We start from the raw sequence: 107,907 nt of genomic DNA, 5'->3' as shown, positions 1-107,907 counted from the left end.
CCGGCGCCCTGGCGCTGCCCGCGCAGCCGGCCGCTGCGCCGGCGGCCGACCTTGTGGCCAGCCTGCTGGCGCCGCTCGTGGCCGCCTCGCCATCGCCGCAGGCCGGGCTTGGGGCCGCAGAACTGGCGCAGATGTTCGTCGCCGCGCATCGATTGGGCGCCATGGCGGCATCGCAGCAGGCGGTGCCTGTCGTAAGCGCGCCACGCGCCGTCTGGTGGCGTTCCAGCCGCGATATTGCCGCTGCGCGGCTGGCCGCATGGCAGGGAGCGCCATGGCGGGAGGCGGTGCTCGATGGGGTGGATCACCACGGAATCGTCCGCGACGCGCGGCTGCTGGCCGATCTGGCCACCAGCCTCGACGCCGGGCTTTCGGGCGATAGACGCCCGCATTCCCCTGTACCGACTGAGGGCATGTCCGCCACAACCCTACCGACGTAGGCCAGGAATCGTAATTTTATAAATGCAAATGCGAATAGTTTGCATTTAGAATCACTGCTCCATCAAAAAACTGCAGAATCAGGAGAAATATGAGGACGGGTAAAAGCGCCAGGCCGCGTCAGGCTTGGGCGAATCGGCAACCATTCGCGCTGACCGCGCTGGCCATGGCTGTCACGATCCAGACGGCGTACGCGCAGACGAACGACGCCACGCCTGCCTCCGCCAGCGGCGGCGAAGTCCAGTTGCCGGCCGTCAGCGTGCGCGCCGATACGGTCGCCGAAAACTACGGCCCGGTGGGCAAGAGGTCGGTATCGGCCACCAAGACGGACGTGCCCATCGAGGACACGCCGCAGTCGATCAGCGTGGTCACGTCGGACCAGATCCGTGCCCAGGGCGCCCAGCGCGTGGAAGAAGCCCTGCGCTACAGCGCCGGCGTGCGCACCGAGCCGATCGTCGATACGCGGCGCGGCACGTACTACATCCGCGGCTTCAACGCCGCCCAGAACGGCCAGTACTGGGATGGGCTGAAGATGCCCTGGTCCGGCGGCTATGCCTACTGGGACCTGGAGCCGTACAGCCTGGAGCGCGTCGACATCGTGCGCGGGCCCTCGTCGGTGCTCTACGGCCAGACCGCGCCGGGCGGCCTGATCAACCAGGTCAGCAAGCGGCCGCAGGCGGAATCGTCGAACGAGATCAACCTGAGTTTCGGCAACTACGATCGCCGCGAGATCTCGGGCGATTTCACGGGCGCGCTCGACAAGGACGGCAAGGTGCTCTACCGCCTGACCGCGCTGGCGCGCGACAGCGGGACGCAGACGAACCACGCCGGCGACGACCGCCTGTTCATTTCGCCGCAGATCACGTGGCGCCCCACCGACGCCACCAGCTTCACGCTGTACTCGCAGATCTATCACGACAACGCCGGCAACAGCGCCGGCTTCCTGCCGGCCGTGGGTACGATCACGCCGTTGGCGAACGGGTCCAAGATCCCGACCGACTTCTTCCCGGGCGAACCGTCCTTCGAGCGCTTCAAGCGCGAGCAGTACATGGTGGGCTACGAGTTCTCGCATCGCCTGAATGACACGGTGACGCTGCGCCAGAACCTGCGCTACAGCCACATGTACACCAGCTACGAGGACATCAACGGCAATGGCGGTCTCGTATCGAATCCGGCAAATGGCCCGTACCTGCTGCGCCGCATCGGCCTGAAGTCGAACGAGTCGTACAACCTGTTCACTGTCGACAATCAGGCGCAGGTCAAGGTCAAGCACGGCATCTTCGAGCACACGATCCTCACCGGGATCGACTACACGCGGTCCACGTTCGGTCGCCTGCTGGGCCAGACCGGCAGCCTGCCGACGCAGCAACCGCCTATCGACATCTTCAACCCGGTGTACGGCAACTTCGTGGCGCCGGCGTACCAGAGCGACACCACCACGGTGCGCAGCCAGGTGGGCTTCTACCTGCAGGACATGCTGCGCGTGGCGGACCGCTGGGTGGTGCAACTGGCCGGCCGCTACGACAAGGCGAAGGTCGATGCCGACGCCCGCACGCTGGCCACCAACGTCGTGACGCACTCCGGCACCGACGACGGCAAGTTCACCGGCCGCGCCGGCCTGCTGTGGGAAGGCCCGTATGGCCTGTCGCCGTACTTTGCCTACTCGACCTCGTTCGAGCCGACGGCCACCACCGTGCTGTACGGCGGCGGCACGCCGAAGCCCACCACCGGCAAGCAGTACGAGGCCGGCCTGAAGTGGCAGCCGAAGGGTACGCGCAGCTTCGCGCAACTGTCGCTGTTCAACCTGACGCAGCAGAACGTGCTGACGACGTCGCCGGTGCCCACCCAGGTCTCGCAGCTCGGCGAAGTGCGCTCGCGCGGTGTGGAACTGGAAGGCACGTGGGCCGTCACGAACAACTTCAACATCCTGGCGTCGTACACGTACACGGATGCCGAAGTCACGCAGGCGGGCCCGAACGCGCCGAACGCAGGCAAGACGCCGCAGTACATCCCGCGGCACATGGCCTCGCTGTGGGCGGATTACCGCCTGTCGAGCGGCTTCCTGCGGGGCGTCTGGCTAGGCGGTGGCGTGCGGTACATGGGCAAGTCGTATGACCAGACGAACGTGACGACCGTGCCGGCGTACACGCTGTTCGATCTGGCCGCGAGCTACTCCTTCGCCAAGCACTACACGCTGCGTCTGAACGTCAACAACCTGTTCGACAAGACGTATGTGGCCGGGTGCGACAGCGCCACGAACTGCTACTACGGTCGCCGCCGCACCATCATCGGTACGGCCACCTACCGCTGGTAAGCAGCAAGACGCCGCCCGTCCTTCCGGGCGGCGTTGCCTTGCAGGAGTCCAAGAACATGAAAGCCCCAACGCTGCGCTTCTGGTACGCGATCCATCGCTGGACCAGCCTGCTCTGCACATTGAATCTGCTGGTGCTGTGCGTCACCGGCCTGTTGCTGATCTTCCACGAGGACATCGACGCGCTGCTCGGCCAGGAACATCACGGCGCGGTGGCTGCCGAGCGCACCGTTGCCGTGCCGGCACGGCGGCCCGCGTTGCAGACGCTGGTCGACGCGGCCCAGGCCGCGCATCCGGGCCAGCTCACCAAGTCGATTTCGTTTGCGGACGACGATGCCGACGCCGTTGGCGTGCGCGTGGGACCCGTTGGCGAGCCGAAGCTGCGCAATGGCACGACGGTCCAGTTCGACGCTGCCACGGGCGCCACGCGCAAGCCGGGGCCGCCGGGCGAAACCTTCAGCGGCTTCATCCTCAAGCTGCACCTGAACCTGTTCCTCGGCCTGCCGGGGCAGTTCTTCATCGGCTTTATCGGCGTGCTGTTCGCGCTGAGCCTGATGAGCGGGCTCGTCGTCTACGGGCCGTTCATGCGCAAGCTGGCTTTCGGCCTGATCCGCTTCGGCAAGCCGGTGCGCATCGTGCAGGCGGACCTGCACAACCTGTTCGGCATCGTCGTGATGGTGTGGGCACTGGTGGTCGGGCTGACGGGGACGTTCCTGTCGTTTTCCCCGCTGATCATCGGGGTCTGGCAGAAGACCGAGCTGCAGCACCTGATCGCGACGCTGCCGGGGCCGACGCCCGCATCGTTCGTGCCGGTGGATCGCGCGCTGGAGCAGGCGCACAAGGAGGTACCGGGGAAGGACCCGGCCTTCGTCTTCTATCCGAATACCGAGTTTTCCACCGGACGCCACTACGGCGTGGTGCTGCGCGGCCACACGGAGCTGCAGAAGCGCGTCTACGCGATCGTGCTTGTCGATGCGGGCGACGGCAGCGTGGCCGCCGTGCGCGGCATGCCGTGGTATCTGCAGGTACTGCTGCTGTCGGCGCCGTTCCACTTCGGCGACTATGCGGGCCGGCCGCTGCAGATCTTGTGGGYGCTACTGACGGTCATCACGGCGGGCGCCACGGTGACGGGTTTCATTTTCTGGCTCAAGCGACCACGGCGCAGCCGCGAGGACGCCACTGCGACGCTGCCGCCGCAACTGTCGGGAGACCAGGCATGAAGCTGATCGACGATACCTGGCCGATGCCGGTGCTGCTTGGCGTGCTGTCCTTCGCGGGTCTGGCGGCCGGCATTTTCGGCGATGGCGCGTGGGACGCCCTGTGCTGGATCGGCCTGGGTGTGCCCGTTGCCGTCACGGCGTACCGGCTATGGCGACATTGGCGCGTGCGGATGGCGTCCGCGAAGGAGTAGGCGCCGTGCGCGGGCATGTGCCGCAATGGCCATCGCCCGGCAGGCGGTAGTTCAGGCAGCAGATGCGTCGCACGGGCGCCACGCCCGGCTGGCCCGGTTCCGCGCCAGGTCGGAATGCGCCATGGAACGGGTTGGCGAAGCCGTCGATGGACACGGGTGCGTCGATCCATGCCAGCACTTCCGCGCGCTGCGCGGGCGTCAGCACCGGATGCGCGGCCAGTTGCCTCGCGATGCCCGCGGCGGCCACGCCACCCGTACACCAGAGCAAACGCTGGGATACCCGGGCGGCTACGGAAAACGCCGCCACCACGCGCGGCAGATGGGCGTTGACCAGCGGTGACAGCAACGCGGCAAGCGTGGCGCCGGACGCCTCGCCGCCGTCCGGCAGTACCAGCATCGCCAGCCAGCCATTGGCTGCGCCACACCAGACCACCGCGTCAGCGTCGAACGCCAGACCGCGCCGATGCAGCGTGGCCGCGACAAGCGCTCCTGGTAGCACCGCCATCGTGTAGTCGCGGAACCACGCCGCAGCGAGCGCCCGCAGGTCCTCGCAATCACTCGCACGGGACGCACGCGCCAGGCATTCGGCGGCCCAGCCGGCATCCAGACTGGCACCGCGTGCCATCACCCCCGATGGTTCCGACCCCGCCGCACCGGCCAGCGCGAGTCGTTCGGCATAAGGCCGCAAGGGCCCGGCGAAGAATGGGGCGAGAAAGTCGATCATGCGGTACGTGGTACGTCGGCCATGGCGAGATGCCGGCCTGCCTGACGGATGACGAATGGCCTGCGATGGAAATTAAGGAGGTGGCTCCATCACGATGGGCCCGCATGACGGCCCTAATTTTCCCCGCGCGCCGCACGTCATCCAGGCAATGCCGATCCCGGATCTAGCCAGCATGTCGCTTATTGCCTCCCTGCCGCGCAAGCTGCGGCTCACCATCGTCCTGGCCGCCGCGGCCAGCCTGGCCGCTGGCCTGTGCGCCGTCGGCATAGTGGCGCTCATCAACCGCGTGCTGGCCACGCAAGGCGCGGACGCGCCGCAACTGGCACTGCCGTTCGCGGCGCTGGCGATCGCCGTGCTGGCTTGCCGCACGCTGGCGTCGACGCTGTTCGTGCGCGTCAGCCAGAGCGCGCTGGCGCGTATCCGTGCGCAGATCTGCGAGCGCTTCATTGGCGCGCCCTACCCGCATATCGAGCAGACCGGCAATGCGCGGGTGCAGGCGGCGCTGGCCGATGACAGCACGCACGTGGCCAACGGCCTGTCCGTGATTCCGGTGGTGCTGACCAACTCGATGGTTGTGCTCGGCTGCCTTGGCTATCTGGCGTGGCTGTCGCTGCCGACGTTCGCCATCGCCTGCGCGATTCTCGGTGTCGGCTCGTGGTTCTATCACTGGAACCACCGCCGCGCGCTGGTGCACCTGAAGCAGGCCGGTATCGCACAGGATGCGCTGCACGGCCATTTCAAGTCGCTGGTGTCTGGCGCGCGCGAACTCAAGCTCAATCACGACAAGCAGCGCAGTTTCATTCGCGACAGCCTGGGCGTGACGCTCGATGCCGTGCGCACCGCACGCACGCGTGGCCTGTCGATCTTCTTTGTGGCGCTGGGCTTCGGCAGCTTCCTGTTCTTCGCGGTGATCGGCGGCGTGCTCTTCGCGCCGCGCGCAACGCCGCTGGACCCGGCCGTGATGACTGGCTTCACGATCATGTTCCTGTACATCATGTCGCCGCTGGAATCGCTGCTCAATGCGCTGCCGGCGCTGAGCATGGGGCGTGTGGCATACGCGCGCATCGAGGCGCTGGGCGCCGATGCCGCGCCCGAGGCTCCGCCCCGCGACCGAGCAGTCTCCCGCTTTGCCAGCGTGTCGCTGGATGCCGCCAGCCATCGCTACTTCCACGAAGGCGAAAACAGCTTCTTTGCGCTGGGGCCGGTCGATCTTGCGCTCCATGCCGGTGAAATCGTGTTCCTGGTGGGCGGCAACGGCAGCGGCAAGACCACGCTGGCCAAGCTGATGGCTGGCTTGTATCCGCCGCTGGCCGGCGAACTTCGCCATAACGGCGAGGCGGCCGACCCCGCGCATCTCGCCGACTATCGAGCGCAGTTCTCCGCCGTGTTCTCCGATTTCCACCTGTTCGACACGCTGCTTGCGCACGATCCGCAGGACGACGCCCTGGCCAATCGCCTGATCCAGCGCTTCCAGTTGGGCCACAAGGTCACCGTGCGCGACGGTCGCTTCACCACGCAGTCGCTGTCGCAAGGCCAGCGCAAACGACTGGCGCTGATCGTCGCGTGCCTGGAGCGTCGCCCGGTGATGATCCTCGACGAATGGGCCGCCGACCAGGACCCGCTCTTCAAGGACGTGTTCTATCGCGAAGTGCTGTCGGAACTGCGCGCGCAGGGCAAGGCGGTGCTCGTGATCTCGCACGATGACCGCTACTTCGACCTGGCCGACCGCGTTGTGAAGATCGAGAACGGCCAGATCGTCAGCGACACCGTGCAGGCGCATCGCGGGGCGCAGAGCGACACGGCCACGCTGGCCACGGCCACCGCTGCCTGACGCGCTGCAACGTCCACGGAGAATTCCATGCCCCTGCATCCCGACCTCGAAGCGCTGCTCGACATGGTGGAAATCGCCACCGCAACCGGAAAACGCCCGGTGATTCATCAACTGACGCCCGCGCAGGCGCGGCGCGAGTTCGATGACGCGTCCACGGCGCTCGACTTGCCGCCCGAACCCGTGGGCCGCGTCGAAGCGCTGCGTATTGCCACGCGAGACGGGTCCGACATCGACGCCCGGCTCTACGCGCCCGATCGACAAGGAGACGGGGATGCGCTGCCGGTCCTGCTGCATTTCCATAGCGGCGGTTTCACGGTCGGCAGTCTCGATTCCCATGCGTCCCTATGCACGGCGATCGCCGCAGCCACGCCTTGCGCCGTGGTGTCGGTGGCGTACCGGCTGGCGCCGGAGTTCAAGTTTCCAACTGCGGCATATGACGCCATCGATGCGCTGGCATGGCTGGGCAGGCATGCCGCATCACTGGGTCTGGACGCCTCCCGGATCGCCGTGGGCGGCGACAGCGCGGGCGGAACCCTCAGCGCCATGCTTGCCCTGGCGGCGCGCGACGAACCCGCCCTGCCCCGGCCATGCTTTCAGGTGCTTTGCTATGCGGGCCTTGGCGGCACCACCGACACCGCTTCGCATCGGCAGTACGGCGAAGGGTATCTGCTCGATACGGACACGATCGAGTGGTTCTACAGCCAGTACCTGCGCGACGAGGCGGACCGTCGCGACTGGCGCTTTGCGCCATTGCGTGCCGAGGACCATCGCGGCGTGGCGCCCGCGCTGATCGTGCTGGCCGAATGCGATCCGCTCTGCGACGAGGGCCACGCCTATGCGCGAAAGCTCGCCGATGCCGGCGTGCCGGTCGTCGTGCGTGAATACGCGGGTATGGTTCACGAGTTCCTGCGCATGGGCAATATCGTCGCCGACGCCGGCGAGGCCCGCGCGGAAATTGCCGGCGCACTGGCCCGCGCCTTCCAAACGCGCGATGCAACGGCGGTGCCGTTGGAACGCGCCGCCTGAGCGCTAAATTCTCCACGCCGCGCATCGTCTCGATAGGCATGACGGCAGACGTCATGCACCGTCCAACGAATGCCTTGCCAGACACGAAGATCCATATGCCGACAACGCTTGCTCCTTTTTCGCGCCACCTGTCCTTCGCGGCGCAGCCCACGTTGCGCCGCGAGAGCCGCTACGACGGTTCGCGCCTGACGGTGACGAGGGACGGCCAGCCCCTTGCCAGCTTCCAGTTCGCTGGCGACGTGCTGCGCCTGCACGACGGCCACGCCGATGACCACGAACTGGCCCATGCGACGATGGCCGCGCTGGATGCCGCTTTCGCCAACGGCGCGCCGTACGCGCTGCGCGTCGATATCGAATCGCGCGGCGCACAGAATCGTCTTCACCAGATCGGCGCGCTGCTGCGCGAGCCCGGTGGCGCGCGCGGCGGTATCGCGGGTACTGCGCACGCCAGCCTGCTTTGGCAACGCCCCGAGTTGTACATGGCGGCGTCCGAGGGGCCGTTCCCGCTGCGCTATGCGATGACCGATGGCAAGCGCCATCCGCTGCGGCCGGGCAAGCCGGATGGCGCGGTCTATGCGCGCCATATTCCGTGGCTCGACAAGACGCTGATGCTGCGCGCCGCTGAACTGGAGCGGGATCTGCCGCTGCTGCATCGCTGGATGAACGATCCGGATGTCGCCTACTTCTGGAACGAGGAAGGCGACGAGGCCAAGCATCGCGCCTATCTGCAAGGGCTGATCGACGATCCGCATATGCTGCCGCTGATCGCGTCGTTCGACGACACGCCCTTCGGCTATTTCGAGGTGTACTGGGCCAAGGAAAACCGCATCGCGCCGTTCTACGATGCGCACGATCACGATCGCGGCTGGCACGTGCTGATTGGCGAACCGGCGTTCCGGGGCAAGGCGTTCCTGACGGCGTGGTTCCCGGCCATCCAGCACTACCAGTTCCTGGACGATCCGCGCACGCAGCGCATCGTCGGCGAGCCGCGCGCCGACCACGTGCGCCAGATCGCCAACCTCGACAAGACGGGCTTTTCGAAGATCAAGGAGTTCGACTTCCCGCACAAGCGCGCGATGCTCGTGATGCTGCTGCGCGAGCGGTTCTTCGGCGAACACCTGCTCTTGCCGGACACCACGGCGCCAGCCACGCCACGCAACTGATTCCTCTGCCAACGGGGCGCGCGTGCGCCCTCTTCCCTCTTTCCCGATTGCTCAGCAAGGACCGAAACATGACGCTCCGCGACACCTCTCCCGTCGTCCACGATCTGGTCGGCATCGGCTTCGGGCCATCGAACCTGGCCCTGGCTATCGCGCTTCAGGAGCAGGCGGCTTCCGGCCGGCCGCTCGACGCGCACTTCCTGGAAAAGCAGCAGAACTACCAGTGGCACGGCAACACGCTGGTTTCGCAGAGCGAGATGCAGATCTCGTTCCTGAAAGACCTCGTGTCGATGCGCAACCCGACCAGTCCGTACAGCTTCGTGAACTACCTGCATCGCCACGGGCGACTGGTGGACTTCATCAACCTGCGCACGTTCTATCCGAGCCGCATGGAGTACAACGACTATCTGCGCTGGGCCGCGAGCCACTTCGCGGGGCAATGCAGCCTGGGCGAAGAGGTGCAGACGATCGAGCCCGAGATGGATGGCGGCAGGATCGACCGCGTGCGCGTGATCTCGCGCGATGCGCAGGGGCGCGAACGCACCCGCGTGGCACGTTCCATCGTGCTGTCGACCGGCGGCACGCCGCGCATTCCGGAAGCGTTCCGCGGCATGCGCGATGACAGCCGGGTCACGCACCATAGCGGCTATCTGAACTGGATCCGCAACCAGCCCTGCGTGGGCGGCAAGCCGATGCGGATTGCCGTGATCGGCGCCGGCCAGAGCGCTGCCGAGGCGTTCATCGACCTTCACGACAACTATCCGTCGGTAAAGGTGGACTGGATGGTGCGCAGCGCCGCGCTGAAACCCGCTGACGACAGCCCGTTCGTCAACGAGATCTTCGCGCCGGCCTATACCGACGTGGTGTTCGAGCAGGCCCAGGCTGGCCGTGACCGGCTGATCGAGGCGTACCTGAACACGAACTACTCGGTCATCGACGCCGACCTGATCGAGCAGATCTACGCGATGCTGTATCGCCAGAAGGTCAGCGGCCAGTTCCGCGCGAACCTGCTGACGTGCAAGGCCGTGCGGGCCGCCCATGGCGGTGCGAATGGGATCGAGCTGACGGTCGCCACGACGGCGCCCGGCGCGGGTATCGATGCCGATTCCGAGACGCGCCGCTATGACGCCGTGGTGCTGGCCACCGGCTACGAGCGCGAAAGCCATCGTCGCCTGCTGGAGCCGCTGGCGCGCTATCTCGGAGACTTTTCGGTGGATCGCAACTATCGCGTGCAGGCGGCGCCGGAGCTGGCCGTGCCCGTGTACCTCCAGGGCTTCTGCCAGAGCAGCCATGGTCTGAGCGATACGCTGCTGTCCGTGCTGCCCGTGCGCGCCGAGGAAATCGCCGGGGCGATCCACGATGCATTGAGCGCGAATCGCGATCGTTGCTGGGCCCCGTCTACGGTTCAAAAGGGTGGCAGCCAGGCCATTGCCGCGGCATAGCCCGGAGGCGCGTCCAGCCGATAGAGCCGGGTCCGCGCCAGCGCTGCCGTATGGGCAGCGAGCTGGCCGGATTCTGGGCGGACGGTGAGCCAGCGCGCGCCGTGCGCGTCGCCCACATCGCCTTGTTTCGTATCGACGGCCACCGAAACGTGCTGCAGGTGGTCGGCAATCCCCAGCCCCAGTGCCTTCAGCAAGGCTTCCTTGGCGGTCCATAGCAGGTGAAACGCCTCGGGCCATGCCGCCGCCGGCATGGTTTCGAGCCAGTCGCGCTCCCGCGCGGTCAGGCAGTGCGTCGCCATCTCGCGCAGCGAGTCCTGCCCTAGTCCGGGGTCGATCCATTCGATATCGACCCCCACCTCCCCGCCGCCCTCCGCCAGGGCGATCCACGCGAAATCTCCCGCATGCGACACGTTGAATCCCGGGGCCGCCGAAATATCTAGCCATGGCTTGCCGTGCGGGCCGGTTTCAAAGCGCAGGGAATCGGCAGGCAGGTCAAGCCTCCGCCCCAACAGCGCGCGCAGTGCGGCGCGGGTGGCGGCGTAGCGCAGTCGGTCGGATTGCAGCCGAAGATTCGCCGCACGGGCTTGCTCTTCGGCGTTCAGGCACTCGATCAACATGCCCCTTGAGGCGCTTTTCCCGTCGAGATGCAACTGCCACAGCGCGACGCTCGGCATCGGACTGGGAAGAGATGTGAGGGGCGGCGCGCCCGGGGCGAATCGAATCTCCATTAAGACCATGACGAACGGCGAGCGTATCTATTTAGATGGGCCAGCCGATGCGTCACGTGACTGCCAAGGCGTATCAACCGCAGCCTGGACGAGTGAGCAAAGGCGAAATTTAATGGCTTTCACATCCCGAAATCGGGATAGCAATCTCATCTTTACTAACAACAGTGTTACTTTTTTATTAATTGACTATCATTCTCATTCTTATTAACGTACCTGCTCCGCACTGCACCAATTCAAGGAGCCGCCCCCGTGATTCCCTTAACCGAAATTGGCACCAGTCTGACGCCCGCCCTTGGCGCGGACACGCTGTTGGGGCTTTTCGTGGCAAATCGACGTGCGCTGGTGGGTGCCGCGGCCCGCATCGTGGGTTCTCGCGACCAGGCCGAAGACGTGGTGCAGGACGCCTTCCTGCGCTTGCGCACCATGACGGACGAGCCGTCGATCCGCAGCCGTCTCAGCTACCTGTTCCAGATCGTTCGAAACCTGGCGATCGACACGTACCGACGGCAGTCGCTGGAACAGAAATGGATGGCGCCGGAGGACGAAGGCGTCAACGCGCCCTCCCCGGCCACGCTGCCCGACATCATCGTCCGGGATCGCCAGGCGCTGTGCGCGCTGATGGGCGCGCTGGCCGAACTGCCGGAGCGCACGCAACGCGCGTTCGAGATGTGCCGCGTGCAGGGCATGGCGCAGAAGGATATTGCTTCGGAACTCGGCGTCTCGCCGACGCTCGTGAATTTCATGGTGCGCGATGCCTGCATCCATTGCCGTGCCCGATTGACCCGCCAGCAGGCCATCTGACTGGCGCACCCAAGACCGCCTCGAATCGCCGCCACGCCGGTATCACGGCCTGCCCCCGCTGGCAAGGCTGACCGAAGCCACCGCGTTGCCAATCCACCGAGCCCCCTTGGACAATCTGGAATCGGCACTGCTATATTGCGTGAACCGATTCCGCCCCCCGATTCCATGGCGCGCTCGCTAGCGCTCGTCGCGTTGGCCGCTTCGCTGTCTGGTTGTGCCGGCGCCCCGTCCATAGGCCTGTTTGGAGCCTATTTCCCGCTCTGGCTGCTGAGCGCCGTGATTGGCATCGCGGGAGCCATCGTTGCCTGGCGCATCCTCATCGCCACGGGCTGGGCGGATACTCTCGGTTTCCCGCTGCTCGTCAACACGGCAATCGGCCTGATGATCGCCGAGATCGTCTGGCTCCTCGGTACGGGGCACATCCTGGGCTGTGGGCAACGACGACGACGCCATCGCCACCGTCCATGCCCGCGAAGCGGCGCTGGCCGTCGCCCCCGCGCGCTGGAGGACACCGTGGTCCGCGCCCCGCACGAGGGCCGGGTGACCGGCCTGAGCGTGCTGTCTGGCGAAGTCGTGCTGCCCAACCAGTCGCTCTTCGTGCTCGTCCACACCGGCGAGTGGTTCACCGTGGCGAACTTCCGCGAAACGCAGCTCGCGAATATCCATCCGGGCGACTGCGCGACCGTCTATTCGATGATCGATCACCGACAGGCCATGCCGGGGAAGGTGGAAAGCACCGGCGTAGGCATCACCGATACCGACAAGATCAACCTGCCGCGCTCGCTGCCGTATGTCCAGGCCTCCGTGAACTGGGTGCGGGTGGCGCGCCGCTTCCCGGTGCGGATCAAGCTGGAAGCGCCGCCGGAGACGCTGGCGCGCGTGGGTGCGAGCGCAATCGTCGAGGTCCGGCATAGCGCGTCCTGCCGCTGACGGATTCCGGCTCCGGCTGGGGGACCTGCGCGCCTTGCTGGCCCCCTTCCCGGGCCGCACGACCGCATCACGAGCATCGCGGTGGCCAGCACGCTCACCGCCCTGATCTGCGCGATCTACGGCACGCCCGAAGCGGCCATATCCGCCTACGTCATCTTCTTTATCAACCGCGCCGACCGCACCACGAGCATCGTGATGAGCGTGGCGGCGCTGTTTCTCGTCAGCCTGATCATCGGCCTGGTGATCGGGCTGGCCGATTTCACGCTCGACAGCCCGATGCTGCGCGTTGCGTGCATGGCGGTGCTGTCCGCCGGCCTGCCGTTCCTGACGTCCGCCAGCAAGCTGCGACCCATTGGCGCCATTGTCGCCATGATCATCGGCTTCGGTCTCGACGAACTGGGCCTCGTGCACGCCGATGAACTGGCCACGCGCGGGCTGCTCCATGCGTGGCTGATGGTCGCGATTCCCATCGGTGCCAACGTCGTGGTCGTCTATGTAAATCAGGCTGGGGAGGTGGCTCCAATTCAATTGTCTACTCAGTGCGTAGACAATGTCCTCGCTCGGAAAAGCCTCGGCGAAGCGCACATATGCCGCAAATTCTTGGCGCTGAAGCCGCTACCATACTCCACCTCCGACTGCAGCGACAGAGAAACGACGATCTGCCGAGCATGACCCCTGCGCGTATCTCAAGGACGTCCTCACGCGCTTACTGTTTCTGTCGATCTGAAGAATTGCCTGGAGGTTTGCCTGTGCAACCGACGCTCAATATCAAAAGTCGCTTCAGGACATGTTCCCCTGCGGTCCATACTTGCGCCGTAGCTGCACTTGAGGAAGCGCGCGGGCATTGGCAGGTTGCCGGCTCGGTTGCGTGAGATGAAGCTATGAAGAAGAGAAGGTTGCTCTATCACGATCACGGCCATCGCAGTGCCGCGTTGGCCCTCCGTCGAATGTGAACCGAATGAATCACATAGCTCCGTTTCCTCTACCACATCTGACGGTGAGGTAGGCAACTCGAGCATCCAGCGCGTTTCCTGCCGATACGGAGCTGAAAGCCCATTAAATCACTGGTCTTTTTCCCACTTCCTGCCAACGATCATGAGCCCAATTAGGGCGTCCTGCTGGCTTCAGCGGCGCCTCACGGGTCGTTTTGGTCGGATCATGCTAATTACCCCTCATTCCGAGCCGTCTGTATTACCATTCTTCCCGGTGCGCCGCGACTCCAGCTCTCGCCGCGTCTTGGCTAGCTCCTTGGCTAGCAGTTTTTCATCAGGCAGCACGGTCTGGTATTCGGCAGCTAGCACCTTGTTGGGCAGACCTTCCAATGCATAGTGGGCCTCTGATGCACCTTTTTCGGCGCAAAGGATCAACCCCACCGATGGATTCTCTCCAGGCTTCATCCAGTGTTCGCGCGCATAATTAAGATACAGGCGCATCTGCCCTGCGTCTGCATAGCTGAACTTGCCCACCTTGAGGTCGATCACCAATAGGCACTTGAGTCTACGGTGAAGGAAAAGGAGATCGACGCGAAACCAACTGTCGTCAATTCGCAGTCGGCGCTGGCGCCCGATGAAGGCAAAGTCATCGCCCAGTTCGAGCCGGAAGTCAGCCAGATGTCGGATCAATGCGTCTTCGAGGTCAGATTCGGAATACTCGTCCTTTAGGTCGAGAAATTCCAGAACGAACGGGTCTTTGATGGCCTCCTCTGGTGTGATCGCATCACTAGGCTCGGCCAACTCACCTTTTTCCGGCATGCTAGCCTTGTTGCGCGACAGGGCAGTAGTTCGTAGAACTGGGGGCTGATTTGCCGATCACGTTGCCGTACCGACCAGCCCCCGCGCAAGGTTTCGGTCTCATAGAAATGGCGCGCTTGCTCATTTTTGACCGACAACAGACGCACGTAGGCCGACCAAGGCAAGGGAAAGGCCTTGGCAAGGGCGGCTAGATCAATCGCATTGCGCCGCAGTGATTCCGAAAACACGGTACCCACTGAAATCGCAGACAGCGTCTGCGACTTTCGAGCGCGCGGCAATTTCGCAGACGCTGTCTGCAAAATCCGCTCAGGGGGGCCACCCCTGGTAAAAGGAACGCATCTGCTCCAAGTTGCGCTCGGAAAAACCTCGCCCAAATCCGTAGACCGCATTAAATCCGTCACCATTGCGACAGTAAATGTGTCAACACACCGGGCGAGACGGGTCCAGTTCCCGCCAGCCCTTGCCGGGAAAGCGTTCGCGGGCTGCGAAGTAAATTTGTCACCAGCAAACTGCTGCAGGTGGACAAGGTTCCTGCCGGCCCCCGACGGAAGGTGGAGATCGGCCAGGAACGGCCAGTCGATGGCGGTGGAAATATCGGCGACAATACCCCGTCCGACGAAGCCAACGCAATCTTCTGAGCCATGGGAGGATCAATGACATCTGAGGTCGGCCTGGAGAGTCGCAAAGCTGGATTCCAACAGTTTTACGAGGAGCTAATGCCAGTCCTCGTGGACTTTGTAGAAAAGATGGGCATCAGTCCCGCACACGAAGTTCTGCGGCATGCCGGCCAGTTTGCGCCGCTTCTGGACAACGTTCTGCAGTCCATGACGGTTGCAGCCGAAGACAGGCTATGGCTTCTTACCCGGATGAGCTACTTCATTGGTGGGTACTTTGCCCAGAAGTATGGCGGCTGCTGGTACGTAAATGAGGTCCCGGAATCGCAGTACTTTGGCCACTACGTTATTGGGCAATTTGCCTGCTTGGGTAACGCCGCGCCAATGCTCGATTCATTTCAAGTAGCACAGGCATTCGTCGATGCACCAGTCCCCAGGAGTTTAGGGAAACTGCTGGCGGCAGTCGATGCAGAACTGGCCGATCTGAAATCGACCACAATCGCACCTGGCAACTGAACACGCCTAAGCCCGAAAAGGGTCGACTACGGAAGTTCGGAACTGATTCGGGGCGATCGAGCGCTGGTCCGCGACGAACTTCCGGGTTCGGCCATGAGCTGACGCTCACGGACGGCAGCTTTACAGCACTGTCCGTTGGGCCGCGCCGGGCGTACGATCAGGGGCGCTGCTTGAATTCAGCCTACGAGGCGTCGCACGATACTTGGCGGCCTCGGCGCGCACGCGCCGCTGCTCCGCGGTCACGTAGGTACTGGTGGTTTGCAGCGAGGCGTGGCCGAGCACGCGCTGCACCACGTCCAGCGGCGTGTCGGCTGTCACCGCTTGGGTGCCAAAGCGTCTGCGGAGAGGGTGCCATGCAACTGGCGCCTCCCGGCCTCGCGCAGGTCCGGCAGCAGGTCCAGCAACTGGTAGATGGCCCAGCGCATCAGCGCGCGCGCCGCGCACTGAGTACCCCTCGATGCGCGACCGCGGTTCAATGCCGAGTCGCTGAGGCTGCAACCAGCAAGGACGACGTCGACGCCACAGTCGATGCCGCTCCAGAGAGTTTCCAGTTGTAGGGCGCCAATTCCTCGATCGGGTTAATCGGATGTGGTCCGGAGGGGAGCACTGCGTCCGCTGCGCAGAAATTCTATTCTCCGGCAGCCTAACCTGATCCACCTGTAGACCCAGGAGCCTCTTCACGTCTCTCACTGCGACACCAATATACGAGGGGCGCCGTGGCGCCCTTTTCGCTGTCAGCCTTTGACCGGGCAGTCGGGGTTCAAGCAAGCACTTCCAAACCATGCTTCTGGACGACTTGCAGCAACCTGGCTGCCATCCCGCTAGGCTGCTTCTGCCCGCTCTCCCATTTCTGAATGGTTGACGTACTTGTGTTCAGATAGCGAGCAAAAATGGGCTGGCTCACTTTGACCGATTTGCGGATCTGAACGATGTCCTTAGCATCGAAGTGTGGCGGTTCTTCCAGGCACAAGTCGTCATACTCGCGCATGGTTTTCTTGTCGATGGACTTCGCCTTCAGGAGGCCAGATGCGGCGCTGTGGATTGCCTCAAAGGCGTCGGTCTTGAATCGTTTAGCAGTCATGGCAAATCTCCAGTAGCTCCCCTTGATCGAGCAGTCCAGCGATCTGCGACGCGGAGGCCGCCGCGTAATCCTTGGAAAGCTTCTTGAACCCGTCCGGTTCCTTATCGCTAATGTTCTCCCGGTCCTTCTTCGCGAACAAGTAGGTAAATATCCATCGCTTGCCGACCTTGTTGAGGACAATTGAGCGATGCCTGTTCTTGTTGAGCCGCTTCTTCCAAACGCCGCCGCCTAGATCATCGCCTTGGCTCAGCATCAGTTCCTGTGCAGCCTCACATAATTCAGCATCGTCGATTCCAGCCTTGCTTGCCGTTTTGCTGAACCAGGACGTTTTGAAGACACGCAGCGCAGGACTTTTCATGTAGCTGGCCAGAAATCAGATGACAAAGTCTAGCACTCAGTGCAATACTTTTCAATAAAGCACACGACAAGTACCGCATACCACACCGCTCCGCGGTCACCTGCCGAGCGAGCATTGCGCAGATCAGGCGCCCATAACGTGCCTCATGCAGCATATAGCTGGTCACTTCGTCCGTCCCGCCTTCTGCTCGGCTTGACGACTACTTGCTGGATTTGCAGCGCAATGCACTGACAACTTGGACGAGTATGGCAGTGATCGGATCGTGGACGGGATTGCGGTAGCCATCCGCAATCACTCGGTCCGACCGACGCGGAAATGTTCCACCGTCTGCCCGGCGTGAATTGCCCGCTGCAGCCAGTCCGGCATGGCGCCGCGGCCGTCCCAGCCCTGCCCGTGCGCGTTGCGGTAGCGCACCGCGCTAGGCGACGGGGTCGGCGGGGTCTCAGTAAGGCAGCCGGCGGCCTGCAGGTCGGCCAGGGTCAGGCCGTGCTGGGCCATCTGGATGCGGATCCAGGTAATCGCTTACGCGCGCTCGATTTCGATCGACATGGCGTAGGTGAATGGATTTGGGGCGGCGCCGGATCCCGCGTGGTGCCGTCTGGTGGGGAGTGTTGAACTTCAAGTTGTTCCAGGTGGTGGTTGCTGTGAGAATCAGCGCAGATAGGACGACGTGGCCACCCTCGCCGCTTTAATTTTAATCAAATCCGCAGAGGCCGTCGGCTGTCTGCCCCCGGGTGGCTTGTCCACAGGCTTGTCCCCTCGTGCGGTATCCGACACCTCCGACGCGCCCCGTCAGGCCGGCCCGGGCTTGAACTTGGTGCGCGTCGCCGGCGCCCGGCGCCTGGTCGTTGCCAGGCGACGCGACGCGGTGGCTTCCGCTTGTGCGCGCTCGGCCTGCCGCAGCGCCGCATCCAGTCCGGCCCGCAGCCCGTCTTGTGCCACTTGCGCTCGCTCGAGCGCCTGCTCGGCCGCCGCCAGTTGCCGGCTGAGCGTGTCGCGCTCGGCCTGCAGCCGCGCCCGTGCCTCGGCGCCGGCCACGGCCGCCTCCTGCGCCCTCGCCTGCATGGCCGCCAGTTCGGTGCGCAGGTCCGCGACCGCCTGCTCGGCCTTCTGCCGCAGCGTGCGCTCCTGGTCAATTTCACGCAGCGCGCGGCGCTCGGTGGCGCTGGCGCGCTCTTGTGCCACCACCACCTGCTCGCGGGTGCGCTCCAGGTCCGCCGAGAACTGCGTGTGCATCTCGCCCAGTTGCCGCTCCAGCGCCTCGACCTGGCGCTTGCTCTCGTCGTGACGCGCCTGCGCGGCCGCGTGGGCTTGGCGCTCGGCGTCCAGTTCCCCTTGCAGCGCCGCGCGCGCGCTCTGGACGGCGTCGCGCTCGGCCTGCACAGCGGCGGTTTCCTGCTCGGCCACCACCACCGCGGCCCGCGCCTGGTCGCGCTGCGCTTCCGCCTCGCTCGCCTGTAGCCGCGCCTCCACCCGCAAGGCGGCCAGCTCGCCGCTAGCGGCCTCGTTGGCGGCCTGCCAGATCGATTGCACGGCGTCGGCCGCGATCACCTTGAGCGCGTCCGGCAGCCCGGGCTGGTCGATGGTCACGCGCATCTTGCCGCGCAAATCCTGCCAGAACTGCGCCAGCACTTCGGTCGGCGTGCCCATGCTGCCCTTGCGCACCAGGCCGTAGAGCTTGTTGGCGGTGGGGGTGACCCCGTATCTAAAAAACAGCAGGGCGCAAACCTCGCGGTAGAGCGCGCGGGTCTCGGGGAACTGCGTGCGCAGGCTGGCCACGTCGGCGGCGAGCGTCGCCTGCAGGGCGGCGTCGGGAGCGGCGTCGAGCGGCGTGCGAGCGGGGCTATCGGGAGGGTTGGCGGTCATGTTGGGGCGAAAGGCGAGTCAGATTTGTATAAATATTACTACGTAATACGTCAATTATCTTAAATAAACAAACAATCTTTAGACATAAGTGTCATTCTGTCTATAATTACGTCTGACCCAGATTCAGACCTACTCCTAACCACCCACTCAATGGATTCCCTGCCGCTGCCCACCACACCCGCCATGCCGATCGAGCAGCTGCAGCCGCCCGCCGCGCTGTCCGGCGCCGAAGGCACCAACCGGGCTCGTGGCGGAATCCCCCAGATCGCGGCAAAGGACGATGTGGCCGCCGTGAGCGCCTGGCTGGCCCGCTACGCCGATACTCCCGCCACGCTGCAGACCTACCGGCGCGAGGTCGAGCGCTTGCTACTGTGGGCCGTCCTGCAGCACGGCAAGGCACTCTCGTCGCTGACCCACGAGGACCTGCTGCTGTACGAGCGTTTCCTGGCCGATCCGCAACCGGCTGCGCGCTGGGTCATGGCATCGCGCAAGAAGCTGGCGCGCGGCGCGCCCGGGTGGCGGCCCTTTGCCGGCCCGCTTTCCCCGGTCAGCGCACGCCATGCGATGGTCATCCTCAACACGTTGTTTGCCTGGCTGGTCAGCGCCGGCTACCTGGCCGGCAATCCACTCTCGCTGGCACGCACCCGGCGCGGCCAGCCTAAGCCGCGCATCACGCGTTACCTGAGCCACGCCATGTGGCAGGCGGTCAAGGACGCGATCGACGCCATGCCGGGCACGCTCGACAGTGCGACCGAGCGCGACCGCCTGCACGCGGCGCGCTGCCGCTGGCTGCTGACCGTGCTGTATCTGGGCGGCTTGCGGGCGGCGGAGGTGGCCAGCACGCGCATGGGGGCGTTTTTCTGCCGGCGCGACAGCCATGGCCTGGAGCGTTGGTGGCTGGAGGTGACGGGCAAGGGGGATAAGACGCGGCTGGTGCCGGCTACGGACGAAATGATGGTGGAGCTGGCGCGCTATCGCAGCGCCCACGGCCTGCCGCCGATGCCATTGCCCGGCGAGGAGCGCCCCATCGTGCTGCCGATCATTGGCAAGGAAAAACCCTTGTCACGCGGCGCGCTGCACCTGGTGCTCAAGGAGATCTTCGGGATGGCGGCCGCGCGCCTGCGCGCACGCGGCCCTGAGTGGGAAAGCCGGGCCGCGGTGCTGGCCAGCGCGTCGGCGCACTGGCTCCGCCATACCGCGGGCTCGCACATGACCGACCAGCAGGTGGACCTGCGTTTCGTGAGGGACAATTTCGGGCACGCTTCCATCTCGACCACCAGCGCCTACCTGCACACCGAAGACGATGCGCGGCATGAGGCCACGCAGGAACGCCACCGGATCGGATGGAAGCGCTAGCCCCCATCCTGCTGAGCCCTCTTTTCGTGGTCTAAGGGAAAGTGCTGGCGATTAATTGCATTTTCTGACCGCACCGGACGTGGCCAACTTCGACACGACCAATGCTAAATCGGAAACGGTCGGCGAGAAGCGGCCGTTCTCCGGCCCCAGGAAGAAGGGGCAACTCTGCCTAGTGCCGGCCTGCCGGTGAGTTAGCATGGTATTGGCATCCTACAAGCGTAGTGCAGGTACCCGGCTTGTGTGCGCCAAATTCATTTGGCTCGCTTTAGCACGACCTCTCCCGAGGCGGCAGATGTGGTCCCTTTTAGAGTGTAGAGAGCCGATTGCATCCCGAAAAAAAAAGAACAGAATGTGCAAAGAGTGCACGACATTGATTTGAAAGGATTCTTTATGCCTGCCGGCCGAACTTCGCCCTACGCCAGCGTGCGCGGCCTCAGCCGCGGCTTGGATGTGCTGAAAGCGCTGAACCGGATGGAAAGCGGGCGCGGCACCGCCCCGCAACTGAGCGAGCAGACCGGGCTGCACCGCACCACGGTCAGGCGCCTACTGGAGACGCTGATAGCGGAAGGCTTCGTGCGCCGCAGCAAGTCGGACGACAGCTATCGCCTGACGCTGCAGGTCAGGGCCTTGAGCGAAGGCTTCAATGACGATGAGTGGATTTCCACTATCGCCGCGCCGCTGATGGGCGAGTTGCTGCAGCGCGTGCTGTGGCCGTCCGACCTGACGACGCCCGACGGCGACGCTATGATCATTCGCGAGACCACGCACAGGTTCAGCCCCCTGTCCTTTCACCGGGCGATGGTGGGAAGGCGTCTGCCGATGCTGTCGACGGCCGCCGGACGGGCCTATTTTGCGTTTTGCGGCGACGGGGAACGGGAAGACATCCTCAACCTGCTGCGCTCAGGCGACGGAGGCGATGAGCAGGCGGCGCTGGCCAACAACACCGCCTATGTCCGCAAGTTGGTCGAGCGCGTGCGCGCGGATGGCTTTGGATCGAATCGCGGCGAGTGGCTAGAGCAGCGCAAGATCGGCGCGGTCGCCGTGCCGATCCTGCACGCGGACGGCGTGCGCGGCAGCCTCAATGTGGTGTATCTTGCGCGCGCCCTGACCGAGGAGGACGCGATCAAGCGCTTCGTGGCACCGCTGCAGGACATTGCGAATCGCGTGCGGGAAATGATGGTCCTCCCCAAGTCGGCACGGAAGACAACTTAGGCAAGTCGCCCACGACGGCGCCAAGCGGCCGCGTGAGGATAAAGGCTGCCCAGAACAGCATGGTGCGGGACATTCTCGTCCAATAGTAGGCCGCGACCATCGTTGCTAGCAGCGCGCCAAAGGCCATCATCCCGTCCAGGTATCTCATCCTTGCCGTTTCCGCTGTCCAGTCGCCGAGCGCGGTTCCCAATGTCTGCGAGAACATGATCGTCGCCCAGTAGAACATCTCGGCCTTGGGGGATTCCACGGTATCGACCGATACGGTGCCAAGCGTCCGGCACCAGATGGCCAGTGACAGCATCAGCAAGATGGACAGCACTGATGTGCCCCCGGCATAGCTAATCCTCGGGGAGCGGTCAACAAAATCGGCCAGGGTCGTGCCGACAGTCGTGGTGGCGACGATGGGCACCCAGTACAGCGCGGGCTGAGTGCTTCTCGCGCCAGTTGCTGATGAGTGCCTTAGTGATCTCTTCGGCGCTCTTGTCGCGACAAAACCAGCGCGGTCGCTCTCCATGGAATTGAGCGCCTGCGGCACCTACAGCCTGCGCGAGAGGGCCCGGACGTTTGCGTGCTTGATAAGCATAAAACGCTTATAAATCAATCATGTGCATTCCTTGCACATTCTGAAGATTTTTTTGAGCGCGGGGCAATCGATGCATAGACTCTCTAAAAAATCACGAAACTGAATGGAGATGCCCCCATGCCCAACTACTCTGCAGCCCGCGTCGGCAAGACCCTGACCGACGCCTGACCGGCTTCCGCCGCCGCCACCCTGATCTTCAACACGGGGCGGCATTCGTGTCGGATCCGACGCTTCCCGAATTCATCGACCTGCGTCCAGTACGCACTCGGCGCGGGGGCGCGCTCGCCCTTTTTGCCAGAAGGAGACCTATGACCACCACGGCCAACCCGGCGGAGACAGCCGGCAGTCCATCCAGCACAGCCCTCCTGGATACCGATGTCGCCATCATCGGCGCCGGCCCCGTCGGGCTGATGATCGCCAACATCCTCGGCCAGCAAGGCGTTCGCGTGACAGTGATCGAGAAGCTCGACCAGCTCATCGACTACCCGCGCGCCATCGGCCTCGACGACGAAGCCCTGCGCGTGTTCCAGGCGGTCGGCCTGGCCGACACCCTGCTGCCCCACACCACACCAGACCATTGGATGCGCTTCGTCACGAAGGACGGGCACTGCTTCGCCTCGATCGAGCCGCGCACCGACGAATTCGGCTGGTCGCGCCGCAACGCTTTCCTCCAGCCGCTGGCCGACCGGGTGCTCTTCGAAGGCCTGCGGCGCTTCGAGCACGTGCAAGTACTCTTCGGTCTCGGCCTCGAGTCATTTTCGCAGGATGCCTCCGGCGTCAGCATCACAGCTCGCAGCGCCGATGGTCACAGCCGCGTCTTCCGTGCCGGCTACATGGTGGGCGCCGACGGCGGCAACAGCCTCGTGCGCCGCGCATTGGACGTTCCGTTCGAGGGCCGCACCAAGCCGAACCAGTGGATCGTCGTCGACGTGCGCAACGACCCGGTCGGCTCGCCCCACATCTACATGCATTGCGACCACGAGCGCCCGTACGTGTCGGCGGCCCTGCCGCACGGCATCCGCCGCTTCGAGTTCATGGTGATGCCGGGCGAGACGGAGGAAGAACTCTCGAAGCCCGCGAACATGGCGGCGTTGATCAGCAAGGTCGTGGCCGATCCCGACAAGGTCGAGTACATCCGCAAGCGCGTCTACACGCACAACGCGCGGCTGGCCGCGACGTTCCGGGTGGACCGCGTCCTGCTGGCGGGCGACGCCGCGCACATCATGCCGGTCTGGCAGGGCCAGGGCTACAACAGCGGCATCCGCGACGCCAACAACCTCGGCTGGAAGCTCGCCATGGTGGCAAAGGGGCAGGCCGACGCGCGCCTGCTCGACACCTACACCGCCGAGCGCCGTGCCCACGCCCGCGCCATGATCCACCTCTCCGAGGTAGCGGGCGACATCTTCGCGCCAACCACCCGCTTCGGCGCCCGCTTCCGCGACGCCTTCGTGCGCAGCTTCAACGTGCTGCCGGCGGTCAAGCGCTACTTCATCGAGATGCGCTTCAAGCCCATGCCCCGCTACGAGGAAGGCGTGGTGCTGCTGCCGCCGCCGCGCAAGACCGGCGGCTGGCTGGCCCATGTGCTGGAACGTTCCGGCAATTCCGCCCCCGGCCGCCTGCTCGGCCTGATGAGCGAGAAGCGCGACTCGTTCCTCGGCCGCCTGGCCTACGGCCGCGACCCACTCGCCGCGTCCCCGGTCGGCCGCCTCTTCATCCAGCCACGCGTGCGCACCGCCGACGGCCGCCTGGTGTTGCTCGATGACGCCATCGGCAACAGCCTCGCCGTGATTGGCTGGGGCACGGACCCAACCTTCGGCCTGACCGCACAGGCCCGCGAAATCTGCGAGCGGGCGGGCGTGCGCTTCGTGCTCGCCAAGCCGGACGTGCAGCTCCACCATGCCGACGACGTGCCAGAAGGCGTCATTCCCATCGGCGATGCAGCCGGCCGCCTGAAAGACTGGTTCAGCCGGCTGCCGGAGTCCGTGGTGCTGCTGCGTCCCGATCGCTTCGTCGCTGGCGTGTGCACGCCGCAGCAGGTCTCGGCGGCCATCGTCGAGCTGGCCGGCAAGTTGGGCATGATCGACATGCCGGCCGCAGGCGCCACGGCCCAGACACCGCTATCTCGACCGACGCGTGGTCCCCTCGAAATCACACAAGCCGCAGGAGCCTGAACATGCCGATTCACCTGGAGTGTCTGTCGCACACGCCGTTGCATGGCTACTTCGATCCCGCGCCTGATGTCGTGGCCGAGGTCGAGCGCGTGCAGGCCGCGGCGCGTGAGCGCGTGCGCGCCTTCGATCCCGAGTTGATCGTCCTCTTCGCGCCCGATCACTACAACGGCTTCTTCTACGACATGATGCCACCGTTCTGCATAGGCGCCGCCGCGCAGGCGATTGGTGACTTTCGCAGCATGGCCGGCACCTTGCCCGTGCCCGGCGACCTCGCCCTGGCACTCGCCGAAAGCGTGCTCGCGGCGGAGATCGACGTGTCGATCTCGTACCGGATGCAGGTCGACCACGGCTTCGCCGACGCGCTGGAAACCCTGGCCGGCAGGCTCGACCGCTACCCGGTCATCCCGGTCTTCATCAATTCGGTCGCGCCCCCGATGGCCACCCTGCGTCGCGCCCGCCTGCTGGGCGATGCGATCGGCCGCTTCCTGGCCCGGACGGGCAAACGGGTACTGGTGGTAGGTTCCGGCGGTATCTCGCACGAACCTCCAGTGCCGGAACTGATCGGCGCGACGGAGGAAGTCGCCGAGCGGCTGATCGCCGGGCGCAATCCGTCGCCAGAATCGCGAGCCGCCCGGCAAGCACGCACCCTGGCCGCCGCCAAGGCGTTCGCGGCCGGCGACAGCCGCCTGCATCCGCTCAACCCGGAATGGGACCGCACCTTCCTGAACCATCTCGCCTCCGGCGAGCTGACCGCCGTCGACGGCATGACCAATGATGCCATCACCCGCGAAGGCGGCAAGTCGGCGCACGAGATCCGCACCTGGGTCGCGGCCTTCGGCGCGCTGGCGGCCTCCGGCCCCTACAGCGCCTCCCTCGACTACTACCGCGCCATCCCGGAATGGATCGCGGGCTTCGCCACCATGCATGCCGTGCCGCGCGCCACCCTTGCGCCGGCGGCCTGACCGATATCAAGGAGACCCAGATGTCCGACCAGAACATCAACGCCATCGCCGCGCGCCTGCGTGAAGCCGAGGCGACGCGCCAGACCGTCGCCCCGGTCCGCGGCGATATCGCCATCGACGATATCGCCACCGCCTACGCCATCCAGCAGGCCAACATCGACGCCCGCGTGGTGAATGGCGAACGTATCGTCGGCCGCAAGATCGGCCTGACCTCCGTGGCCGTGCAGAAGCAGCTCGGCGTGGACCAGCCTGATTTCGGTGCGCTGTTCGCCGGCATGGCCTACGGCGACAGCCAGCCGATGCCGCTGTCGCGCCTGCTTCAGCCGAAGGTGGAGGCGGAGATCGCCCTCGTACTGAAGCACGACCTGGCCCACGAGCAGCACACCTTCGCCGACATCCTGTACGCCACGGCCTATGCACTGGCCGCCATCGAAGTGGTCGACAGCCGCATCCAGAACTGGGACATCCGCTTCGTCGACACCGTGGCCGACAACGCCTCCAGCGCCCTGTTCGTACTGGGCAGCCGCCCGGTATCGCTGTCGGCCATTGATCTCACCGCCTGCTCGATGACGCTGTCGCAGGACGGCGAGGCGCTGTCACGCGGCAACGGCGCCGCCTGCCTGGGCAACCCGCTGAATGCGGCCGTGTGGCTGGCCGACCGGATGGTCCGGCTCGGCACCCCGCTGCGCGCCGGCGACATCGTACTAACCGGTGCGCTCGGCCCGATGGTGCCGGTCACGCGGGAGGGGACGTTCACCGCTGAAATCGAAGGGCTTGGCAGCGTCCGCGCGACGTTCGCCGAATGACACGCGAATAACAAGGAAAATCACTTGGCTTCCAAAAAACTCAAGGCAGCGATCATCGGCTCCGGCAACATCGGCACCGACCTGATGATCAAGATCCTGCGCAACAGCAAGCATCTGGAAATAGCGGCGATGGTCGGCATCGATCCCGCCTCCGACGGGCTGGCGCGGGCCGCCCGGCTGGGCGTGGCCACCACACACGAAGGCGCCGATGGCCTTAGCCGCCTGCCGGTGTTCGACGAGATCGACTTCGTCTTCGACGCCACCTCGGCGGGCGCGCACGTGAAGAACGATGCACTGCTACGCCAGCGCAAGCCGGGCCTGCGCGTGATCGACCTGACGCCCGCCGCCATCGGCCCATACTGTGTGCCGGTGGTCAATCTCGACGCCCAACTGGACGCGCGCAACGTCAACATGGTCACCTGCGGCGGCCAGGCCACGATTCCCATCGTGGCGGCCGTGTCGCGTGTAGCAAAGGTCCACTATGCTGAGATCGTTGCCTCGATCAGCAGCAAGTCGGCCGGACCGGGCACGCGCGCCAATATCGACGAGTTCACCGAGACGACGTCGAAGGCCATCGAGGTGGTCGGCGGCGCGGCTAAAGGCAAGGCCATCATCGTGCTCAATCCGGCCGAGCCGCCGGTGATGATGCGCGACACTGTCTATACCCTGTCCGACGTGGCCGACCGCGAGACGATCGAAGCCTCGATCGCCGACATGGTCCGCGCCGTGCATGCCTACGTGCCTGGCTATCGTCTCAAGCAGACCGTGCAGTTCGATGAGATCCCGGCCAGCGCGCCGCTGAACATCCCCGGCCTGGGCCGCTTCAGCGGAATGAAAACCTCGGTGTTCCTCGAAGTCGAGGGCGCCGCCCATTACCTGCCTGCCTACGCGGGCAATCTCGACATCATGACCTCCGCCGCCCTCGCCACCGCCGAGCGGATGGCGCAATCGCTGCTGGCGACCGAAGCGTCCACTGAAGCGATCACTGAAGGAGTCTGACCATGAGCACCCCCGGCAAGAAACTCTACATCTCTGACGTGACGCTGCGTGACGGCAGCCACGCGGTACGGCACCAGTACTCCATCCGCAACGTGCAGGACATCGCCCGCGCACTGGACGGCGCCAAGGTCGACAGCATCGAAGTCGCGCATGGCGATGGCCTGCAAGGATCGAGCTTCAACTACGGCTTTGGCGCGCACAGCGACCTCGAATGGATTGCCGCCGTGGCGGACGTGGTGGAGCACGCGAAAATCGCCACACTGCTGCTGCCGGGCATCGGCACCACGCACGACCTGAAGGCAGCCTACGACGCCGGCGCGCGCGTGGTCCGCGTCGCCACGCATTGCACCGAGGCCGACATTTCCAGGCAGCACATCGAATACGCGCGTGAACTTGGCATGGACACCGTGGGGTTCCTGATGATGAGCCACATGACCACGCCGGCGAACCTCGCCATTGAGGCGAAGAAGATGGAAAGCTACGGCGCGACCTGCATCTATGTGGTCGACTCGGGCGGAGCGCTGACGATGACCGACGTACGCGATCGCTTCCGTGCGCTCAGAGGGGTGCTGAATCCCGAGACGCAGACGGGCATGCATTCGCACCACAACCTGTCGCTCGGCGTGGCCAACTCCATCGTCGCCGTCGAGGAAGGCTGCGACCGCGTCGATGCTTCGCTGGCCGGCATGGGCGCGGGGGCGGGGAATGCGCCGCTCGAGGTCTTCATCGCAGCTGCCGAGCGGCTGGGCTGGAACCACGGCACCGACCTCTACACCCTGATGGACGCCGCCGATGACCTCGTGCGCCCGCTCCAGGACCGCCCCGTGCGCGTGGACCGCGAGACGCTCGCGCTCGGCTACGCGGGGGTCTACTCGAGCTTCCTGCGCCATTCGGAAGTCGCGGCGAAGAAGTACGGGCTGAAGACCGTCGACATCTTGGTCGAACTGGGCAAGCGCCGGATGGTCGGTGGCCAGGAAGACATGATCGTCGACGTCGCGCTGGACCTCAGCAAGCGCGCGCTCGAAGCGCAACAGTGATCCGATGAGCGGCGCGCCCGGAGCACGCCGCTCGTCACCACCAACTAACGACCGCGAGAACACGCCACCGCCGATCGCCACCAAGAGCGTCCCGCATCGACCCATCTGGAGACTACCCATGAACACGACGATACGCCCCGGCGGCAGCGGCAAGGCTGCCGCGACCGGGAGCCTCACCACCATCGGCCTGTGCCTGGCCATCGCCCTGCTCGAAGGGCTCGACCTGCAATCCGCCGGCGTGGCCGCGCCTCGCATCGCCAAGGAATTCTCGCTGTCCGTCGCACAGATGGGCTGGGCGTTCAGCGCCGGTGCCATCGGCCTGCTGCCCGGCGCGGCGTTGGGCGGACGGTTCGCCGACCGTCTCGGGCGCAAGCGCGTGCTGATGCTCTCCGTCGCACTGTTCGGGTTGCTCTCGCTGGCGACGACACTGGTCTGGAACTTCGAATCCCTGCTAGCCGCGCGCGTACTGACCGGGCTCGGGCTGGGCGCGGCGATGCCGAACCTGATCGCGCTGTGCTCGGAGGCGGCCTCCCCCCGCCACCACAACACGGCCGTGGGCGCCATGTACTGCGGGATGCCGTTCGGCGCCGCGCTGGCGGCCGCCATCGGTATCGTCAGCCCGGGAGATGAGGGCTGGCGACACATCTTCTACGTCGGCGGCTTGGGCCCGTTGCTGACCCTGCCGCTGCTGGGCCTGTGCCTGCGCGAATCGGCGCAGTTCGTCGAGGCGAAGGCGAGGGCCACGACGACAGCAGCGGGCGGTGCTGCCGATACGGGCTTCGTCGATGCCCTCTGGCGCGGCAGCCGCGCCCGTGCCACGATCGCCCTCTGGACCAGCTATCTTGGCACGCTCATCGTCCTGTATTTCCTGATGAACTGGCTGCCCTCGATGGTGTTGTCGAACGGCCTGAGCCGCGTACAGGCCGGCGCGGCGATGATGATGTTCAACATCGGCGGCGGCATCGGCGCGGTGGCCATCGCGGGGGTCATGGACCGCTTCAGCCGGCAACTCACGGTCATCGCCATGTACGTGGGGATCGGGGTGGCGCTGGCAGCGCTGGCGGGCGCGCGCGGCAGCGTCTCGATGGCGTGCGGGGCATTCTTCTGCGGCCTGTTTCTCGTCGGCGGCCAATCGGTGCTGTATGCGCTGGCGGGCCAGGCGTATCCCACCGAGGTGCGCGGGACCGGGGTCGGCGCGGCGGTCGCCGTGGGACGGCTCGGCTCGATCCTCGGGCCCCTCGTCGCCGGGCAGCTCTTCGCGATCGGCCAGAGCGCGTCGATGCTCGTCGCGTCCAGCATTCCCCTCATCGTCGTGGCCGCGATCGCAGCCCTGACGCTGGTGGGCGGCTTCCCATCCCTGAAATCGGGCCCCGCCCTCCCCGGCGTCCGGCCCAAGACCTGAATCCATCTGCCTCAGCAAGGAAACACATCATGCAATCCACTGCACAATCCATCACGGAAGAATCGACCAGCCGCTTTGTCACCGTCAGGGCCGGCGACACCGAGTTCCGCATCCACTACAACGACACCGGGTCCGGCACGGAGACTGTCGTCATGCTGCACGGATCCGGCCCAGGCGCCAGCGGCTGGGCCAACTTCAACCGCAACATTGAACCGCTGGTGGCGGCCGGCTACCGCGTGCTGCTGGTGGATTGCCCGGGCTGGAGCAAGAGCGATCCCGTGGTCAGCACTGGGTCGCGCTCGGAACTGAACGCCCGCGTGCTGAAGGCCGTGCTGGACGCCCTCGACATCGGGCGCGTGCACCTGCTCGGCAATTCGATGGGTGGCCACAGCGCCGTGGCGTTCGCGCTGGCCAATCCGCAGCGCGTCGGCAAGCTGGTCCTGATGGGCGGCGGGACCGGTGGCCCGAGCCAGTTCGTGCCGATGCCGACCGAGGGGATCAAGTTGCTGAACGGCCTGTATCGCGAGCCAACCATCGAGAACCTGAAGCGGATGATGAGCGTGTTCGTCTACGATCCCAGTTCACTGACCGACGACCTGATGCAGGCCCGACTCGACAACATGCTCGCCCGCCGCGACCACCTCGAGAACTTCGTCAAGAGCATGCAGGCCAACCCAAAGCAGTTCACGGACTACGGCGCCCGCCTGGGCGAGATCACCGCACCCACGCTGGTCATCTGGGGGCGCGAGGATCGCTTCGTGCCGATGGACGTCGGCCTGCGCCTGATCGCCGGCATTCCGAATGCGCAGATGCACATCTTCAACCGCTGCGGCCACTGGGCACAGTGGGAGCACGCCGATGCGTTCAACCGGATGGTAGTCGACTTTCTTGCCAATTAACTGGTACCAACAGTTGGGGCTGCCGCGCCATTTCATGGTTAGACGAACTTTCCATGCACACTGGCCACGGCTACCTTCACGCTCGGGAATGCATATGCCACGCAGTATGTGTACCCGTTCGTTGGCAGGCTTGACCGAGGTGATATGAACGTGAACGAAGAACACGGCCTGAGCGAACGTCAAGGTGAAGTCCTTGAAATGCTGTTGGACGGGGCAAGTAACAAGCATATCGCTAGGCGCTTGGGGATAACGGAGAATGCCGCTAAGGGGGATGTGTCGGCAATCTTCACGCGGCTCGGCGTACCCAACCGCATACATTTATTCGCGCGGCTGAGAGAATACTCAGCGAATCCGGGTCTTCAGCGTGCGGCTCCCAACGTCACGGCGAAGGCCCGAGAGGCTCAATTGCAAGGGTCAACGCAAATGATCCAGGTTACGCCGGCAGACCTCGGGCTGACCCCGCGCCAAGGCACTGTGCTGGCGCTTCTGCTGGAAGGCCATTCCAACAAGGCCATTGCCCGGCAGCTCGGCCTGGCTGAATACACCGTAAAAGAATACCCGTCGACACTTTTCAGAGGCAAGGTGTGCGCAGGCGAGCGCGGGCGTTGGCTAAAATGAGTCAATCATGCTTGGTTTTATCGCAATAGCGCAGTCGGGTAGTGTTGAGGATCATTAAATTGACACCGCCGTCGAGCGCGAGCGCTGCACTCAATACGGGATCAGTTTCTCCTTGGCGAGTTCCCGCGAGTCGAGGAAGGTGCGCATTGGCGTTTTGCCGTAACACCATCGCCCCTGATGTTCTCGCTGCAGCCGTTCGACGATGCCGTCGGTCTGGGGCGACCTGGCCCGCGTACGGGTGTGGTCGATGTCCTCCACGGCCAATTCCTTCAACTCCGTCTCGCTCGATCCGCCGCAGATCCATTGGAGCCAGTCGCTCACCTCCAGCAGCTACCCGGCGTCTCGCGACAGCGAGCGCTTCGTGGTCAATATCCTTGTCGACCACCAGGTCCAGATCTCCAACCAATTTGCCCGAACGTCCGACGACAAGTTCCAAAGTGTCGCGGTCCACGCCGGGCTGGGCGGCGTGCCCATCATCGACGATTGCGCCGCCCATTTGGAATGCACCAAGATCGTGGCCCATCCCGGCGGGGATCACGTGGTGTACATCGGCCAGGTCGAGAAACTCCACCGTGCGCCCCGCCAGGCGCTGGCCTTCGGCGACGGGCGTTATATGGTGACCTTCGCCCATGACCTCGGTGAAGTCCTCGGCGCCGGCGCCACCAGCTGTACACCGGCCCCCATTCCGGCCAAGAGTGGCCGAGATTCCCCACGCCGATGCAAAGCTGGCGAGCAGGCGGTCCCCATTGCGCCTGCTGTTTGGAGGGCAGTGCTTTCAGCACGATGCTCTCCAAGGCTGCTCCAAAACAACTGGACGCACGTGTCAGCATCCTTCCTGGATCTCGGATCGCACCGGGTTGCGCAGCACGCCCAGTTTGCTCACCTCGACTTCCACCATGTCACCATCCTTCATGAAGACAGGCGGCTGACGCCGCGCGCCAACCCCGCCGGGCGTGCCGGTGACGATGACGTCGCCGGGAGACAGCGTGACGAAGCTGGAACAGTACGCGACCAGCTCAGGGATGGCGAAGATCAGCATGTCGGTGGTGGCACGCTGCATGACTTGTCCGTTGAGGCGGGTTTCCAACATGAGAACCTCGTTCTCACCGATCTCGTCGCTTGTCACCAATGTCGGGCCGAAGCCCCCGGTGTGCTGGAAATTCTTGCCCGGCCCCCATTGCGAGGTGTGCGTCTGCCAGTCGCGGATGCTGCCGTCGTTGTAGCAGGCGAAGCCGGCGATGTAGGAGAAGGCCTGGTCCTCGGGAATGCGGCGGCCACGCTTGCCGATGACCACGGCGATCTCGCCCTCGTAGTCCAGCCGCGCTGACTCTAGCGGCAGCAGGATCGGCTGGCCGTGACCAACCTGCGACTCAGCCACGCGCAGGAAGATGGTGGGGCGCTCGGTGCGTTCCTTTTGCGTTTCGCGGACGTGCTCTGCATAGTTGAGGCCGGCACAGAGGATCTTCTCCGGGTCGGCCACCACCGGCCGGTACGCGTCGAGGGTTTCGGCAGCCGGCAAGTCGGCGGCATGCCTGCCGGCCTCGTCGATCAGTGCGTCGACGGGCCGCCGGCGCAGCGCCTGGCCCAAGTCGGTCAGCCCAAGCCTTGCGCCGAGGTCGATCACGCCGCCGCCGGCGATGGCGCCGAAGCTGTTCCGGCCCTGGTGGGTGAAGCTGATGAATTGCATGGGGTGTTCCCTGATTCGGGCTGTTTGTGCCTCGATACGCCGCCCGGCCGCAGATGCGTCCGCACGAGTCATCAAGGCGAACTTGTTGTTATCTGCCTTCTCCCGCAAGCGAGCGAGGAGGAAATCTGCCGGTCATTCGTGATCGCGCTGCCTGCAACGCATTTCCCCTCGACGCAATGCGCGCTCATGCCGGCCGGACCAACATACAGATAGCCGTCGCGGTTGCCACCACTTGGCCGTCCTGGCGCAGTTCCCCGACCACGTTGCAGACATTTCGGCCGCGCCGCTCCAGGCGCGCCCGCCCTTGCAGCGGCCCGGCCTGCGCCGGTCTCAGGAAGGAGAGATTTAGGCTCAGCGTGGCGCAGAACTCGCCATCGGCCAGCGTCGCGGTGACCAGCATCGCGGTCACGTCGTCCAGCATGGCGCCCAGCATGCCGCCCTGCACCTGGCCGGCCGGATTGAGGAATGTGCCGGTGGCAAGGTAGTCGGATTCCAGCGTGCCCGCCTCCAGGTCGGCAGCGCGTACTACGCCGCCAAGCAGTCCGGCGACAGCCGGGGCGGGTGCCTGCCCGCGCTGCATGCGCGTGAAATAGTTGACGTCGCTCATCGTATGCATCCCAAATCAACGGCCGGCAAAGCGCGGCGCGCGCTTTTCCCGCCAGGCTAGTGCGCCTTCGCGCAGGTCCTCGGAAGCATCGGCCACAGCGATGTCTTGTGTCAGCTCAGCGGTATCGAGCTCGCCACGCGCGATGCGGTTCAGGTGTTTCTTCATGCCAAGCAGCGCCAGCGGTGCCATGCCGGCCAGGCTCTCGCTCGCCTGTGCCGCAAGCGCCTGCAGTGCCTGCTGGCTGTCCTCCAGCCGATCCAGGTACCCGCAGGCCAGCATCGCGGACGCATCGAATTTGTCGGCCATCAGCAGGATGCGCTTGGCCGTGGCCAGGCCCAACCGCCTGACATAGCGCTCCAGGCCGCCGCGGTAGAACAGCAGGCCCAGGCGCGCGGCTGGGACGGACATCTCGGCGCCGGCGGCGCCGAGCCGGAAGTCGCACGCCAGCGCCAGGTCGGTGGCGCCGCCGTACACGCCGCCGTGCAGTATGGCAATGGTGACTGGCCGCGCCTGTTCCAGCGCATTGGCCAGTGCCTCGAAGCGGGCACCGACATCGGCCCCGCCGAGGCGGCCGATATTGAAACCGCTGCAGAAGTGCCGGCCCTGCCCTTCGATACGCAGCACGCGCACCCGGGTGTCACCGTTCACCGTCTCCAGGTACTCACGCAGCAGGTCGAGGTCTTCGGGCTCGAGGCGGTTGGCCACGTCGGGCCGGCGCAGCGTGATGACGGCGACGTGCCCGTCGACCGCGAGTTCTGGCGGCTGTCCTTGCGGGGTCTCGGTCATGGTATCTGGCTCCGCTCAGTGAAAGCCGTAAATCCGCATCGTGGTCTCGCCCGCCTCCACCCGCTTAAGAATGGCGGCTTCGGTGGCCTCGCGGTCCCGGGCCTTGTCCACGACCTCCCCGGCGCGGGCGCGCGGCACCACCACCACGCCGTCGCAGTCGCCCACGACCAGGTCGCCCGCTTCCACGCGGGCTCCGCCGATCAGCACCGGCGCATTGAGCCAGCCGATTGCGCCATAGTCCTTGCCGGTACCGCGGATGCACAGGCCGCGCGCGAACACCGGGAAGCCGATTTCCTCCAGCAGCACGCCATCGCGCACGCAACCGTCGATGACCAGCCCGCCAAGCTTCTTCACTTTTGCCGCAGTGGTCATGATCTCGCCCCAGTAGCCGTGCTCGTAGGCGCCGCTCACGTGCACCACCAGCACGTCGCCGGGTTGGGCGATATCCAGCGCGCGGTGCAGCCACAGGTTGTCGCCGCCAGGCGAATGGACAGTCAGTGCCGGGCCGCAGACGCAGAACTCCGGTGCGATGGGCTTGATAGCGGGCGACACTACGCCGATCTTTCCGCCCGCTTCATGCAGCGTGGCGGTGGGCAATGCGCGCGCGTCGTTGACGATCTCGGCGCTGACGCGCTCGAATTCGCGGATCGTGGTGCTGGTTGCGTCGTGTTCCGCCATGGTCAGGCTCCCTTGGTCTGCAGCTGGTGGTAGCGGAACTGGCGGCGCGCCTCGTCCAGGCGCATGCCGCCACGCGCGGCTTCGCGGATGGCGTTCTCCGCGTGCTCGATCTGCTCGGCGGTGTCGAGCACAGCGGTTTCGTGCTCGCGCGGGATGACCACAACGCCGTCGGCGTCACCGCGCAGGATGTCCCCAGGCTGCACGCGCGCATCGCCGATATTGACGACCACGTTGGTGGCTTCCACCTGCACGCGGTCCTTGCCCGTGCGCATCCAGTGGTCCTTGCTGAACACCGGGTAGCCGAGCTGGCGGCACAGCGCGACGTCACGGCACACGCCGTCGATCACGGTGCCGGCAATGCCGCGACGGTGCGCGATCTCCGTGAGGATGTCGCCCCACACCGTTGCGTTGTCGCGGCCACCGTTGTCGAGCACAAGGATGCTGCCCGGCGGCACGTCGTCAATGTAGTCGCCCACGGTGCCGGGCGGGTTCGATGCAGGGCCGTACAGCAGCGTGTAGGCGCGGCCAGCCGTGGCGAAGCCCTCGCCTCGGGCCTTGATGCGGTAGCACTGACCCGCGATGCCGTGCTTGTCCAGCGCGTCGCTCAGCGTGGCCGTGTCCAGCTTCGCGGCGCGCGCGACGTTGATGTCCTGTTGTTCGCTCATGTCTCTCAACCCTTCAGCATGTGTTCATAGTTGCCGCCCATGACTTCCCCGATGGGCGTGCCGCCCAGGATGGCTTTCGCCATCACGGATTCCTTGCGCACGATGGCTTCGGCAGTCTCCAGTACGCGCGCGATGTCGCGCGCGGCGATGAAGATCACGGCGCTGCGGTCCGCGACCACGTAGTCGCCCTCTTCCACCGTCACGTTGCCGATCTGCACCGCGACATTGGTACCTTGCTCGACCACGCGGCTGCGGGCGGTAAGCGCGGTCAGCGCGCGGCTGAACACAGGGAAATCGAAGTCGAGGGCTTCGTCGATATCGCGCACCGGGCCGTCCGCCACGACGCCAGCGATGCCACGCACCTTGGCCCCGAGCGACAGTAGCCCGCCCCAGCTTCCCGCCTCTACGCCGGTACGCTGCTCGACGACGATGATGTTGTTCGGCCCGGCCTGCTCGATCGCCGTGCAGCCGAGATGGCGCGTCGGTCCGGGCGGCGGTGCGCCGGTGCCGAGCTTGACGGTAATGGCGCGGCCGGCAATGCGCCCGGCGCCGGAGCGCTGCGGCAGGCCCGTCACGGTGCCCGGCAGCTGCAGCTTGTCGAGCGCGTCTGACACCGCGCAGCAGTCGAGCCGGCGCAGGCGTTGTACATTGGATTCGATTTCACTCATGGTCGTTGGTATGGCTCTGTTCAGTGGTTCAATCCAGGGTGTGCCAGGCCGCGAAGCACAGGCCGGTGCCGGTCAGCGCAGGCGTGCGGTAACCCGGGACATAGGACACCCATTCAAGGTCGAGGTCGCGCACGGTCTCCACGGCGATCAGCCAGTTGCGGATCTCGGAGCTGCCCGCCTGGAGCTGGCGCGGGTCCAGCGATGCGAGAAAGCCGGTGTCCTTCCGGCGGATGGCGTCGATGATCGCGTTGTCGAGCTCGGCATCCACCACGAAGTGGCTCAGCCCGCCCGAGGCCAGCACGCCCACGCGCAGCTCTTCGGGATAGGCGGCAATCAACTCGCGCAGCGCGGCGCCAAGCTGGATGCAGCGGCGCGGCGTGGGCTGGTTGGGCGGGTCGAAGGTGTTGACGATGACCGGCACCACTGGCAGGTCCAGCCCCTGCAGGTAGCGGCGGTGGATAAACGAGAATGCATGGCCTTCGAACTGGCCGCGCTCGAGCCCGTCCATGGCGGCGATGTCGAAGTCACGGTCGCACAGCTCACGGATCATCCAGCGGCCCATGTCGGCGTCGACAGGGTAGTCACGGTCGACGTCGGGCTCCTGGCGTGCCATGCGGGCCTTCTTGTACCAGCTGTCCGACTGGCTCTCTTCGCGCTTCGCATTGCGGATGGTGTCGCCGTAGTAGATCGCGAAGGCCGGGTTGTTGGTGGTGCGGAACAGCTCGGTCTGGTCGTCCCCGACCACGAGCAGCACGTCGAGCCGGGCCGCGCGGATGCGCTCGCGCAGCTCGTCCATGGCGGCTTCGGCCTGGTCGTAGCGCTCGCCCATGCGTTCGGGCGTCACCATCGTCTCGGCATCGGCCGGGGCGACCGCAAGCAGCGCCTCATAGGTGGTCGGGTTGCCGGCCCGGTCGAAGTAGTGCGGGTTCTTCGGGTCGACCTGGCGGAAGCCGTGCTGCCAGTCTTCACGCTGGCACACCAGCATGATGCTGTGGGAGGAGCCGAAAGCGGCGACGAGTCTTGCCATGGAAGTGTCCTTGCGTTCAAACGATGTAGGCGGCGCGCAGTTCGTCGACCTGGGCTGCGCTGTAGCCGAGTTCGCGCAGGATGTCGTCGGTATTGGCGCCCTGATGCGGTGCTGGTTGCGGCGGCAGGTTGCGCGGATAGCGCGACAGGCGCATCGGCTGCCCGACGAGCGCGACGTCGCCAAGTTCGGCGTGCTGCATCGGCCAGGCCACGCCAAGGTGCTTCACCTGCGGGTCGGCAAACACCTGATCCACGCGGTGGATAGGGCCGCACGGCACGCCGGCCTTCAGTAGCCGCTCGGTCCATTCGGCGGTGGTGCGCGTGCGCAGCGCGGCTTCGATCGCTGCATTGACCTTGTCGCGGTTGCGCACGCGTTCCGGATCGGAACCCAGGCCGGGTTCGTCGACGAGGTGCGGCACTTCCAGCGCCTCGCACAGGCGCTTCCACATGGTCTGGCCGATCGCGGCGATATTCAGGTAGCCGTCGCTGGTGGCGAACACGCCCGTGGGCACGGTCAGCGGATGTTCATTGCCGGTCTGTTCGGGGATCTTGCGGTCCACCAGCCACTGCGCGGCCTGGAAGTCGAGCATGGCGATCTGCGCTTCCAGCAGCGAGGTCTGCACCCACTGCCCTTCGCCCGATGCCTCACGCTCCAGTAGTGCCGTGAGGATGCCCATCGCGCAGAAGTGGCCCGCGCACAGGTCCGCAAGCGGAATGCCGACGCGCATCGGGCCTTCGCCCGGCTTGCCGGTCACGCTCATCAGCCCGCCCATGCCCTGCGCAATGGAATCGAAGCCGGGCCAGCCCGCGTAGGGACCGTCCTGACCGAAGCCGGAAATACTCGCGTAGACCAGCCGCGGGTTGATCGCGCGCAGCGCGTCCGGGCCGATGCCAAGGCGGTGCTTCACGTCAGGACGGTAGTTCTCGATGAAGACATCGGCGCGGCTGACCAGCTCATGCAGGATCTTCACGCCCCCCGGGGTCTTCATGTTGAGCGTGAGGCTTTCCTTGTTGCGGTGCAGGTTCTCGTAGTCGGCACGGTTGTGGTCGCGTCCGCCGATCATGTCGTCGCCGCCCGGCGCGCCCGGCGGGATCTCCAGCTTGATCACGCGCGCGCCCAAGTCGGCGAACAGCCGCACCGCGGTGGGGCCGGCGCGCACGCGCGAGGCGTCGAGGATGGTGAAGCGGGACAGCGGGCCTTTGCGCTCGCCCGTGCCGTGTACGTTGTGTCGGGTATCAGCCATAGTCGTTGCCTCAGGTCCTTATGCCGGGGTGAACATCGGCACGGCGTAACCGCCGTCGCTCGGCTTGAACACGACCTTCACGCGCTGGCCGATCTCGATCTCGCGCGGGTCGCAGTCCACCAGGTTGGTCATCATCGTCACGCCTTCGTCCAGCCGGACGTAGGCGAGCGTCCAGGCGGCCTCGCCCTTGCCCATGGTGCTGAACGAGTAGACCGTGCCGAAGCCGCCGGCGTCGCGCCATTCGGTGCGGTCGGACTGGCAGTGCGGGCAGATGTCGCGCGGGTAGTAGTGCGGCGCGTGGCAGTCCAGGCACGCTTTCAGCACCAGGCGGCCGGCATCCGCAGCCTCCCAGAACGCCTGGCTTTCCGGCAGCGTGCGCGGCGCGGGAATCTTGCGCGGACCGGCTGGCGGCGCCTTGGCGGCCGGGTTAGCAGGGGTGGCAGGAGTGGCGGGTGTGCTCATGGTGTTCATTCCCTTTCAAGAATCAGCGTGGCTGCGGTGTGGCGCGAAGCCAGTGCGCCGCCAATGCCGCTGGCCAGTGCCAGGTCGCAGTTGGGGACCTGCACCGCGGGATGCGCCTCGCCGCGCAGCTGGCGCACCGCCTCGATTACCTTAGTGACGCCGCCGCGGTTGGCCGGATGGTTGTTGCACAGGCCGCCGCCATCGGTGTTGAACGGCAGGCGCCCCACGCCGGAGATCAGGCCGCCGTCGGCGACGAATTTGCCGCCCTCGCCCTTCTTGCAGAAGCCCAGGTCCTCGAGCTGCATCAGCACAGTGATGGTGAAGCTGTCGTACAGCGATGCGTACTTGATGTCGGCAGGCGTGATACCGGCTTCGGCAAACGCGGCCGGGCCCGACCATGCGGCGGCCGACCATGTCAGGTCGATGTTGCCGCCCATGCCGTGCTTGGGCGCCTCGCCGGTGCCGCGCACCTTCACCAGTGGCCGCTTGAGCTGCCGGGCGATCTCGGGGCGCGTCACGATCAGCGCGCCGCCACCGTCGCTCATGACGCAGCAGTCGAGGCGGTGCAGCGGGTCGGCCACCATCGGCGAGCTGACCACGTCTTCCACCGTCACCACATTGCGCAGCATGGCGTGCGGATTGTGCTGGGCATGATGGGAAGCCGCCACCTTGATCCACGCGAGCTGCTCGCTGGTGGTGCCGAACTCGTACATATGGCGTTTGGCCACCAGACCGTAGAGGTTCTGCGTGGCGGGGCCGAACGGCAGTTCGAAGGCCACCTCGGGCGCATCCGGATCCGGTGCCCTCAGCGCGAGCGAGGCGCCGGCCGCGCGGGGACGGCCGGCCAGCGTGATCAGCGCGATATTGCAGCGCCCGGCGGCAATGGCCTCGGCCGCGTGGGCGACGTGCAGGATCGGCGCGGAGCCCCCGCATTCGGTGGAATCCACGTGGCGCGGCTTCAACCCGAGGTATTCGACCACAGTGGTGGTTCCCAGGCCTGGCGCGTCGCCCGCGCAGAAGTAGCCGTCGATATCGGCTGCGGTCAGGCCGGCGTCGGCCAGCGCGCCGCGGGCGACGTCGGCGTGCAGGCGCATCACCGACAGGTCGTCGGCTTTGCGGGTGGGATGCTCATAGGCTCCCACAATGTAGGCGGATCCGTTCAGGGTCATGATGGAATACGAGAGCTAGGGAAGCTTGCGGGATGCGAGGGCTTCATTGGTCGGGCGTGAAGCCGCTGGCCTTGATGATCGGGCCCCAATAGGCCAGTTCATTACGCTGCAGGCGGTCGAGCTCGGCTGCCGGCCGGAAGTCGGGATTCAGCGTTGCCCTGGTCTGCAGTATGGTGCGGACATCTGGCATGGCGAGCACCTTGCTCAGTGCGGCCTGCATGCGCTCTAGCTCCGCCTTCGGCGTGTGCGCGGGCGCCCAGATGCCTGCCCAGGCGTCACTGCCGTCGACCGCCACGCCCTGCTCGGTCACCGTGGGCACACCGGGGAGCAACGGCGAGCGCGCTGCGCCGAACACGCCGACGATGCGGACCTTGCCGCCCTTGGCATGCGGCGCGATATCACCGGCGGTCATCACGGCCGAAGCCAGCTGCCCGCCTAGCAGGTCAGTCACGAGCGGGCCGTTGCCCTTGTAGGGCACGACACTCATCGGTACGCCGATTGCCTTGCCGAACTGCAGGCCAGTGAAGTGCGTCTGCCCTCCCAGGCCCGCGGTGCCGAACATTGCCTTGCCCGGATGCGCCTTCGCCCAAGCCACGAAGCCCTTCACGTCATTGACGCCCGTCTGGCTGCTGACCACAAGGGCCAGCGGGTAGGAGATCACCACCGCCACCGGCGCCAGGTCGGACAGCAGGTCGTACTTGAGCGTCGCGGGCGGATACAGCAGCGTGGGAAAGACCGTGGTGGCATTTGGCGCCACCATGTAGGTCAGGCCGTCCGGGGCGCTGTTCTTCAACATCCCGGTGGCCACCCGRCCCCCGGCGCCGGGCCTGTTATCGACAATCACCGGCTGGCCGAGCATGCCCTGCAGCTTGTCTGCCAGCACGCGCGCGACGGTGTCAGTCGAGCCGCCTGGGGGGAAGCCGACCAGGAACTTGATCGGCGGCTTTTCCTGCGCGTGGGCACCGCATGCGAATGCCAGCCCGAGGGCGAGTGCGCCGCATGCGGACCGGATGGTGTGGATGAGGGCCATGTCTTTGTCTCCTGTGTGTTTCTTGTCTGAACGGGCAAGGCGCGATAGGAAGGAGTGTTCAAGATGGACGACCGCCTTCTCCCCTCTCTCGCCTGCGGTCGGAGGGGGCAGAGCGGCCAGACCGATCTGGAATGCGTGCTAGGGCTGCCGGGCAAAACTGCCCAGGTGATGCGCGGCGTCGCCAAACAATTGGTTGATGACCATCAGGCGCTTGGCGTAATGCCCCACCCTGCATTCGTCCGTCATACCCATGGCGCCGTGCAACTGGATGGCCCACTGTCCGACCTGCCGCCCCGCCTGCCCGATCACAACCTTGGCGGCGGACACCAGCCGGCGGCGCTGCGCGGGGTCACCATCGGCCACCGCCATGGCTGCCACGCAGGCCATGGACTTGCATTGTTCGAGCGCGATCAGCATGTCGGCCACGTGGTGCTGGAGCACCTGGAACTTGGCCAGCGGCGTACCGAACTGCTTGCGGTTTTTTAGGTGCTCCGCGGTCAGGTCGAGCAGCGCTTCCAGCGCACCGGTCGCCTCCGCGCACAGCACGGCGCTGGCACGGTCGGCAGCTGCCTGTATCCACGGCAGCGCGTCGCAAGTCTCTCCCACGACCGCGTCGGCGCCCAGGCGCAGCTGGTGCAGCGTCAGGTGCGCGGCGCTGCGGCCATCAAGCGTGCGGAATTCGCGTATGCCTAGGCCGGGCGTGGCGGCCTCGACGAGAAAGAGCGTCACGCCCGCTTCGTCGTTGACCTCGCCCGCGGTACGCGCGGCCACGATGAAGGCGTCGGCCTGTGCACCGTCGAGCACAAGCGTCTTGGCGCCTTCGAGCATCCATCCCTGGCCGTCCGGCTGGGCCAGCGTGCTGACATGCGACAGGTCATAGCGGGCGTCCGCCTCGCCGATGGCCAGCGCCAGCCGCGCCTGCCCCGCCGCCAGCGCCGGCAGCCATTGCCGGCGCTGCGCGGGCGTGCCCGCTGCATCAAGCAGTTGCCCGGCCAGCACCGTGCTGGACAGCCAAGCCCCGCCGCCCAGCGCCCGGCCAAGTTCCTGGGCTACCAACATCATTTCGGCCGGCCCTTGCTCGCCGCCGCCCACGTCCGCCGCGAGCGGCAGTCCGAGCAGGCCGAGGTCGGCCATGGTGGCCCAGCGTGCCTCGGCCTCATCGGCAGTTTCGACATTGCCACGGCGATGCTCGGGGTACTCGCCGTCGCAGAAACGGCGCACCGCGTCGCGCAGCGCAATATGTTCGTCGTTCAGAGAGAAATCCATGGTCTCGGTACGGTGTGTCAGGCAGCCAGAAAGGCCTTGCTGATCAGGTTGCGCTGCACTTCATTCACGCCGCCGTAAATCGACAGCTTGCGGGCATCGAGGTAGTTGGCCGCCAGCGCCGATAATTCGGCCGGGCTGGCGGTGTCGTCCAGTTCGCCGCGCAGCGCCGCTTCCTCAAACGGCACCGCGTGCGGGCCGGCTACTTCCACCAGCAGTTCGTAGATGGCCTGGCGCAACTCGGTGCCGCGCACCTTGAGCATGGACGCCTCCACCGCTGGCACCCGGCTCTGCTGGTTGTCGCTGAGCATGCGCAGCGCTGTAAACTCCAGCGCCATCAGCTCGATCTCGAACTGGGCCAGACGCGACTGCAACACCGGATCCTGGTCCAGCCCCTGGCTCGCTGCCAGCGCGCGGGCACGCCGCAATTGCTGCTTGCAAGAGCCAATGCCGGCGATGCCGGTGCGCTCATGACCAAGCAGGTATTTGCCGTAGGACCAGCCGTGGTTCAACTCGCCCACCAGGTTCTCCACCGGCACCCGCACGTTGTCGAGGTAGCACTCGTTAAGATCCGTGCCGCCCTCCAGCATGCGGATGGGCCGCACCTGCACGCCGGGGCTATTCATGTCGATCAGCAGGAACGAAATGCCTTCCTGTGGCTTGGCCGCGTTCGGGTCGGTGCGCACCAGCGCGAACATCATCGAGCACCAGTGCGCGTACGAGGTCCACACCTTGTGGCCGTTGACCACGAAGTGCCTGCCATCCGGCTCCAGCACGGCCGTGGTCCGTACTGCGGCCAGATCGGAACCGGCGCCCGGCTCGGAAAAGCCCTGCGCCCACCAGGTCTTGCTCTGGCGGATGTCAGGCAGGTACTTCGCTTTCTGCTCAGGTGTGCCAAAGGCGATCAGCACCGGCCCCAGCATCTGGATGCCGCTGGCGATGATGCGCGGCGCCCCGCCCAGCATGGTTTCCTCGTCGAAGATGTACCGCTGCACATGGTTCCAGCCCGGACCGCCGTATTCGACAGGCCAGCCCGGCGTCAGCCAGCCGCGAGCCTCCAGGATGCGGAACCAGGTCACGTAGTCAGCGTGCTCCAGGCGCAGGCCGAACTCAACCTTGCGCCGGACGTCCGTGGGCAGGTTCGCCATGACGAAGGCGCGCACCTCCTGGCGGAACGCTTCGTCGGAGGGAGAAAATGTCAGCTTCATATGTATAGGCTGTGTATTTGATTCGCGTAGATGGGCCGTGATTCACCGGGCTTGCGGGCTGCAGACCACCAGCGCGTCCAGCGCCAGCACGCGGTCGGGATAGGCCACCAGCGGGTTGATGTCGATTTCAGCAATCGCCGGGTTGGCGCGCATCTGCTCGCCGATCAGCCTTACCGCCCGGGCAATGGCTGCCTCGTCGACGGCGGCCTCGCCGCGGACACCGCGCAGCAGCGAGGCGGCCTTCAGGCGCCCCAATTCCTGCATCACGTCGGCCTCGCAGAGGTCGGCCGGCACCAGGCGAACATCCTTCAGCGCCTCGATCCACACGCCACCCAGGCCGACCAGCACCACCGGACCCCAGCCCGCATCGCGCCGGGCGCCGACCACCAGCTCCAGACCGCGCTGCCCCATCGCCTCCACCAGCACGCCGTCTAGCACCAGGCCGGGGCGATGCGTTGTGATGTTCTGCTGCAGCCGGCCCCAGCCGGCGCGCAGCGCGGCTTCGTCAGCCAGTCCGACAATCACGCCGCCCACATCGCTCTTATGCGGCAGTTCGCTGGCCTGTGCCTTGATGACGACCGGATAGCCAATGCGCGTGGCGATGGCGACCGCTTCGTCAACGCCGGTAGCGAGCGCGCCCTCGGGCACGGTCAGGCCCGCAGCAGCCAGCCACGCCTTGCCCTGGTATTCCGCGAACACGCCCGAAGGTGGGATCGCGCCCGGCAACGGTACGGCGGCGGGAACGGACTGGCTGGCACGGCTGGCACGCTGCAGCGCCTCGCCGTAAGCCGACACCCTGGCGAGCGCGCGCAGCGCTCGGTCGGGCGAGCGGAAGAACGGCACGCCACTGGCGCGGATGGCGTCGACAAAGAAGGGCTCGATTGGACCGCTGTCGCCGGTGACTACCAGGACCGCCGGCTTGCCCGCACGGGCCAGTGCGGGAACGATATGCTCCGCCTTGTCACGCTGGGCCACTTCCGGGCCGGCCGGGATGCTCAGCACGATGCTGCCCACTGCCGCATCAGAGAGCATGGTCAGCAGGACCTCACCGACCAGCCCCGGCTGGCGCACGCCAATGGTGGTGTAGTCCAGAGGGTTCTCGGCCACCGCGTAGTCCGGCAACATAGCGGCAAGGCGCGCGGTTGTCTCCTCGCCGAGCGGCGGAAGGTCCAGGCCCAGCCCGTCACAGAAATCCAGCGCGACGTTCTTCATTGCGCCGGAACCGGTCATAAAAGCCGGGCCACCAGCTGGCGGCACCGGAAAACGGAGCAGGATTGCTGCTGCGTCAACGAGCTCGTCTGGCGTATCGACTAGCACCACCGCCTCGCGCGTCAGCGCCACGCAAGCGGTGGCGTGGTCGCCGGCCAAGGCGCCGGTGTGCGACTGAGCGGCCTCGCGGGCACGCTCGCTGCGCCCGGGCATCAGCATCACGATGGGCTTGCCGGCCTCGCGCGCCCTGCGCGCCAGCGCAAGGAAGATCTTCGGACGGCGCACCTGTTCGGCGTACACGGCCAGCACGCAGGTTTGCGGGTCATCGATGTAATGGGCAACGAAGTCCTCGACGCCGAGCGACGCCTCATTGCCCGTGGATACCACCGCGGTCAGCGGCAGGCCCCGGCCCACGAAGGCATCGCGCATGTTGGCGGCCATCGCACCGCTTTGCGCCACCACGCCAATTCCCGGGCGGTCGCCGCACGGGTATGGCTGCACGGCCTCAAAGGTCACCGGCACGTTGGCCGCGAAATTCGTGAAGCCCATGCAGTTCGGGCCAAGCAGCGCCATACCGCCGTCGCGCGCCACGGCGGCCAGCCGTTCCTGCCGCTCGCGGCCAGCCTCGCCGGTCTCGGCGTACCCGGAGGCGAACAACACTGCAGCCTTTGTGCCCCGCGCAGCCAGGGTTCGTACGGCATCCAGCACGCCGGCCTCGGGGATCGCCAGCACGGCCAGGTCGATACCTGCGGGCAGCTCGCCCACCGCCTTCACGCAGGCTCGGCCATTGATTTCCGTGCTACTGCGGCTGACCAGGTGAACAGCGCCGGCGTAACCGAAGCGTTCGAGGTTTGCCAGCACAAATCCGCCGAACGAGCGGGCATCCGCCGACGCACCGACGATGGCGATAGAGGCCGGCCGCAGGACGCTGGTCACTGCGGCTACCGCAGCTTCGGCGGTCTTATCGGCCTGCTCGCCGGGAAAGTCAGAAGTCTTCATTGGGTAAGTTGTCCGGTAAAAGAGGAAGGCGCCCCGTGTTGATCGAATTCTGGCATACCAGAAGCATAGTTTCAATACACCACAAACAGCAATTTGTTCATCAGTCGTAGGTGGTTTCCCTAGGGATAAGGCTGCTGACTTCAGGGGGACGCACCGCATTTGTGGCGTGCCCAGCTCTCTTGCAAGCGCGCTCCAGCCACATGACTTTGTCACGGCCATGCAGCCGAAACCCAATACTGGCATGGGATCGCGGGGAGCCCTGGCAGTTTTTCCTCCGCTGACACGCGGTCGCCCTTTCCCAGCATAGAAGAAAGTGTCGCCAGGAATTTCGACGTCCTCAGTCGAAACATCAATCAACCTCTTTGCATACCACGAACATTTTGTTGTATATTTTTGTGCAACATGAAGCCAAACGGCAGCAGCCAATTCGTATGCAACAGACTCCCCTTGCCCTGATGCACCTGCTTCGGCCCACCGGGCGCCACAGCCGGGCGGAAGACATCCGCGCCACGCTGGAGGCTGAGATCGAGGCTGCCATCCTGTGTCCGGGCTGGCCGCTGGACGAACGGGAACTAGCGCAGCGCTTTAGCGTTTCGCGCACACCCGTACGGGAAGCCCTACAGCAACTGGCGGCGCACTCACTGGTAGACATGGCCCCGCGACAAGGTGCGACGGTGGCGCGCCTGTCCGTCGGCAAGGTACGGGCGATGCTGGAATACGTGGGTGAACTGGAGTCGTTAGCCGCAAGGCTGGCGGCGCGCCGCGGCGACGAAGCGCTGTATGCCGCGCTCGAATCAGGCCTGTCGCTATGCCGCCGGATAGCGGCGGCCCCGGTTCCAGAAGGCTACGCAGCCGCAAACGAGGCCTTTCACGAAGCCATCTACCGGGGTTGCCGCAACGACTACCTGGCCAGCCATATCCGCGCGGCGCGGCGGCGCCTGCAGCGCTACCGGATGCGCGACTTCGCCACCGGCCAGCAGGTTGCCAAATCACTGGAAGACCACCAGTGCATCGCCCAAGCCATTCGCACCGGCAACGAGCAGCGGGCCGCCGCCGCCATGGCCTTGCACGTGCCCGCAGGCACCACCGGTTTCGCCGAATTCCTGGCGACTGTGCCGGCCCATTTCTTCGACGGCGGCCACACCGCCACCCTTTGATCCCAGGCATCCCATGACCAGACCACCCCGTTCGATCGATGTGCCCGGCCTTGCACACAACGCTCCCATCCCCACCGGCGCGCGCCTTGGCAATGTCCTCTGTTCCTCCGCTATCGCGGGCAAGGATCTGACCACCGGCGAGCTGCCGCCCGGGGCCGCGACACAGGCCTTTCATGCATTCCGAAACCTGGCCAGCGTGCTGGCAGCAGGCGGCGGCACGCTGGCGGACGTGGTGAAACTGACCATCTACGTGAAGGACAACAGCGTGCGCGACGCCGTCAATGCCGAGTGGCTGAACTGCTTCCCCGATCCGGAAGACCGGCCCGCGCGGCACATCGTCGTGTATGACCTGCAGCACAGCATGCTCCTGCAACTCGAATGCCTGGCCGTACTGGCCGGCGCAACCCAAGGCTGAAAACCATGATCATTGATTCCCACGCCCACGTCGTCATGCCCCCCGAGAGCTTCCGCTTCATGGCGGAACTCATTGGCGGACGCGCCAATCCCTCGACTACGCCGAAAATTCCAGACGCATCGGTGCGCAAAGTGGCCGAAGAGCTGGTGCGCAGCATGGATACCGTCGGCACCAATGTGCAGTTCATCTCGCCGCGGCCTTACCTGCAGATGCATTCGGTCAAGCCGGGCCGCGTGACCGACCTGTGGTCCCGCCACTGCAACGACATCATCGCCCGCTTCGTGGCCATGTTCCCGGATCGCTTCCGCGGCGTGGCCGGACTGCCGCAGCACATGCTGGAATCCCCGGCCGAGCGCGCGGTGCCCGAGCTCGAGCATTGCGTGAACGAACTGGGTTTCGTCGGCTGCCTGATCAATCCGGATCCCACCGAAAGCGAAGGCCCCACGCCGCCCGGGCTCGGCGACCCGTTCTGGTATCCGCTCTACGAGGCCATGACGCGCCTCGACGTGCCCGGCCTGATCCACTCCGCCGGCAGCTGCAGCGCGCGCGAGTCGTACACGCTCAAGTTCATCAACGAGGAGAGCATTGCGGTCATTTCGCTGCTGAACTCCAGGGTGTTCCAGGACTTCCCGAACCTGAAGATCGTGGTGGCGCATGGCGGCGGCGCCATTCCCTACCAGATGGGCCGTTTCCGCTCTTGGTCGGTGCGCAAGGGCGATACCGTCACGTTCGATGAGCAGCTGCGCAAGCTGTACTTCGATACCTGCAACTACTCCACCGAGGCCATTGACCTGCTGCTGAAGGTGGCCGGCACCGACAACGTTCTGTTCGGCACCGAGAAACCGGGCACCGGCAGCGCGCGCGACCCGCTGACCGACCGTGACTACGACGACATGAAGCCTGTCATCGAAGGAATCTCGTGGCTGACCGATGCGCAGCGCAAGAACATCTTCGAATGCAACTGCAGGCGCCTGTACACCCGCGCCTTCCGCACCGACGAGGAGTGCTGAGATGCCCCTGACCCGCGAAGACAACGACCTGCTCACGCGCGTGGAGAACGGCGCGCCGATGGGGGAGATGATCCGCCAGCACTACTGGATTCCGGCTGTGCCCTCGGCCAAGCTGGTGGCCGAGGGCGCGCCGCTGCGCGTGCGGCTGCTGGGCAACAACTACGTGGCGTTTCGCCGCACCGACGGCGCCGTGGGCGTGCTCGACGAGCTGTGCCCGCATCGCAAGACATCGCTGCTGATGGCCCGCAACGAGGACAATGGCCTGCGCTGCATCTTCCACGGCTGGAAGCTCGGCACCAGCGGCGAGGTCATCGAAGCGCCGAACCACGTTGGCGACCAGGCCCAGTTCTGCAAGCACGTGCGTGTGAACCGCTATGGCGTGGAAGAGCGCGGCGGCATCGTGTGGGTATGGCTGGGCAAGGGTGAACAGCCGCCGAAATTTCCCGACCTGCCCTTCACTTCGCTGCCGGAAAGCCAGCGCTCGGTCACCAGCCAGGAAGTGCCGACCAACTGGGTGCAGGGCGTGGAAGCCTCGATGGATTCCTCCCACGTGGGCGTCCTGCACGAGTCCACCACGCAGATCACGGCGGGCTCGGGCAATGAGCGCCTGCATATGACCAAGGCGCTCGCGCCGCGGCTGGAATTCGAGGATCGCCCTTACGGCTACCGGTACGCCGCGCTGCGGCCGCTGCCGGAGGACAAGCTCTATGCCCGCGTGAACAACTTTGTCATGCCGTGGTACGGCATCATCTGCGCGCCGGATGAAAAAGGGCCGAGCACGGTGTTCTTCTCCACGCCGGTGGATGACATCACGCACCGCGCCTGGTTTGTCCATTTCAATCCGCACCGCCCGCTCGGCATGACGGTGATGTCGGCCACGCCGGACGTGTGGAATTTCCCTCCGCTGCCGCCGGGCACGCCGGCCGACAACTGGGGCCAGAACCGGGACCTGATGCGCCGCGGCCACGCCACCGGCTTCCCGCAGCACCTAGGCACCGAGGACTTTGCCATGTTCATCGGGCAAGGCCCCATTGCGGACCGCACCACCGAGCAACTCTGCTCGGCCGACGGCGCGGTGCTGCGCGTGCGGCAGGCGCTGCTGAAATCGGTGCGCGAGTTCATGGCGGGCAAGACGCCCACGCTGGCCGATAACCCCGAACTCGACTACAGCCGAATCAATTCCGTCGGCGGCGTGCTGCCTGCCGGCGCGGACTGGCGCTCGCTGACCGCTGCCCCCTGAGCGCCGCGACACACAGACCGACAAGAAGACGGAGACAACCATGACCAGCCCCCTGCGCCGCCGGCTTCTGCTGGCGGCCTGCGCCGGCCTTTGCACCCCCGCGGCATCATATGCCCAGCTGCGCGGCAAACCGGCCATCCGGATCCTGGTGGGCCTGCCGCCCGGCGGCGGCACTGACGCCATCGCCCGCTACTTTGCCGATTCTCTGCCGGCGCTGCTCGGCCAGCCGGTGATCGTCGAAAACCATGTGGGTGCGGGCGGCCGGCTGGCGGCCGACGTGCTCAAGTCCGCCGCGCCGGACGGGCTGACCTACATGATCGCCCCCAACGCCACGCCGACCTTCCAGACGCTGGTGTTCGGCAAGCAGCTCAAGTGGGATCTGTGGCGAGACTTCGCGCCGGTGGCGGGCCTGGTCTCTTACCCGACCGGCATGGCCACCGGAATGCAAACCGGCGCCACTGACGCCGCCGCATTCGTGCGATGGGCACGCGCCAATCCCCAACAGGCCAGCTTCGGCACGCCGGGGCTGGGCGGGCAGAACCATTTCCTGGGCATGCAGCTTGCCAAAGTGGCAGGCATTGACCTGTCCGTGGCGCCCTACAAGGGCACGCCGCCAATGATCACCGACCTGCTGGGCGGCCACATCCCTGCGGCCGTCACGCTGCTGCAGGACCTGCTGCGCCACCACCGCACAGGCAAAGTCCGCCTGCTTGGCATTTTCAGCGACAAGCGCTCGGCGCTGGCTCCAGATATTCCCACGATGGCCGAGCAGGGCTATGCGGTGACCTCTGGCGATGCCTGGACGGCCATGTGGGCTCCTGCGAAAACGCCAGCGGCCGAGCTCAGGCGCGTTCAGGCTGCGCTGAAGGCCATCCTGGCCGTCCCGCAGGCACGCCAGTCCCTGATGACGCAGCTCTCGGTGGTGCCCGACTTCCTCAACGCCGAGCAGATGGCGCACCGCCAGCGCGCCGAGCTGCAAACGTGGGAACCCATAATCCGCGCCTCAGGCTTTCGCGCGGAACTCTAGACGCAGGTTGGGCGAAAGTCCCTTCGCAGCCATACACGCCGCATTGGCGGCACTGGCGGCGCGGGCGTGGCCGCCCCCTGCTTCGACCGGAGACATCCATGAGCATGACCGACACCCTGCAAGTCCGGGTCAAATCCATCAGCTGGGAAGCGGAAGGCATCCTGGCCTTCGACCTGCGGCCGGAGCCACCGCTGCGCACCCTCCCTGGCTTCACCGCCGGCGCGCATATCGACCTGCACCTGCCCAACGGGCTGATCCGCAGTTACTCGCTGCTGAACGCGCCGTACGAACCGCACCGCTACGTGATCGGTGTCAACCGAGATGCGCAGAGCCGCGGCGGCTCACGCTACCTGCACGAGAGCCTTCGCCCCGGCGACGTTCTGACAATCAGCCCGCCGCGCAACAACTTCCCGCTTGACGAATCGGCACCCGTGGCGGTGCTGGTGGCCGGCGGCATCGGCATCACGCCGATCCTTGGCATGATCCACCGCCTGCGCGAACTGGGCTGTCCGTGGCGGTTGCACTACGCCGCACGCACCCGCAAGCAGGCGGCCTTTGTCGAGACACTGGAAGCCATGGCAATGGAGCCGGGCGCCGAGGTGCACTTCACCTTCGACCGCGAGGCCGGTGCCGAACGCCTTGACGTAGCGGCCATCGCGGCCGGCCTGCCAGCGGGGGCACATATCTATTGCTGTGGCCCGGTGCCGATGCTGGAGGCCTTCGAGCAGGCAACCGCCTCGCTTCCGCCGCAGCACGTGCACCGCGAGTACTTCGCCGCGCGCGAGAGCGCCGCCACCACCGGCGGCTTCACCGTCGAGCTGGCACGCAGCCGCCGCTGCATTGAGATCCAGCCCGGCAGGACCATCCTGGAATGCCTGATCGCGGAGGGCGTAGAGCCCATGTACTCCTGCCAGGAAGGCGTCTGCGGCACCTGCGAGGTGCGTGTGCTGGACGGCGAGCCAGACCACCGCGACCTGGTGCTGAATGCGGCGGAGCGCGCCGCCAACAACCGCATGATGGTCTGCTGTTCGGGCGCCAGGAGCCGAAAGCTGGTGCTCGACCTGTGAGCGCAGCACCGTTGAACCCGTACACGTGGCGCGACGATTCCTCGCGCGCAGCGAATCTGAAAGGAGCATGACATGAGCACCGCACTGGTGACCTATGAACTCGACGGCAAGGTAGCCTTGATTGGCCTGAACCGTCCCGAAAAGCGCAACGCCATCAACGAAGAGGTGGTCTGGGCCCTGCACGATGCCGTGGTGCGCGCCGGCGAGGAAGCCGATGCAGGCGTGCTGTTTGGCCATGGCGGCAACTTCTGCGCCGGACTGGACCTGAAGGAAGCGCTGGCGCGGGCTTCGGGCGAGCAGCCCCGTCCCGCTAAGCGCACACGCCACTCCTGGCATACCGTGTTCGATGTCATCGCGCGCGGCCCGATTCCTTTCGTCGCCGCGCTGCATGGCGCCGTGGTCGGCGGCGGACTGGAACTGGCCACGGCCGCCCACATCCGCGTGGCGGACGAGTCGGCCTTCTTCGGCCTGCCCGAAGGACAGCGCGGCATCTTCGTCGGCGGCGGGGGCACGGTGCGCATCCAGCGCATAGTGGGCTACACCGTCATGGCCGACATGATGCTCACTGGCCGCCTGCTTAACGCGCAGGAAGGCGAGCGCGAGCATATCGTGCGCTACGTGGTGCCGCAAGGCCAGGCCCTGGACAAGGCGCGCGAGCTCGCCGCGCTGATCACCCGCAATACCGCCGATACGAACTGGCGCATCACCAACGTGTTGCCACGCATCAATGACCTGTCGCACGACGACGGCCTATTCGTCGAATACCTGACTTCCAACATCCCGCGGCCGCCGGAAGCGGCCAAACGCCTGCGCGAGTTCGTCGAAGGACGCGCCAAACCCCTCGCCACGCCCGGCGCGAAGGCTGACTGACCCAACAAAGGACATTCATGACAACGACAACGCAATCTGACGCCGGCGCACAGGCAACGGCCGAGTATGTCCGCTTCGCGCAGGCCGAAGCTGCCCACATCCCGGACTTCCCGCAAGACCTGGCGCTGCGCCCTGTAAACCGGGTGGCCGTGGTCGGCGCGGGCACCATGGGCGGCGGCATCGCCATGGCGCTGGCCAATATCGGCGTTCCCATCACGCTGATCGATAGCAGCCAGCAAGGGCTGGATACCGGCCTGCGCCGCGTGCGCGACAACTACGCCGGCAGTGTTTCGCGCGGCAAGCTGGATGCCGCTGCCATGGAGATGCGGATGTCACGCATCACCGGGTCGGTGACCCTGGCTGACGCCGCCACGGCCGACATGGTGATCGAGGCCGTCTTCGAGGACATGGCGCTCAAGCAGCAGGTGTTTCGCGAACTCGATGCGCTGTGCAAGCCCGGCGCCATCCTTGCCACCAACACCTCGGGCCTGGATGTGGACGCCATCGCTGCAGTCACGCGGCGCCCGCGGGACGTGGTTGGCGCGCATTTCTTCAGCCCGGCGCACGTGATGCGCCTGCTCGAAGTGGTGCGCGGCTGCGAGACCGCGCCGGACGTGATCGCCACCTTGATGGAACTGGGACAGCGCATGGGCAAGACCGCGGTGCTGGCACGCGTCTACCCGGGTTTCATCGGCAATGCGCTGTTCCGCAACTACACGCGCGAAGCGCACTTCCTGGTTGAAGAAGGCGCTCTGCCGCACGAGGTTGACCAGGCGCTGACCGGCTTCGGCTACGCCATGGGCATCTTCGCCGTGCACGACATGGCGGGCAACGACGTGGGCTACCAGACGCGCAAGGCGCAGATGGCCACCAGGCCGCAGGACCGGCGCTGGAACGACCTGATCCTGAGGCTGACTGAACTTGGCCGCCTGGGGCAGAAAAGCGGCAAGGGCTGGTACCGCTATGAACCCGGCAGCCGCGAGCCGCTGCGCGACCCCGAAGTCGAAACTTTTATCGCGCAGGAATCGGCACGCCTTGGCATCGCGCGGCGCCCCGTCGGCGCCGAAGAGATCGTCAAACGCTGCGTCTACAGCATGATCAACGAGGGCGCCAGGCTGCTCGAGGCCGGCGTCGCGCTGCGCCCAAGCGACATCGACACGGTCTACCTGACCGGCTACGGATTCCCGGCGCGCCATGGCGGCCCGATGTACTACGCCGACCACATCGGGCTGCGCGAAGTCTGTGCCGACATTGAGCGCTTCCACGCAGAGCACGGCTACTGGTGGGAACCGGCGCCGCTGCTGGTCCGGCTGGCACGCGAAGGCAAGACTTTTGCCGATTACCAGCGCGGGGACGCATGACGTTGCGGGGCGTCCTCGGGGCGCCACGGCGTTAAGGCCGGCTGCGCAGGCCAGGCACGTTGCATTTTCAATACGAGTTCACGTATACCACTATGCGTTTTATAAATACCAGTGTGCGATAGTTCTGCCACTTCCCGATCCGGGATTGATATTCAAAACATGGAGGAGAAAGTCATGAAGAAAAGTCTTGTCGGCCTTGCCTGCGCCGTTGCCAGCGCAGCCGCGGCAGCGCAGACTTCCGGTGTCACGCTGTACGGCGTTGCCGATGCCAATATCGAATACACCAATAACAACCTGGGAAGCGGGCCCGACGGGCACTCCAAGGTCGCCCTGAACTCGGGGGGCCTGTCTCCCAGCCGATGGGGCTTGCGCGGCATCGAAGACCTGGGTGGAGGCAAGCGGGCCATGTTCGCCCTGGAAAGCGGCTTCAGCCTGGATACCGGCGTTTCCACGCAAGGCGGGCGCCTGTTCGGCCGCCAGGCCTGGGTAGGGCTTGGCGCCGGCGCACATCAACTGACGCTGGGCCGTCAATACACTTCGCTGTTCCTGATGATGGCCAACTACTCGCCCACGGCGTATGCCACGACCTATGAGCCGGTAGTGGGTATTGCCGGCGCGAACCTGCGCGAAGACAACATGGTGAAATACCATGTCGATCTCGGCCCACTGGCAGCAGAGATGCACTATAGCTTCGGCGAACAGCCGGGCGCGCTCCAGGGTTCCGCCGGCTATGGCGGCGGCTTCGACTACCGCATCGGGTCTTTCGGCGTCGCCGCCGCCTACGACAGCATCGACAGCGCCGAGGTGGGCAACAACTTCACCCGCACCCAGAAGGCGGCGCTGGGGCTGCGCTACCAGATTACACCAGCGCTGCTCGCGCAGGCAGCGTACCGGTACAACAACAACGGCACGCGCGCGGCAAACACCGCGGCACGCGACGATCTGTGGTGGTTTGCGCTGAACTACCAGGCCACCGGCGCGTTGCAACTGACCGGTGCCGTCTACTACGACAACGTCAAGTCGCTATACACCGCGACCGGCCAGAGCAATCCGAGCAACCCCTGGCAGATCACACTGATTGCCGACTACGCGTTGTCCAAGCGCACCGACGTCTACCTCAGCACAGCCTATACGAAGAATGCGTCGCTGAACTTCGAAAGTCTGAATGGGGCGGCGGCTGCCTATCAGATCGCACCGAACGAGAATAGTCAGTTCGGTGCGGCAATGGGCGTGCGGCACAAGTTCTGAGCATGAGTTGCCGTGTGGGCTGAAGCGGTCCGCGCTTGGCCGCCTCCGCCCTCACGGCTACGCAGCACCCGCAGCAGCGGGCTTGCGGCCACGCCGGGCGCCACCACGGGGAACCGGGCTCCGGGAAGCCGTGGCCTCGCCGCCGCCCTCGCCTTCAAGATAACTCGCCGGCAATGTCGAGAGGAACTCGGAGAATCCGGTCGTGCCTACCGGCGCGTGTTCGAGCATGGCCGCATGCGCGGACGCTTCGTCACCACCGAGGATGGCTTCCGCCAGCCGCTGGTGATCGTCGAGCACGCGCTGCCGGCGCGCCGGCGTCTGGAAGATGCGCGGGCGGTAGCGCTGCATCAGCCGGCGGATGCTCCCGATCTGCTCCACCAGGTATTCGTTGTGGCTGCCCGCGTACACGACATCGTGGAACTCCGCGTTGGCCCTGGCGAAGCGCTTGCCGTCGTCTTCCGCGTGCGCCTGTTCGCATTCGGCGCGGGCGGCCCTGAGCCGGGCGCGCTGGTCATCGTCCATGCGGCGCGCGGCCAGCTTCGCCGCAACGGCCTCCAGCTCGCCCAGCAATTCGAGGGTCTCCCGCAGTTGCGTAATTGACAGGCGAGACACAAACACCCCCACCCGGGGCACGATGCGGACCATGTTCTGCACGGAGAGCTGCTGGAGTGCTTCACGCACGGGCGTGCGGGAGACGCCGAAGCGTTCTGCGAGCATGCGTTCATCCAGCGGCGTGCCGGGCGGCATGTCGCCGTTCTCGATTTCACGCTGGATCGTGGCCTTGATCTCGCCGGCCATGCTTTTCTTTTCGGGCTGTGTCATGGGGGTCTGGAATGTTAGGTTCTGCCAACGCAGTATACCGAAATGAAATACTGGCATGCACCTCGAGGTGCGGAAAGAAGCAGCTATAGCAGAAAAAGAAGCCCGAACGCGATCCCAGGCTTGTGGCGTCTGGGCTCACGTGCCAGAATCACCGCGATAAATACCAAAAGCTATTTCTGGCATCAACAAGATCGTCGACCGCATGCTCGCTTGCACATGGCGCGGCAGCGCGGCACGTAGACAACCGATCAAGGAGACCCCCCTCATGCAAGACCTCGCCGGCGTGCCGGCCCGGACAGCGTCCGGACCGCGCACGTATTACCGCTATTGGTTCCTGACGCTGCTCATCCTGGTGTATGCCTCAAGCTTCGTCGACCGCATCTTCATTTCGGTTGTGGCACAGAAGATCAAGGCTGAGATGAGCCTGTCCGACGTCCAACTGGGAATCCTGGGCGGCTTGGCGTTCTCGATCCTGTACGCAACACTCAGCATCCCCGTGGCACGGCTGGCCGAACGGCGCAACCGCGTCACGCTGATTTCCGTTTCCATCGCGCTGTGGTCTGCGATGACCGCGCTGTGCGGGACCGCGGGGAATTTCTGGCACCTGCTGCTGTATCGCCTGGGCGTGGGGATCGGCGAAGCTGGCTGCACACCGGCTGCCCATTCCCTGATTGCCGACCAGTTCCCTCCCGAGCGGCGAGCCACGGCCTTTTCCCTGTATGCGCTGGGGCCGCCGCTGGGCGTTATCGCCGGGGCCATTGGCGGCAGCTGGCTTGCGCAAAGGCTGGGCTGGCGGGAAGCCTTCTATGTGGTGGGATTGCCGGGCCTCATCCTCGGGGGCCTGGCATGGCTGACCCTGAAAGAGCCCCAGCGTGGCGCCAGCGATCCGGACCATGCCAATGCGCAGCAAGTGCCGTCCCTGCGAGAAGTGCTGTCGGTGTTGATGCGCAGCCGGGCCTTTGTGCAGTTTCTACTGGGCACGGTCATCTGTGCATTCGCCCAGTACGCGATCAACCTCTTCATGCCGGTTTACCTGGCACGCGTCTTCGGCATGGATATGGTGCAGGCAGGCCTGGCTTTCGGCCTGATCGTGGGTATCGGCGGTCTGGCGGGCAATGCGCTGGGCGGCTTCGCGGCGGATGCGGCCGGGCGGTACGACCCGCGCTGGTACGCCTGGGTACCGGCTTGCGGCACGCTGCTTGGCTTCCCGCTCGCGGCGATCGCCTTTCTGCAACAGGACTGGCATGTTGCCGTGCCCCTTCTGCTGCTGTGCACGCTGATGCTGAATGTCTGGAACGGCCCGACTTTTGCCGTGGTACACGGCCTCGTTTCGCCTCGCATGCGTGCCACGGCGTCAGCGATCGTCTTTCTTACGATGAACCTGATCGGGCAAGGCTTCGGCCCGCCGACCATCGGGATGCTGAGCGATCTGTTTGCCTCGCACATCTTTGCCGCCGGCAATTTCCAGGCGATGTGCCACGCGGGGCAAAGCGGCGGGCACGCGGTGGCTGCCTGGCAGGGTCCGGCGGCGGCGGCCTGCGCACAAGCTTCGGCGCAGGGACTGCGCTATGCCATGCTGACGATGAGCATGATCTTTGCGTGGGCAAGCCTGCACTACTTCTTTGCAAGCCGGCAACTCGGACGGCGGGCTGCCGGGTGCTGAACGCTGGCGTGGCGGCTGCGGCTACCCGGCCGCGAGAAGCGATATCCCGGAACTAGCTAACGCACCAGCAGACCAAGCCGCGATCCCTGCCCGCGTGTGCGCCGGGTAGTCCATTCCAGTTCTTCCACGCTCCTTCCCCTTCGTTGGTTGGGATTCAGTTTCGACATGCCATCATGGCACGTCAACGCGGCTGTCGTGCTGCGCGAGCAGCAGATGAGCATGCTTTGCTCCAATACCACTCGTCGGTCTGAGGCGGAGCATCGTTAGGTAATCAGTGTGCCTCGGATGCGCTGAACCGTCGCCTGTAGTAACCCGGACTAGTTCCAAGCCGAGTCCTGAAATGATTGCGCAAAGTGGCTGCAGCACCAAAACCGACTTGCACCGCGATTTCATCCACGGATAAATCGGTCTCTTCGAGCAATGCCCTGGCCCGGCCCAGGCGCTCGGAAAGTAGCCACTCCCCTGGCGGCGTCCCCATCGTACTGACAAAGTGCCGCTGAAAGGTTCGGGCGCTCATCGCCGATTGTTTTGCCATTCTGACAATCGACCAGCCTTCGTCCAATGTTGCGCGCACCGCGTCCACCAAGGGTGCGAGCGAAGCGCCGCTACGCTTTGAGACCGGCTCGTCGATATATTGGGCCTGCCCGCCTTCGCGGTGGGGTGGCATGACAAGTCGGCGTGCGACCTGATTGGCTGCGCGCGGGCCAAGGTCCCGGCGAATCAGGTGGAGGCACAAGTCGATTCCCGCCGCACTACCGGCAGACGTGAGGACATCGCCGGCATCGACGTAAAGCACGTCAGCTTCCACATGGACTTCCGGATATCGCGCCGCGAGCGCTGCGGCATGACGCCAGTGCGTAGTCGCACGCTTTCCGTCCAGCAACCCTGCTGCCGCCAAGACAAAGGCGCCCGTGCAGATTGACATGACGCGCGCCCCGCGTTTATTCGCCTTCCTCAACGCGCGGCAAAGCTCCGGCGGGACGTCCGCTTCGATACCGCGCCACCCCGGGATGATGATGGTTCTCGCTTTGGCCAGGAGTTCGAGGCCACCGTCAGCCTGTACCTGGATTCCACCCGAACCGCGCAACCTTCCCGATTCGGCGGAACAGGTCATGAAGCGATACCAGTTTTCGCCCATTTCAGGTCTTGGCAGACCGAACACTTCAACGGCGCAGCCGTATTCAAAGAGGCTCAGACCGTCATACACGACGACGGCAACCAGTCCTGCGTTGACAGATGATTGTGATTTGGTCTTTGGCACGATAGGGACGGAAATTGGCTTTGATGCCACTAGCAATCGATTTTGCCCCATCTGCTCTACATCTCGCAAGACTCTCCCTCGCGTCTGTTGCGTGTGCTGCGGTCCTGATCTCCCCCCACTCCTCTCAAGTTGGCACGATCTTTACGAAAGTTGTCGTTCGCGCCACTAGTGGGTTCACCTTGCACCGCTTATCCTGTGATCGGTGGTTCGCGGTACGGAAAGCAACGCGCGTCCGCCAGCAATTTCAACCCGCAGAGAGAGTGAAAGTGAAAGACAAACTATTCATGCTTCGCCCCGGCTTTTTTTCAGGCTCGGAAGGTCCGTTCTATTGTGGAGATTCCGTTGCCGTTGAAGGCCTGCTCGGTTTCTTCCCGCAGTTGCGCAATGAAGTTGATGTCGAATACATCGATGCGCCCCGCCCTCGCATGGCACTTGTCGAACTGATCGGCGAGGCGAACCAGTCCGCCCCCGTCCTGGTGCTGGGCGCCGGGCGCGCGCCGGTCGATGGCGGCGTGGAGATTCGCGCACACGGGCAGACGCGTTTTATCGATTCGCCCGACCATATCCGTCGATACCTGTCGTCGCAGTACGGTGTGGCGCGTCCCGCCTCCTGACTACAGCCCAACCCGGCTCATGCGTGAAGAGGCCTTCCATGCAGCCCCGGCGCGCCATCGCAATTGCGATCGGCGGCATCGTCTACCGCAACATTGCGGTACCCATGCGTGGCGGGCCTCGACTTCGACCCTGTTCGGTAATCGCTTCAGACATTCGTCTGAAGTCTCTTGAATAAGCTACGGATTCTCCAATGTCTTCGCCCAAGCATGCCAAGGTCCTGATTCTCGGTTCCGGCCCTGCCGGCTACACCGCCGCCGTCTATGCAGCGCGCGCCAACCTGTCGCCGGTGCTCGTCACGGGTCTTGCGCAGGGCGGCCAGCTGATGAGTACGACTGATGTCGAAAACTGGCCGGCAGATGCGACCGGCGTGCAGGGCCCCGAACTGATGCAGCGCTTTCTCGACCACGCCGAACGCTTCAACACCGAGATCGTGTTCGACCACATCCACACGGCGAAGCTCGACGAGAAGCCGATCCGCCTGATCGGCGATTCCGGCGAGTACACCTGCGAGGCGCTAATCATCGCGACCGGCGCATCCGCACAGTATCTCGGCCTGCCGTCCGAGGAATCCTTCATGGGCCGCGGCGTGTCCGCCTGCGCGACCTGCGATGGCTTCTTCTACCAGCAGCAGCATGTGGCTGTGGTTGGCGGTGGCAATACGGCTGTCGAGGAAGCGCTGTATCTGGCTGGCATCGCGAAGAAGGTCACGGTGATCCATCGCCGCGACAAGTTCCGCGCCGAGCCGATCCTGGTCGATCGTCTGCTTGAGAAGGAGAGGCAAGGCGCCATCGAGATCAAATGGAACCACGTGCTCGACCAAGTGAATGGCGACGCGGCCGGCGTGACCGGCCTGCGCCTCAGGCATGCGCAAACCGGCGAGATCGCTGACCTCCCGGTGCAAGGCGTCTTCATCGCCATCGGCCACAAGCCGAACACCGATCTCTTCAAGGGCCAGCTCGAGATGAAGCACGGCTACATCATCACGAACGGCGGCCTCTCGGGCAACGTCACGGGCACGAGCGTGCCGGGCGTGTTCGCGGCGGGCGACGTGCAGGACCACATCTATCGGCAGGCGATCACCAGCGCCGGCACGGGCTGCATGGCCGCGCTCGATGCGCAGCGATATCTGGAAAGTACGCTGGTCTGAATTTCTCCATTGCGTGGTCACAGTGGAATATTTCTCCAATTATAAGCGTGAGGATGGGCATTTTTTGGAAGCCTTTTGCGGGAGTCGAAGACTATGATTTCTCTCACAAACAGCGCGAAACCGGCTTTCCAATCCGGGACCGGACGACGCGCAATACCGAATCACGCCCCCACCATGAGAACAATATTCCGGCTCTTCAAGGCGCATCCCGCATCCGTAGGCGAGAGCTATCTGCAGCATATGTCGTCGTCGTTTTCGTTCGGCGCGTCGATGCTGATCGCTTCGATGGCAGCGCTCGTGCACGGCATCCTGCCTTTTCTCTTCGTCACCACGGGCAGCAACACGATCTCGCGGCTGCATGAGCGCATGGTCACCCATCGCAACCGCATGGCGTCGCGTCACCGATAAGCAAGCCCCCCTTCGACACCAACATGACAAACTCACTAGCGTCTTCCCTGCTACGCCCGGTCCCCTACATGGGCGTGATTCACGTCGTTCACGAAGCCGTCAAGCTCGGCTTCCAGAACGGTCATCCCGACTGGTGCAACCTCGGCCAAGGGCAGCCTGAAATCGGGCCCATGGCAGGCGCGCCGGAACGGCTAGCTTCACTGGAGTTTGACGTGACCGATTGCGCCTACGGGCCGGTCGGCGGCATCGATGCCCTGCGTCAGGCGGTGGCAAACGATTACAACCGTCGCTATCGTCGCGGCAAGGCATCGCAGTACACGAAGGACAATGTCGCGATCGCGTCCGGTGGGCGGCTTGCGCTGTCGCGCCTGCTCGCCACCCTCGGAGAAGTTCGTCTGGGTCACGTCGTGCCCGACTACACCGCCTACGAAGATCTGATCACCTACCACCGCCATCGCTTCACGCCGGTCACGCTGCCCGTGGGGCCCGAAGACGGCTTCGCCATCCCGGCGCAGGCGCTCGAGGGATTGATCGCCAGGGAAAAACTGGGCGCGCTGCTGTGGAGCAATCCCAACAACCCCACGGGCGCCGTGGTGCGTGGTGAAGCGCTGGCGCAGTATGTGGCGGCGGCGCGCAACACGGGCTGCTGGATGCTGCTCGACGAGTTCTATTCGCACTACGTGTTCGAAGATGGCCACGCCCCCGCGGACCAGCCGGTATCTGCCGCCGAGTTTGTCGAGGACGTGGAGACGGACCCGGTCGTGATCGTCGACGGGCTGACGAAGAATCACCGTTACCCCGGCCTTCGCGTAGGCTGGGTGGTGGGGCCTACCGACGTGATAGACATGATCAGCCGTGCGGCAAGCGCCATCGACGGCGGCCCGCCGACGATCGTGCAACGGATTGCCGTGCAGGCGCTGCAGCATGACCGTGCGGATCAGGAAACGTCCGCATTGCGGGAAATATTCGCAAGGAAGCGCCGCATCATGCTCGACGCGCTGACCGACATGGGTGTCGAAATCCCCTGCCCCGGCAACGGCACGTTCTATCTGTGGGGCCGGGTGCATCGGCTGCCCGCGCCGCTGAACACTGCGGACACCTTCTTTACTGAGGGCCTCAAGCGCAAGGTCATGACCGTGCCCGGCAGGTTCTTCGACGTCAATCCGGGAAAGCAGCGAGCGAACGAGTATATCGACGCAAGCTGGGTACGCTTCTCGTTCGGTCCGCCCGAGCCCAATCTCCGCATGGGACTGGAGCGCCTGGGCGATATGGTCAACAGCGCCAGACGAGGGTAAGCCGGATGTCCCCCGATACCTACCTCTCGCACGGCGTCATCGATCCCGACGATTTCGGCGGCGTCGTCAATCCGCCGGTCTTCCACGCGTCGACCGTGACGTTTCGCAATCTCGACGACATGGAAGCGCGCGGGCGCACGATGTCTGGCGCCGACACGGATGTCATGTGGTACGGCCGCAAAGGCACGCCGACCACCTTCGCGTTGCAGAATGCCTTGGCGCAGCTCGAAGGCGGGCACCGCTCGCTGTTGGTGTCGTCGGGCCTGGCGGCGTGTACGAGCGCGATCATGGCATTCGTCAAAGCCGGCGATCACATCCTGGTGAGCGACAGCGTCTATGGCCCGACGCGTCACTACGTCGAAACGGTACTTGCCCGGTGCAACGTGTCGGCGACGTTCTACGACCCCACGCTTGGGTCCGACATCGCGGCCTTGTTCCGTCCGACCACGGCCCTCGTGTTCGCCGAGTCACCGGGTTCACAGACGTTCGAAATGCAGGACATTCCTGCCATTGCGAAGGTCGCACACCGGCATGGCGCGGTCGTCGTCATCGACAACACGTGGGCCACGCCCTTGTTCTTCAAGCCATTCGAGCACGGCGTGGATGTCTCCGTGCATGCGGGGACGAAATACATCGTCGGGCATTCTGACGCTTTGATGGGTGTGATCACGACCAACCGTGAGGCATGGAAAACGGTGCGCGAGTATGTCTTCGCCACCGGCCAGCACGCGGGCCCGGACGACGTTTATCTCGCACAGCGCGGATTGCGGACGATGGCCGTGCGCCTTGAGCGGCATCAGCGTAGCGGACTGGCCATTGCCAATTGGCTGGCCGGCCGGCCTGAGGTGGCCCAGGTGTTGCACCCCGGGCTCCCTGGTGCACCGGGCCATGCACTCTGGCGTCGGGATTTCTCGGGGGCTTCAGGATTGTTCAGCGTCGTACTCAAGCCCGGATATGGGCGTGAGGCGTTCCGCGCCTTCATCGACGACCTGAAGCTGTTCCGCCTGGGCTTTTCCTGGGGCGGATTCGAGAGTCTGGTGATGCCCTTCGATCCCAAGGAGGAGCGCCCCGCAGCCGCATGGCCGTATGCCGGCCAGGCATTTCGATTGCACGTCGGCCTTGAGGCCAAGGAGGATTTGATCACCGATCTGGAGACCGCGTTCCGCCGACTTGTTGGGCAATAGCGTTGCCCTTCAAAAAATACTTATACCCACATTGGAGACAAGGCATGAAATCCCTGAAGTTGCTGTTGCAAAGCGCGTGCATCGCGATCCTCCTGAATATCACGACGCCTGCCGTGCACGCTGAAGATATGCTGGATTCGGTCAAAGCCAGCGGTGTCCTGAAAATCGCCATGGAGGGCACCTACCCACCGTTCGGCTATCGCAATGGCGACGGCCAGCTCGACGGCTTCGACGTGGCAGTTGCCAAAGCCGTGGCCGACAAGATGGGACTGAAGGCCCAGTTCATCACCACCGAGTGGAGTGGCATCATTGCCGGATTGCAAGCCGGCAAGTTCGACGTCATCGTCAACCAGGTGAGCATCACGCCGGCACGCCGCCAGGCCCTGGATTTCACCCAGCCATACGTGTATTCCGCGGTCCAGGTGCTTCAGCGCAACGATGACAAGCGCGAGTTCCAATCGCTGGAGGAACTAAAGGGGAAATCAGTTGGCGTCACGCTGGGCAGCAACTATGCCGAATTGGCCAAATCGGTGCCGGGTATCCTGGTGCAGACCTATCCGGGTACGTCGGAAAATCTGCGTGACCTGGCGGCCGGGCGCATCGATGCTGCTCTCAATGACCGGCTGATGCTGCCGTACCTGATCAAGAACTCCAAGATGCCGCTACGCACCGGCGCGCTGCTTGCTGGCACGAAGCTTGAAATGGGCATCCCGTTCCGCAAGGGCAATCCCAAGTTTGCCAAAGCAATTGACGACGCGCTGAACGCGCTGCAGCAGGATGGTACATTGCACAAGCTTTCCATCCAGTGGCTGGGCACCGACGCCAGCAGACCCATCACCCAGTAATCGCTGCCACGCGGGCCAGCCCGTCCCATCGCTGCAGGTATGGGGCGGGCCGGCCACGCGGCCACTGCTACGGATCGAATCATGGAACCTCTTGACCTTGTTATTCAAGCATCGCCGGTACTCCTGCATGGAGCAGCGATCACCGTAAAATTTGCGTTGGCGTCGATGGTGCTCGGCCTGCTGGTCGGGATCGTGGTCGCCATCATGAGTATTAGCGCCAGTCCAATCCTCGGCGGTATTGCCCGCACCTATGTCAGCGTCATGCGCGGCACGCCGCTGCTGGTGCAGATGTTCGTCGTCTATTATGGACTGCCGGACCTAGGCATTTCTCTTGACCCCACCAGTGCCGGCATCCTTACCCTCACGGCCAATGCCGGCGCGTACCTGTCGGAGAGCATGCGCGGCGCAATTCTCGGCATCAGCCGGGGGCAATGGAGCGCGGCGCACAGCCTTGGGCTCAGCCATCTGCAGACGCTCGGCTATATCGTGTGCCCGCAGGCCCTGCGGCTTGCCGTGCCGAGTCTCGGAAACACGCTTATCAGCCTGATCAAGGATACCTCGCTGGTCTCCGTCATCACCGTAACCGAGTTGCTGAGGTCATCCCAGGAAATCATCGCCTCGACCTTCCAGCCGCTGCCCTTGTACCTCGCGGTAGCGGCGATCTACTGGTTGCTCAGCACAGGATTGTCGTGGGTGCAGCGTCGCGTCGAGGCGCGCCTGACACCGCCCGTGACACGCTGACCCGGCGGACCAGCAAAGCGAGACAAAAACAATCTACAAGTAGGAGACAAAACGATGATTACCCTCGAAGGCGTATCGAAGTGGTACGGTCAGTTTAAGGTGCTGGATGCATGCAGCACGCGTGTAGACAAAGGCGAGGTCGTGGTCATCTGCGGCCCGTCCGGATCAGGAAAATCCACGCTGATCAAGACGGTGAACGGACTCGAGCCAATCCAGCAGGGCCAGATCAGTGTGGACGGCGTGAGGGTCGGTGACCCGAAGATCAAGCTCGCCCAGCTGCGTGCGCGGGTCGGCATGGTGTTCCAGCATTTTGAGCTGTTCCCGCATCTGTCCATTCTCGACAACCTGTCGCTGGCGCAGGTCAAGGTACTGAAACGCCGCAAAGAAGAGGCAGAGGACAACGGCATGCGGCTGCTCGCGCGCGTCGGCCTGAAGGCCCATGCGCAGAAGTTCCCCGGACAGCTTTCGGGTGGGCAACAACAGCGCGTTGCGATTGCGCGCGCGCTGTCGATGGATCCGGTCGCCATGTTGTTCGACGAACCGACATCGGCGCTCGATCCCGAGATGATCAACGAGGTGCTGGACGTGATGGTCGAACTTGCACGCGAGGGCATGACGATGATCTGCGTGACCCATGAAATGGGGTTCGCGAAGAAGGTCGCCAACCGTGTGATCTTCATGGATGGCGGCGCCATCGTCGAAGACACCGGCAAGGAAGCCTTCTTCGGCGACCCGAAGTCGGCCCGCGCCAAGGAATTCCTCGCCAGGATCCTGCACTGATTCACGCAGGCTTGCCCGAGGGCGGGCGACGGTCATGGGGCGACCAACGTCTCCGGTGACACCGCATCCCGCCCTCCCGTCTTGGTCCACCTACCCCGGAGTCGAAAATTATGAAGATCTCGGATCGCCTTGCTTCCTTTGCCCGCCTCGATCTGGTCGGCGCGGTCACACCCCTGCTGAAACTGGATCGCCTGTCCCGGATGCTCGGGCGCGATATTTACATCAAGCGGGATGACACCACGCCACTCGCATTTGGCGGAAACAAGTTGCGCAAGCTTGAGTTCCTAGCCGCCGACGCCTTGCGCAAGGGCGCCGACACGCTGGTGACGGCCGGCGCCATACAGTCGAATCATGTCCGGCAGACGGCTGCGCTGGCGGCCCGTCTCGGACTGCGTTGCATGGCCTTGCTGGAAAACCCGACCGGCACCACAGACTGCGATTACCTGCATAGCGGCAACCGCCTGCTGCTCGATCTGTTCAACGTGCAGGCCGAGCCGGTTGCCAATCTCGACAACGCCGACGCGCAATTGCAAGCCCTTGCGGAACGGCTGCATGGCGATGGGCATAAGCCTTATGTCATTCCGATCGGCGGGTCCAATCCGCTGGGGGCATTGGGGTATGTACGGGCGGGCCTGGAGTTGGCGCAGCAAGCCGAAGTGATGGGTCTGACATTCTCGGCGGTCGTGCTGCCCTCCGGCAGTGCCGGTACCCACGGCGGGCTTGCGCTGGCGCTCGCATACGCGATGCCGGATACACCGGTCGTCGGGGTTACCGTCTCGCGCAGCGTCGCAGCGCAGACTCCGAAGGTGGCAGGGCTGATCGAAGGTACCGCCGGGCTGCTCGACGTGGAGGTGCCGGCAGGGCTGAAGGTCGATCTGTGGGACGAGTACTTCGCACCTCGCTATGGCGAACCCAACCAGGCGGGGCTGGAGGCCATCCGCATCCTGGCAGGTACCGAAGGTGTGTTGCTCGATCCCGTTTATACGGGGAAGGCGATGGCTGGTTTGCTCGATGGTGTAGCGCGCAGGCGTTTTGCTGGGGATGGCCCGCTGTTGTTCCTGCATACCGGGGGTGCGCCGGCGTTGTTTGCGTATCGCAATGCAATCAACCTGGAAATAGGGACAGCGGCTACGATGATCCCAACGACGTCTGTGCTCTGACCGATGGCGGACTAGATTACTTGACTGAATTGATTGCGTAGCGATTGAGTCAAGTTTTTCTACGCGGTGATTTTGGGTTTTGTCGCGATAAGGAAGTAGTGCCAGCCAGGAGTAGCAGGGGAGCTGCGCTTATGCGGCCAGCGAGTAAAATTGCTCGGCAGCGGACGGACTACTCCCCTTTGGGGTGACCATCTGCCTTTTACAGATCATGCGCATGGTCTCGATGCCACCCAGGATAATGCGGGCTCAGCGGAAATTCTGGAATCCCAGCATCGGCCTGACCCGGCGTTTGATGGACCGGTGGTCCTGCTCGACGAGGTTGTTCAGGTACTTGTTTTGTCGGATCTTGATGGGAGTTTCTCTTTTGGCGTTGATGGCCTGCAGGGCTGCCAGATTGGCACCGCTCTTGTCCACCGTGACAGTCTGCGGAACCCCGTTCTGGGCAATGGCCTTCTCGAAGAAGCGCCGGGCAGCGGCCGTGTCACGGCGCGCACACAACAGGAAATCAATGGTCTTGCCAGCCTTGTCCACAGCCCGGTAGAGATACTTCCATTGCCCCTTTACTAGGATGTAGGTTTCGTCCATGCGCCAGCTGTTGCCCACTGAACGCTGATGCCTGCGAAATGCCTTCTCGAACACCGGCAGCAGCTTGATCACCCAGCGATGCACGGTAGAATCTTCCACCGAGATACCGCGTTCGGCCATCATTTCCTCCAGATCCCGCAGACTCAGTGAGTACGCCACGTACCAGCGCACGCATAGCAGGATCACGTCCAGCGGGTAGTGCAAGCGTTTGAGCACCTTGGCAATCCCTGCCGGCAGGCTCTTCCGTGGTCGCTTCGTGTGATGGCTCATCTTCTAGCTTCGAGTTTCGCGACCCCAAATTCTACTTCGGCACCGTTACTGCGACGGAACTCCAGCTTATCGACACCTACCTTCTCGATAGTCCCCTTCGTCATCTTCGACGGAAAGAAACCCGGCGCAAGCGCATTGACCGTGATGCCGTACTGGCCCCACTCGCCAGCCAGCGCGCGCCTGAAGTTAACCACGGCACCCTTGCTTGTGTTGTAAGAGATGGTGGCTTGAGCTTTGGGACCATTGCCCCTCAGGCCGGCGATTGATGCGAGATTGATGATTCCCCCGTAGCCATTGGGAATCATCGACAGCTTTCCAATCTTTTGCGAGAGAAGAAAGATTGACCGCACGTTAAGGTTCATGAGCTTGTCCCATGCGGCCAACGGATGGTCGACAGTGCTTGCACCCCACGTCGCACCGGCGTTGTTGACCAAGATGTCGACCTTGCCCAGTCGCGCCATTGCCTCGTTGGCGAGGCGCTCGATGTCGTCCTCCGAGCCGTTGTCGGCCGCAATCCCGCTTGCATCAATGCCGAGCCCGGCAAGATGCTCCTGCGCAGCCCGAAGCGCATCAGCTTTGCGTGCCGAAATCACCACGCGGGCGCCCTGCGTGCCGAGCGCCTCGGCAATTTGCAGGCCCAGCCCGCTGGAACCGCCGGTAACCAGAGCCGTACGGCCCTTCAGATCGAAGAGATTTACCACAGCCGTCATTGCTGTCTCCTTCTAGGTGATTAGAACGCTTTCAAAGCGCTTCAAACAGACCGGCAGCACCTTGCCCGCCACCGATGCACATAGTCACTACGACGTACTTAACGCCGCGGCGCTTACCCTCAATTAGCGCATGCCCCGTCAGTCGCGAACCGGTACAGCCATAGGGATGGCCGACCGCGATGGCACCGCCGTTGACGTTGAGGCGGTCATCGGGACTACCCAGCTTGTCGCGGCAATAGAGCACCTGACTGGCGAACGCCTCATTCAACTCCCACAGCCCAACGTCTTCCAGCTTGACGCCGGCCGGTTCCAGCAGGCGTGGGACGGCGAACACCGGACCGACACCCATCTCGTCGGGCTCACAGCCAGCGATTGCGAACTCGCGAAACGGCCCGTGAGGCTCGATGCCGCGACGCTCAGCGAGCTTCGCGTTCATTACCACGCACGCCGAAGAGCCGTCCGAAAACTGGCACGCATTGCCGACCGTGATGACACCTCCTGGCAAGGCGGAACGGAGACGCGACACCCCTTCCAGCGTCGTATCCGCTCGGATGCCTTCGTCCTCGGAAACGACGACCTCACGAGTCGTGACGCGGCCCGCTTCGTCGACCACACCCATCGTGGTCATCATCGGCACAATTTCGTCGTCAAATTTCCTGGCGGCCCGCGCAGCAGCCGCCGCCCCCTGCTGGATGCGCACGCCGTACACGTCCTGTGCTTCCTTCGTGACGCCATAGCGCTTCGCGACCACCTCGCCCGTCTGCAACATGCTCCAATACAGCTCGGGCTTGTGCTCGACCAACCAGGGGTCGAAATACATGTGCATGTTGGCCTGGTTCTGCACGCAGGAAATCGAGCTTATTCGCAGCAGCTTGACCGGCGTTGCGTCGAAATCCTTTAGCCCCAGGTCGATGCCGAGCGACGCCCGCCCCTCTGACCGAGGCGCCTTCGTGGTGACTATTACTTCTTTCTGAAGATCCAGGCAGCCTTCCCCCAAATCGTTGACGAACCCATTCTTGGATAACTTCATTCGCGCGTGGGAGCCGTGCAGATTCCCATGGGTATGGCATTCTTAGATGGTGGCGTCAAGCCGAATACATCGACGACGGGACCTTTTTGAAAATCCTAAAGTATTCTGCACCACTTCGGCCTTGAGAACGCGTGGCGTTGTACTTCAATCTAGGCGCGGCTCGGCCTAGCGAGCCAGAAGCGCTTTATGTTGTATCTTCAAAATTCGTATCCGACACCGACGTTCACAATTAGTGGAGCCGCCGACATGCGGGTGCTGTTCGAAACAAYGACTTGCCCGTTCGCATTTACTGCATTGAAGCTCGCATTGGCTTTGAGCGGAAACCAGGTCACCGACCCGGTGAGCATCCAGCGCACGTTGATCCGATACGCCAAGCCAGCCGCAAGCACCGGATTCCACGACGAACTCAACGACGCCTCGACGCTTCCACCCGGACCCGCGAGCCGACTTAACGCTCCGGAAAATAGCGGATTCAATTGGACCGATCTGAACCACGAATAGTTAACGCCGACTCCCAGGAAAGGCCTTATCTTGTTCTCCGCCCCTCCAAAGTAGTACTTCGCGACAACTATGGGCGCCCACGCCCGCACGGTGAAGAGTGGTTTAATTTCACCAAGCGGTAAAACAGGTCCTCCGACTCCGAAAGCCGCCACATTTCCCTGGGCACCAACTTCCAGCTTTGGCGGCACAGCTACGGCTCCTTCCACTGCCAGATGATCTGTTATGAAATAGGTAAGAAGCATCGAAGGCATAACCGCATTATGAACTACAGTATTTGTTCCCGGCGACGTAAAAGTCCCAAATACCGAAGAGCTGACAATCGGTTGCGATCTTGAGTTCGGAAAATCGAGCCATGATGCACCAAACGTAGTTACAAAGCTTCCTGCACTTTGCGCACGAACACAACATGGATGAAGAGTGGCGGCCACCATGCAGAGCGTAGTCACTATTTTTAAATGCTTCAAAGCCGTCTCCAATATTTTTATCGATCCTTCACATATTTTTCCGACGCCACAGCTTCGTTGCGCCACGCGGTATGTGCTTTCAGTAAAAATCGGCCTACCGATCAGCTAATCGTTCACACCCAATCTAGCGCCACAATTCGTAGGCATAGTCCAGTCGCTTCCCTCTCGCTCTCTTGATTGAGACCCTTCTCGCAGTTCATATCAGGCGCATTGCGGGACGCTCGGGAGCCGGTGGAAAAACGCGCCACGGGCCGTTTTCATGACGGAAGAAATACAAAGCGACCGCCATTTCATCTTTGACTGCCTCAACCCTGACATAGCATTGTCGTTTGGCTCACCTGTTCCTGAACTCCGTAATTCGAATTCCTGCCACGGGATCCGGATCGAGCCAATCAGGGGCCAATCGTGCGCAACGATTTTGGCTTCCAAACCGTCAGCACATCCTTGGCATAGCTTATGAATACGTCGGCACTACAAGGCAGATTGTTGTCCAATAATGAGTCGACGATCATTGAGTTTCTTCCAGATCGTCCCATCCAGCGGTTGGATCGCAAGTGCCATCTTTTTGGCCTTTGCACAGGGCGTCGTGACGGGGGCGCTTGAGACGGCTTCCAACCAACTCACCGGACCGCTTCAGGCGATTATCAGTTGYTCACTTAGTGACCCTTGCCCAATGCAACGGCCCGACATCAAACGCGGTTGTTTGGGGCCGACGCATTCATATTGGCCGCTAGACCTTCTTGAGCTTGTGGCCTCCTGCAACATAGTCCTTCATCATTCGTATCGCCTGTTTGTCGTAGGACATCATGTGTATGAAGCCAGCAGCTTCACGGTCTAGACTCTCCGACAGAGGTTGATCCTCGCTCGAACGTACAAGCTGTTTGTAGAATGAGAGCGCTGCGGCGGGCTTGTCGAGAAACTCGTTCGCTATCTGCAGCGCTGCCGTTACCACGTCTTCAGTCACATAGTGGTGAACCAGACCTTCTTTCGCAGCTTCTTCGGGATAAAAAAGGCGGCCACGTAACACCCATTCGAGAGCTTTCCCAGCACCCACTGCTCGAGCGAGCCTCACTGAAGCGCCGGCGCCCGTTATAAGGCCAATCTGGATCTCCGGTTGTCCTATTGTGTATGTACCGGGTCCGGCGATCCGAATGTCGCAACAAAGCGCAATTTCGAGTCCGCCACCCATGCAGTAGCCGTTAATAGCGGCAATCGTGGGCTTTTGCGAATGTTCAATCTTTTCCCAACCAGCCCGCAGCGGGCTGCGCGCACCCAACGGGTCCGGCAGGCCAGCTTCCCGGCCAGTGCGGACCATTTGGCCAAATGCAAGCAAATCCTCAACGGACACATGCCGAACGAACTCTTCCGGTTGTCCGCCGGTGAAGATAATTGCACGCACGTTGGGGTCGGCCTCTAGCGTGTCCATAACCCCATTAAGCTGGGCGAGCATGTCAAAGTCCATGAATCCTTTGTTCGGATTGCAAAATTTGACGACAGCAATTTGATTATTTATTTCAAATGAAACTTTGCCCATCGTTGTCTCCATTGATTTATCGCCGTGCCCCCAGCCTTGATCGCCAGTCGCGGACATCACGATACAGTTGGCGAGAGATGCTGCTTGAACCAGCTCACTGCCGCACGACTACTGACATCGAAACTGGGCCCCGCATATCCATCGAAATGACCACCTGGAATTACAACAAGCTTCTTGGGCTCGAGTGCCCGRTTGAATGCGCCTAGCTGCAAGTCTCCGGGGTTCACGTGATCGGCAGCCGCTACAACCATGAGGAGTGGAGTCGGAGAAATGGCAGACACGTAACAGCCCGGTTCATACTCCATCAACATTTCGATTGACCGAAGGGTCACCTCGTTTTTCCATGCCGGTGCGCGAGACTGCGCGGTTACAGAGAACCATTCCCACGCGTCCGATTGAGGCATCGCGCTTGGTAAGGCCGGATCTTCGCTTACCGCCGGAATCATCGCGGGAATCTCGCCAGAGAAACGGCGCATTCGGTCTTCGTCGAGCGTGGCCCGCAGCGCAGGAAGATGGTCAGGCCGGACAGCTCGATCAATGAGCTGCTTCCCCGACACAAAGGGAACTTGTGACACGACGCATTTGACTCGCCTATCGATCGCGCCGAGCATCAAGACGTGACCACCGCTGTAACTAGATCCCCATACGCCAATCCGATTCTTATCAATGCCATCCAAACTGCATATAAAAGTAATGGCATTCCGATAGTCCCGGACCTGTTGTATTGGGTCAATTTCGTATCGAGGAGTACCGTCGCTAGCTCCGAAATTTCGATTGTCGAAAACCAGGACGGCAAAACCGGAATCGCAGAAAGCGTCGGCATAGCTATCGAGATACATTTCTTTCACCGCTGAATAGCCGTGTGCCATCACGACGGCGGCGCATGCCGACGTCCCGCTGTCTGGTTTGTAAAGCCATCCCCGCAACGTCACGCCCTCTGCGTTAAAGCTAACATCTTGTCTCACAGCACGTGCCTCCTAGCTATTTGTTTGGTTTTTTCTACACCGTGGGTAGACCGATTACTGTCGGACTATAACGGCCATCTCCCCGCGCTCGTTAAGCCGCCTTAGAACAGTCCGAAGGATGACGCGAAGCGCCCGCACCTTCCAATGCGGGACGACGGCACGCTTTGCGCCGCGCCGCATCCATAAGCCGGCGTAGTGATTCTGTGACCGTGATCCGGGCGTCACAAGGTTGAGGAATGCCAAAAATGGGGTGAGTTGGTGCCAATGCAGCTACCCGCAGACGGCGCGAAGGCGCTTGCGTACGTCCGCTCATCCGGTTCGCCCAGCATCGCCTCGGGAGAGCGAGAATCGTCAAGGTCAGTTAGAACCCGACGTGCTCTCGGCCTTTCAGCCGGAGGATTTCACGAGCCTCTGCTGGTGTAGCAATGTCGAAGGAAAGCTCTTCTAAGATCCGACGAATCTTTTTGACTTGTTCTGCGTTCGACCGAGCCATCTTGCCCTTTTCAATGAAAATGCTATCTTCCAAGCCGACCCGGACGTTGCCACCCATGATTGCCCCAGCGGTAAGCAGTGTCATCTGATGGCGGCCCGCACCAAGCACAGAGAACTCATACGATTCCCGACCGAAAAGGCGATCCGCGACAGTGCGCATCATTGTGACATTTTCAGGATCTGGGCCGAGACCGCCCAAAATTCCGTAAATGGACTGGATGAAAAAAGGCGGCTTAATCAACCCTTCATCGACAAAGTGCGCAAGGTTGTAGAGATGGCCGACGTCGTAACACTCGAGCTCAAAGCGAGTGCCGTGCTCGCTCAGTTCCGTGACGATGTTTTTTATGTCCTTGAACGTGTTCTTGAAAATCGCGTCTTCGGTCGCTTGGACCGCTGGGCCTTCCCAGTCGTATTTCCATTGTCTGATCTTGTTTGCGATCGGATGAATCGAAAAATTCATGGAACCCATGTTAAGAGAACACATCTCTGGCCTAGCAATTCGCGGATATGCGAGTCGTTCTTCCAGCGTCATGGAGGAGCCTCCTCCCGTTGTGATGTTGATGATGGCGTCGGTCTCGGCGGCGATTCGAGGGACAAACTGTTCAAACAACTCCGGGGCGGGCGAAGGGCGTCCATCTACCGGATTGCGAGCGTGCAAGTGAAGAATAGCGGCGCCGGCTTCGAACGCTTCAATAGACTGTACTGCGATCTGTTCGGGAGTAATCGGCAAGTACTCCGACATCGTCGGTGTATGTATAGAGCCGGTTACGGCGCAGGTAATGATGACCTTGCGTTTTTCTGCGCTCATGGAGCGTCTCCTCGGAGAAACACAAACTTGATATGCGCGGGACGTGTTGTCGCCGGTGATTAGAACGGCGGTCCGGGGCGGCAGGTATGTGACCTGTCTCCGGCCCGTAGCAGTTCGAAAATGAGCCAAGACATGCCTCGGCGGACTTCACCTCACTTGTCACTTTTGCGCGCAGGTGTTGTATGCAGGACTAACCTTGAAAATGGCTAGTCGCATTACTTTTCACACGATGCGCCAAAGCCTGATTCAGGCAATTGGGAAGCACCCAGTCGCTGGGCGCTTATCAATCCGCTAGGCTCCGGTCATTCCCGGCCCTGTCCCAAGAGACTTCATGTTCGCGGGGATCTTCTCCGCGAAAGTAAACGGACCGGCCTTGTTTTCCTCGATCCAGCGCTTCTCGGCTACAGATTCAAAGGGAGGAGGAATTTCGCCCTGAACCGTCCACAGGTCAACAGGCAGTTCGGCAATCGAGAACTCGCGGTCGAAGCCTCGATCTCGCACCCAGGGCGCAACGAGTTCGTCGATCGTCCTCATCCAAAACTCCCGCCCAATCGGGCTTGGGATCGTCCTTGCAATCTGGTCGATCTTGAACCGAACAAAGTTGTTGCGTGGTTCTCCGCCAACGAAGCACGAACCTTCTTTTAGCTCCTCGAAGATTACGACAACATAAAACCGCGGAATCGGTATCTGCGCGTACGCCTCGGTAATTACCTTGGACATAGCCTTCTTGTCCTCGGCAGCGTATGCCCCGGCCGGGTGATAAATCTTCCACAATGGCATAGTCTCTCTCCAGTCCATGTCGACCAACGTATTAACAACTACCTTGCTTCTAGCAAGGAACCCGTCGCTACCTGCCGCGACTAACTTTTAACCCTCACCTACCTGCTCGTCTTTGGGTAACGATTGACGCGTGCTCGCCATTAACGACGCACTCACGCCTGCGAATAGCGGTTGACCGATCAATTAGGCGAAATCGTCTTCTCAAGCTCATTCAACCAGTAAATTTGTGGCTATCGCGTTACAGACGGGTGAAAGACAGGTCTATGGTTGTCGATCTCTTAGGGGCTATCCCTGATAGGAAACCGTTACCTTATGAGCGGATGATACGTGGCGCTATGAGACCCAGCGAGGTTCGACGGTGCCAACGTAGAGGTCATTTGGTGTCAAATTTCCGACACTGGCGGCGCGATATTGGATCGRTGCAACGGCGGCGACAACGAGGCTACATCAACGGGACGTAGCTGTAACCGATAGCATCGAACACTGTCTTGTGAAATCAGCGAGCCCGGACCTTTCTTCGGAGAAACCTTGTGCTTAACATATCATCGGATGACCCGCCGCCGACCTCTCCCGACTACCTGCGAAATTTGGCGCTGGATGCTCCAACGCAGAGGGTGTTTGGGTTACGCGCATTATTTGCAGAACTCGCAGACCAAGGTGTGCCGGCCGACCAGTTGCTGGCGGGCTCTGGGATAACGACTAACCAGCTAAGTGACCCCCGATCCCTGGTCTCGCGTCGACAACGGCTAGTAGTCTATGACAATGCGCATCGTCTATCCGGTCGGCCGGATCTAGGAATCTGCGCTGGTAAAAGACAACGCATGAGCGATTTTTGCGTCTTCGGATACGCAATGGCAAGCTGCCGCACGCTGGGCGACGCACTCGATCTGGGCCTAAAGCAGTTTCCGCGCGCCACGCATACCGTTCCACTAGGTTCTCGCATCGAAGGCGACCTCGGCATTTTGTTCGCGCCCAATGCCACTTTTTTAGGAGACGCATTGCCGTTCGTTAGCGAGTTTTGGTGCAGCTCGATGAATGGTTTGTTTTGCAATATTTTGGAGGCGCCATTTCCCTCGATTCGGGTGCTCGTCTCATATCCCGCCCCCTCGTATTGGCGCGAGTACGAGACGCTGTTCGGCTGCCCCATCGAATTCGACGCGGGGGTCAACGAATGGCACTACGACGCGCTAGCGCGTGATCTGGTGCTGCCGAACGCGAATCCGATGACCACGAGCATCCTTCAGTCTTTCTCGTGGGATCCGCCACTAATAGACGAAACCAAAGGCCTTGACCTGGTATCTACCATTACCGCCATGCTTATGAATCAAAAGGGTGACTTTGGAAATATCGATTCTGTAGCCGAAAGACTAGGACTATCCCTGCGGACGCTGCATCGCCGCCTCGCGGCCGGAGGCGTCACATATACGTCAATTGTTGATGAGGTGCGCCAAAGACTGGCCTTCCGGCTCCTTAAGCAAACCACGATGACGATCGAGCAGATAGCGGAGCAGACAGGATTCTCAGACGCGTCCAACTTCCGTAAGGCTTTCAAAAGGTGGACAGGCCGGACGCCGAGTGACGTGAGACATCCGGAGGACAAGAACGTCTCGCAACCACCGTCCGAGGCGTCGATCAACTCAAATCCGCGCCTTTGAGCTGGCTAGAAACTGAACTGCGTTTGCTTAGCTGCTAATAACGAGTAGAACACGCCCGCGCAATGCCGCGCGGCAGCGCACGGTCGCGATGGCGTTCGTTCGCGTGAGTGCCGCCATCGCGCGGGGGAGAGCCGTAAAAGCGTCAGCAGAGCGGCGACAGTCCGAACTGACGGAGCTTATGACCCAACCGACGGTTTAACTCGTCGCTCGTCATGATTGCGCTCGCTCAGCTTGCACTGCCGGAAAGCGACGCTTGATGTGCCAATCCGATCTCGGCGGCTTCCCGGCGTGTTACGTCCTCCTTCGCCCGCCCGTCTACTGGAGGCTCGGCCCTCGGATCTTCCCCTTTTCAAGGCCACATCACGTTCACTGTTGTTACGGCCCGATGACTCGCACGCCTCCCAAGGAGGCGCTTGTCGCTAGGCTTCAGAGTTTTGGTTTCCCGTCACCCTGCTATCCAAGCTACGGGGCGCCTGACTCTTACCCCGGCAGGACTAACCCATGCTGAACACGCCAGCCTGCGCTGGACACACAGTAGGCCGGGGGAGTTTCACCCCCAGCACAGGGTCACCGGAAGCAGTCACCCGCCTCCGGTTCCCACAGAACGCAGCGTGCGGATTTCCCCAGCGTAGGCATTGGCTTGCGGCGTGCCGCTGAACGATTCGAGGTACTGCTGCGGGTGGATGCCCTTGCAATCCGGTGTATAGGCGAACCAGACCGCCGGCGGCGTCATGTCGCCTGAGTCCCGGTCGTCGCGCACGTAGACCCACAGCCGCCCGGTCGTCCTCTTGCCATTGCCCGGCGCAAGCACCGGCACTGGCGCATCGTCGGCATGCAGTTTCGTGACTGCCGTGGAATATGTGCCAGTGCCAGCCGGCCTCCGGGAGTGGTTTGCGTGGCTCCTGTTCCGGAGACGCGCTCTGCTCGCTCGCCTGCTGGGCGTCTCTGCTTTTGCATGAGTGGGCTCAGTGTGGACGCGCGCTAGTCACGGACTCGCAACAATTGTCGCGGCACATGATCCGAATCCAATGGAGGCAAAGCCCGTCCTCTCGCATCGCCCTTGCAGAGTCACTTCGTCCCCTTCAAGCAAGAACGCTCGACGCTCACCATTTGGAAGGTTGATTGGCTGCTGCCCCCCGACCGTCAGTTCCAGCATGCTGCCCAGTTCGGCGTTCGTCGGGCCGGAGATCGTACCTGTACCAATCAAGTCTCCAGGCAACAGATTACAGCCATTGACTGTATGGTGCGCAACCATCTGTGCGGGTGTCCAGTAGAGATGCCGGGAGTTTGAGTTAAGAATTTCCACGGCTAGATCCCCACGCTCACGCATCTTTTCCGTGGACAGAAGAACGCGAAGTCCGATGTCATAAGCGCCGGATTCCTGATCTTCAGAATCAAATAAATACGGGAGCGGATTGGGCTCGTCGGCTCTACGCGCCAGCACGGGTACCCGAAACGGTAGTAGTGCCTCGGCGGTTACAATCCACGGTGACACGGTCGTCGCGAAACTTTTGCTCAAGAAGGGTCCCAATGGAAACATCTCCCATCGCTGAATATCGCGCGCCGACCAATCATTGAGGAGTGAGAAGCCAGCAATCTGTTTGCTGGCAGAGCCAATTGGCACGGAGGTGCCTTGAGGATTTCCGGTCCCAACGTAGAATCCAATCTCCAATTCGAAGTCGAGCCGCTCGCATGGTCCAAATCCAGGCGCTTCACCACGCGATTTTGGCGGGCGTTGACCGAGAGGTCTGCGCCAACAGACAGGGAGGAATCAAACCGACCGTGGAAAACTCGGCAGCAAGCGTCGCCTCGCCGTAGACCGGCGCGGTGCACCGATAGCGCTGACTGTGACCGGCGCCAATCGTCATGACTCGACGTCTTCGACGCGTTCGTCGACACGATTCCATCTGCGCCAGGCTGTGTGTAAGGGACTTCCACTCTCAGTCAGTGCGCCTTGCCGGGCGCACAAAAAAAGGCCGGCCCGCAGGACCAGCCTTTCGCCGGGAATGAAGCCGCTTACTGGGTCACCAACTCAAGTCCAGCTTGCGACTCGTCATCGCCGCGGGCGACCAGCACCTTGATCTTGTTCGGTACTGTTGCACCGATGCCGTCGACTGGGATCGTGGTGATGAGCCAGTCTGCGTTGTCGGCCAGCGTCAGCGCACCCGAGTCAAAGATCACGGTCTTGGTGCCGGCCGTGGTGATGCGCAGGCGATAGGTGCCGCCATTCAGGTCGATCGAATCGCTGCCCGATGCAGGTACCGCTGACTTGTAGGCGACTGCTGCAAACGTAGGCGTTGCCGCTGCCAGGTCAGCTGCCGGGACGGTCAGGTAAATATCGACATTCTGTGCATTGAACGATGCGTTCAGGCTGCGAACGCGAGCCTTGTCGGAGAACAGGCCCTTCTCAAACGGGTCGTCGATCTGCAGTACATCCGCCGCGGTAGCACCGGGCAGGGCCACTACCGTGTATTTATGGCCTGTGTGCGTGTTCACCGTGGTCCTCCCGAGTTCAGTTCCCGTGCTGGCAACATTGAACGAGAACGTCTGGTTGCCCTCGTCCACGTTGAAGTACTTTGAAACAAACTTGTAGGGCTCGTTCAGCAGATTTGTCTTGGTGCCGTTCTGCAGCACATCCACGTTAGGGCCGCCGGTAATAGCATGGATCACACGCACGGTCGGCTCACTGACGCCGATGCGGGCACCGATGCTGTCATCCCCGCCGCCGCATCCCGAGAGGACTGCAGTTACGGCTAGCGCTAGGCCAAGGACGAGACGGGTCTGGGATCGGAACATGTGTCACCTCTATGCGTTGGAACTTTGGAGCGCTGGCGTGCTCGGCAGCGGCATGCTACGGGGCCAAAGTGCAAATGTGGCGGCGCATGCTTGCAAGTCCTGCAATTGCGTATCACCAATGAAGCAACGATAGGTATTAACCACAGGCGCAGGCAGGTGCCCCGCTCCGAATTCAATGTCGGACGATTCCGACAGAAGTCAGGCGTGAGAAGCTTGCGGGCTTTCTGGCGCACAGCGCACGGCGAGCGCGGGACCTTCGCTATGCGAAGCGACTAGGCGATCCCTACTTGTTCTGGCCATCGCGCTTGGCCTTGATCGGGGGCCGCATCCGCCGCCCCGACGGGCCGGCTGGATAACCTGCTTGACATGGAGTCCTTCCTCCTTCGAGCACCGTCTGACACCTCCACGGCGGCCTGCGCGCGCGGCGCGGGAAGGGGGTCCATCAGGCGAGCAGGCGCGGCGTTCTCATTGTCGTTTACCACTAAAACCGTCGAGATTGAGGAGCCCGCTGCCTCAGGCCCTACGTAGATGCGGCGTAGCACCAGCAACTGGAGGGCGAGCTGAACGTCAACGGCGGGTGTCCCGAGATCACTAAAGTGCGTAGGCAGGCGGGTCAAGACATCTTTGCGGTTGGCCCATGCAGCTGGCGGGTCACCCAGTCGCGGATCTTGTTTAATGAAGGCGAACTTCCTATCGCCTTGAACTAATGTGGGAACAGGATTTCCGCTCGCGGCCCGAGCAGCGCCTTGAYGCGCACCTGCACGTAGGAGGCAGTTTGCGCTCATCAGTCCAGGCCCTGTCGCGGACAAGCCGCGTAGTCCTAAACGACCCGGGATGCCAATGTGAGGATTGCGCAAATTGCACCACTAGCGGAGCCCTGCCCGCCCAGCCTGTATGGCGGCACGGAGCGCATCGTTTCCTATCTGGCCGAAGAACTGGTGCGGCAGGGCCACGAAGTCACGCTGTTCGCAAGCGGGGACTCGACCACGCAAGCCGAGCTGGTACCGTGCTGCGACATGGCGCTGCGCCTGGATACGCGCGTGCGCGATCCGTTGCCATATTATGTAATGATGCTGGACCGCGTCATGGCGAGTGCCAGCAGCTTTGACGTGCTGCATTTCCATATCGACATGCTGCATTTCCCGTTGCTGCAGCGCATGCCCGTGCGGGCCGTGACGACCTTACATGGCCGTCTGGACCTGCCCGACCTGCAGCCGTTCTACGCGCACTTCCCGCATTTCCCGCTGGTATCGGTCTCCACCGCGCAGCGCGCGCCGATGCCGCCGGTGATCTGGGCCGGCACCGTACACCACGGGCTGCCGGCGAACCTGCTGGCCTGCTGCACCAATCCACGCGGCGACTACCTGGCATTCCTCGGTCGGATCTCGCCGGAAAAACGTCCCGACCATGCCATCGAGATCGCGGCACGCGCCGGAATGCCGCTGAAGATCGCCGCCAAGATCGACAAGGTTGACCGCGACTACTGGGAGAGCACCATCCGCCCCCTGGTGGCGGGGCACCCGGAAGTCGACTACATCGGCGAGATCGACGAACATCACAAAGCCGCCTTCCTTGGCAATGCGCGCGCGCTGCTGTTTCCCATCGACTGGCCGGAACCGTTCGGGCTGGTGATGATCGAGGCGATGGCGTGCGGCACACCAGTAGTCGCGTTTGCGTGCGGCTCGGTGCCGGAAGTGATTGAGGCTGGCGTTAGCGGCTTTATCGTGCGCAGTATTGATGAAGCGGTGGCGGCGGTGCATCGCGCGGCCACACTGCCGCGCGCCGCCGTGCGGGCAGCCTTCGAAGCGCGCTTCACCGTTGAGCGGATGGCGCTCGAGTATGTGCGCATCTACCAGAGCCTGGCGGAACCCGGCGAAGACGCGTCGGAAGGCGGGTCCGGCGAACCGGCGCTCGCGTGAACGGAGGAATCTCACCATGCTTACGGACCCCAATGAACTACCCGCGAGCCCGGGGCTAGTCGCCGGTGCCAACCATGTCGCTCAGTTCTACATCCCAGCGGCGGCGTCGCTGCAGGAACGGCGCCCGCGCACGCTAAAGCACGGCGACACCTTCGCGCTGTTCGACCACAACGGCGATGCGATCGGGGCGCCTGGAAGCCCCGAGGGACTGTTTCAGTTCGATACCCGGCACCTGTCCTATCTGCGGCTAACCATCGACGGCGAGCGGCCGATGCTGCTATCTTCGACACTGCGCGACGACAACGCCGCGCTGACCTGCGACCTGACCAACCCAGACCTGTTTGATGAGGATGGCAAGGTGAGGCTCGAGCACGACCTGATCCACCTGCGCAGGTCGCGCTTCCTGTGGAATGGCGCCTGCTACGAGCGGCTGAGCGTGCGCAACTATGACGAGGTGTCACGGCGTGTACGCGTGGATATTGCCTTCGATGCCGACTTCGCCGACCTGTTCGAAGTGCGCGGCACTCAGCGGCTGCGGCGTGGCACGGTGCATGCGCCGGTTGTCACGGGCGCCGCGGTCACGCTGAGCTATACCGGCCTGGACCAGGGGCTGCGCGAAACCCGGCTCGCCTTCGACCCGGCGCCGGCCGAGCTAGGTGGATACGGCGCGAGTTTCACCCTGACGCTCGAGCCGTCGTGCTCCCAGGTGCTTCGCATGGAAATCCGCTGCAAGTCGGTGCAGCGCAAGGCCGAGGAGACGCAATCCTTCCTTAGCGCCCTGCTCCATTCGCGGCGAGAGTTGCGACACGCGACACGCCGCGCGGCATCCATCACCACCTCTAACGAACTCTTCAACGAGGTGGTGCGGCGCAGCGTATCTGATCTCTACATGTTGCTGACCAACACCGTGCACGGGCCTTACCCGTATGCCGGCATTCCGTGGTTCAGCACCGTGTTCGGGCGCGATGCGCTGATCACGGCGTTGCAAACGCTTTGGCTGGACCCAGAGATTGCCCGCGGCGTGCTGCAATACCTTGCCGCGATGCAGGCGAAAACGGTCGATCCCGAGGCCGATGCCGAGCCGGGCAAGATCCTGCACGAAATGCGCCATGGTGAGATGGCACGACTTGGGGAAGTGCCGTTCGGGCTCTATTACGGCAGCGTGGATGCCACGCCGCTGTTCGTGCTGCTGGCTGGCGCCTACCTGCGGCGCACCGGCGATGTCGAGACCATCCGCACGCTGTGGCCAAACATACAGGCCGCGCTGGGCTGGATTACCGACTATGGCGACCGCGATGGCGACCTGTTTGTCGAATATGGCAGGCAGTCACCGGAAGGCCTCATCAACCAGGGCTGGAAAGACAGCCGCGATTCGGTCTTCCATGAGGACGGGCGGCTCGCCCCCGGCCCGATTGCGCTGGCCGAGGTGCAGGCCTACACCTATGGCGCCTGGCAGGCCGCTGCGGCGATCCGCGCGGCGCTGAACGACAACGAGGGCGCAGCGGCCTACGCAGCCAAGGCTGAATTGCTGCGCGAGGCGTTCGACGAACGCTTCTATGACTCGGCGCTGGGCACCTACGTGCTGGCGCTGGACGGCGACAAGCGCCCCTGTCGCATACGTGCTTCCAATGCGGGCCATACGCTGTTTACCGGAATCGCGCTCCCCGAGCGAGCGCCCTCGGTGGTGGCAACGCTGATGGACAGCACCTCATTCTGCGGCTGGGGCATCCGCACCGTGTCCGCCGATGCGGCACGCTTTAACCCCATGAGCTACCACAACGGCTCGGTATGGCCGCATGACAACGCACTGATCGCCGCTGGCATGGCGCGCTACGGCTTCCATCCGGAAACCAGCCGCATCTTCGAGGGGCTGTTCGCAGCCTCCAACTATATCGACCTGCGACGCCTGCCGGAGCTGTTCTGCGGCTTCCCGCGCCAGCGCAGCCAGGGGCCGACGTTCTATCCGGTGGCCTGCTCGCCGCAGGCCTGGGCGGCCGCCGCTCCGTTGCTGCTATTGCAGGCCTGCCTGGGGCTGAACTTCGACACGCGCGAGCCGGCGATCACCTTCGAGGATCCATCGCTGCCGCCCTTCCTTGACGAAGTGGTATTCCGCAACCTGGCCGTCGGTGGCGGCAGCGCCGACGTGGCGGTGCGCCGCTCTGGCGAGCGTGTGGTGGTTGACGTGTTGGCCCGGCAGGGGCCGATCCGGATAGTCACGCGGAACTAGCCGCCGCCAGCTTCCATGCCCGTACACCAGTTCGAAGCCATGCCGCGCTCGCCCCACGAGACAGGTCAGGAAACGCGGCCCAAACGCGGCGCCTGAGGATTGCGGATCCAGCCGGCCGGCATCCTATGCCATGCACCAGTTGCCAATGGTCCCCAAATCGGAGTTAGTCCGGGGTTCCCGCCAGTTCGGCCGACCTCAGCTGCTAATGCTGCGGTGGCAAGGCGCGTATCCGATCGAGTACTTCGAGGGCGATATCACATTCGTCGCCGCCCTGCTGGCGTTGAGCATCAATGTAGTCGATGATCGATTTCACGCCGCGATTTTTCCCCTCGCAGCGGAATAGGTAGGCGGGTGGGCACCCTGCATCAAGGTCCGACAGCAAGCTGTCACGAGCGATATCAACCAAGGTCTTGCAGCCAGAGGCCCGGCCAATGCCCTCGGACGGAGGCCATGCGAGGGCACCCGCGCTAACCCGCGGCCAGGTCACGCAAAGCAGCAGGGCGATGGCGATCAGGCGTCTCCCTTCGAGCGGAAGCATAAAAGAGGAACCCATAGGACCTGGTATTTGCCGAATGAGCGTCCTGTGCGGATCACGCGTGGTGCTCAACCATCACTAAATGGGTCGTCAAGGGGCAACGCGCCCGCCAACTCGAAACGCACCGCGCCAGGCCTTGTGGCAGTAAGCGCTCCCCGGAGACCGAAAGTCCACAGTTGTGCGGATTCTGGAACGCTGAATGAAATTCGGTCCGGCGTCCATCTGAAGCCCTGCGCGCAAGCATGGCCCAGCGCAAACAGGGTGGAACGAAGGCAGCGACCTCAGCAGCTGCAGCGGAGGGCAAGAGCAAGAAGACTGGGAAGCGTGCCACAGTGGCGACCGCGCCGGCGCCAACTCACGCCAAGCGAGTTCATCGGCGAAGAAGTGACGGGCCAATGCCAACGTACGCCTGAACGACACCGGGACGATGCTGGGCATCCCGCGCTCGATGGCCACTAGGCTGGTCACCGAGGGTGATCATCACGCCCACACGCGGGCCACGCCGGAAGCTTTTCTTCACGTTTCAGGACATGGTGCTTCTTCGTACTGAAAATTCCCCGCATGGCGCCACGATCCCAACGCGGCTGATTGTCCGCGCGCTGGCGAGGCTGAAGGCTTTTCGCGGCACCCACCGGCCAGCCGCCTGGCAGCGCGGCCAGGTCTCGGGGTTTCGATGCCGGCCTCCTAGGTGGAACTGGAGGAACTGACAGCGGGCGATCATTGGACGATCCAGACCGCCCTGCAGCGCGTGGAAGCCGCCGGCTACATCGATCCGTGGGCGGAGTACGCCGATACTAGAAAGGTGCAACAAATTGGTGCGGCCATCCGCAAGCTGGCTGGCTAGTCGATTGGAGGATTTGTCATGGCAACCCTTGAGGCGTTTCCTGCTGCGGAGCGCGAAGCCTTTACCAATGCCTGTCGTCGGCACGGGTTCATCGCCGCCGACTTTAGCGTCTGCGACATGGCCGGGGAACAGGATCGCCTGGTCAGCGTGCTGAGGCCAGAGACAGGTGTAATGATGCAGTATGCGGCAGGGTCTCGTGATTCTTGGTCGACCAAATTCGAGCACGACCTAGCCATCCGGGTCTTCGGAGACGCCCCCGAGTAAAACCTCGACAGACGCTCGCTCAATAAGCAGTCATTAAGGCACTTTCAAGTCCGGAAAAGAAATTCGTGACCACTGTATATATATACAGTAAACTCGGTTGCATGGACTCAACCAACAGCCATGCCGACGCCCAATCCAGAATCCATCCATCCCGCCCTCTGGCGAGCCTCCCAGCTTGCCAGGGCGAACGGTCGCCTCGACAGGTTTGACGGTCGTCGCAAAGGAAGTACGCGTTCGAATGCCGCCAACAGTCCCCGGAAGGCTTCCGACTCCTGCCATCGAGGCATCTCGAAGCGCGCAAAGCGACTGCTCATTTGGGAATCGGTTTGAAGTGCTATCTCAGCATCGTGCGTCCCCACAAGGACAATCGTCATCTGGAGATCGTTGGCCAGAAACTTGAGCAGGTTCAGGGAGGCGCGCTGCTCGCGATAATTTCCCGACAAGAGGTGATGAACTTCATCGACAACCAGCATGCGCGGCGAAACTTTCCAAAGCAACTCGCGACTCAGATGCTCAAGCACGTTTAGCCTCGCTGATGCGTTGAACGGCGCTCCAAGCTCGAACAGCAGCGATGTGTAGAAGCGGTTCTGGTCGGGCGTGGGTGGCATCTGCATAGACACCACCTTCCGGCGCTCCACGCCCGCAATTTCGTCGTATTCCGGAGGAAGGCGCCGTTCAAATTTCGCGATAACCTGGGTCTTTCCGATGTTCGATTCGCCGTACAGCAGCACGCACGGCATACGCTGCCGTGGAGGGATCTTCACCAATCGGTCCAAGAGCTCGAACGCCTGTGTTGCGCGGGGATAGTCAATCCATCTATCGCGGGCCAGGGCAAGAATACGAACATTGTCGTCGCTCTTTGCTAAAGAACGGACCTCCGGCAGAAGGTGTGTCAAGGAAGCACTCATCGCCAGTTCACAGTTGCTCTACGTGATAAATTGGAGGCGGCTTGCTGTAGTCGACATCCGGCGTTGCCGACGACGCCTCGAGGGATTTCGCCTGCTGACTGGCCTGCCTGCTCGCCGGGAAAGGCGAGGTCTCCCCTGCTCTTCCTCGTCTGTCTGCAGATCGCCGCTTCGCTGTTGCCCCCTCTATGATGCTGCGTTGCGCAGCGATCGCGTTGAATATCGCAGACTCCGTGACGTGGGATTTTCCCTGCGATCGGAGATGCTTGAGTACCGCCTTTTGCTCCCACAGGGAGATTCGGCCACGACGTAAATCGGCAAAGCTTGCCTCAACGTATTCCTTGCCATCGGCACTGACGAAGATTCTCGATAGGTCCTCTGGATGGTATCGCACCACGACGCGACGGTTAGCCGCCCGCCAGGCGGTGAAGATCGGATGCCAATAGTGCAGATAGAACAGCGTCAAGCCATCAGACTGGATGGTGCGTCGGCTCATTGGCAGGAACTGAATGAGGAAGCGAAGTTCTTCAGCCGCTGAGTCGGGAAGAAGCCGCGGCTTCGGTGCTTCAGACAACGTCGACCACGCGGAGTATGGCGTCGCGCCGCCTAAACCTCGATGGGCACTGTGATGGTAGGTCTGTCCGATTTCATACATCAGCCATTGCTCGAACTCCGGAAGGGTTAATGCGGCTTCCGCTTCCGGCTTGTGAGCCTTTCATCCTTTCGTCGACGATCCGGTCGAGCCTGGCAGACTGTGCACCTTCTCCATCATGGTACGGTTCAGTCTTTCTATATGGCCCCCGAAATAGGGTCGGCCAGGCGGGCGATACATCAGCTCGATGCCGTATTGATTGCAGCCCGCTCGCAGTGCCTTACTTTTGAACTCGGCAGCGTTGTCGAGATGCAATACCTTCGGCACGCCATGCGTCGGCCAATCTACAGCAACGTCCCGGCTCGCCAACCAGGGCGCCTTGGGCAGGACCATCCGCGTGAGAAGTAGAGCGACAGTCGCCGCGTTAGGGCGGTCGAAACCGACATATATGGCCACGACTGATCGTGTCGCGACGTCGATTGCCAGCGTCAGCCACGGTCTGCCAAGCGTGTGGCGAAACACCTCATCGACCAGCATGATGTCGGCAAGTGTGTGATCGATCTGCACAATATCCAACGGATGCTGTGCGACAAGATGGCCCGGCGCTGCGCCTGAAAGCTTCATGCATTCTTTGTCACGGTAGTCGGCCCACCGGCGGGAGATTGTTGGCCTGGAAGGTGGTGTGGCGCCTGCAACGGCGCACCGCATGCGGACCTCTCGGCAAATCTCATGAAGGGGATGGGCGAGATGCTTCTGCCGCGGAAGCCAATCGGATAGGACGTCCTGAACGATTGCCTCCACTTCATTCGACAGCATGTATTGCCCTTGACGTGGACCTGACGGAGACGGCAGCAATGACGCTGTCACCGGGTCTTCTAGAAAGCGTCTGCGCAACCGGTACACTGAAGAAGAGTGCAAGCCGTGAAGTGTAGTAAAGATGCGACTTTTGCGTAGTAAAGTTGCATCTTTACTACACTTCACGGCCGGCCAAGACGCGTCGCGCACCGCCGAAGGCTTCGGCCCGCCCAGCGAAGCCCGTCAATGAGCCCGCTAAGCCCGTCGATCCGGTGCTGCAGGCCATCGCGAAGCTGCAAAAGCGCTTCCCGCAAACCTTTCCGAAGAATCCTGCGCCCAAGGTACCGCTCAAGATCGGCATCTTCGAGGATCTCCTCCCCCACGTGGAGGAACTTGCCCTGACGGAGCCGGTATTGCGCGACGCGATTCGGACCTGGTGCCGCGGCACTCGCTACTGGACCTGCATGGTGGAAGGTGCCCCGCGCGTGGATCTGGCGGGGCAGGAGGCGGGACACGCTTCAAAAGTCGATGCGGACCGCGCGCAGCAACTGCAAGCCCGTCGTGCAGCGCGAGCGCAATCTCGACCCGTGACCGCCCCGAAGCCCAACTGATCCGTGATGGGGATGTCGCGCCGGCAGCGCGGCGTCGTGCGCCGACGAAACGCGACCTCGCATCATGCCTGCGTCGGCACGATGATGAACGCTCGCGGCGCGCCGCGTTCGGCGCAAGGCAGTCGCTGTTGAGCGATCACTTCCGCTAACGGCGCCCGCTAATTGCCAATGTGGGTGCGAGAAAGCTATTTCACTCGAAAATGCTCGATGCTCTGCCCGGCATTCACCGCCCTCTGCAGCCAATCTGGCAGCTCGCCTTTACCGTCCCAAACACGACCATCCGCACTCCGGTAGCGCACTGCTTGCGGTTTGGCAGCATCCTCAAAACAACCAGCATGCATAAGGTCATCGAAGGAAATGCTGTTTCGGACCATCTGCATTCGGACCCACAAGATCGCGGCTTGTTTGTCGGCAGAGTCTCTGCTGCCAGATACAAATAGACGGCCCGCTTCCAGCGGCTCCGAGTTTGTGCCCCGACTTGAACGCCGGAATGCCTCGTGAGGTACTGATTGGATTGCTCTCATGAAATCAAATGACGGCGGACTCTGTCCGCAAGAGAACACGGGTAAGAGCTGCCTCCTGCAGTCCAGGGGAGTTCAAGACAATAGGCCAAACGCAAGTTGAAGAAAACTTCCAACAGCTGCCTTTAAAGCTAAAGCTCGCGCTAATGACCACCACGCCCGTCCCGCTGCATAGCCTTGAGAAAAACATGGCCATTAATTGTAATCAGAGCACGATGGTGTCCCGGTGAGACTCGATCCCGCGTTGCGAGGTCCCGCTCGAGCAAGGCATTAAAATCGGCGGAATCAAGTTCGACTGGAGGTGACCCGCTTTTTCGGACAGTGCCTATCTTGGGTAAACAGGGGGTGCACCATGCCGAAAACGCGCCCACCGTACAGCACTGTCTTCCGTCAACAAGTGGTTGACTTGGTCCATGCCGGTCGCAGCCCCGAAGATCTGGCCAAAGAGTTCGAACCCACGGCTCAGACCATTTACAACTGGGTTGCACAGGCCGAGCGTGACGCAGGCACACGTCATGACGGCCTAGATGTACCCAAGGTAGTCGGCAAACGGGCCGACGTACTGGTTAGTGGTTCTCGGCCCAGCGTGCGAGGTGGGCGCGGCTGAGCTTGCCTTGCGCCCAGGCCTGGCTGAACGACGACAAGTTGGCACTTTTGCCCCGCACGAGTTCCTCGAGGGCGGTCCGGAAGCTGTCTTTGTCGAGCAAATGGGTCACGGTTGTCTCTCCTTGGGTAGCGGCTCCGGCACACGTTACGGCGAATTCCGGGGCGTGCTTCACATCATAGTTACTGATGATTTAATCCTCATTTCTCATAGCCCCCGCATCACTGACATCACGCTGCCCGCACGCGAGCGCATCCACGTCGTCAGTGAGGGCGACCCGGCTGCGCCGGCAGTCTTCCTCAGCCATTCGATCCTGTCCAGCCATGCCATGTGGGACACCCAGGCGGCCCTGCTCGCCAGCCGGGGCTGGCAGGTCGCGTTCATGCCGGCCGGCGAGGCCTCGATTGTCGAGTCGCCGTGGCCCCGGATGTCGGCACGAACGATTCCACCGGCGCTCGTCTGCCATCTCCGATGGCCCGCTTCATCGGCTCGTGCGACCACCTTGCCATCAGAAAGCAGGTAAGCTGCAGCCCAGTGGATTTACATCCCGCCCGATGACGTCCGCTGCCGCGGGCTGTAGGTTCAACTGTCGACTGGAAGGAATTCGCGCAACGTCGCTTCACTACTCTTTACGAGAGGCGAGTGTCCATACGAAGGCAAGGACCAAGCCTGAACTCGCCGGGCGGCCGGCTTGGCGAGCTGATCATCGATGCAACCCCTGCGCTTTCGACGGCCTCTGCTGTTCCTGCGTGTAGTCGATCGTCACGAATGGCCCACCTTGGAAGTGTTGCGCGATCGGGTCCAGCGGGGTGGGCTGCGCTAGGATCTCGCTCGCCCAGTCCTCGGCATTCTGCGTTGGCGCATAGCCGATGGCATTGCCTTCTTTGAGGTCGTAATAGGCACGGGTGTTGGCGGAGATGCCCCATACCGCCGCATACCCGACGTCGTTGGCCTGGATCGAGCGCATCACGAGTTGCACTAGGTCTTCGGTGCCCATCCATGTGCTTAGCTGTCGGAAATTTTCCGGGGGGCGCCCCATCGTCGTGCCGATGCGCAGAGAGATGCCTTCGATGCCATGCTTGTCCCAGTACATGCGGGCCATCGCTTCGCCCCACACTTTCGACAGGCCGTAGAGACCGTCGGGCCGGACCTCGGCGTTGAGCCCCAGCCGGGCGTCTATCGCATGCATGCCGAAGGCGTGGTTCGAACTGGCGAAAACGATGCGTCGCACCTTGTGGCGCCTCGCCCCCTCGTATACCTGATGCAGCGCGACAAGATTGTTTTCGATGATCTCCTGAAGCGAACGCTCAAGGCTGGTACCGGCCATGTGCACGAGCACGTCAACGCCCGCGAGCATGCGGTCGACCACGGCCGGATCCCTCAGGTCCCCGTGCATCACTTCTTCACCATCGTGCAGCGGCGTCAGCGGCTCCATGCCCCCCGCCGAGCGCAAATCAATTCCACGCCTTTGAAGTTCAACCCGCAGGATGCGGCCAACATTACCACTCGCTCCACTCAATGCCACTTTCATGACCTTCCTTCTCCCTTTCGCTATTGCATTACACACATCAGCCGCGATACAACGCGACCGGCACGCCGGGCACGTCCACTTCAATCCGGAAGACCCCGCCGGCGAAGGGCTCTTGATCCAGCTGGGCCTCGGTCAAACCCTCACGCAGCGAGGTTACGAACAGCGTTTTCAGTTCGGGCCCGCCAAAACATGGCATGGTCGGATGCGTGACAGGCAGTTCGATGTGCGAGAGCAGTTCGCCGCGCGGACTGAAGCGGTTGATGCGGCCAGCTGAAACACCGCAACTCCAGTAGCAGCCTTCGGCGTCTGTCGCACCGCCGTCGGGCCTGCCCCACTCGGATCGAACCTCGACGAACAACTCTTTCGCGCCGATGGTGCCTGTAGCCGGATCGTGCGCATAGCGCCAGATCACCCCGCCGCGTGAATCGGAGTGGTAAAGCACTCGACCATCGGGGCTCCAGGCCAGGCCATTGGAGACCTTGAGACCACCAGCCATACGTTCGCATCGGTAGTCGGCGCCCAGCCGGTACAGCGCTGCAACTGCCTCCTTCTGCGGCCGGTCGTCCATCGTCCCCGCCCAGAAACTACCGTCGGGCGCAACCTTCCCATCGTTTAGGCGATTCGTTGGACGATCGGCTTCAGGATGTACGACGAACGTTGGTGCCGCGCCCTCAGTGGCGGGGTCGAACAAATGAAAGCCCGTGCGCATGGCCAGCACTAGCCCCCCGGACTGCCGCAGACCGATGCTGCCCACAGCGGCCGGCATCGGCCACTCACGCCATTCGCCACTTGCCGGGTGCCAGCGGTAGACGGCCGGCTTCACGATGTCGACCCAATAAAGCGCCTGCTCACTCGCCGACCAGACTGGGGATTCACCCACCGTATTCCTGGCGTCCACTGCGCAGTGCACGGCCAATTCCAATTTGCTTGCCATGAAAGATCCCTCTGATGCGCTTCAATTGCGCATCCTGAAAGCACTAGAAAGCGTGCGTCATGCCCACGCCGTATCGCGTAACCTTCGAGGTGGCTTTGCCATCCGCACGATCGACCACAATCCTACGAAACGCCGTGTAGAGCCGAGTCCGCTTCGACAGATCATAGGTAGCCATCAAGCTCAGGCCATCGGCATCGACAACCGTCAGTCCGGCAGCGTTCTTTGTGTTCGCCTTGGCATAGCCCACTGCCACCGTTGCCGCGCCGAATGGCACATTAAAACCGACTTCAAATTCATTGGACTTCTGATGGCCCGGCACTCGCTCGTCGACCTGCCTCTGGTAGGCGCCGACGAAGCGGGCCACGCCAAAGGCGTAGTGGCCGGCAATGATGCGGAACTTGTTGTACCCGGTCGCATACCGCTCATCCTGGAAGCCATAACCGATACGCGCCGGGCCCGAGGCGTACTCCACATGTCCCGTGACCATTCTCGGCGCGCTGGTGGCCGTGCTCGCGCGCTCATCCAGGCTCATGCTCAAGGATCCGCGAAATGGGCCGATCATTGGCGAGCCATAGTAGAGCGTGTTGTTGCCGCGTGCCAGATAGTCGCTTCCACTCACTGCGGGCACCCCGCGCGCGGCGGTGGCACCCGCGCTCCAGACCTGCCCGGTCGATGCAAAGCCCGATGAGTCGTAGAGATGGTTCGTCGAACCGCGCAAGGCATCGAACGCGGTCAGCATGCGCCCGAAGCGCACCTCGCCGTAGGCACTGCCGAGACCTACCCAGGCCGCGCGATTGAAACCATTGTCCGAGGCTGACACATTGGTCACCGTGCCAGTGTCGACGCTGATGCCCTGCTCGAGCGCGAACCTGGCGCGCAACCCGCCGCCAAGGCTCTCCTCGCCGCGTATGCCCCAGCGGCTCGCCTGGGCCCCGCCGCTTTCTAGCACCGTTGTCTTGCCCGGCGCCGCCCCGACCTTGACATCATTCTGGCCGACCCACGTGTCGGCGATGCCCCAGAGGGTCACGTTGGCAGTGGCATCGGCACTCGACAGGACACCAAGCACGATCACGACAAAGGAGGACTTGTTCATAGCTTACCTCAAGGGGCGGAAGACCAACCCATCTGTCGTCAGTCGTCAGATGAGTTAGGCCACTATAACCCCTCAAGGGCCACCGATAGATAGGTGGAAACACCAACTCCTACGACGGCCTTGCCCTGCGTGTGCAGAAAACTACTCGCCGACCTTCGCTCGCAATCGCTCCCGGCTGTTGCTCAGATGCAGGAACATCGCGGCCCGGGCCGCGGCGGCATCCGCGCGCCGGATCGCGTCATAGATGGCCTCGTGCTCGGCTTGCGCGATGTCCTTGCCGGATTCGAGCGACGGCAGCGGCTCGGAGAAGCGCGGCCCGGCACCAGCACTCTCGCTGGCAAGGGGTTGCGCCGCATCCGCGACGCGGCGCGCAATCGTCACCCTCTCCAAGCTGCCGAGCACCTCCTCGAAGTACTCGTTGCCGGTGGCGGCCGAGATTTGCGCGTGGAAGCGGTAATCATCCTCCACAGTGCTGACGCCGGCGCGGCGATGGGCGTCAAAGGCGTCCAGCGCCTCTCGCATCGCCTTCAGGTGCTGATCTGCGCGCCGCAAGGCCGCCAGACTGGCCGCCTCAGACTCCAGGATGATTCGCAGCTCCAGCATCGCAAGGACCTGGCGCGCCTTGAAGTCGCCGGCACCGATCCTCAGGATCGGTTGCGCCACTGGCGGGGCCAGCACAAAGGTGCCCTTGCCCTGCAGCGTCTCCACAATGCCGTGAGCCTGGAGCCGCGACATCGCCTCCCGCACGACGGTGCGGCTCACGCCGAACTCACGCATCAGTTCCGGTTCCGAAGGCACCCGGTCGCCAGGCCTCAACACCCCATCATTGATACGATGGGAGATACCATCGACAACGCGCTGGGGCTGACTCTTTGCCCTTGCGACACTTTCCTGCATACCAATCTCCAGTGGGCGGCGCCCAAGTCCTTTGAGCGATTATACCAACTCCCCCAAACACACCTGACGACTGACAGGTGGGCTTCTAGGCGAGAAATCTAGGGTTAGCACCCATATAGGTTGTCTGACGTCTTGGCTATATTCCCCAACACGTCAGACGACTGACGGCTAACGAAAGGACACCATGAAGATCGAAAGCGTGCGCGGCACCGAATTTACCTATACTGCGAGGCGCTCGGTGGACAGCGCCGGTCACTCGCACCCTGGGCCGGCCACGCGCGCGCGCCTGGCGATGCTCACCATCACCACTGATGAAGGCCACGAAGGCCATGCGTTCGCGCCGCCGGAAGTGATTCGCCCTTATGTGCTCGAGAGCTATGCCCGCAAGGTCCTGGTCGGCCAGGATCCATTTCAGCGGGAAAAACTCTGGATGGCACTGGAGCATTGGCAACGTGGCAGCGCCGGCCAACTCACCGACCGGGCGCTTGCCGTCATCGAGCAGGCGTTGTGGGATCTGGCCGGACGTGCCCTTTCCCAACCGGTCTACAAGCTTCTGGGCGGCTACCGCGATAAAGTGCCGGCATACGGCAGCACGATGTGCGGAGACGAGATGAAAGGCGGACTGTCAACCCCCGAGGAATACGGCGCCTTCGCCGAACAGCTAGTGGCGCGCGGCTACAAGGCTATTAAGTTGCACACCTGGATGCCGCCGGTAGCCTTCGCCCCGGATCCCAGCATGGACATCAAGGCTTGCGCCGCGGTCCGCGAGGCCGTGGGCCCGGACATCGCGCTCATGCTCGACGGCTACCATAACTACAGCCGCACCGACGCGCTGCGCATCGGCCGTGAACTCGAGAGGCTCGGCTTCGCCTGGTTCGAAGAGATGATGAACGAGCAGAGCATGGCTTCCTATTCGTGGCTGTCGAACCAGCTTGACATTCCAATCCTTGGCCCCGAAAGCCTGTCCGGCAAGCACTACAGCCGCGCGGACTGGGTCAAGGCGGGCGCATGCGACATCCTGCGTGCCGGCGTCGCCGGCAGTGGTGGCATCACGCCGACGCTGAAGGTAGCCCACCTTGCCGAGTCCTTCGGCATGAACTGCGAGATCCACGGCAATGGCGCCGCCAACCTGGCCGTCTGCGCGGCAATCAGAAACTGCCGCTGGTACGAACGCGGCCTGCTGCACCCCTTCCTCGACTACGACGAGGTGCCGGAATATCTCAACAGCATCGCCGACCCAATGGATGGTGAAGGTTTCGTCCATCTGTCCCGGCAACCGGGCCTGGGCGAGGACATCAACTTCGAGTACATCGCGGCCAATGCCGTCGCGAGCTACTGAGCATCGGCCGACATCATGAACTATCCCCGTACCCTGCGCGCGTGCATGCTCGCCATCCCGCTACTGGTGGCGGCGGCAGGCGCCGCCGAGGCGAAGACGCCGGACGACCAGCTCGTCATGGGCCTGAGCCTGAACAACCTGCTGTCGCTGGATCCGGCAGCCGCCACCGGCAACGACGTGGTCGAGGTCGCCTGCAATGTCTATGACTACCTGGTCGAGCTCGATCCGCACGACATTACCAAGGTGCTGTCCGGCCTGGCCGAAACGTGGACGATCGCCCCGGACAGGCGCAGCATCACGTTCACGCTGCGGCGCGGCGTGAAATTCCAGTCCGGCAACCCGCTGACCGCCGAAGATGCGGCCTGGTCGCTGCGGCGGGTGTTGAAGCTGAACCTCGCGATGGCCTCGCCGTGGAAAAGCTACGGCTTCACGGCGCAGAACGTCGACCAGTTGATCCGCGCGACGGACCCGCTCACGCTGGTCGTGGAGCTGCCCAAGCCAACGGATCCGAAGATCGTGCTGTACACCCTGGGGACGTCGGTCAGCTCGGTGATCCTGGACCGCAAGAAGGTGATGGAGCACGACCGCAACGGCGACTTGGGCGCGGCCTGGCTGACCACCAACGCAGCCGGCTCGGGACCGTTCGTGATGAACGAATGGCGCGCCAAGGAAGTGCTGCTGCTGAGCCGCTTCGATGGCTATTGGCGCGGACCGGCGAAGCTGCGCCGGGTGATCCTTCGCCACATGACCGAGTCTCAGACCTTGCGCCTGATGCTCGGTCGCGGCGACATCGACATCGCCTCCGGCATGTCGGTGCCTGATATCGCTGCAATGAAGAACGCCGCCGACACCGAGGTACATGATGTCATGCGGGGCACGCTGTATTACATCGCCGTCAATGCGAAAGACCCGAGATTCGCCGACCGGCGCGTGCGCCAGGCCGTCCTGCGCCATCTCGTCGACTTCGACGGCATCAACCGCACCGTGATGCCGCACTACGGCGTCTACCACCAGCGCCCGGTCCCACTGGGCCTGCACGCGACGCTGCCAGAGCCGGGCTACAGGCTCGATAATGTGGCGGCCAGGAAGCTGCTGGCGGAGGCCGGTTTTGCAAGTGGCTTCAAGACGACGATCCGGGTCGTGGCCGAATCCCCGTTCACGAACATCGCGACGAACCTGCAGTCCACGCTGGCCAAGGCCGGCATCGAGGCCAGCATCCTGCCGGGCACCGGGAACCAGGTCTATGGCGCGATGCGCGACCGGAATTTCGAGATCATCGTCGGGCGCGGCGGCGGCGGTGCCGAACCGCACCCGCATTCAAGCCTGCGCGCCCTGGTTTACAACCCGGACAACCGCGATGCGGCCAGGCTGACGAACTTCCAGGGATGGCGGACCTCGTACTTCGATCCGCAGCTCAACCAGCTGATCGAGAGCGCCCTGCTCCAGCAGGACGAGGGTATACAAGCCCAGACCTACCAGGATGCACAGCGCCTGTTCGACGCCGAGGTGCCCGCCATTCAGCCCATCTCCCAGATGATTGAGACGGTCGTCCTGCGCAAGGACGTGCGCAACTTTGCTGGCCATCCATCGGCGACAACACGGTTGCGCGAGGTTTACAAGCAGCGCTGAACCGGCCAAACGCATTTCGCCGGCGTTCGCCCCGACAGCGCCTGGTGGCGACGCATCAACACTCTTCCGACGGAGAATCCCGTGTCCGCAGCATCTGTCCTTCCCTCACCCGCACCGCGGCGTCCGTCCGCCGGCGCGCGGCGACTGCGCTTGTTGAGCCAGCGCCTGCTCAGTGTCGTACTCACCCTGCTCGGCTTGCTGCTGCTCACCTTTGTCATCGGCCGCCTGATGCCGCTCGACCCGGTGCTCGGCATCGTCGGACCCGATGCCGACCGCTCCACCTACGAGCAGGTCTATCGACAGCTCGGCCTGGACCGCCCGCTATTGGTGCAGTTCGGCTACTACCTGCGCGATCTGCTGCACGGCGACCTGGGCAATGCCTTGCTGACCGGCCATCCCGTACGCGATGACCTTGTCCGTGTACTGCCGGCCACAGTGGAACTGGCCACGCTGGCGATCGTCGTGGGCACCCTCGTGGGTGTCCCGCTCGGCGTGTTTGCCGCGACCCATCGCGGCCGCCTGGGCGACCATATCGTCCGCCTGGTCAGCCTGTTCGGTTATTCCACGCCGATCTTCTGGTTCGGCATGATGGGGCTGCTGATCTTCTACGCCTGGCTGGGCTGGGCGGGCGGCATCGGGCGGGTCGCGTTCGCCTATGACGGCGTGGTCCCGTCCGTGACCGGTCTGTTGATCGTCGACACCGCAATGGCGGGCGAGTGGGAGGTGTTCCGCAGCGCCGTCCGGCACATCGCCCTGCCGGGCTGCATCCTGGGCCTGCATTCGATAGCCTATATCAGTCGCATGACTCGCAGCTTCATGCTGTCGCAGCTCTCGCAGGAATACATCCTGACCGCGCGCGTCAAGGGACTGCCAGAATGGGCCGTCATCTGGCGCCACGCCTTTCGCAACATCCTCGTGCAACTGCTGACCATCGTCGTGCTGGCCTATGGTGGCCTGCTCGAAGGCGCCGTGCTGATCGAAACGGTGTTCGGCTGGCCGGGCTTTGGCCAGTACCTCACCAGCAGCCTTCTCTTGGGCGACATGAACGCGGTCATGGGATCCGTGCTTGTCGTCGGTATCGTGTTTATCGCGATCAACCTGCTGTCCGACGCCCTCTACCAGGTATTCGATCCGAGGACCCGCCAATGACTACCGCTTCGACCAACGACCGCACTATCGACCCGCGCATCGTGGGTGCCCAGCCACACCTGCCGCGATCCGGCTTCCAGGCGCTGCTGAACGATATGCTGCGCGGACTGCGCCGTCTGTTACGCAATCCCCTGACGGTGGCAGGGGTCGTCGTCATCGCTGCCCTGCTGCTGATCGCCCTACTCGCCCCCTGGATCGCCACGCACGATCCGTTGGCGCAAGACCTCGCGGGGGCGCTGCAGGCGCCGAGTGCTGCTCACTGGTTCGGCACGGACGAGTTCGGGCGCGACATCTTCAGCCGGCTTGTCTACGGCTCGCGCATCACGCTGTACATCGTGTCACTGGTGACGATCGTCGTGGGTCCGATCGGCCTGGCGGTCGGGGTCACTTCCGGCTATTTCGGCGGCTGGGTCGATACCGTCTTCATGCGCATCACCGACATCTTCATTTCCTTCCCCAGTCTCGTGCTTGCGCTGGCGTTCGTGGCCGCCCTCGGCCCCGGCCTCGACCATGCCGTGATCGCGATCGCGCTGACGGCCTGGCCACCGATTGCGCGGCTGGCCCGCGCCGAAACGCTGTCGCTGCGCAAGGCCGATTTCATCGTGGTCGCCCAACTGCAAGGGGCATCCGCGCTGCGCATCCTGGTACGCCACATCGTTCCCTTGTGCCTCTCGTCGGTCGTGGTGCGCCTGACCATGAACATGGCCGGGATCATCCTGACGGCCGCCGGACTCGGATTCCTGGGCCTGGGTGCCCAGGCCCCGTTGCCGGAATGGGGCGCGATGATCTCTGAAGGCCGTCGCTACATGCTGGACAGTTGGTGGATGGTGGCTATGCCAGGGGCGGCCATCCTAATGGTGAGCCTTGCCTTCAACCTGTTGGGTGATGGGCTCTATGACGTACTGGACCCGCGCAGCGAATGATACGAGCCAATATGAACCCCTCTCTTTCCATTCCACGATTACAGGTCCGCGACCTAAGCGTCGGCTTCGACAGCGGCGGCCGGACCGTCAATGCCGTCCGCGGCGTCTCCTTCGACCTCTCGCGTGAAAAACTCGGCATCGTGGGTGAGTCCGGCTCGGGAAAGTCCACCGTCGGCCGCACGCTGCTGCGGCTGCATCCGCCCAGTGCCAGAATCGAGGCCAGCAAACTCTCTTTCGACGGCATCGATCTGCTGACGGCCAGCGAAAGCACGATGCGCAGCATTCGCGGCAGTCGCATGTCGATGATCATGCAGGACCCGAAGTACTCGCTCAATCCGGTGATGCGCATCGGCGACCAGATTGCCGAAGCGCTGCTCGCCCACAGCAGGATGCCAAAGGCGCAGGCGCGCCAGCACACACTCGCGATGCTGGAATCCGTGCGGATCCGTGAACCGCAGCGCGTCTGCAGGCTCTATCCGCACGAAATCTCCGGCGGCATGGGCCAGCGCGTCATGATCGCAATGATGCTGATCCAGAAGCCAGAGATCGTAATTGCGGACGAACCCACGTCCGCACTCGACGTTTCCGTGCGCCTGCAGGTGCTGTCCGTGCTCGACGAGCTGGTCGCCGAACGCGGGCTCGGCCTGATCTTCATCAGCCACGACCTGAATCTGGTGCGCCACTTCTGCGACCGCGTGCTGGTGATGTATGCCGGGAGGGTGGTCGAGTCGATCGCCGCAGCGGATCTCGACCAGGCACGGCATCCATATACCCGCGGCTTGCTGAGCGCCCTGCCCAGCCTCGACCATCGCCGCAAGACCCTGCCGGTGCTGCAGCGCGACTCGGCCTGGCTCACCGCATGACTGGAACAACCATGGCAATCATCGAAGTCAACGGGCTGAATCTCAGCTTCGGTCACGGAATGACCACCAGCAAGGTATTGAACGACGTCTCGTTCGAAGTGGCGCAAGGCCAGTCGTTTGGCCTGGTCGGCGAGTCCGGATCGGGAAAGACCACCGTGTTGCGCTGCCTCGCGGGGCAGTACACGCACTGGGAGGGCAAGCTGAACATTGCCAGCCATCCCCTCGGCCACAAGCCGGACCGGGCGCGCTGCCGCCAGATCCAGATGGTGTTCCAGGATCCGTACGGTTCGCTGCATCCACGCCATACCGTGTACACAGCCCTTGCCGAACCGCTGCGCATCCATGGCATGGGCGATGAGCGAGCACGTGTTGATGCCGTGCTCGACAAGGTCGGCCTGCATGCTGGATTCCGGTTTCGTTATCCCCACCAGTTGTCAGGCGGGCAACGCCAGCGTGTGGCGATCGCGCGCGCCTTGATCCTCGAGCCGAGCATCCTGTTACTTGACGAGCCTACCTCGGCATTGGATGTGTCGGTACAGGCCGAGATCCTGAACCTGCTGGCATCGCTGCGCGAGCGGGATGGACTCACTTATCTAATGGTGACGCATGATCTGGGCGTCGTCGCGCATCTGTGTGACTGCGTTGCGGTGATGCAGCAGGGCTGCATTGTCGAAACCGTTGCCGTTGACGACCTTTGCAACCATGCCGCGCGGCATCCTTACACACGGATGCTGGTGGACGCAACGCGCTCCTACAACCCACAGTTCACTGCTGTTGGCGATCACTAGCGGCGCAGACATATGCGCTAACAGCGACTTCGCAGCCCGCTATATCCAGGCCACAGGATCGCCGCTCGTCAGAGACCGGCGTTCCTGGCCTGCTCTATGTGAGAAAGGCTGACACATTCGCTTTGCTCTACGCCTGTGGGCCGTCCTCAAATGGACAGCCCCTGTCCTCGAGGCGCGGCGTCCGAGCTATCGCATAAAAGCTGCGTTCTTTACTACTTTTTGACTTATGTGTCATCTCCAGCTTTATCCCGGCATGACCTCCTGTCGACGCGATGCCCAGGGTGTCGAGCGCTGGTAGCTGGAGGTGACCGGCAAGGGCAACAAGACGCGACTGGTGCCGGCGACCGACGAACTGACCTGATCCTGAAAGAGGTGTTTGGCATGGCCGCGGCGTGCCTGCGGGGACGCGGGCCGGCATGGGAGCCGCAAGCCGCGGTGCGCTGGCCAGCGCCTCGGCGCACTGGCTGCGCCACACCGCTGGCTCGAACATGACCGACCAGCAGGTCGGCAAGAAACAGTAAGCCTAGAGATAAATTCAACATCATGAAACTATGGTGGACGCCAACAGGCAAAAAGCCGCTAACGATCTTGCTCATGGGCTCGTGCTACAAGGTAGCGCCCATTACCGAAAACGAGCGGCCTGTGCTCGGACCGTTCCAGGCGGATAACTCGTCCGATATAAATAACATGATCGCCCTCAGGATGGGCGGAAACCTTCACACATTCCAATTTGCAGCGCATGAACTAATGATGGGAATACCTCCCAAACCGGATCGAAAGGTGATGTTTCGAAATTTGTCATCGCTAGCGATCGAGAACTGTTTGGATAACTCAATTTGATTTTCTGAGATGATATTCACTACGAACCGCTCAGAATCCCGAAACGCAGTGTAACTTTTTGATGAAAGAGATTGGCTCCACAGGATTAATGGTGGATTTAGCGAGACAGAACTGAACGAATTGACTGTCATTCCACACCTTCTTCCGGTGGCGTCCAACGTGGTCATCACAGTCACCCCTATCGGCGCGCGTCAAGGTAGATGTCGCCTCATTCATGCAACCAAACGCTGTTTTTCGGCACCTGGCTTGATACCGGTGGGCACGGCAATCTCGCGCTCCGGATTGAGCGTGACCGTGTCGATTGGCGACCAGTCTCGAGTGTGGCGTGACCAACGACGCGGGTTGCGCTCACGAGCCTGAACGTACAGCGCATGGCGCGTGGCCAGAATGTTGGCGTATTGTCCGGCGTGGCGCTGTGCCGGGCTCACGTAGCGGATGCCGCTGTGCCGATGCCCATGGTTGTACCAGTGCACGAACTGCGCCGCCCAGGTACGCGCCGCAGTCAGATCCGCAAAGCCCGTAGAGGGGAACTCCGGCCGGTACTTGGCGGTGCGGAAGAGGCTCTCCGCGAAGGCATTATCGTCACTCACTCGTGGACGCGAATACGAAGGCTTGACGCCCAGCCAGTGCAACATCTGCCTTTCCAGATGCCGATCACGTCGGATGCATCCTTGCCGACCACCAGCCGCCGCAGGGCCGTATTGATGAGATGCGCCACCGTCGTGTGTGCACGGCCGTGATGGGATTCCCCGTAGCCGACCAGCCCGCATTCTGTCGTGACCTTGACCACCACGGCGTCGCGCTTGATGGCGCGGCCCACGCCCAGTACCACGCTGTCCGCCTGCGCCACCGGAAACGAGACCGCGAACGCGTGCACGTCGCGAACCACGAGTCGCGATGCACCCGCCGATTGTGTATCCCCGCACACGGCACTCCCCTCGCCAGCGCCGCCGACTGGCCGCACGTCCCCGCCTTTCATTTGCGTGCGCCTTGCCGGCGCAGGGAACTGATTGTGGCCCGCGGCGACACGACCTCTGGATCCGTGCGCAATTCGATCAGCGCCGGCCTGCCTGACGACCGCGCGCGCTCGAACGCCGCCGGGAAATCCGCGGTGCGCAAGACCTGCTCGCCCGCCATGCCGTAAGCCTCTGCCAGCATGGTGAAATCCGGATTGACCAGATCGGTGTCCGGCGCCACGCGCAAAAAGGATGAGGCCGGTACTACCGGCGGATAGGGAGCGCCATGACGGCGTCGCGGTCTGGTCTTGCGCCCCTTGGGTGACGATCCCGTCGATCCTGGCAGACTATGGACACGTTCCATGATGGTCCTCATCAAACGTTCGATATGTCCCCCGAAGTACGGCCTTCCTGCGGGGCGGTACATCAACTCAACACCATACTCCCGACACCCCGCTCGCAATGCCCTGCTTTTGAATTCGGCCGCATTATCAAGGTGAAGTAGCTGTGGAATGCCCTGCATCGGCCAATCGACGCTAACATTGAGGCTCGCGAGCCAGCCATCCTTTGGCAAGACAACGCGGGTCAATAGCAACGCGACCGTTGCCGCATTGGGGCGGTCCATCCCGACATATACGCCGACGACGCATCTTGTCGAGACGTCGAGGGCTATGCTTAGCCATGGCCGCCCAATTGGGCGCCGGCTCGCATCATCCACCAGCATCGAATCGGCCAGCGTGTGATCAATCTGCACAATATCCATCGGACAGCGCGCCACAAGATGACCTGGGGGAATCTCAGAACCCGGCAGCGTTGCGAGCCGAAGGGCCTCTTCTTTCCGATGGGCGGCCCAGCGTCGCGAGATGGTAGCTCTGCTTGGCGGACTAACACTTGCCCCTGCGCATCGCTTCCGGATTTCGACCTCGAGCTCGAAAAGCGGATGAGCGAGATGACGCTGTCGCGGCAGCCAATCGATCAGGACCTCACTCACGATTTCCTCGACAGTCGCTGCTAGACGCGGCTTTCCCACTTTGGGACCTCGGTCATAAGGTATCAACGCGCTCGCCACAGGATCTGCGAGCAAGCGCCGGCGCAAGTGATAAACCGTAGCCCAATGGATTCCAAGCAATTTGCCAGCGTTCTCTGCTTGCTTAAGCGAGAGAGGAGCCGTCCCAAGCGGACGTAAGACCCTCGCAATCGCCAGTTCGCGCTTCGTTGCAATCCGCATCGCTATGTTCAAGACAGTGGTCTTACACATACTAGGCGATTTACTGATCAGTCGACCCGCGTTGGCGGAATTAGTGGACGCGGCGCCCCAAAACGCGTTGCCTACGAACAACAGCGGTATACGTCATAACGCAGCAGAAATCGTTTATGTATCAATCAGTTAGATCGATGATCATTGGCGGATTTAGTGGTCACCGTTTGCCGAATTAATGGTCGGCAACAACTACCAGGCTAAATGATGGAGACGATCAAAGGCTACCCCTCGATAATCGCTTGAAAGGTCGAGAAATCGAAATTCTCAAGCTTATTGATCAAGGCCACTCAAATAAGGAGATCGCGCGAGCGCTGAGCATTAGCGTTGATACGGTCAAGTGGTACCTTAAGTCGATATTCAATAAGCTGTGCGTGGTGCGTCGCGGTCAAGCGATTGCCGAAGCGAGAAGGCTACGGTTGCTTGACACGTGTAACACGGATCCAGATTGAGAAGCGCTTTCGCTGATGCTGCCGTTGAGGATCGCTAGTTCCGCCAAGAAATAGCTGGCCAGACGGATACCCCGCGATGGCCTGAAGTTACCTTTCTCAAGGTGAGCATCGCATGATGGCTAACAGGTTGGACCGAGACGAGGAGAACCCGATAGTAAATGCGAGTAGCCATGCTCGATAATCAGATGGAGACCTCGCCCGCGAATTCCATATGAACCATCTGGCTGTACGGTCTGCACAAACGGGCCGTACATAGACGCACCGCCTTCACCTGTCGACCACATGCCAATCAGCTTGTAATCCGGGAGGCGTCCACATAGGTCTTTCCCTAGAGGGACCTCGCAAGCTAGGCCGCTCGGCGGGAGAGAGGTCCGCCGGTTTCATTGTTCGACTCAATTTCCGCTCTACGCATCAACCCCGATACGCTCAAGCCGGCGGTCGGGGCTATATTCCGTGGAGCAGGTCGCGAAAGTAATCGCGAGTGCTTTTTTTCTCGTTGATCGCTTGACGCGTAGTATTGATAAACCAAGGCATAATCAAAGTGACGCTGCTATCTGCCAATCCAATATTGATGACACTACTGGCTGATGGGCTATCGGCACCATCGGTCGAGCGGACACTCATCGTTTCGGCCTGCAGTGCCTCGCTGCAAGCGGGCCGCTTATCGGCAAGGTCGTCGTGTGCATGCGAAAGAAATGGAGTAAGCGATACTGCTAGCGGTACGAGTAGGCGCGCGAAGATGGCGTCTTTCATGTTCGTGTCCTTGCAAAGATTCGACTGAGGAACGGCACGACCCCAAGGGCGCGGCCACGCATATTTTCCACCAGATCTTTCTCTAAACGTGTCTTAATCGTTATGAGATTTGTCTCGAATTGTCAGAATATGTGGCGTCGTGTAATGGCGGGGTATGTGGCTGTATGTGGCACCCTACATGTGCGTGAGGGTACGCGGAAAGCACGAAAAATTTCTAGTGACCATCTCGTGAGTTGACCTCAATGAGATCTTCTATGGACCGCCCCCACGCCCATGAGCGGTCCTTTTGGGAGTGAAAGAGGTGGATTAGTGGTTTCATGTGACACCCAGGAAGAATTTCGAAGCACCAAAGTCCCTATTCGATAATAGGCCCGGGCTCCGCCTACTGCACCGCAAGGGCCGTGCCACGTTTTGACTTCCTCTCCGGGCTAACCCCCGGAGATTCCTCCAGCGAGCGCCTGAAGTCCCAGGCGGGCAATGTTCCGGGCCGCGTTCGTGTCGCGGTCGTGGACCGACCCGCACGAACAGCACGTCCACTGCCTTATTCCAAGGCCGGCCCTACCTTTCGGACTGCTCGCGGATATGACTCCGCAGCACGAGCACGTTTGGGTTGAAAACGCTTCGTTGACCTCTGCGAACACCACACATTGCCTGATGGCCTTGTACTTGAGTTGTGTCCGGAACGTGGTCCATGCGGCGTCGTGTACGGACTTCGCCATACTCGTTTTTGCCAGCGCTTGCGCGTTCACGTTGCCTACGAAGATTCCTGCATGTCTTTTGACCAGCGCCGATGTTTCCTTATGGATGGCGTCCTTGCACTGATTTGCGATCTTGGCGTGGATTGCCTTCACGCGGCGCTTCTTGTTCGCGCGTTGAGCGATGCCGAGCGCTTGCTCAGACTCGCGATAGAAGCGCTTAGGCCCGAATTTCTCACCGTCGCTGTACGTCGCCAAGGTCTTCAAACCAAGATCGATGCCGATCACGTCCGAGCCATCCGGCACGCGTTTTTCTTCGACCTCCACCTTGACAGCGATGTTGACGTACCAACGCCCGCGCGAGTCCTCGTTGAAGCTGCCCGCGCCAAGCTCATACTTCGACGGGCCATACGAGTCCCACAGGCCGATCTGAAGACCATTGAAGTGCAGTTGCCCGTTCTTGTACTTGATGCCTTCGCCCTTGAATGGAACCCATCCGAGCGAATACTTCGGCCACTTTCGGTTGCTCACGCGCCAATTGATTTTCTGGCGCCTGAACTGTTTAAGCCGCGTCGCGAATTCCTTGCACGTCTCTTGAACCGTTCGGGAATCGACGCGCACGCCTTCGCATTTGCTGAAGCCCGCTGTGAGTTTCTGAAGGTCGAACCCTGACAGCCAGACCTTCGGGCGATTGCAGTAACGCTTCAGGCTGCGATACTGGGTTTCATTGCAGAAACTCCAAACCGTGTTCACGTCGCGCGCCATCGCAAGCGTCGCCTTCGCGTGCTTGTCCTTGATGCGCAGCTTCAGTGTCTTTACGGTTTCCATTCCCGTATAGTGCGCTTGGTCTTCCAAATTCGGCAAGAGAAGAAGATGGCGCGTCCACGCAAGACTGATACGGATTTACGGCACGGACGGCACTGCGTCTTTGCCCTGCACGTACACTTGGTCTTCGTGACCAAATATCGGCGCAACGTGTTCAAGAAGGAGCACCTTGACGCAATGCAGGCCATCCTGGCCAGGGTATGCAAGGACTTCGAGGCCGAGTTGGTAGAGTTCAACGGCGACCACGACCACGTCCATCTGCTGGTGAACTACCCGCCGAAGGTCGCCCTATCAGCGCTCGTCGCATCGCTCAAGGGCGTGTCGAGCAGACTGCTGCGGCAACAGTTCGGGGATTTCCATCCGTGGCTCAAGCGGCGGGGCGTGCTTTGGTCCCCGTCCTACTTCGCGGCGTCGTGCGGCGGGGCTCCACTGGATATCCTGCGCCAGTACATTGAGCAGCAGCAGACCCCTCACTAGCCCCCAAATTCCCGGCTTACCGAGAGTGAGACGTGCCGGCGGCAGGTGCGAGTATCGTTCAGAGCGGATTTCGGGCGTGTTCGGTCGAATCGCGCCAGGCAATGAAGCGTGCGGCACGCTGTTTGCGATATAGCGAGGCGCGCAGCAGATGTCGCTTGAGTGTGAAGTGCCTCCGGATGGGGCCAAAGCTCGATGGGAACGCCTGCGTGCGCTTCAGGGCGTGAAAGCCGCGCATGCGCCGCTCCCGTTCGCGGGTCGGCTGGTGACTGTTCTCTGCCCGATTGTTCAACCGGGCGGCGGCTTTAACGAACACGTGTTTGACGTTCGCCAGCGCCGGGATCTCGCCTTTCGCCGCCGGATAGCTGCGCAACTAATCGGTGACGATCTTGCGCGGGACTGGGCAGGAACGTAGCACGCGATTAAAAAGGCGTTTGACGACAGCCTTGTCGCGCCGCTTCTGCAACAGGATATCAAGTTCGGCACCGTGCTCGTCGACCGCCCGCCACAGCAGGTACGGCTCGCCGCGCAGCGTCACGAACATCTCGTCCAGGTGCCATGTTCCGCCCGGTCTTCTGCGCGCGGCCTTGACACGATGAGCAAAGCGGGCATCGAATTTATCGCACCAGCGACGGATCGTATCGAAGATCACCGTCACGCCGCGCTCGAACAGCAATTCCTCGATGTCGCGCAGCCTCAGGTTGAACCGGAAGTACCAGCGCACCACCTGGCTGATGACCACCGCCGGGAAGTGGTGGCCGTGGTAGAGCGATTTCCTCTTCATCATCGCACCATCTTACGCAACCGCCCCATCAACGTGACAGTGCCGGAGGGAGCCAACACCGTCATCATTTCAATCGCCGTTGGCGCAACTTGCCGGCTTCAGCAAATGCCCGCTACCGTGCGATCTCAGAACTGCGCTTCGCTCAACGCATTGACCGGCACCGCGCCCGCCACGATGGCATCGCGCAAACCCGATGCCTGCGACAGGATGTGCTCCGCGAAGAAATGCGCCGTCGAGATCTTGGCGTCGTGGAAGGACGGATCCTCGGCA

The 107,907-nt window shown here is 63.1% G+C and carries 101 protein-coding genes and 15 pseudogenes; 61 read left to right on the top strand and 55 right to left on the bottom strand.

Annotated features, from left to right (window positions below; all coding sequences use genetic code 11):
- The 4 genes from AB4061_RS21230 to AB4061_RS21215 form a co-directional block, all read left to right on the top strand.
- A partial coding sequence (locus AB4061_RS21230; RefSeq protein ID WP_441637197.1) for a hypothetical protein occupies positions 1–437 on the top strand: 437 nt, incomplete at its 5' end.
- 164 nt (positions 438–601) lie between these two features.
- On the top strand, positions 602–2,749 hold the full coding sequence (locus AB4061_RS21225) for a TonB-dependent siderophore receptor (protein WP_441637195.1): 2,148 nt from the start codon (positions 602–604) through the stop codon (positions 2,747–2,749).
- A gap of 56 nt (positions 2,750–2,805) precedes the next feature.
- A complete protein-coding gene (locus AB4061_RS21220) occupies positions 2,806–3,966 on the top strand; it encodes a PepSY-associated TM helix domain-containing protein (protein WP_441637193.1) in 1,161 nt (386 codons plus the stop codon).
- Positions 3,963–4,157, top strand: a complete 195-nt coding sequence (locus tag AB4061_RS21215) for a hypothetical protein (protein WP_441637191.1) — start codon at positions 3,963–3,965, stop codon at positions 4,155–4,157. The genes AB4061_RS21220 and AB4061_RS21215 overlap by 4 nt, the downstream gene beginning before the upstream one ends.
- Here the strand turns inward: AB4061_RS21215 and fhuF are convergent.
- The gene (fhuF, locus tag AB4061_RS21210) at positions 4,099–4,881 is read right to left on the bottom strand and encodes a siderophore-iron reductase FhuF (protein WP_441637189.1); all 783 of its coding nucleotides are present in this window, start codon (positions 4,879–4,881) and stop codon (positions 4,099–4,101) included. The two genes, AB4061_RS21215 and fhuF, sit on opposite strands and share 59 nt — an antisense overlap.
- Before the next feature lie 172 nt (positions 4,882–5,053).
- Here fhuF and AB4061_RS21205 point away from each other — a divergent pair, with 172 nt between their 5' ends.
- The 4 genes from AB4061_RS21205 to AB4061_RS21190 all read left to right on the top strand — a co-directional run bounded on the left by AB4061_RS21205 (position 5,054) and on the right by AB4061_RS21190 (position 10,340).
- Positions 5,054–6,712 (top strand): cyclic peptide export ABC transporter, encoded by a 1,659-nt coding sequence (locus tag AB4061_RS21205; protein WP_441637187.1) that lies wholly within the window; start codon positions 5,054–5,056, stop codon positions 6,710–6,712.
- 27 nt (positions 6,713–6,739) lie between these two features.
- The gene (locus tag AB4061_RS21200; RefSeq protein WP_441637185.1) at positions 6,740–7,738 is read left to right on the top strand and encodes an alpha/beta hydrolase; all 999 of its coding nucleotides are present in this window, start codon (positions 6,740–6,742) and stop codon (positions 7,736–7,738) included.
- Positions 7,739–7,833: 95 nt separating this feature from the next.
- Positions 7,834–8,901, top strand: coding sequence for a GNAT family N-acetyltransferase (locus tag AB4061_RS21195; RefSeq protein ID WP_441637183.1), 1,068 nt, complete (start codon positions 7,834–7,836; stop codon positions 8,899–8,901).
- Positions 8,902–8,969: 68 nt separating this feature from the next.
- Positions 8,970–10,340 (top strand): lysine N(6)-hydroxylase/L-ornithine N(5)-oxygenase family protein, encoded by a 1,371-nt coding sequence (locus AB4061_RS21190; protein WP_441637181.1) that lies wholly within the window; start codon positions 8,970–8,972, stop codon positions 10,338–10,340.
- Here the strand turns inward: AB4061_RS21190 and AB4061_RS21185 are convergent.
- Complete coding sequence (locus AB4061_RS21185; RefSeq protein WP_441637179.1) at positions 10,304–11,014, bottom strand: 4'-phosphopantetheinyl transferase family protein; 711 nt, start codon at positions 11,012–11,014, stop codon at positions 10,304–10,306. The genes AB4061_RS21190 and AB4061_RS21185 overlap by 37 nt on opposite strands.
- Positions 11,015–11,389: 375 nt before the next feature.
- On the opposite strand from AB4061_RS21185, the gene AB4061_RS21180 reads away from it, so the two are divergent.
- The 4 genes and pseudogenes from AB4061_RS21180 to AB4061_RS21165 all read left to right on the top strand — a co-directional run.
- Complete coding sequence (locus AB4061_RS21180; protein WP_441637177.1) at positions 11,390–11,869, top strand: RNA polymerase factor sigma-70; 480 nt, start codon at positions 11,390–11,392, stop codon at positions 11,867–11,869.
- 165 nt (positions 11,870–12,034) lie between these two features.
- Positions 12,035–12,295: pseudogene (locus tag AB4061_RS21175) on the top strand (hypothetical protein); the annotation flags it as partial.
- 7 nt (positions 12,296–12,302) lie between these two features.
- Positions 12,303–12,799, top strand: a pseudogene (locus AB4061_RS21170) (HlyD family efflux transporter periplasmic adaptor subunit); the annotation flags it as partial.
- Positions 12,780–13,288 (top strand): annotated as a pseudogene (locus AB4061_RS21165) (FUSC family protein); the annotation flags it as partial. The pseudogenes AB4061_RS21170 and AB4061_RS21165, both read left to right, overlap by 20 nt.
- A 683-nt stretch (positions 13,289–13,971) precedes the next feature.
- Here the strand turns inward: AB4061_RS21165 and AB4061_RS21160 are convergent.
- Positions 13,972–14,925 (bottom strand): annotated as a pseudogene (locus tag AB4061_RS21160) (PDDEXK nuclease domain-containing protein); the annotation flags it as partial.
- A gap of 278 nt (positions 14,926–15,203) precedes the next feature.
- Between AB4061_RS21160 and AB4061_RS21155 the strand changes: the two are divergent.
- Positions 15,204–15,680: a hypothetical protein gene (locus tag AB4061_RS21155; protein WP_441637175.1), complete on the top strand. Its 477-nt coding sequence runs from the start codon at positions 15,204–15,206 to the stop codon at positions 15,678–15,680.
- A 120-nt stretch (positions 15,681–15,800) separates the two neighbouring features.
- Here AB4061_RS21155 and AB4061_RS21150 read toward each other — a convergent pair whose 3' ends face one another.
- The 5 genes from AB4061_RS21150 to AB4061_RS21130 all read right to left on the bottom strand — a co-directional run bounded on the left by AB4061_RS21150 (position 15,801) and on the right by AB4061_RS21130 (position 18,985).
- Positions 15,801–16,463, bottom strand: coding sequence for a tyrosine-type recombinase/integrase (locus tag AB4061_RS21150; RefSeq protein WP_441637173.1), 663 nt, complete (start codon positions 16,461–16,463; stop codon positions 15,801–15,803).
- On the bottom strand, positions 16,441–16,761 hold the full coding sequence (locus AB4061_RS21145) for a helix-turn-helix domain-containing protein (RefSeq protein WP_441637171.1): 321 nt from the start codon (positions 16,759–16,761) through the stop codon (positions 16,441–16,443). Before AB4061_RS21145 ends, AB4061_RS21150 begins: the two co-directional genes overlap by 23 nt.
- Complete coding sequence (locus AB4061_RS21140) at positions 16,751–17,119, bottom strand: type II toxin-antitoxin system RelE/ParE family toxin (protein ID WP_441637169.1); 369 nt, start codon at positions 17,117–17,119, stop codon at positions 16,751–16,753. Before AB4061_RS21140 ends, AB4061_RS21145 begins: the two co-directional genes overlap by 11 nt.
- 291 nt (positions 17,120–17,410) lie before the next feature.
- Complete coding sequence (locus AB4061_RS21135; RefSeq protein ID WP_441637167.1) at positions 17,411–17,617, bottom strand: H-NS histone family protein; 207 nt, start codon at positions 17,615–17,617, stop codon at positions 17,411–17,413.
- A 294-nt stretch (positions 17,618–17,911) separates the two neighbouring features.
- The gene (locus AB4061_RS21130) at positions 17,912–18,985 is read right to left on the bottom strand and encodes a DNA-binding protein (RefSeq protein ID WP_441637165.1); all 1,074 of its coding nucleotides are present in this window, start codon (positions 18,983–18,985) and stop codon (positions 17,912–17,914) included.
- Between the two features lie 150 nt (positions 18,986–19,135).
- Between AB4061_RS21130 and AB4061_RS21125 the strand changes: the two genes are divergently transcribed.
- Complete coding sequence (locus tag AB4061_RS21125) at positions 19,136–20,341, top strand: tyrosine-type recombinase/integrase (protein ID WP_441637163.1); 1,206 nt, start codon at positions 19,136–19,138, stop codon at positions 20,339–20,341.
- A 390-nt stretch (positions 20,342–20,731) separates the two neighbouring features.
- Positions 20,732–21,553 carry a DNA-binding transcriptional regulator gene (locus tag AB4061_RS21120; protein ID WP_441637205.1) on the top strand — a complete coding sequence of 274 codons (822 nt, stop codon included), beginning with the start codon at positions 20,732–20,734 and terminating at the stop codon, positions 21,551–21,553.
- Here the strand turns inward: AB4061_RS21120 and AB4061_RS21115 are convergent.
- The gene (locus tag AB4061_RS21115; RefSeq protein ID WP_441637161.1) at positions 21,465–22,067 is read right to left on the bottom strand and encodes a hypothetical protein; all 603 of its coding nucleotides are present in this window, start codon (positions 22,065–22,067) and stop codon (positions 21,465–21,467) included. The two genes, AB4061_RS21120 and AB4061_RS21115, sit on opposite strands and share 89 nt — an antisense overlap.
- Before the next feature lie 377 nt (positions 22,068–22,444).
- Between AB4061_RS21115 and AB4061_RS21110 the strand changes: the two genes are divergently transcribed.
- From AB4061_RS21110 to AB4061_RS21075, 8 genes are all read left to right on the top strand, one after another.
- Positions 22,445–24,307, top strand: coding sequence for a bifunctional 3-(3-hydroxy-phenyl)propionate/3-hydroxycinnamic acid hydroxylase (locus tag AB4061_RS21110; protein WP_441637159.1), 1,863 nt, complete (start codon positions 22,445–22,447; stop codon positions 24,305–24,307).
- Between the two features lie 2 nt (positions 24,308–24,309).
- Positions 24,310–25,269: a 3-carboxyethylcatechol 2,3-dioxygenase gene (locus AB4061_RS21105; protein WP_441637157.1), complete on the top strand. Its 960-nt coding sequence runs from the start codon at positions 24,310–24,312 to the stop codon at positions 25,267–25,269.
- Positions 25,270–25,289: 20 nt separating this feature from the next.
- Positions 25,290–26,075, top strand: coding sequence for a 2-keto-4-pentenoate hydratase (mhpD, locus tag AB4061_RS21100; protein ID WP_441637155.1), 786 nt, complete (start codon positions 25,290–25,292; stop codon positions 26,073–26,075).
- Positions 26,076–26,099: 24 nt separating this feature from the next.
- Positions 26,100–27,074 carry an acetaldehyde dehydrogenase (acetylating) gene (locus AB4061_RS21095; protein WP_441637153.1) on the top strand — a complete coding sequence of 325 codons (975 nt, stop codon included), beginning with the start codon at positions 26,100–26,102 and terminating at the stop codon, positions 27,072–27,074.
- Between the two features lie 2 nt (positions 27,075–27,076).
- Positions 27,077–28,111 carry a 4-hydroxy-2-oxovalerate aldolase gene (gene dmpG, locus AB4061_RS21090; RefSeq protein ID WP_441637151.1) on the top strand — a complete coding sequence of 345 codons (1,035 nt, stop codon included), beginning with the start codon at positions 27,077–27,079 and terminating at the stop codon, positions 28,109–28,111.
- Positions 28,112–28,229: 118 nt separating this feature from the next.
- Positions 28,230–29,513: a 3-(3-hydroxy-phenyl)propionate transporter MhpT gene (gene mhpT, locus AB4061_RS21085; RefSeq protein WP_441637149.1), complete on the top strand. Its 1,284-nt coding sequence runs from the start codon at positions 28,230–28,232 to the stop codon at positions 29,511–29,513.
- 29 nt (positions 29,514–29,542) lie between these two features.
- Positions 29,543–30,412, top strand: coding sequence for an alpha/beta fold hydrolase (locus AB4061_RS21080; RefSeq protein WP_441637147.1), 870 nt, complete (start codon positions 29,543–29,545; stop codon positions 30,410–30,412).
- A 144-nt stretch (positions 30,413–30,556) separates the two neighbouring features.
- Positions 30,557–31,030, top strand: a complete 474-nt coding sequence (locus AB4061_RS21075; protein WP_441637145.1) for a response regulator transcription factor — start codon at positions 30,557–30,559, stop codon at positions 31,028–31,030.
- Positions 31,031–31,120: 90 nt separating this feature from the next.
- Here AB4061_RS21075 and AB4061_RS21070 read toward each other — a convergent pair.
- A pseudogene (locus AB4061_RS21070) lies at positions 31,121–31,321 on the bottom strand (hypothetical protein); the annotation flags it as partial.
- Here AB4061_RS21070 and AB4061_RS21065 point away from each other — a divergent pair.
- Positions 31,233–31,586: pseudogene (locus AB4061_RS21065) on the top strand (flavin reductase family protein); the annotation flags it as partial. The pseudogenes AB4061_RS21070 and AB4061_RS21065 overlap by 89 nt on opposite strands.
- Positions 31,587–31,853: 267 nt before the next feature.
- On the opposite strand, the gene AB4061_RS21060 reads toward AB4061_RS21065, so the two are convergent.
- From AB4061_RS21060 to AB4061_RS20995, 14 genes are all read right to left on the bottom strand, one after another.
- Positions 31,854–32,717: a fumarylacetoacetate hydrolase family protein gene (locus AB4061_RS21060; protein ID WP_441637143.1), complete on the bottom strand. Its 864-nt coding sequence runs from the start codon at positions 32,715–32,717 to the stop codon at positions 31,854–31,856.
- Positions 32,718–32,901: 184 nt separating this feature from the next.
- Entirely contained in the window at positions 32,902–33,324 is a 423-nt protein-coding gene (locus tag AB4061_RS21055; protein ID WP_441637141.1) for a PaaI family thioesterase, read from the bottom strand.
- Positions 33,325–33,339: 15 nt separating this feature from the next.
- Positions 33,340–34,110 (bottom strand): enoyl-CoA hydratase/isomerase family protein, encoded by a 771-nt coding sequence (locus tag AB4061_RS21050; protein ID WP_441637139.1) that lies wholly within the window; start codon positions 34,108–34,110, stop codon positions 33,340–33,342.
- A gap of 15 nt (positions 34,111–34,125) precedes the next feature.
- Positions 34,126–34,788, bottom strand: coding sequence for a 4-carboxy-4-hydroxy-2-oxoadipate aldolase/oxaloacetate decarboxylase (locus tag AB4061_RS21045; protein WP_441637137.1), 663 nt, complete (start codon positions 34,786–34,788; stop codon positions 34,126–34,128).
- A 2-nt stretch (positions 34,789–34,790) separates the two neighbouring features.
- Positions 34,791–35,453: an RraA family protein gene (locus AB4061_RS21040; RefSeq protein WP_441637135.1), complete on the bottom strand. Its 663-nt coding sequence runs from the start codon at positions 35,451–35,453 to the stop codon at positions 34,791–34,793.
- Positions 35,454–35,458: 5 nt separating this feature from the next.
- Complete coding sequence (locus AB4061_RS21035) at positions 35,459–36,121, bottom strand: RraA family protein (RefSeq protein ID WP_441637133.1); 663 nt, start codon at positions 36,119–36,121, stop codon at positions 35,459–35,461.
- A gap of 28 nt (positions 36,122–36,149) precedes the next feature.
- Entirely contained in the window at positions 36,150–37,148 is a 999-nt protein-coding gene (locus AB4061_RS21030; protein ID WP_441637131.1) for a protocatechuate 3,4-dioxygenase, read from the bottom strand.
- A gap of 16 nt (positions 37,149–37,164) precedes the next feature.
- On the bottom strand, positions 37,165–38,391 hold the full coding sequence (locus AB4061_RS21025) for a CaiB/BaiF CoA transferase family protein (protein ID WP_441637129.1): 1,227 nt from the start codon (positions 38,389–38,391) through the stop codon (positions 37,165–37,167).
- Positions 38,392–38,409: 18 nt separating this feature from the next.
- On the bottom strand, positions 38,410–38,853 hold the full coding sequence (locus tag AB4061_RS21020) for a Zn-ribbon domain-containing OB-fold protein (protein WP_441637127.1): 444 nt from the start codon (positions 38,851–38,853) through the stop codon (positions 38,410–38,412).
- Between the two features lie 5 nt (positions 38,854–38,858).
- Positions 38,859–40,022, bottom strand: coding sequence for a thiolase domain-containing protein (locus AB4061_RS21015; RefSeq protein ID WP_441637125.1), 1,164 nt, complete (start codon positions 40,020–40,022; stop codon positions 38,859–38,861).
- A 43-nt stretch (positions 40,023–40,065) separates the two neighbouring features.
- Positions 40,066–41,052, bottom strand: a complete 987-nt coding sequence (locus AB4061_RS21010; RefSeq protein ID WP_441637124.1) for a Bug family tripartite tricarboxylate transporter substrate binding protein — start codon at positions 41,050–41,052, stop codon at positions 40,066–40,068.
- Between the two features lie 138 nt (positions 41,053–41,190).
- Entirely contained in the window at positions 41,191–42,318 is a 1,128-nt protein-coding gene (locus AB4061_RS21005) for an acyl-CoA dehydrogenase family protein (protein ID WP_441637122.1), read from the bottom strand.
- A gap of 17 nt (positions 42,319–42,335) precedes the next feature.
- On the bottom strand, positions 42,336–43,523 hold the full coding sequence (locus AB4061_RS21000; RefSeq protein ID WP_441637121.1) for an acyl-CoA dehydrogenase family protein: 1,188 nt from the start codon (positions 43,521–43,523) through the stop codon (positions 42,336–42,338).
- A gap of 42 nt (positions 43,524–43,565) precedes the next feature.
- A complete protein-coding gene (locus AB4061_RS20995; RefSeq protein ID WP_441637119.1) occupies positions 43,566–45,731 on the bottom strand; it encodes an acetate--CoA ligase family protein in 2,166 nt (721 codons plus the stop codon).
- 431 nt (positions 45,732–46,162) lie between these two features.
- Here AB4061_RS20995 and AB4061_RS20990 point away from each other — a divergent pair, with 431 nt between their 5' ends.
- From AB4061_RS20990 to AB4061_RS20950, 9 genes are all read left to right on the top strand, one after another.
- The gene (locus AB4061_RS20990) at positions 46,163–46,888 is read left to right on the top strand and encodes a GntR family transcriptional regulator (protein ID WP_441637117.1); all 726 of its coding nucleotides are present in this window, start codon (positions 46,163–46,165) and stop codon (positions 46,886–46,888) included.
- A 13-nt stretch (positions 46,889–46,901) separates the two neighbouring features.
- Positions 46,902–47,303: a RidA family protein gene (locus AB4061_RS20985; protein WP_441637115.1), complete on the top strand. Its 402-nt coding sequence runs from the start codon at positions 46,902–46,904 to the stop codon at positions 47,301–47,303.
- Between the two features lie 5 nt (positions 47,304–47,308).
- Positions 47,309–48,313, top strand: a complete 1,005-nt coding sequence (locus AB4061_RS20980) for an amidohydrolase family protein (protein WP_441637113.1) — start codon at positions 47,309–47,311, stop codon at positions 48,311–48,313.
- Between the two features lies 1 nt (position 48,314).
- Positions 48,315–49,553 (top strand): Rieske 2Fe-2S domain-containing protein, encoded by a 1,239-nt coding sequence (locus AB4061_RS20975; protein ID WP_428179817.1) that lies wholly within the window; start codon positions 48,315–48,317, stop codon positions 49,551–49,553.
- Between the two features lie 40 nt (positions 49,554–49,593).
- A complete protein-coding gene (locus AB4061_RS20970) occupies positions 49,594–50,580 on the top strand; it encodes a tripartite tricarboxylate transporter substrate-binding protein (RefSeq protein ID WP_428179818.1) in 987 nt (328 codons plus the stop codon).
- Positions 50,581–50,678: 98 nt separating this feature from the next.
- Complete coding sequence (locus AB4061_RS20965; protein WP_441637110.1) at positions 50,679–51,647, top strand: PDR/VanB family oxidoreductase; 969 nt, start codon at positions 50,679–50,681, stop codon at positions 51,645–51,647.
- 72 nt (positions 51,648–51,719) lie between these two features.
- Positions 51,720–52,517, top strand: a complete 798-nt coding sequence (locus tag AB4061_RS20960) for a crotonase/enoyl-CoA hydratase family protein (RefSeq protein WP_441637109.1) — start codon at positions 51,720–51,722, stop codon at positions 52,515–52,517.
- 17 nt (positions 52,518–52,534) lie between these two features.
- A complete protein-coding gene (locus tag AB4061_RS20955) occupies positions 52,535–53,878 on the top strand; it encodes a 3-hydroxyacyl-CoA dehydrogenase NAD-binding domain-containing protein (RefSeq protein ID WP_441637107.1) in 1,344 nt (447 codons plus the stop codon).
- Positions 53,879–54,052: 174 nt separating this feature from the next.
- On the top strand, positions 54,053–55,126 hold the full coding sequence (locus AB4061_RS20950) for a porin (RefSeq protein WP_441637105.1): 1,074 nt from the start codon (positions 54,053–54,055) through the stop codon (positions 55,124–55,126).
- 57 nt (positions 55,127–55,183) lie between these two features.
- On the opposite strand, the gene AB4061_RS20945 is transcribed toward AB4061_RS20950, so the two are convergent.
- A complete protein-coding gene (locus tag AB4061_RS20945; RefSeq protein ID WP_441637103.1) occupies positions 55,184–55,948 on the bottom strand; it encodes a GntR family transcriptional regulator in 765 nt (254 codons plus the stop codon).
- Positions 55,949–56,213: 265 nt separating this feature from the next.
- Between AB4061_RS20945 and AB4061_RS20940 the strand changes: the two genes are divergently transcribed.
- On the top strand, positions 56,214–57,611 hold the full coding sequence (locus tag AB4061_RS20940) for a spinster family MFS transporter (protein WP_441637101.1): 1,398 nt from the start codon (positions 56,214–56,216) through the stop codon (positions 57,609–57,611).
- Between the two features lie 271 nt (positions 57,612–57,882).
- Here AB4061_RS20940 and ftrA read toward each other — a convergent pair whose 3' ends face one another.
- Positions 57,883–58,941 carry a transcriptional regulator FtrA gene (gene ftrA, locus AB4061_RS20935; protein WP_441637099.1) on the bottom strand — a complete coding sequence of 353 codons (1,059 nt, stop codon included), beginning with the start codon at positions 58,939–58,941 and terminating at the stop codon, positions 57,883–57,885.
- Between the two features lie 197 nt (positions 58,942–59,138).
- On the opposite strand from ftrA, the gene AB4061_RS20930 reads away from it, so the two are divergent.
- From AB4061_RS20930 to AB4061_RS20890, 9 genes are all read left to right on the top strand, one after another.
- On the top strand, positions 59,139–59,486 hold the full coding sequence (locus tag AB4061_RS20930) for a DUF3088 domain-containing protein (protein WP_441637203.1): 348 nt from the start codon (positions 59,139–59,141) through the stop codon (positions 59,484–59,486).
- Between the two features lie 191 nt (positions 59,487–59,677).
- Positions 59,678–60,634 (top strand): thioredoxin-disulfide reductase, encoded by a 957-nt coding sequence (gene trxB / locus AB4061_RS20925; protein ID WP_441637097.1) that lies wholly within the window; start codon positions 59,678–59,680, stop codon positions 60,632–60,634.
- A 174-nt stretch (positions 60,635–60,808) separates the two neighbouring features.
- Positions 60,809–61,042 (top strand): DUF6356 family protein, encoded by a 234-nt coding sequence (locus AB4061_RS20920; protein ID WP_428179827.1) that lies wholly within the window; start codon positions 60,809–60,811, stop codon positions 61,040–61,042.
- A gap of 68 nt (positions 61,043–61,110) precedes the next feature.
- Complete coding sequence (locus AB4061_RS20915) at positions 61,111–62,337, top strand: pyridoxal phosphate-dependent aminotransferase (RefSeq protein WP_441637095.1); 1,227 nt, start codon at positions 61,111–61,113, stop codon at positions 62,335–62,337.
- Between the two features lie 5 nt (positions 62,338–62,342).
- Positions 62,343–63,521: a cystathionine beta-lyase gene (gene metC / locus AB4061_RS20910; protein ID WP_441637093.1), complete on the top strand. Its 1,179-nt coding sequence runs from the start codon at positions 62,343–62,345 to the stop codon at positions 63,519–63,521.
- Between the two features lie 44 nt (positions 63,522–63,565).
- A complete protein-coding gene (locus AB4061_RS20905) occupies positions 63,566–64,366 on the top strand; it encodes a transporter substrate-binding domain-containing protein (RefSeq protein ID WP_441637091.1) in 801 nt (266 codons plus the stop codon).
- Positions 64,367–64,447: 81 nt separating this feature from the next.
- Positions 64,448–65,107 carry an amino acid ABC transporter permease gene (locus AB4061_RS20900; RefSeq protein WP_441637089.1) on the top strand — a complete coding sequence of 220 codons (660 nt, stop codon included), beginning with the start codon at positions 64,448–64,450 and terminating at the stop codon, positions 65,105–65,107.
- Positions 65,108–65,161: 54 nt separating this feature from the next.
- Complete coding sequence (locus AB4061_RS20895) at positions 65,162–65,887, top strand: amino acid ABC transporter ATP-binding protein (RefSeq protein WP_428179831.1); 726 nt, start codon at positions 65,162–65,164, stop codon at positions 65,885–65,887.
- 110 nt (positions 65,888–65,997) lie between these two features.
- Positions 65,998–67,047 carry a D-cysteine desulfhydrase gene (locus tag AB4061_RS20890; protein WP_441637087.1) on the top strand — a complete coding sequence of 350 codons (1,050 nt, stop codon included), beginning with the start codon at positions 65,998–66,000 and terminating at the stop codon, positions 67,045–67,047.
- A 129-nt stretch (positions 67,048–67,176) separates the two neighbouring features.
- Here the strand turns inward: AB4061_RS20890 and AB4061_RS20885 are convergent.
- The 8 genes and pseudogenes from AB4061_RS20885 to AB4061_RS20850 all read right to left on the bottom strand — a co-directional run bounded on the left by AB4061_RS20885 (position 67,177) and on the right by AB4061_RS20850 (position 75,186).
- A pseudogene (locus tag AB4061_RS20885) lies at positions 67,177–67,902 on the bottom strand (IS6 family transposase).
- Positions 67,899–68,612 carry an SDR family NAD(P)-dependent oxidoreductase gene (locus AB4061_RS20880; protein ID WP_441637085.1) on the bottom strand — a complete coding sequence of 238 codons (714 nt, stop codon included), beginning with the start codon at positions 68,610–68,612 and terminating at the stop codon, positions 67,899–67,901. Before AB4061_RS20880 ends, AB4061_RS20885 begins: the two are co-directional and overlap by 4 nt.
- 31 nt (positions 68,613–68,643) lie before the next feature.
- Positions 68,644–69,474 (bottom strand): annotated as a pseudogene (locus AB4061_RS20875) (acetyl-CoA C-acyltransferase); the annotation flags it as partial.
- Positions 69,475–69,839: 365 nt separating this feature from the next.
- Complete coding sequence (locus tag AB4061_RS20870) at positions 69,840–70,673, bottom strand: OmpW/AlkL family protein (RefSeq protein ID WP_441637083.1); 834 nt, start codon at positions 70,671–70,673, stop codon at positions 69,840–69,842.
- Between the two features lie 664 nt (positions 70,674–71,337).
- Entirely contained in the window at positions 71,338–72,141 is an 804-nt protein-coding gene (locus AB4061_RS20865) for an enoyl-CoA hydratase/isomerase family protein (RefSeq protein ID WP_441637081.1), read from the bottom strand.
- 56 nt (positions 72,142–72,197) lie between these two features.
- A complete protein-coding gene (locus AB4061_RS20860) occupies positions 72,198–73,106 on the bottom strand; it encodes an alpha/beta hydrolase (RefSeq protein WP_441637079.1) in 909 nt (302 codons plus the stop codon).
- Between the two features lie 361 nt (positions 73,107–73,467).
- Positions 73,468–74,406 (bottom strand): 3-keto-5-aminohexanoate cleavage protein, encoded by a 939-nt coding sequence (locus AB4061_RS20855; RefSeq protein WP_441637077.1) that lies wholly within the window; start codon positions 74,404–74,406, stop codon positions 73,468–73,470.
- A gap of 291 nt (positions 74,407–74,697) precedes the next feature.
- Entirely contained in the window at positions 74,698–75,186 is a 489-nt protein-coding gene (locus tag AB4061_RS20850; RefSeq protein ID WP_441637075.1) for a tautomerase family protein, read from the bottom strand.
- Between the two features lie 530 nt (positions 75,187–75,716).
- Between AB4061_RS20850 and AB4061_RS20845 the strand changes: the two genes are divergently transcribed.
- Positions 75,717–76,841 carry an AraC family transcriptional regulator gene (locus tag AB4061_RS20845; protein ID WP_441637073.1) on the top strand — a complete coding sequence of 375 codons (1,125 nt, stop codon included), beginning with the start codon at positions 75,717–75,719 and terminating at the stop codon, positions 76,839–76,841.
- Positions 76,842–77,463: 622 nt separating this feature from the next.
- Here AB4061_RS20845 and AB4061_RS20840 read toward each other — a convergent pair.
- Positions 77,464–77,682, bottom strand: a pseudogene (locus AB4061_RS20840) (IS66 family transposase); the annotation flags it as partial.
- A 144-nt stretch (positions 77,683–77,826) separates the two neighbouring features.
- Positions 77,827–78,537: pseudogene (locus tag AB4061_RS20835) on the bottom strand (fumarylacetoacetate hydrolase family protein); the annotation flags it as partial.
- 64 nt (positions 78,538–78,601) lie between these two features.
- Between AB4061_RS20835 and AB4061_RS20830 the strand changes: the two are divergent.
- A pseudogene (locus AB4061_RS20830) lies at positions 78,602–78,715 on the top strand (IS5/IS1182 family transposase); the annotation flags it as partial.
- Between the two features lie 142 nt (positions 78,716–78,857).
- On the opposite strand, the gene AB4061_RS20825 reads toward AB4061_RS20830, so the two are convergent.
- Complete coding sequence (locus tag AB4061_RS20825) at positions 78,858–79,637, bottom strand: DUF4397 domain-containing protein (protein WP_441637071.1); 780 nt, start codon at positions 79,635–79,637, stop codon at positions 78,858–78,860.
- A gap of 842 nt (positions 79,638–80,479) precedes the next feature.
- Here AB4061_RS20825 and AB4061_RS20820 point away from each other — a divergent pair.
- Together AB4061_RS20820 and AB4061_RS20815 are read left to right on the top strand one after the other, a co-directional pair.
- Entirely contained in the window at positions 80,480–81,556 is a 1,077-nt protein-coding gene (locus AB4061_RS20820; protein ID WP_441637069.1) for a glycosyltransferase family 4 protein, read from the top strand.
- Between the two features lie 16 nt (positions 81,557–81,572).
- Complete coding sequence (locus AB4061_RS20815) at positions 81,573–83,783, top strand: amylo-alpha-1,6-glucosidase (protein ID WP_441637067.1); 2,211 nt, start codon at positions 81,573–81,575, stop codon at positions 83,781–83,783.
- Positions 83,784–83,985: 202 nt separating this feature from the next.
- Here AB4061_RS20815 and AB4061_RS20810 read toward each other — a convergent pair whose 3' ends face one another.
- Positions 83,986–84,321 (bottom strand): hypothetical protein, encoded by a 336-nt coding sequence (locus AB4061_RS20810; RefSeq protein ID WP_441637065.1) that lies wholly within the window; start codon positions 84,319–84,321, stop codon positions 83,986–83,988.
- Positions 84,322–85,006: 685 nt separating this feature from the next.
- Between AB4061_RS20810 and AB4061_RS20805 the strand changes: the two genes are divergently transcribed.
- Positions 85,007–85,162, top strand: a complete 156-nt coding sequence (locus tag AB4061_RS20805; protein WP_441637063.1) for a hypothetical protein — start codon at positions 85,007–85,009, stop codon at positions 85,160–85,162.
- An 18-nt stretch (positions 85,163–85,180) separates the two neighbouring features.
- Positions 85,181–85,426, top strand: coding sequence for a hypothetical protein (locus AB4061_RS20800; RefSeq protein ID WP_441637061.1), 246 nt, complete (start codon positions 85,181–85,183; stop codon positions 85,424–85,426).
- A gap of 107 nt (positions 85,427–85,533) precedes the next feature.
- Here the strand turns inward: AB4061_RS20800 and AB4061_RS20795 are convergent, their stop codons facing one another.
- From AB4061_RS20795 to AB4061_RS20785, 3 genes are read right to left on the bottom strand one after another with little or no spacing between them, the layout of a single operon-like run.
- A complete protein-coding gene (locus AB4061_RS20795) occupies positions 85,534–86,334 on the bottom strand; it encodes a TniB family NTP-binding protein (protein ID WP_441637059.1) in 801 nt (266 codons plus the stop codon).
- Positions 86,335–86,341: 7 nt separating this feature from the next.
- Positions 86,342–86,986 carry a Mu transposase C-terminal domain-containing protein gene (locus AB4061_RS20790; protein WP_441637057.1) on the bottom strand — a complete coding sequence of 215 codons (645 nt, stop codon included), beginning with the start codon at positions 86,984–86,986 and terminating at the stop codon, positions 86,342–86,344.
- A 60-nt stretch (positions 86,987–87,046) separates the two neighbouring features.
- Complete coding sequence (locus tag AB4061_RS20785) at positions 87,047–87,547, bottom strand: hypothetical protein (protein WP_441637055.1); 501 nt, start codon at positions 87,545–87,547, stop codon at positions 87,047–87,049.
- A gap of 335 nt (positions 87,548–87,882) precedes the next feature.
- Between AB4061_RS20785 and AB4061_RS20780 the strand changes: the two genes are divergently transcribed.
- Positions 87,883–88,329 (top strand): ProQ/FinO family protein, encoded by a 447-nt coding sequence (locus tag AB4061_RS20780; protein ID WP_441637053.1) that lies wholly within the window; start codon positions 87,883–87,885, stop codon positions 88,327–88,329.
- Positions 88,330–88,514: 185 nt separating this feature from the next.
- Here the strand turns inward: AB4061_RS20780 and AB4061_RS20775 are convergent, their stop codons facing one another.
- Positions 88,515–88,670 carry an H-NS family nucleoid-associated regulatory protein gene (locus tag AB4061_RS20775; RefSeq protein WP_441637201.1) on the bottom strand — a complete coding sequence of 52 codons (156 nt, stop codon included), beginning with the start codon at positions 88,668–88,670 and terminating at the stop codon, positions 88,515–88,517.
- 532 nt (positions 88,671–89,202) lie between these two features.
- Here AB4061_RS20775 and AB4061_RS20770 point away from each other — a divergent pair.
- Positions 89,203–89,457 (top strand): transposase, encoded by a 255-nt coding sequence (locus AB4061_RS20770; RefSeq protein ID WP_441637051.1) that lies wholly within the window; start codon positions 89,203–89,205, stop codon positions 89,455–89,457.
- Here the strand turns inward: AB4061_RS20770 and AB4061_RS20765 are convergent.
- Positions 89,417–89,566: a hypothetical protein gene (locus tag AB4061_RS20765; protein ID WP_441637209.1), complete on the bottom strand. Its 150-nt coding sequence runs from the start codon at positions 89,564–89,566 to the stop codon at positions 89,417–89,419. The genes AB4061_RS20770 and AB4061_RS20765 overlap by 41 nt on opposite strands.
- Positions 89,567–89,620: 54 nt before the next feature.
- Between AB4061_RS20765 and AB4061_RS20760 the strand changes: the two genes are divergently transcribed.
- Complete coding sequence (locus AB4061_RS20760; RefSeq protein ID WP_441637207.1) at positions 89,621–89,977, top strand: hypothetical protein; 357 nt, start codon at positions 89,621–89,623, stop codon at positions 89,975–89,977.
- Positions 89,978–90,157: 180 nt separating this feature from the next.
- Here the strand turns inward: AB4061_RS20760 and AB4061_RS20755 are convergent, their stop codons facing one another.
- From AB4061_RS20755 to AB4061_RS20740, 4 genes are all read right to left on the bottom strand, one after another.
- Positions 90,158–90,985, bottom strand: coding sequence for an NAD-dependent epimerase/dehydratase family protein (locus AB4061_RS20755; RefSeq protein ID WP_441637049.1), 828 nt, complete (start codon positions 90,983–90,985; stop codon positions 90,158–90,160).
- Between the two features lie 37 nt (positions 90,986–91,022).
- A complete protein-coding gene (locus AB4061_RS20750) occupies positions 91,023–91,919 on the bottom strand; it encodes an SMP-30/gluconolactonase/LRE family protein (RefSeq protein WP_441637047.1) in 897 nt (298 codons plus the stop codon).
- A 43-nt stretch (positions 91,920–91,962) separates the two neighbouring features.
- Positions 91,963–93,012 carry a porin gene (locus AB4061_RS20745; protein ID WP_441637045.1) on the bottom strand — a complete coding sequence of 350 codons (1,050 nt, stop codon included), beginning with the start codon at positions 93,010–93,012 and terminating at the stop codon, positions 91,963–91,965.
- 141 nt (positions 93,013–93,153) lie between these two features.
- Entirely contained in the window at positions 93,154–93,909 is a 756-nt protein-coding gene (locus AB4061_RS20740; RefSeq protein WP_441637043.1) for a FadR/GntR family transcriptional regulator, read from the bottom strand.
- Positions 93,910–94,093: 184 nt separating this feature from the next.
- On the opposite strand from AB4061_RS20740, the gene AB4061_RS20735 reads away from it, so the two are divergent.
- From AB4061_RS20735 to AB4061_RS20705, 7 genes and pseudogenes are all read left to right on the top strand, one after another.
- Positions 94,094–95,248 carry a mandelate racemase family protein gene (locus tag AB4061_RS20735; RefSeq protein ID WP_441637041.1) on the top strand — a complete coding sequence of 385 codons (1,155 nt, stop codon included), beginning with the start codon at positions 94,094–94,096 and terminating at the stop codon, positions 95,246–95,248.
- 45 nt (positions 95,249–95,293) lie between these two features.
- On the top strand, positions 95,294–96,877 hold the full coding sequence (locus AB4061_RS20730; RefSeq protein ID WP_441637039.1) for an ABC transporter substrate-binding protein: 1,584 nt from the start codon (positions 95,294–95,296) through the stop codon (positions 96,875–96,877).
- An 81-nt stretch (positions 96,878–96,958) separates the two neighbouring features.
- Entirely contained in the window at positions 96,959–98,026 is a 1,068-nt protein-coding gene (locus AB4061_RS20725) for an ABC transporter permease (RefSeq protein ID WP_441637037.1), read from the top strand.
- Positions 98,023–98,949 carry an ABC transporter permease gene (locus AB4061_RS20720; RefSeq protein WP_441637035.1) on the top strand — a complete coding sequence of 309 codons (927 nt, stop codon included), beginning with the start codon at positions 98,023–98,025 and terminating at the stop codon, positions 98,947–98,949. Before AB4061_RS20725 ends, AB4061_RS20720 begins: the two co-directional genes overlap by 4 nt.
- An 11-nt stretch (positions 98,950–98,960) precedes the next feature.
- A complete protein-coding gene (locus AB4061_RS20715) occupies positions 98,961–99,812 on the top strand; it encodes an ABC transporter ATP-binding protein (protein WP_441637033.1) in 852 nt (283 codons plus the stop codon).
- A gap of 11 nt (positions 99,813–99,823) precedes the next feature.
- Positions 99,824–100,600: an ABC transporter ATP-binding protein gene (locus AB4061_RS20710; protein WP_441637031.1), complete on the top strand. Its 777-nt coding sequence runs from the start codon at positions 99,824–99,826 to the stop codon at positions 100,598–100,600.
- 250 nt (positions 100,601–100,850) lie between these two features.
- A pseudogene (locus AB4061_RS20705) lies at positions 100,851–101,106 on the top strand (tyrosine-type recombinase/integrase); the annotation flags it as partial.
- A 73-nt stretch (positions 101,107–101,179) separates the two neighbouring features.
- On the opposite strand, the pseudogene AB4061_RS20700 reads toward AB4061_RS20705, so the two are convergent.
- From AB4061_RS20700 to AB4061_RS20685, 4 genes and pseudogenes are all read right to left on the bottom strand, one after another.
- Positions 101,180–101,616: pseudogene (locus AB4061_RS20700) on the bottom strand (flavin reductase family protein).
- A gap of 36 nt (positions 101,617–101,652) precedes the next feature.
- Positions 101,653–102,075 (bottom strand): annotated as a pseudogene (locus AB4061_RS20695) (integrase core domain-containing protein); the annotation flags it as partial.
- Positions 102,027–102,419: a hypothetical protein gene (locus AB4061_RS20690; protein ID WP_441637029.1), complete on the bottom strand. Its 393-nt coding sequence runs from the start codon at positions 102,417–102,419 to the stop codon at positions 102,027–102,029. The pseudogene AB4061_RS20695 and the gene AB4061_RS20690, both read right to left, overlap by 49 nt.
- Positions 102,416–103,159 (bottom strand): thiamine pyrophosphate-dependent enzyme, encoded by a 744-nt coding sequence (locus AB4061_RS20685; protein WP_441637027.1) that lies wholly within the window; start codon positions 103,157–103,159, stop codon positions 102,416–102,418. The genes AB4061_RS20690 and AB4061_RS20685 overlap by 4 nt, the downstream gene beginning before the upstream one ends.
- 737 nt (positions 103,160–103,896) lie before the next feature.
- On the opposite strand from AB4061_RS20685, the gene AB4061_RS20680 reads away from it, so the two are divergent.
- Complete coding sequence (locus AB4061_RS20680) at positions 103,897–104,106, top strand: response regulator transcription factor (RefSeq protein ID WP_441637026.1); 210 nt, start codon at positions 103,897–103,899, stop codon at positions 104,104–104,106.
- Between the two features lie 444 nt (positions 104,107–104,550).
- On the opposite strand, the gene AB4061_RS20675 is transcribed toward AB4061_RS20680, so the two are convergent.
- Positions 104,551–104,859 (bottom strand): hypothetical protein, encoded by a 309-nt coding sequence (locus AB4061_RS20675; protein WP_441637024.1) that lies wholly within the window; start codon positions 104,857–104,859, stop codon positions 104,551–104,553.
- 428 nt (positions 104,860–105,287) lie between these two features.
- Positions 105,288–106,382: an RNA-guided endonuclease InsQ/TnpB family protein gene (locus AB4061_RS20670; protein WP_441637022.1), complete on the bottom strand. Its 1,095-nt coding sequence runs from the start codon at positions 106,380–106,382 to the stop codon at positions 105,288–105,290.
- Between the two features lie 45 nt (positions 106,383–106,427).
- Here AB4061_RS20670 and tnpA point away from each other — a divergent pair, with 45 nt between their 5' ends.
- Entirely contained in the window at positions 106,428–106,856 is a 429-nt protein-coding gene (gene tnpA, locus AB4061_RS20665) for an IS200/IS605 family transposase (RefSeq protein ID WP_441637020.1), read from the top strand.
- 58 nt (positions 106,857–106,914) lie between these two features.
- Here the strand turns inward: tnpA and AB4061_RS20660 are convergent.
- Together AB4061_RS20660 and AB4061_RS20655 are read right to left on the bottom strand one after the other, a co-directional pair.
- Positions 106,915–107,640: pseudogene (locus AB4061_RS20660) on the bottom strand (IS6 family transposase).
- A 122-nt stretch (positions 107,641–107,762) separates the two neighbouring features.
- Positions 107,763–107,907, bottom strand: a 145-nt coding sequence (locus tag AB4061_RS20655) for an acyl-CoA dehydrogenase C-terminal domain-containing protein (protein ID WP_441637199.1), incomplete at its 5' end; no start/stop codon positions are given.

The organism is Cupriavidus sp. YAF13 (assembly GCF_052113425.1).
Classification (GTDB): domain Bacteria; phylum Pseudomonadota; class Gammaproteobacteria; order Burkholderiales; family Burkholderiaceae; genus Cupriavidus.
Note: the sequence above shows the minus strand (reverse complement) of the source record. Positions and strands in the feature narration are given on the sequence as shown.

Coding starts and splice junctions, on each gene's coding strand:
- AB4061_RS21225 (WP_441637195.1), top strand. CDS start 602: ATGGCTGTCACGATCCAGACGGCGTACGCGCAGACGAACGACGCCACG.
- AB4061_RS21215 (WP_441637191.1), top strand. CDS start 3,963: ATGAAGCTGATCGACGATACCTGGCCGATGCCGGTGCTGCTTGGCGTG.
- fhuF (WP_441637189.1), bottom strand. CDS start 4,881: ATGATCGACTTTCTCGCCCCATTCTTCGCCGGGCCCTTGCGGCCTTAT.
- AB4061_RS21205 (WP_441637187.1), top strand. CDS start 5,054: ATGTCGCTTATTGCCTCCCTGCCGCGCAAGCTGCGGCTCACCATCGTC.
- AB4061_RS21200 (WP_441637185.1), top strand. CDS start 6,740: ATGCCCCTGCATCCCGACCTCGAAGCGCTGCTCGACATGGTGGAAATC.
- AB4061_RS21195 (WP_441637183.1), top strand. CDS start 7,834: ATGCCGACAACGCTTGCTCCTTTTTCGCGCCACCTGTCCTTCGCGGCG.
- AB4061_RS21190 (WP_441637181.1), top strand. CDS start 8,970: ATGACGCTCCGCGACACCTCTCCCGTCGTCCACGATCTGGTCGGCATC.
- AB4061_RS21185 (WP_441637179.1), bottom strand. CDS start 11,014: ATGCCGAGCGTCGCGCTGTGGCAGTTGCATCTCGACGGGAAAAGCGCC.
- AB4061_RS21155 (WP_441637175.1), top strand. CDS start 15,204: ATGACATCTGAGGTCGGCCTGGAGAGTCGCAAAGCTGGATTCCAACAG.
- AB4061_RS21150 (WP_441637173.1), bottom strand. CDS start 16,463: ATGGTTTGGAAGTGCTTGCTTGAACCCCGACTGCCCGGTCAAAGGCTG.
- AB4061_RS21145 (WP_441637171.1), bottom strand. CDS start 16,761: ATGACTGCTAAACGATTCAAGACCGACGCCTTTGAGGCAATCCACAGC.
- AB4061_RS21140 (WP_441637169.1), bottom strand. CDS start 17,119: ATGAAAAGTCCTGCGCTGCGTGTCTTCAAAACGTCCTGGTTCAGCAAA.
- AB4061_RS21135 (WP_441637167.1), bottom strand. CDS start 17,617: ATGGCCCAGCACGGCCTGACCCTGGCCGACCTGCAGGCCGCCGGCTGC.
- AB4061_RS21130 (WP_441637165.1), bottom strand. CDS start 18,985: ATGACCGCCAACCCTCCCGATAGCCCCGCTCGCACGCCGCTCGACGCC.
- AB4061_RS21125 (WP_441637163.1), top strand. CDS start 19,136: ATGGATTCCCTGCCGCTGCCCACCACACCCGCCATGCCGATCGAGCAG.
- AB4061_RS21120 (WP_441637205.1), top strand. CDS start 20,732: ATGCCTGCCGGCCGAACTTCGCCCTACGCCAGCGTGCGCGGCCTCAGC.
- AB4061_RS21115 (WP_441637161.1), bottom strand. CDS start 22,067: ATGGAGAGCGACCGCGCTGGTTTTGTCGCGACAAGAGCGCCGAAGAGA.
- AB4061_RS21110 (WP_441637159.1), top strand. CDS start 22,445: ATGACCACCACGGCCAACCCGGCGGAGACAGCCGGCAGTCCATCCAGC.
- AB4061_RS21105 (WP_441637157.1), top strand. CDS start 24,310: ATGCCGATTCACCTGGAGTGTCTGTCGCACACGCCGTTGCATGGCTAC.
- mhpD (WP_441637155.1), top strand. CDS start 25,290: ATGTCCGACCAGAACATCAACGCCATCGCCGCGCGCCTGCGTGAAGCC.
- dmpG (WP_441637151.1), top strand. CDS start 27,077: ATGAGCACCCCCGGCAAGAAACTCTACATCTCTGACGTGACGCTGCGT.
- mhpT (WP_441637149.1), top strand. CDS start 28,230: ATGAACACGACGATACGCCCCGGCGGCAGCGGCAAGGCTGCCGCGACC.
- AB4061_RS21080 (WP_441637147.1), top strand. CDS start 29,543: ATGCAATCCACTGCACAATCCATCACGGAAGAATCGACCAGCCGCTTT.
- AB4061_RS21075 (WP_441637145.1), top strand. CDS start 30,557: ATGAACGTGAACGAAGAACACGGCCTGAGCGAACGTCAAGGTGAAGTC.
- AB4061_RS21060 (WP_441637143.1), bottom strand. CDS start 32,717: ATGCAATTCATCAGCTTCACCCACCAGGGCCGGAACAGCTTCGGCGCC.
- AB4061_RS21055 (WP_441637141.1), bottom strand. CDS start 33,324: ATGAGCGACGTCAACTATTTCACGCGCATGCAGCGCGGGCAGGCACCC.
- AB4061_RS21050 (WP_441637139.1), bottom strand. CDS start 34,110: ATGACCGAGACCCCGCAAGGACAGCCGCCAGAACTCGCGGTCGACGGG.
- AB4061_RS21045 (WP_441637137.1), bottom strand. CDS start 34,788: ATGGCGGAACACGACGCAACCAGCACCACGATCCGCGAATTCGAGCGC.
- AB4061_RS21040 (WP_441637135.1), bottom strand. CDS start 35,453: ATGAGCGAACAACAGGACATCAACGTCGCGCGCGCCGCGAAGCTGGAC.
- AB4061_RS21035 (WP_441637133.1), bottom strand. CDS start 36,121: ATGAGTGAAATCGAATCCAATGTACAACGCCTGCGCCGGCTCGACTGC.
- AB4061_RS21030 (WP_441637131.1), bottom strand. CDS start 37,148: ATGGCAAGACTCGTCGCCGCTTTCGGCTCCTCCCACAGCATCATGCTG.
- AB4061_RS21025 (WP_441637129.1), bottom strand. CDS start 38,391: ATGGCTGATACCCGACACAACGTACACGGCACGGGCGAGCGCAAAGGC.
- AB4061_RS21020 (WP_441637127.1), bottom strand. CDS start 38,853: ATGAGCACACCCGCCACTCCTGCCACCCCTGCTAACCCGGCCGCCAAG.
- AB4061_RS21015 (WP_441637125.1), bottom strand. CDS start 40,022: ATGACCCTGAACGGATCCGCCTACATTGTGGGAGCCTATGAGCATCCC.
- AB4061_RS21005 (WP_441637122.1), bottom strand. CDS start 42,318: ATGGATTTCTCTCTGAACGACGAACATATTGCGCTGCGCGACGCGGTG.
- AB4061_RS21000 (WP_441637121.1), bottom strand. CDS start 43,523: ATGAAGCTGACATTTTCTCCCTCCGACGAAGCGTTCCGCCAGGAGGTG.
- AB4061_RS20995 (WP_441637119.1), bottom strand. CDS start 45,731: ATGAAGACTTCTGACTTTCCCGGCGAGCAGGCCGATAAGACCGCCGAA.
- AB4061_RS20990 (WP_441637117.1), top strand. CDS start 46,163: ATGCAACAGACTCCCCTTGCCCTGATGCACCTGCTTCGGCCCACCGGG.
- AB4061_RS20985 (WP_441637115.1), top strand. CDS start 46,902: ATGACCAGACCACCCCGTTCGATCGATGTGCCCGGCCTTGCACACAAC.
- AB4061_RS20980 (WP_441637113.1), top strand. CDS start 47,309: ATGATCATTGATTCCCACGCCCACGTCGTCATGCCCCCCGAGAGCTTC.
- AB4061_RS20975 (WP_428179817.1), top strand. CDS start 48,315: ATGCCCCTGACCCGCGAAGACAACGACCTGCTCACGCGCGTGGAGAAC.
- AB4061_RS20970 (WP_428179818.1), top strand. CDS start 49,594: ATGACCAGCCCCCTGCGCCGCCGGCTTCTGCTGGCGGCCTGCGCCGGC.
- AB4061_RS20965 (WP_441637110.1), top strand. CDS start 50,679: ATGAGCATGACCGACACCCTGCAAGTCCGGGTCAAATCCATCAGCTGG.
- AB4061_RS20960 (WP_441637109.1), top strand. CDS start 51,720: ATGAGCACCGCACTGGTGACCTATGAACTCGACGGCAAGGTAGCCTTG.
- AB4061_RS20955 (WP_441637107.1), top strand. CDS start 52,535: ATGACAACGACAACGCAATCTGACGCCGGCGCACAGGCAACGGCCGAG.
- AB4061_RS20950 (WP_441637105.1), top strand. CDS start 54,053: ATGAAGAAAAGTCTTGTCGGCCTTGCCTGCGCCGTTGCCAGCGCAGCC.
- AB4061_RS20945 (WP_441637103.1), bottom strand. CDS start 55,948: ATGACACAGCCCGAAAAGAAAAGCATGGCCGGCGAGATCAAGGCCACG.
- AB4061_RS20940 (WP_441637101.1), top strand. CDS start 56,214: ATGCAAGACCTCGCCGGCGTGCCGGCCCGGACAGCGTCCGGACCGCGC.
- trxB (WP_441637097.1), top strand. CDS start 59,678: ATGTCTTCGCCCAAGCATGCCAAGGTCCTGATTCTCGGTTCCGGCCCT.
- AB4061_RS20920 (WP_428179827.1), top strand. CDS start 60,809: ATGAGAACAATATTCCGGCTCTTCAAGGCGCATCCCGCATCCGTAGGC.
- AB4061_RS20915 (WP_441637095.1), top strand. CDS start 61,111: ATGGGCGTGATTCACGTCGTTCACGAAGCCGTCAAGCTCGGCTTCCAG.
- metC (WP_441637093.1), top strand. CDS start 62,343: ATGTCCCCCGATACCTACCTCTCGCACGGCGTCATCGATCCCGACGAT.
- AB4061_RS20905 (WP_441637091.1), top strand. CDS start 63,566: ATGAAATCCCTGAAGTTGCTGTTGCAAAGCGCGTGCATCGCGATCCTC.
- AB4061_RS20900 (WP_441637089.1), top strand. CDS start 64,448: ATGGAACCTCTTGACCTTGTTATTCAAGCATCGCCGGTACTCCTGCAT.
- AB4061_RS20895 (WP_428179831.1), top strand. CDS start 65,162: ATGATTACCCTCGAAGGCGTATCGAAGTGGTACGGTCAGTTTAAGGTG.
- AB4061_RS20890 (WP_441637087.1), top strand. CDS start 65,998: ATGAAGATCTCGGATCGCCTTGCTTCCTTTGCCCGCCTCGATCTGGTC.
- AB4061_RS20880 (WP_441637085.1), bottom strand. CDS start 68,612: ATGACGGCTGTGGTAAATCTCTTCGATCTGAAGGGCCGTACGGCTCTG.
- AB4061_RS20865 (WP_441637081.1), bottom strand. CDS start 72,141: ATGGGCAAAGTTTCATTTGAAATAAATAATCAAATTGCTGTCGTCAAA.
- AB4061_RS20855 (WP_441637077.1), bottom strand. CDS start 74,406: ATGAGCGCAGAAAAACGCAAGGTCATCATTACCTGCGCCGTAACCGGC.
- AB4061_RS20850 (WP_441637075.1), bottom strand. CDS start 75,186: ATGCCATTGTGGAAGATTTATCACCCGGCCGGGGCATACGCTGCCGAG.
- AB4061_RS20825 (WP_441637071.1), bottom strand. CDS start 79,637: ATGTTCCGATCCCAGACCCGTCTCGTCCTTGGCCTAGCGCTAGCCGTA.
- AB4061_RS20815 (WP_441637067.1), top strand. CDS start 81,573: ATGCTTACGGACCCCAATGAACTACCCGCGAGCCCGGGGCTAGTCGCC.
- AB4061_RS20810 (WP_441637065.1), bottom strand. CDS start 84,321: ATGCTTCCGCTCGAAGGGAGACGCCTGATCGCCATCGCCCTGCTGCTT.
- AB4061_RS20800 (WP_441637061.1), top strand. CDS start 85,181: ATGGCAACCCTTGAGGCGTTTCCTGCTGCGGAGCGCGAAGCCTTTACC.
- AB4061_RS20795 (WP_441637059.1), bottom strand. CDS start 86,334: ATGAGTGCTTCCTTGACACACCTTCTGCCGGAGGTCCGTTCTTTAGCA.
- AB4061_RS20790 (WP_441637057.1), bottom strand. CDS start 86,986: ATGTATGAAATCGGACAGACCTACCATCACAGTGCCCATCGAGGTTTA.
- AB4061_RS20785 (WP_441637055.1), bottom strand. CDS start 87,547: ATGAAGCTTTCAGGCGCAGCGCCGGGCCATCTTGTCGCACAGCATCCG.
- AB4061_RS20775 (WP_441637201.1), bottom strand. CDS start 88,670: ATGCATGCTGGTTGTTTTGAGGATGCTGCCAAACCGCAAGCAGTGCGC.
- AB4061_RS20770 (WP_441637051.1), top strand. CDS start 89,203: ATGCCGAAAACGCGCCCACCGTACAGCACTGTCTTCCGTCAACAAGTG.
- AB4061_RS20755 (WP_441637049.1), bottom strand. CDS start 90,985: ATGAAAGTGGCATTGAGTGGAGCGAGTGGTAATGTTGGCCGCATCCTG.
- AB4061_RS20750 (WP_441637047.1), bottom strand. CDS start 91,919: ATGGCAAGCAAATTGGAATTGGCCGTGCACTGCGCAGTGGACGCCAGG.
- AB4061_RS20745 (WP_441637045.1), bottom strand. CDS start 93,012: ATGAACAAGTCCTCCTTTGTCGTGATCGTGCTTGGTGTCCTGTCGAGT.
- AB4061_RS20740 (WP_441637043.1), bottom strand. CDS start 93,909: ATGCAGGAAAGTGTCGCAAGGGCAAAGAGTCAGCCCCAGCGCGTTGTC.
- AB4061_RS20735 (WP_441637041.1), top strand. CDS start 94,094: ATGAAGATCGAAAGCGTGCGCGGCACCGAATTTACCTATACTGCGAGG.
- AB4061_RS20730 (WP_441637039.1), top strand. CDS start 95,294: ATGCTCGCCATCCCGCTACTGGTGGCGGCGGCAGGCGCCGCCGAGGCG.
- AB4061_RS20720 (WP_441637035.1), top strand. CDS start 98,023: ATGACTACCGCTTCGACCAACGACCGCACTATCGACCCGCGCATCGTG.
- AB4061_RS20715 (WP_441637033.1), top strand. CDS start 98,961: ATGAACCCCTCTCTTTCCATTCCACGATTACAGGTCCGCGACCTAAGC.
- AB4061_RS20710 (WP_441637031.1), top strand. CDS start 99,824: ATGGCAATCATCGAAGTCAACGGGCTGAATCTCAGCTTCGGTCACGGA.
- AB4061_RS20690 (WP_441637029.1), bottom strand. CDS start 102,419: ATGAAAGGCGGGGACGTGCGGCCAGTCGGCGGCGCTGGCGAGGGGAGT.
- AB4061_RS20685 (WP_441637027.1), bottom strand. CDS start 103,159: ATGGATATTGTGCAGATTGATCACACGCTGGCCGATTCGATGCTGGTG.
- AB4061_RS20675 (WP_441637024.1), bottom strand. CDS start 104,859: ATGAAAGACGCCATCTTCGCGCGCCTACTCGTACCGCTAGCAGTATCG.
- AB4061_RS20670 (WP_441637022.1), bottom strand. CDS start 106,382: ATGGAAACCGTAAAGACACTGAAGCTGCGCATCAAGGACAAGCACGCG.
- tnpA (WP_441637020.1), top strand. CDS start 106,428: ATGGCGCGTCCACGCAAGACTGATACGGATTTACGGCACGGACGGCAC.